A 111,444-nucleotide genomic window follows, 5' to 3' on the forward strand; every position below is an offset into this window, starting at 1 on the left:
CTTTGTTCAGTTTTCAAAGGTCTACTTCATCGAGAGTGTTTCCCGATTCATTTTTGGCTGCCGTAGCAACTTTTATATCATATCAGAGAGACAAACGATTGTCAACTCTTTTTTAAAAGTTTTTTCGATTTCGTTTTTCGAAATCTTTCAGCAACTCATTTATCATAACTTATCGTTTGTTATTTGTCAAGAACTTTTTTGAAGTTTTTTTCGATAGAATCAAGCTTCGCAAGTGGTTCTTTTTTAATGACTCAGTTATCTTATCATGTCGTTAGTAACATGTCAATAACTTTTTTGTTATGTTTTTGAATAAATATTTTCTTCTGTCTTTTGGACAAGTAATAATATACCAACTAAATTTAGCTTGGTCAACGAATTTTTTGTATTTTTTCAAGTTTTTTTCAATAAACGATTATTCATAACTTTTCTTTCTTTATCGTTCGTTTTCGTCTTCTTTAATGTCTAGAATAGTCGGCATTAGCTTTTGAACTTTCGTTATTATTTATTCCTTTCTACACAGCAAAAGCTGCCTAAGGAATTCCTTAGACAGCTTTTATTCGATTATCTCATTGTTGGGAATAGCAAAACATCCCGAATTGATTGTGCATCAGTTAGCAACATTACTAATCTGTCGATCCCGATGCCTAGACCACCAGTTGGCGGCATACCGTATTCTAAGGCTTCCAAGAAGTCTTCGTCTACACCGTGAGCTTCGTCATTTCCTAGTTCACGTTCTTTTTCTTGCGCTTCGAATCTTTCTCTTTGATCAATTGGATCGTTCAGTTCTGTAAAGGCATTAGCAAATTCGCGCCCCACGATGAATAGTTCGAATCGATCTGTGAATCGAGGATCTTCTGGATTTTTCTTCGCTAAAGGCGAAACTTCGACTGGATGTCCGTATACAAACGTCGGTTGTGTCAATGTTTCTTCAACAAATGTTTCAAAGAATTCATTGATAACATGTCCGACACCCATAGCTTCGGTTACTTCTACATTGTGTTTTTCGGCTAAAGCTAATGCTTCTTCCAATGTCATTTCTTGCCAGAAGTCTACACCAGTTTGTTCTTTGATTGCATCTACCATATGGATGCGTTTAAAGTCACTTTCTAAGTCGACAGCTTGTCCATCATATGTGATTTTTGCTGTTCCTAGTACTTTTTCAGCTGCGTTACGGATAATACCTTCTGTCAGATTCATTACATCATTGAAATCAGTATATGCTGTGTATGCTTCTAACATCGTAAATTCTGGATTATGTGTAGTATCAATTCCTTCATTACGGAAAACGCGGCCGATTTCATAAACTTTTTCCATTCCGCCAACAATTAGTCGTTTTAAATGAAGTTCTAGCGCAATACGCAAATATAAATCAATGTCCAGTGCATTATGATGCGTGATAAATGGGCGTGCGGCAGCTCCACCTGCCTCATTGTGCAATACTGGTGTTTCTACTTCAATATAGCCATTGCCATCTAAATAGCGACGGATTTCGCTGATAATTTGGCTTCGTTTCATAAATCGGTCAAAGCTTTCGCGATTACTGATTAAATCCAAGTAGCGTTGTCTGTAGCGTTGTTCAATATTCGTTAAGCCATGGTATTTATCTGGCAGTGGACGAAGTGCTTTTGACAAAATCGTGATTTCTGAAGCTTTGATAGAAACTTCGCCTGTGTCTGTTTTCATGATTTGTCCAGTTACACCAAAGAAATCTCCAAGGTCTGCATGTTTGAATACTTCATAGGCCTCATCACCTACTTGGTCTTTTCTTACATAAATTTGAATTTGGCCTTCACGATCTTGTAGATGCGCAAATCCAGCTTTCCCTTTTCCTCGGCGAGTCATCATACGACCAGCTACACTAGCGGTCAATCCCATTTCTGCTAGTTCTTCTTTTGTTCTTGGATCAAATAGTTCATGCAATTCTTCTGAGTTGTGCGTGCGTTCAAATCGTTTTCCAAATGGATCGATTCCATCTTCACGCAATTGTTCCATTTTTTGACGACGTACAAGCATTTGATCATTTAAATCTTCTACTTGATGTTGTTGTTCCTGTGTCACAAAAGTTCCTCCATTCTCATGTTAATCTCTTTCCTATAATGCCAATGAAACACAAAAAAAGCAAGCCGAACTTGGAATTTCGGCTTGAAAATTCACGAAAAACTTAGAAATCACAACGTTTATTTCAATAGTACTTTTTCCGCTTTTTCTACAAATTGATCCAGCAGGTCATTGATTTCCTGCTGTTTTTCTGTCTGATTGATTGCTACTTTCACTTTCGCTGCTCGAGGAATCCCTTTTAAATAATAAGCCGCATGTGTTCTGAATTCTCTACAAGCTACTTTTTCTCCTTTGAGATCTGCTAAGCGTTGTAAATGAAGTTTAGCTGTAGCAATTTTTTCGGCTGGTGTTGGTTCAGGAATCAGTTCTCCTGTTTCGAGATAATGCTGTGTGCGGTGAATCATCCATGGATTGCCCAGCGCTGCACGACCAATCATCACACCGTCTGCACCGACATAGTCAAGCATCCGTTTTGCATCTTCTGGCGTTTTGACATCCCCGTTCCCCATAAATGGGATCGTCAAATGTTTTTTCACTTCTTTCAATACTTCCCAGTCCGCTTTTCCTTCATACATCTGAACCCGTGTACGTCCATGCATAGCGATGGCACTTGCTCCAGCTGATTGTGCTGCTAATGCATTTTCTACAGCAAAGACGTGCTCTTCATCCCAACCAATACGCATCTTGACTGTTACTGGGATATCTACTGCTGAAGAAACAGCTTGGACCATTTCGTATACTTTCTCAGGATCTAAAAGCCATTTTGCTCCTGCTTCTGCTTTGATTACTTTATTTACTGGACAGCCCATATTGATATCTATTATATCGGCAGCTGTGTTTTCTTCGACAAATTGAGCAGCTTCAACTAGACTATCTTTATTTCCGCCAAATATCTGTAAACTTAATGGATGTTCTGTTTCTTCAATGTGGAGCATCTCTAAAGTTTTTTTGTTTCTGAAATGAATACCTTGGTCACTGATCATTTCACATACGACTAAGCCTGCACCAAATTCTTTGACAGTGACTCGAAATGCTGAATTTGTTATTCCAGCCATCGGTGCAACAACGACACGATTAGGGATTTCCACATTGCCGATTTTCCATGTGTGTTCCACTTAAATCCCTCCTAAGGCTTCTTTCTTCAATCCAGCTAATTCTTCTTCACTATACTTGTATTTGTTATTACAGAAAGAACAAACCGCTTCTGCACCGTGATCTTCGTCTATCATTGCTTGGATTTCTTCTGCACCTAACGCGATAATTGCTTCTGCAAATTTTTCTTTTGAACAGTCACATTTGAATTGAACAGGCATTTTTTCCAAAATGTTCAATTCTTCTGTACCAAGCAATCCTTTCAATATTTCTTCTGGTGTCTGTCCTTCATCTAAGAGGGTAGAGATTCTTGGTGTCGTTTTTAATTGTTCTTCGATCTTGCTGATTGTTTCTTCATCGGCACCTGGCATGATTTGGATCATGAATCCTCCCGCCGTCTTGATGCTGTCGTCAGTATTGACCAATACACTCAGTCCAACAGCTGAAGGGATTTGTTCTGAGATAGCAAGATAGTAAGTAAAATCTTCAGCGATTTCTCCAGAAACAATCGGCGTTTGCCCAGAAAAAGGTTCTTTTAATCCTAAGTCTTTTGTGACAGTAAACATTCCTTGTGTTCCAACTGCTCCCCGCACATCGATTTTACCTTCACTATTTAGAGGAAGACTGAGATGCGGATTTTTGATGTAACCTTTCACATCTCCCTTTCCATTTGCATCTACTACAATTCCTGTTGCTGGACCATCGCCTTGGATTCGAACAGTTAGTTTGTCTTCTCCTTTGAGCGTCGCACCAAGTAGCAGACTACCGACCAATGTCCGTCCCAAAGCAGCTGAGGAGGTGTGCCAAGTATCATGACGTCTTTGTGCCTCCGCTACGGTATTTGTTGCTTGAACGGCGTATGCTCGGACGAATCCGTCGTGAGCAAGTGCCTTAACCAAATAATCTTTCATTTGTTATGTACTCCTTTTTCCGTTTTTAAACTCATAGTGAATCATACTAGCAACTACTGCTTTTTTCAACTTTGGAATGCTTCTTTTAAAAATAATTCAGAATCATCTAGAAAACAGGACATCATCCTATTTACAACTTAAATAAAGAAATCTCCCGAAAACCGGTTTTTGTTCCGGTTTTCGGGAGTCAAATCAGATCAATTGACCTATATTTTTTTATTTGTATTGATCGTCTGAATGATTATCTTCTGATTGTTGAGAATCTGAATCATGTTCTGCTTTATTTTCCTCATTCAGTTCATGTTTTGCTTCTTCAAAATCACGTTTTTCTTCCGCTTGTTTTTCAGCGTCTTTTTCTTCCAAAGCACGTTTTGCTTCTTCAAAAGTTTTCGCTTCTTTTTCGCTTGGATAATCATTTGACTCAGTACCTTCAGGCATCACACCGTGTTCAAACAATGACTTGATTGCTTTGGCATCCAATGTTTCGAATTCCAAAAGTTTTTCAGCAATCAGTTTATGCTGTGCACGATGAGCTTCGATGATTTCTCGAGCTTTATCATGAGCTTCCATCAAGATTTTTCGTACTTCTTGATCAATCTCGAAAGCGACTTGTTCAGAGTAAGCTTTTGTTTGACCATAGTCGCGGCCAACAAACACTTGATGGTTTCCTTCATATTGAACAGGACCTAAACGATCACTCATTCCATATTCTGTTACCATGCTTCGTGCTAGAGCTGTCGCTTGCTCAAAGTCATTGGAAGCACCAGTTGATTGGACATTGAAGATGATTTCTTCAGCTGTACGTCCACCAAGTAAGCCTACGATTTGTTCAAACATATCTTCTTTCGTCATCAAGAACTGATCTTCTTTTGGTAAAGCGATCATATATCCGCCGGCGCGTCCGCGAGGGATGATCGTTACTTTGTGGACGACCCGAGCGCGACTCAATACTAATCCGACAATCGTATGACCAGCTTCGTGATAAGCAACCATTTCGCGTTCTTTTTTGCTGATTACGCGATCTTTTTTAGCTGGACCTGCAATCACGCGATCTTCCGCTTCATCGATATCAGAAGCATCGATTTTCTTTTTATTTCTTCTAGCAGCTACTAACGCTGCTTCATTCAAGACATTTTCTAAATCTGCTCCGGCAAAACCTGGTGTCTGTTGAGCCACAACTTTCAAGTCAACGTCATCTGCCATCGGTTTATTCCGTGCATGGACTCGCAAGATTGCTTCACGACCTTTTACATCTGGACGTCCAACTAAAATCTGGCGGTCAAAACGGCCTGGACGTAGTAACGCTGGGTCTAGTACATCAGAACGGTTGGTTGCAGCAATGACGATTACTCCTTCATTTCCGTCGAAGCCATCCATTTCTACAAGCAATTGGTTCAATGTTTGTTCGCGTTCATCATGTCCGCCGCCCATACCGGCACCACGTTGACGACCTACCGCATCAATTTCATCAATGAAAATGATAGCTGGTGCGTTTTTCTTCGCTGTTTCAAACAAATCACGAACACGACTTGCTCCAACACCGACAAACATTTCTACGAAATCAGAACCCGAGATCGAGTAAAACGGTACTCCAGCTTCTCCGGCAACAGCTTTTGCTAATAAGGTTTTACCTGTTCCTGGAGGTCCTTCTAAAAGTACACCTGCCGGGATACGGGCACCTAATTCAACAAATCGGCGAGGATCTTTCAGAAATTCAACAACTTCAACTAGTTCTTGTTTTTCTTCTTCCGCACCCGCTACATCAGAAAAACGTACGCGATTAGCTTTTTTGTCTGCTTCTTTGGCTTTTGATTTACCAAAGTTCATGACACGGCCGCCACCGCCACCGCCGCCGCCTTGTTGTCCCATCATCATGTAAAAGAAAAAGATGATGATTACGATTGGCAAGAAGCTAAGCAATAGGGAAACCCATATACCGCTACTTGATTCTTCTTTTACTGTTGTAGCAACTTTGTTTTCTTTTGCCAGTTCTGTTACTTGGCTCAATGTTGTATCATTTGGCAAAATGATTGTTGTGAAATGGGTAGTAGTCGTATCTGTTGAACCTAAGATAGCTAACCCACCGCTGTTAGCGACGGTCTGCTGTTCTTTGTATTCACCAGTGATCTTATATACACCATTTGCAGGCTGCACTTCAAATTCTTTGATCTTGCCTGCTTGTAGTTGTTCTGTGAATTTTGAGTACTCGATATCTGACGATCGCTGGCCGTTATTACCAAAAATAAAATAAACGACCATTACCATCGCTAAGATTACGAGGACATAATACAAGGCATTTTTCATCATGCCGTTGTTCTTTTTGTTCATAGTTGCCCTCCCTAAGCGTCAATTTAATTTAACAGTTTTTTATCAATCCTGACCATTCTATTGTACCATAATTTAATTGAGATACAGCATTAATTTGATTGATAAACACTAGGTTTCAATACACCGATGTACGGAAGGTTACGATATGCTTCTGCATAATCCAAGCCATAACCGACCACAAATTCATTTGGTACGTTGAAGCCAACATAATCTGCTTCGATATTTACTACTCTTCCTTCAGGTTTGTCAAGTAGTGTAACAATTTTGACTGATTTTGCTTTGCGGTATTTGAAAAGATCCACTAAATAAGCAAGTGTTCTTCCGCTGTCAATGATATCTTCAACGATCAACAGATCGCGACCTTCTACATTCGTATCTAAGTCTTTGACGATTTTTACTTCCCCTGACGAGACTGTTGCATTCCCGTAGCTTGAAACATCCATGAAATCCAATTCCAAATACGTATCGATAGAACGAACGATATCTGCCATGAATGGTACCGCTCCTTTTAAGACACCTACTACTAGGGGATTGGTGTTTTGGTAAATTTCTGTTAACTCTTTGCCTAGTTCTTTGCAACGAACTTGTATCTCTTCTTGTGAGATCAAAATTCTCTCAATATCCTTTTCCAACATCAGGTTCTCCTTCCAATTGCTTCTTTTTGATATTTGTAAAGAAGTATGTAGTGTATTTTATCAGTTTCTTCACGAATACTCAAATATGAAAAGGCAAAAGGTATCAAGCTATATATATTTCTTTTGGCATCTGTAATGATCCAAGCATGCTGCCTTTGTGAATTAGGTACTTTCTGATCGATAAAATATCTAGATACTTTTTTTGTGAGATTCTCTGTTAATTTAATGCGGTCTCCTGCTTTTCTTTTTTCGACATACAGTTGCACATCAGCAGGAATCCAAATGTCATGAGAAAATAGAGACCATGAATCTGTTGCTTTGATGTCCCCTGCATTTTCAGGTTTGACCAGACCAATCCATTCTGTTTCATTCAAATATATTCCTTGTTCTGGAATCAGCAACAAGCGCTGGTCTTCTGTCTGGCTAGTTGCTTGTTTTTCTTTTTTAGCGAGTACAACAAAATGATACTCTCTTTTCAGTATCCACTTATTGCCAATACTGAGTTGCCATTGGCTTTTTTTCTGTTGCCACTGTTCTAAAATCGACTCCATTTGTTGTTCTTTCAAAATAATCCCTGTTTTTGAGAATGCTCTGTCGAAAAAGGAGTAAAAAAAATAGTATCGTTCAGCATCTGTCATTTCTTCGATCATTTCTGCAGAAAATCGAAATTGTTCCTCCCACTGTTCGACTTCCTTTTCGATCAACTGTCCCATATATTTTTGAATGACTTGGTCTGCCCATTGGATCTGTTGCGAAAATTGCTGGAAATGTCTCAACGCCTGTGTATTTTCTTGTTTCAATTGAGGAACTACCAAATGACGAAGCCGATTTCTCTGGACATCTAACAATTGGTTTGTCTGATCCTCAAAGTAAACAAGCTGCGATTCCGCTGCATAAGTATATAGGTCTTCTTTGCTAAAACTCAGCAACGGACGAACCAGTCTGCCCGTAGCAAATGGTTGTACTTCTTTGATTCCAGAAAAAGTATTTAACTGTCCCCCACGAACGATTTTCATTAACACCGTCTCGATTTGATCATCTCCGTGATGAGCAGTCATCAACGTGTCATATTGTCCTTCTTCCATCACGCGAGTGAATTCTTGATAACGAAAGTTACGAGCTTCTGTTTCTATGGCGGATTTGGCTGGATCTTCCCAAATACTTACATATAAAGGGAGATTCTTCTCTTCACAATATGAGCGAAGATAGGCAGCTTCTTCTGCTGATTCTTCTCTTAATTGGTGATTGATGTGGACGATACCTAAAGAAAAACCGATTTGGCGTTGCACTTGTAAAAGTAAATGGAGCAAAACCATCGAATCAACACCACCTGATACCGCTGCTAAAATTCTCGATCCTTGTTGCCAGAATCCTTGTTCATTCCCGTGCCGAATAAATGACTGCTGTAATAGCGGTGCTTTTTTCCCGCCTTTTTCAACGTTCATCCTTTCCACACCCTTTCTTCCTAAAAAAAAGAGAGCGGGAAAACGTCTAAAACGACAATTAACCTGCCCTCTGTTGATACTATGACCCAAATAGTCGCACTATCATTATTTGCGGCTTTTTAGCTGCGGCGTCCGCCACGGCCACCGCGCTTTCCTTCTGTGTTTCGCTTCAATGAAGATAAGCGGTCATCGCTATCTTTCAAAAATGAACTCATCAATGAATCGAAGTCTTCTTTTTGAGCTGAAGGTTGACTGCGAGAAAAAGATTTTTTCTGTGCTGGACGATTTCGGTTGTCACGGGGATCTTTTTGTTGATATTTTTTAGGACGGCTTTCTTCTCCAGATTCAGCAGGTTGTTCCTGCGCTTTCCGGATAGATAGTCCGATTTTTCCATCATCATTTACTGAAATAACTTTGACTGTTACTTCATCTCCTACACTTAAAACATCATGGATGTCTTTTACATAGCCATTTGACACTTCGCTAATATGAACTAGACCCGTTTTTCCAGCACCTAGATCAATAAACGCACCAAAATTTGTGATTCCTGATACTTTTCCTTGCAGTTTTGCTCCTACCTCGATTGACATAAAAAAAATGTTCCTCCTAATTATTTCCCTTTTTTATATTCCTGCTTATTTTGCAGTTGTAGAACTAGTTGATTGATCTGTTTCATTTGTCGAGCTGTCTGTATTTGATTCTAATATAGGATAAACTTTTTCACCGTCTTTTGAGTAAAAGAATTTGCTTCTGGCAAGTTTAGCTACATACTCATCATCTTTCAGCAATGAAACATCTTGGTGCAGCTGATCAACGTCTGCGTTGACTTCTTTCATTTCAGTATTTGCTTCGACTCTCAATTCGTTCAATTGATGCATCCTTTGCATGTCATGGAAAATCTGCACACCTATTATCGCGAAAATGACCAAAGCACCAACAAAAATTGCAGCCAGTCTGCGTCTTCGAAAAATCAGTTGACGTTGTTGTTGCTGAAATTCAGCATACTTTTTCTTTGCATATTCCGTATCTAGCGCAGCGATTTTATTGCTTTTTTTCGTCACTTGGATTCGCTCCAATCTTTTTGATTGTCTTTTTCATTATACCAATATCGTGAAAGCTTGTCTAATCTATTTCTCTAGTGTTTCTGTGCGATTTTCAGAAATAATTTCGTACATTTTTTGTGCATCTTCTTTTTTGGTTGATTCATGTAATTCCGTAATTTTCACTTCCAACGTTTTGTTGCCAAACTGGACTTTCAAAATATCGCCTACTTTGACATCACTGGAAGATTTCGCCAATTTACCGTTGATTTGAATTCTTCCTTTATCAGCTACTTCTTTTGCTACTGATCGTCTTTTGATGATTCGGGAAATTTTTAAAAATTTATCTAATCGCATATCTTATTCCTCACTTTTTAATTTTTTTATTTAATCGCAGGATCTTCTTACCAAAAGGCAACATTAGCCATTCTCGTACTGTAAACAGACGAAGACGGATCACTGTATAAATGAACACAGAAGCCCCGATCCCAACTCCTATCACGCTGACAAAAAAAGCAGTGGAACGATGAGTTACAGGACCAAACACTATATTCAATACACCATAATACAGCAGCAGTACTACTGCCATACAAAGAAGGCTGATCATCAACTTCCGTCCAAAATGCCGTTCTTTCCAAAAAGCATTTAGCTCTTTTGTTTCAATTCGAACAAAATACCAAAGCGTCACACCTAATCCTAAAAGGGTAGACAGGCTTGCACCTGCTGTTCCTAATAAACCGGTCAGAAAAGAAGTAGTCAATCCTTTTACCAATAGTCCCCATCCTGCGCCTTTTAAAGAAGGGCGAAACGAGTTCTTGCTTTGAGCAATACTTTGATAAGCTTGGATGACTGCAGTGAAAGCAATGGAAAAAACAAACAATACAAGCGCTGCATTTCCCGCATAATCTTTAAACAACGCATAATTGATATAAGGGAGCAGCAAGGCTAATCCCAAAGACGCAGCTAATGCTAAAGCGGTCGTCAATCTAAGATAGATTTTGGCTGTCTGTAAAAACTGACGATAGATCCGGTTGGTCAAATGACGAGTCAACGCAGGCAGGAATGTCGCACTTAATGCAGTGGCAATCACTAAACCTAATTGTACTAAAGGCTGACCTCGATCATAGACCCCTTTTGCTATCTTCGCACCGTATTCTGACAGTCCGTAAACTTCCAAAGCATTTTTTACAAAGAAAGAGTCGATCAGCTGGAAAAAGATAAGCAATCCACTATAAATCGAAACCAGTCCGCCTTCTACCAGAAAACGCCGGATCAAGGGCTTTGACGGCTGTTTGAACAATGGAAACCGTCGGAAGCTTAACGCTCCTCCATGAATCTTTTGTTCATAGTAGTGAAGGATCCCATATGCGCATAAACCGCCAAAAACAGCTCCACTCATTGCTGCCGTCCCTGTTTGGTACACCGTCCATCCAAGCTTTCTAAAAGCAAACGCACTACAGACAATCACAAAAACACGAACGAACTGCTCAACTACTTGAGAAACAGCAGTTGGTTCCATCAAGAATCTTCCTTGGAAATTCCCTCGATAAAAAGATAGACCAGGCATCAGCAAAAAGGTAAAGGAAACTACTTGGATCAGCGGTTTCAATTGTATGTCTCCCATCATCCAAGCAATCCAGCTGCTAAATGCAAAGACAAACAACCACAAAAAGACACCTGTCCAAAATACTAAGGGATAAAGATTTTGCAAAGCTTGCTTTCGCTCGAAAGGATTCTTTCTTTCTGCAACGTACTTTGATATGAACTGCGGAAGACCGGATAAAGCTAAAGTCATTGCTATCCCATAAATTGGATAAACTTGCTGATAAACATAAAAACCTTCGTCGCCGACTAAGTTTTGGAGGGGAATTCGGTAAAGGGCACTTAATACTTTTGCTATGAAAGAAGCAATCGTCAATACAAATGCTCCTTGCATGACGCGCCGCATTTCTTTATGATCCAAATCATTGCTCCTTCCTACGCTGACAGATATTTTTGCTCACGCAACGCTTTGACAAACTTTTGGATTTCCTGAAGCCATACTGCTTCTTCCATTTGGTTGGGGATCGTCAAGCGTATCACCATCTGTTCTTTTTCAACGCCTAGACTGGCTTTTAGTTTTGTCGCTGTCAGTGCTTCGAATAACTGTTCCACACTATAGCGTTTTGTTCCAACTTTACTTAGAGTAAAGACTATATGCGCCTCCTGTTTCCTTATCGTTTCTAGGAGCGCTCGATCGCCATCCATTTTGATCTGCCCAATTGTCAAGAGATGTGCTACTTCTTCTGGATATTCTCCAAAACGGTCGAGCAGATCATCTTCTAGTTCATCTAGCATTTCTTGCGAATCAAGTTCACGAATTCGTTTATAGATCTCGATTTTCTGCCGTTGATCTGCCACGTATGTTTCAGGTAGATACGCATCGACACCGAGGTCGATCTCAACAGTGGTCTTCTCCACTTGACTATTCTTTCCTTGTTTACGAGAAACAGCTTCGCTTAGCATTTGAGAATACATATCGAAACCGACTGCATCAATAAATCCATGCTGCTGAGCACCTAAGAGATTACCTGCACCGCGAATGGAAAGATCCCGCATCGCAATCTTGAATCCAGATCCCAGTTCTGTAAAATCTTTGATTGCCTGAAGACGTTTTTCACTGACTTCGTTAAGGATCTTCTGCTGCTCATACATAAAGTAAGCATATGCGACACGGCTGCTTCTTCCTACCCGCCCTCGCAATTGGTATAACGTGGATAATCCCATATAATCAGCGTTCTCAACGAACAACGTATTTGCGTTCGGGATATCTACTCCTGTTTCAATGATGGTTGTAGTGACAAGAACATCATACTGACCTTCAATAAATTCAAAAAGCGTATTTTCTAATTGCGCCTCTGTCATTTGCCCATGAGCATAACCGATCCGTGCTTCCGGAACGAGTTCTTGGATTTCTTCTACTTTTTGTTCGATCGTTTCTACCCGATTATATAAATAGAATACTTGCCCACCTCGTCCCATTTCTCGATGGATTGCTTCGCGAATAGCCCCAGGATTTTTTTCCATAACATATGTTTGGATCGGATAACGATTCGCAGGCGGTGTTTCGATTACTGAAAGATCCCGCACGCCTAACATCGACATGTGCAAAGTTCTCGGAATCGGTGTTGCAGTCAGAGTCAAAACATCCACTTGTGCACGTAACTGTTTCAATCGTTCCTTATGTTTTACACCAAAACGTTGTTCTTCGTCAATGATCAGTAGACCCAAATCGCTAAATTCAATATCTTTTGACAAGATTCGATGGGTTCCTACAACAATATCAACTTGACCTGTACGCAGTTGTTCGATGGTTTCTTTTTGTTGCTTTCTTGTTCTGAAACGACTTAATAGCCCGATATTTACAGGGAAACCTTCAAATCTTTCCAGCATCGTTTCATAGTGCTGCTGTGCCAAGATCGTTGTTGGAACTAAAAAGGCTACTTGTTTGCTTTCCTTTATCGCTTTAAAGGCCGCTCGAAGCGCTACTTCTGTTTTCCCATAACCAACATCACCTACGAGTAGTCGATCCATTGGTTTTTCTTTTTCCATATCCCGTTTGATCTCCGCTGCACTTCTCAACTGGTCATCAGTTTCAGAGTAGGGGAAGGCATTTTCGAATTCTTTTTGGTAGGCGTCATCAGGTCCAAAAGCATATCCTTTTTCTGACTCTCTTGCGGCATATAATTTGATTAGATCGTCAGCGATATCCTCGATTTTTGAAGAGACTTTTCGCTTGGTTTTCGTCCATTCACTTCCGCCTAGCTTATTGATGCGAGGCGCTTTGGCTTCAGAGGCGACATATTTTTGGATCAGGTTCAGTTGAGTAACAGGAATAAACAGTTTATCGTCGTTTTGGTACAAAATAGTCATATAGTCTTGGTGAACGCCATCTACTTCTAGCGTTTCCATCCCGATGTATTTCCCGATACCATGATTGGCATGGACAACGTAATCTCCTGCTTTTAATTCATTATAGCTTTTCAATCGCTCTGCGTTTGTTACTGTTTGACGTCTCGTTTGTTTTTTTGTTGTTTTTTGAAAAATTTCTTTTTCTGTGATAGCTACTATTTTTTCTTGAGGAAGTTCAAAACCAGCTTGCAAAGCTCCTTCAACTAATTGCACTTGTCCTCTGATCAATGCATTTTTTTCTGTTTCTACTACTAATATGTCTTCATCTCGAAGCATTTGTTCTGCTTTGCGTATCCTGTCCTTTGTCGGAATAAAAATCACAACAGTTTGCTTTTGCTTGCGCCAACGGTCCATTTCTGTTTTCAGCAATGGCATTTGTCCGAAGAACTGTTGCATCGTCCGATATTGAAAATTATGGATTGCTTGGAAGCGAAGATTTCCCATTCCTTTTTGAAAGAGCGAGAAAAAGGTTGTGGTGAACTTTTCCTTCTGCACGATTTTTTGTATATCTGCTGAAAATGTCTGCTCAGAAAACACCCGCAATTCGCTGATTTTTTGAGTCTGCCATTCTGCCGCTTCCCTTTCAATTTCCCGATTTGTTTCCATGATTCGCTGATAATCATCAACGACTAGTAAACTATTTGAAGGGAAATAATCCAAGATCGTCACAGATTCTTGGTAAAGAAGATCTGAGTAGAATTTTGCTTCTTCTGTCGGGACACCTGCTTGCCAGCTTGAAGTCAGCTGACCGAAGTAATCTTGCAAAAACTCGCGGTCTGCTTCTTCTGTGGTCGCAGCAAGCCGTTTTTCTAGCATTTTTTGCATTTGCTCTATTCCATGTTCTAGATCCTCTGGTCCGTAGACTTGTTCACTCGTTGGGGAAACCCAGATTTCTTCCGTTTTTTCGATTGAGCGTTGTGTTTCTGCTTCAAAATACCGCATAGAATCTATCTCTACATCAAATAGTTCTACACGAACAGGATAGGTTGTCGTTAACGGGTAAATATCGATAATGCTTCCTCGAATACTGAATTCTCCCGGTTTTGCGACCATCTCTTCTCGTACATAGCCCATCAAAGTCAATTGGCGAGGAAGATTTTCCACGTCTATCTCATCACCAATATGCCAATTCAATTGCGCCTGTAGCCAAGTTTTCTTATTCGGCAGTCGCTTGTGCAAAGATGCGACTGGCAACAAATAGATACCTGCTTTTTTTTCTTGAAGTGCGTTAAGCGTTGCGACTCTCTCGCCTCGCGCTTCTGGAGAAGAAAAGGCCATTTCAGCAGAAAGCACTTCATCCACTGGAAATAAATGGATCTGATCTTGCGGAATCACATGTTGCAGATCTTCTGCTAACTGATTCGCATAATACAAATTTGGCATCAGAATAATCATGTTTTTATTTGTTTTCTTAAACGCTCGAGCAAATAGAAGTGTTTTCGCTGAGCCCGCTAATCCTGTGATTAGTTGTCTAGGCATTTTTTCTTCTAAATTGCTGACCCATTCTTTTACTTGCGGATCTTTTCCGACTAATTGAATAATATCCATTCCTTTTCCTCCTTCCTCAATTGAATCGATTCATCGCATCCACGAACGAATGCCCTTCTATGAGATATTCGACTGCTTTAACAGATTGACACATGCTTTCTTCTATCAAAGGCTGATTTTCTTTGCTGAAAGGACTAAGCACATGCTGGACTACTGTTTTTTTCCCTTCTGGCCTGCCGATTCCCACCTTGATTCGATCAAAGACATTCGTATTCAAATGGGAAATAATACTTTTGATACCGTTATGCCCGCCGGCACTTCCCTTTTGACGGAGCCGGATTTTTCCCACTGCCAGATCTAAATCATCGTAGATTACGACTAATTCCTCTGGATAAATCCCAAAATAAGTCATTAGTGGGCCGACTGCACGACCAGATTCATTCATGAATGTTTGTGGTTTGACTAAAAGGATCTTTTCTCCATTATGAAAAAATTCGGCAACTTCTGCTTCGAACGGATTTTTTTTGAAAGTAGCTTGATGCTCGCGTGCAATTTTATCCACGACCATAAAGCCGATATTGTGTTTTGTATATTGGTATTTGGTACCTGGGTTTCCTAACCCGACGATCATTTTCATTTTTGTTTTCCACCTAATTCTAAAAAGCAGCACAAAAGGCTGGACTGCTAATTAGCGGTCCAGTCCATCGAGCTTTTTTCTTTTTTATACTTGTCAATGCATAGTATAACACAAAACAAGGCGTTTCGGCTAAAAGAGAATCGTTAATAAATGATAAAGAAATTAAAAATTTCTTCAAAGTTTAATGAAATAATTGATATATAAAAATAGTGAAATAACGCACATGTAAGCTTTTACATATAATACAACCTTGTTATCTGTTATATTTTATAGCCAAATAGCGTGACATGGGGCTTGAGAAATGTTAGCATAAGCATGGGAAAAAACAAATCAATGGAAGGATTGATACTAAATGACTGCAGCTGCAGAAAAAAAAGATCATCAAAAAGTTATTCTTGTTGGAGACGGCGCCGTAGGTTCTAGCTATGCCTTTGCTCTAGTTACTCAAAATATCGCTCAAGAAGTAGGTATCGTGGATATCAATACTGCTAAAACTGAAGGAGACGCAATTGACTTGTCTCACGCTTTGGCATTTACTTCACCTAAAAAAATCTATTCTGCTACTTACGCAGACGCACATGATGCTGACTTAGTTGTTATTACAGCTGGCGCACCACAAAAACCAGGTGAAACTCGTTTAGACTTAGTAAACAAAAACCTAAAAATCAACCGCGATGTTGTCACACAAATCGTTGAATCAGGATTTAACGGTATCTTTTTAGTTGCCGCTAACCCAGTAGATATTTTGACTTACTCAACTTGGAAATTCTCAGGTTTCCCTAAAGAACGCGTAATCGGTTCAGGTACCTCTCTTGACTCAGCTCGTTTCCGTCAAGCACTTGCGGAATTAGTTGACGTTGATGCACGTAACGTCCATGCTTACATCTTAGGTGAACACGGAGATTCAGAATTCCCAGTTTGGTCACATGCAAATGTTGCCGGCTTGCAAATCTATGAATGGGTAAAAAACAACCCAGAAATCGATGAAGAAGCTATGGTTAACCTATTCTTTGGCGTACGTGACGCTGCTTACACAATTATCGAGAAAAAAGGCGCTACTTTCTATGGTATCGCAGTAGCATTAGCACGTATCACTCGTGCCATCTTAGATGATGAAAATGCTGTTCTTCCTTTATCAGTATTCATGAATGGCGAATATGGATTGAACGACATCTACATTGGTGCACCTGCTGTTATCAACCGTCAAGGTATCCAAAAAGTAATCGAAATTCCTTTAAGTGACAGCGAGCAAGACCGTATGGCTGCTTCTGCTAAGCAATTAAAAGAAATTCTAGATGAAGCTTTTGCTAAACTAGACGCTGAATAATCTTTGAACATGACGGAAAACATCTATTCGGTGTTTTCCGTTTTTTTATTTTATCACCCTTATGGTTTCTAAATTTTTTCATAAAGTAGAGATAACCTTCGTCTTTTCCTCTAAATTATGCTATCATGAGACCGTTCCACCCTAAACTTTTACTTAAGGAGTTGTCGATATGACAAGATCTTCGCATCGAAAAAAATCGAAACATGTTGCTTTGCTTTCAGCTCTTGGTGTTCTCTTAGTGCTGATCAGCTTTTATACCTATCGCAGTACATACTACACAAAGCATTTTTTGCCGAATACAGAAATAAATGGAATAAATGTCAGCAATCTAACAGTCGAAAAAGCAAATGAAAAATTAAAAGAAGCTTATTCTGATAAAAAACTGGCTATTAAAGAAGATGGAAAAGTCTGGCAGGAAGTACCAAAATCCGAGCTCGGCTACAAAGATGATTTCACTTCGGAGCTTTCTCCGATCCTAAATGAACAAAACGGATGGACTTGGGGAATGACTTATGTCTCAGCGGCAGAAAAACAAGAAATAGATCCTGTCAGTCAAAACCACCAAAAACTAGACACTACCGTTCAGACATTGACAACTAAGCTGACTGATTTGAACAAAGACCGGACACCTACTACTGATGCAACGATCGAAAAAGCAGGTGACTCTTTCGTTATCAAGCCTGAAGTCAATGGAAATACGATCGACGTCGATGCTGCGGTCAAACAATTAAAAAGTGCGGTAAACTCTGGTAAAGATACAATTGAATTGACTGAATTCAAAGAAAAACCAAAAGTAACATCTGAAGACAGCTCACTGAAAGAACAACTCGCATCCATGAATGCTATCGCAAATGTAAAAGCTACTTACAGTATAAACGGTGAGACTTTCCAGATCCCATCAAGTGATATTATGAGTTGGCTGACCTACAATGATGGAAAAGTCGATTTAGATACAGAACAAGTACGTCAATATGTAACAGATTTAGGCACAAAGTATAACACAAGTACGAATGACACAAAATTTAAAAGTACAAAAAGAGGAGAAGTTACGGTCCCAGTTGGCACTTACAGTTGGACGATCCAAACAGACAGCGAGACAGAAGCATTGAAAAAAGCGATTCTGGCAGGCCAAGATTTTACTCGTTCACCCATTGTGCAAGGTGGCACAACCGCTGATCATCCATTGATCGAAGATACGTATATCGAAGTTGATCTGGAGAACCAGCATATGTGGTATTACAAAGACGGAAAAGTGGCCCTTGAAACAGATATCGTTTCCGGAAAGCCAACTACACCTACACCTGCTGGAGTCTTCTATGTTTGGAATAAAGAAGAAGATGCAACTTTAAAAGGAACAAATGACGATGGAACACCTTACGAGAGTCCGGTAAACTACTGGATGCCGATTGACTGGACAGGTGTTGGTATCCACGATTCAGACTGGCAACCTGAATACGGTGGAGACTTATGGAAAACCCGCGGTTCACACGGCTGCATCAACACCCCACCAAGTGTAATGAAGGAATTATTCGGGATGGTCGAAAAAGGAACGCCTGTATTGGTCTTCTAACAAAAATAATATATAAAAAGAAAGCACCCGTACGATTGGTACAGGTGCTTTCTTTTTATTATCTAACCATGTGCTACTTACATTTCAGCAGCAGTAAAGACTTCTGAAACATCATCATCGTCTTCTAGCTTATCTACTAGACGTTCCAATTGCTCTTTTTGTTCCTCATTTAAATCAATCGTCGTTTGTGGAATCATCGTCAATTCTGCTTGCGCCAAAGTGAACTCTTTTTCCAACTCATCTCGTACAGCAGCAAAATCTTCTGGTGCAGTATAAATCTCGAATACTTCAGGAGAAGTTTGCAGATCTTCTGCCCCCGCCTCTAATACATCCTCAAACATCGTCTCTTCATCAACAGTCAACCCATCGCGTTCAATAGCGATATATCCTTTGCGGTCAAACAAGTAACTGACTGAACCCGTTTCTCCCAGTGATCCACCGTTTCGAGTAAAAGCTACTCGGACATTTGTCGCTGTCCGATTACGGTTATCTGTCAATGCATGGACTAAGATTCCTACTCCACCCGGACCATATCCTTCATACGTGATTTCATCGTAATTCGTTTCATCTACGGCACTCGTAGCCTTTTTAATCGCCCGTTCCACATTGTCGTTAGGCATATTTGCAGCTTTTGCTTTGTCCACAACAAGCCGCAAAGCTGGATTCATAGATGGATCAGGACCGCCTGCTTTAGCTGCCATATAAATTTCACGAGAAAGTTTCTGAAAGACTTTCCCTCGTTTTGCATCTTGGGCATTTTTTCTTCCTTGGATATTATGCCATTTACTATGTCCTGACATGATTTTTCCTCCCTTGTTCTTTTGAGAATACACTTCTATTCTAGTACTATTTCACAAAAAAACAAAGCCACAGCCAATCTATAAACGCTTCTTGAATGCCGCAAAAAGCACACATAATATCACAGCAGTCAGAGCACCGATCGAATCCAACATGACATCTTGGAACATAGGTGTTCGTCCACCGGTCATCATCTGATGGAATTCGTCCAAACCTGCGTACCCTGTTGCTGAAAGCCAAGCAAGGATCGCTGTCAGCCACCAAATTTTTAGCTTGGGGAAAACACCTAAAAACAAGCTGCCTCCCAAAATAAAATAGGTACCGAAATGTGTGCCCTTCCTTAAAAAGAACTCTAAAAATTTGGCGTAGCCCAGATGGTCGATACTCACCATACTTCCACCATAATTAAAACGTATACCCGCTAATGTGTCTTTAAATGGCTGATTAGGCAGCCAGCTTTCTAATCGCGAAACTTGTGATTGCTGTCCGTAAGTTTGAGAAGAACTGTAAAATAAGATTATAACGACTATCAGTGCGATTACTAAATAAATATTTCCGTTTTTCATTTGTTTTTTTGAAGAATTCATAAGTCACCTCTGTATTTTATCTTAGACTTTTTTTGAAGAAACAACAATCATTTTCATAGAGACTTCTTCCATAAAAAAGTGCTATACTTAATTTTGTATTACAATATGAAGGGAGTTTTTTCATGAGTTATTCATTAAATTGGAATCTAGATTCTATTTTTTCCGGAGGCAGTCATTCTGATGCTTTGAACCAACGGATGAAGCAATTGGAAGACCAAATGAACGAGTATTATCACCGCGTAACAAAATGGTCACCTAGTTCTGACAATGCAGAGCAGTTAAACGCTATTCTTCAATTGCAAGAAACGATTACGAATGGCTTTACCCAATGCAGCAGCTATATTACTGCATTGCTTTCTGCCAATGTCAATGATTCAGATGCAAAGGTCTTATCAGGCAAGCTTTACGCAATGCTGCCTCGTCTGCAATCAGCCGAAACTGTATTGTCAAAGAAATTTGCAGAAATATCTGACAATGATTGGAATCAGATGCTTTCTCAATCTTCGTTTGAAACAATTGCTTTTCGTTTAAACGAGATTCGTCGTGATGGCTCACAATTACTATCAGAATCTGAAGAAAACATTATAAATACGCTTTCTTTAGATGGTCTAAATGCTTGGAGCAGTCATTATGATACGATTGTAGCCAGCATTTCGATTCCCTTCGAACAAGATGGACAAGTAGTCGAATTATCTGCTGGACAAGCCTTCAATAAGATGATGGGCGATCCAGATCCAAAAGTCAGAGAAACACTTTTCGCAGCATGGGAAGAAGCCTGGAAAGAAAAGGCACCCCTCTTCACAGATACTTTGAATCATTTAGATGGTTTTAGACTTTCTGACTATGAACTTCATGGTGTCACAGATTTTCTACAAAAACCATTAGAGTACAATCGGTTGAAGAAAGAAACATTGTCTGTCATGTGGGATACAATCCAGAAAAACAAACAACCCCTTGTTGATTACTTGACTAGAAAAGCTAATCTTTTCGGTAAAGAAAAAATGGAATGGCAAGATCAAGATGCACCTATTATTTTAGGCGATTTGAAAGAAAAAACCTTTAGTTTTGACGAAGCAGCAGCATTTATTATCGAAAACTTTAACAAATTCAGTCCAAAAATGGCTAAATTTGCCCAATCTGCTTTTGAAAAGAGCTGGATCGAAGCAGAAGATCGTCCTGGGAAACGTCCTGGTGGTTATTGTACTGAGTTACCAGAAACAAAAGAATCAAGGATCTTTATGACCTACAGTAATTCTGTTAATGAGGTTGCGACACTTGCTCATGAACTAGGACATGCTTTCCATAGCAGCACGATGTGGGATTTACCTTCTTTAAATCGCGAATATGCCATGAATGTCGCAGAAACAGCAAGTACATTCGCAGAACTGATCGTAGCCGATGCTACATTAAAAGTCGCAAAAACAAAAGAAGAAAAAATCAATTTGCTAGATACAAAACTGCAAAATGCTTTAGCTATGTTCATGAATATCCATTCCCGATTCATTTTTGAAAATCGATTCTATGAAGCACGGCAAGAAGGATTAGTCTCAGAAGATAAGATCACAGAGATGATGGTTGAGGCGCAAAAAGAAGGCTATCAAGGAGCTTTAGCTACTTACCATCCATATTTCTGGGCTGCAAAATTGCATTTCTTTATTGATGACGTACCGTTTTATAACTTCCCATACACATTTGGCTACCTCTTTAGTTTGGGCATCTATGCTTACGCCAACCAAAAGGGAGCAAATTTTGAAGAAGAATATATCCATTTACTACGCGATACTGCCTCAATGACGACGGAAGATCTTGCGAAGAAACATTTGAATGTCGATCTTACCCAACCAGATTTTTGGCAAGCAGGTATCGACATGGTGACTGAAGATATCCAAACGTTCATGGAATTGACAGAAGAATTTATCTGATTTCTATTTTATCACAATAAAAAAAGAGTTAGTCCAGAATGGGCTAACTCTTTTTGATTAATCATTCTTACATGCTGACAGCAAAGTCAGGTGCAAACCATTGAACTGAACCAACTTTTACGCTTTCGCCTGGTTGAGGAGCATGGATATATTGTCCTCCGCCTAAAGCAATCGCTACGTGGTAAGTTCCGCCTTGTGATCCCCAGAATAACAAGTCTCCAGCTTTTGCTTGAGAAACTGAAATTTTTGTTCCAGCTGATTCTTGAGGAACTGTCCAACCACCGATGTCACGACCAGTTACTTGCATGTAAACATAGCGTGTGAACCCTGAGCAGTCAAAGCCACTTGGATCTTTACCGCCCCAAACATATGGAGTACCAATATATTTGTAAGCTTCTGCTACGATTGCTGCACCATTCACGCTTCCAGAAGAAGTTGAACCAGATGATACAGTTTGCTGTTGTTCAGGTGTTAGCGTTGGAGCCGGAGTACTACTTCCTGTGCCGTTTCCTGTATCAACACTTTGATCTGTTGATGGTGTTGTAGGCGCAGGTGTTGTTGATTCTTCTGTTGAAGATTCAGGTACAGTTGTTGATTCTTCTGTTGTTGAAGATTCAGGCACTGTTGTTGATTCTTCTGTTGCTGAAGATTCAGGCGCTGTTGTTGATTCTTCTGTTGCTGAAGATTCAGGCGCTGTTGATTCTTCTGTTGAAGATTCAGGTGTTGTTGATTCTTCTGTTGCTGAAGATTGTGTAGCTGATGAAGATTGTGTAGCTGATGATGATTCTTCAGTCATTGAAGATTGTGTAGCTGATGATTCTTCTGTTGCTGAGCTTTGTGCAGTAGATGAAGCTTGAGTAGCTTGTGCTTCAGCTTCTGCTTGTTCGCGTGCTTCTTTTTCAGCTTTTTCTTGTGCAGCTTGTTGACGAGCTTGTTCTGCTAGACGTTGTTGTTCACGAATACGAGCTTGCTCTGCTTCAGCTTCAGCTTTTTGACGGTTCAAGTCAGCTTTCTTGTCTTCAGCAGTTGCTTGTTCAGCAGCTAATGAAGTTTTCAGTACGTTCAAATCAGCTTGTTTAGATAAAAGATCGCCTTTTTGAGATTCCAAAGCAGCTTGGTTTTCAGCTAATTCTTTTAGTTTAGCATCGTTTTCAGCTTTTTTGTCTTCTACAGCTTTTTTATCTTGTTTTTGTTGTTCCATCAAGTCGTTGTTTGCTTTTACCATCGTTGTCATTGCTTGAACGCGTCCAATAGCATCTGCTAATGAATCAGCATTCAATACAGCATCGATGTAGTTTGAGCTTGTGTTGCTTACTTGTGCTTCGCGTGCTTGTTTTTGGATTGTATCTTCACGTTTTTCAATACGTTCTTGTAAATCTGCAATGTCTTTTACTAATTGTGCAGATTCTTGACGCAATGTATCTTGTTTTGCTAATAGGTCTTGTGCTTGTGTGTTGATTTCAGAAACTTGGCTTTCTAAGGCATCGATTTGTGATTGTGCATCTGCTTGTTGATTTTTCAAGTCTGCAATCTTTTGATCTTGCTGTTGTATCTGAGAATCAAAATCGTCCGCCGCGGCAGCGATCGGTGATGCTACGGCAGTCAAGGTCATTGAACATACCATTACTGCTGATATTAAACTCTTTTTCACTCTTCATTCCTCCGACTGGCTTAATTTAATAAATATCTAAATATATTTAAGTCTTTCTTAACGATATAAAAATTGTACCATAGCAGTATGTCAACGATATAATAGTTATGTTACAAAAATGTTTCAAAACAACTTTTAAAAATGACAAAACTGTTCGTTTCAGAAAATGATCATGAAAAAGCCGCGTTAAGTCTAGCATTTCTTAAGATAACAACGATTCTTTTTCGCTTTCGACCTAAAAATAAAAAAAGAAATTATTCATCACTGAATAATTTCTTAAATGGAAAAATGAATAATACAAATATAATCATGTTCAACAGCAGTGTAGGACCTAAAAACCTTGTAATAAAATACGTGTTATTTACTACTGCTAATTTAAAAATCAACTGGACCACCATCGTAAACAATTCATAACCCGTGACAAAGATGATCATACTGAAAAATTCAGTAAAGATGTTGACATGGATAACGTCTTTCATTACATACATCAACCATACAATTAAAGGAAGAGCTACTGCATAGATACCGATAACGCCAATATAGTAAGCGTCATAGATAGCCCCGAGAACAATCGTGGTAATCAGTAAATAACGTTTTTCAAACGCCATACTGCAACATAATAATGCCAATATCAGAAAGTGGGCATTTGACATATAGGTGCCTTTCGACCACTCCCCTAGCATTCTTGTTAAATGACCATCTATCAACATCAAAAAGAACAAAACGATTGGCAGATAGTACTTAATTGTTTCTTTCTTCAACATGGACTAATCCTCCGCTAGCCGTTGGACAATCGTCACAACTGACACGTCATACATTTCTGCATAAGGTTTCACATAAACTTCCCGATCCAGCCCATAACTATCTGGTTTCGTTTTAATAACCGTACCGATCGGCAAGTTAGCTGGAGAATTCCCTCCAAGACCGGATGTCTGGACAACATCCCCTTCTTTGATATCCGTATCACCAGTTAATTGGGTCACCACTAAGGCATGGAGCTTTTCATCATAGTTTTTAAGCAAACCAAACGCTTCGCCATTAGCCGAAGATACCCGTACTGGAAAATGATTGGAGCTTTCATTAGAGGATGACAGTAATTCGATTTTAGACGAAGCCGTATTGACCTCGATCACTCGGCCAATCAATCCTTTTTGCGACATGACTGCCATATTTGCTTCGATACCGTCTTTAGAACCCTTGTCTACGATCAGCATGTCCTGCCAACTGTCAGGCGAACGAGTAATGACATTTGCCGTTACTTTTTCGTAACTAGTCAGCGTCTGATTCAACTCAAGTTCTTTTTTCAACGATTCGATTTCTCTCTCGTAATTCTTGTTTTGCTGTGAAACGTCATCATAGCTATCGATTTTTTCTTTTAGCCGCTCATTTTCGGCATAAGTTGAAAAAAGATTATGGACAGAATCTACTCCATTTCGTACCCACCGTACTGGGGCAGAGATTGTTTTATCAACCATTGCAACACTGTCATTAACGATGGATTGGAAGAAATTGGGCTTTCCTTCATTCGCTCGCTGCGCAGCGGTCACACTTAGTATCGTCACCACGATGATAACAATAACCAAGGTAATAATAATATTTTTATTAGGATTGAACTTCTTCACAAAGACACCTCGAATTAATTAGACTCTTGTGTTCAATTTTATCACTAAATGCCGTGAAACAAAAGGTAAGTTGCTCCTCTTAAGCTTTTTTTTAGCAAATAATAGATTCTGTCATTTTTAGCCTGAAAGACAAATTTTTTTATTTGTTTATGGATCAATCTTTGCTTTGAATAACTGCAATCATACCATCTGAAAAAGAAAATTCTGCGGTATCTGAAAGAAATTCGTTACTTGCATAAGATGTCGGATATTCTACTTCTTTATTTTCCAATACATACTTGCTGCCTTTTAATGTAAGATTCGAGACGGGAGTCAAGCAGCAATAAGCTAAATACTTCATATCTGGTATCTGTCTTACTATATGCTCTCCAGGCAAATAATAAGACAAATAATTTTGACAATCTCTGATAATAAGCTGATGGGCAAAGGGTTTGAAGCGAGGTTCCATACCTAACCAGAGATTGGCTAAAAGATGATCCAATCTTCCGCCCGTAGCTCCAATCAAAGTGACTTCCGCTTGCGGGTAACGTTCAAATGTTTTTAAGATACCTAACTGTGTATCTGTATCGTCTTTTTCTGCAGGGGAACGGGTATACTCTTTGGCTTTTGCAAATACTTCCTTCTGCTCTTCGTTCGACAATGAATCAAAATCACCCACTGCCAGATCTACTGGGTAGCCTGCTTGAAGCAGGTACAGCGCACCACGGTCTATCCCGACATAGGCATCGTATTTGGACAGCAGAGACTGCGGCCAGTTTTGCGGATTACCTCCAGCAGCTAATAAAATTTTCATTTAGTCTAATGCCTCTTTTAATCGTTCGATTTGTCCGACTGGATTTTCGGCTCCATAGATATATGATCCTGCAACGAAGACATCCGCCCCTGCATCTTTACAGATTTTTGCTGTTTCTGGAACGATTCCGCCATCTACTTCGATTGCATAAGTCCAATTGTTCTCTCTACGTAGATCAGCGAGTTCCGTAATTTTTTCTACTGTTTCTTCAATAAAGCTTTGTCCGCCGAACCCAGGATTGACAGTCATGACTAGTACTTGATCAGCCAAAGGCAAAACATGTTTGATCATGGAGACTGGTGTTCCTGGATTGATAACTACTCCAGCTTTAACTCCTAAGCTTTTTGTCATTTGAAGTGCCCGATGAATATGAGGAGTTGCTTCGACGTGGACAGTAATGATATCTGCTCCAGCTTTTGCAAATGCTGGAATGTAGTTTTCTGGATCAACGATCATCAGATGGACGTCTAACGGTAATTTAGTAACAGGACGGATTGCCTGAACAATATTTGGCCCTAATGTGATATTTGGGACAAATTGGCCATCCATTACATCTACGTGGATGTAATCTGCGCCTCCTTTTTCCACTAACTCAATGTCTCTTTGTAAATTGGCAAAATCTGCACTCAAAATGGATGGTGCTATCTTCATTCTTGTTTCCTCCTATTTTCGTTTACCTTCTTTTTTTGCATACATTGGTTTTCTTTTTTCGATTTCTTGTAAGAATTGCAAATAATTGTCGTAACGTGTCTGTGCGATACCACCTGTTTCTACTCTATGTTTTACTTCGCAGCCAGGTTCTTTAGCATGCATGCACTCTCTAAATTTGCAATGGACAGAAGCTTCTACAAATTCAGGAAATTGTCTCGGCAGTTCTCCTGCTTCAATTGTCAAAAAGTCAATCGAGCTAAATCCTGGTGTATCTGCTACTAACCCGCCATAGATAGGAATCAGTTCCACATGACGTGTTGTATGCCGTCCTCTTCCAAGTGCATCAGAAATCTCTCCTGTTGCTAAATTCAGTTCCGGTGATATTTGATTCAGTAGCGTCGATTTTCCTGCTCCAGACTGACCCATAAAGACCGATAGCCGTTCTGGGAAGTAACGGATCAGTTCTGTCGTATCACCCGTATGATTGGGTACAATCACCGGATAGCCTATTTTAGTATAGGTTTGCTTGATCTCTTCGATTTTTTCTGGGTCGTCTGACAAGTCGGTCTTTGTCAAAAAAATAATCGGTTCGATCGACTCGTATTCCAAGGTAACTAGAAAGCGGTCAAGTAGATTATAAGAAAATGCAGGCTCTACGATACTTGTGACAATGATTCCAAGATCAACATTTGTGACTGGTGGGCGAACTAATTGATTTTTTCTCGGCAAGATTTCCAGAAGATAGCCGTCTGTTTGATTTTCACTCTCAAAGATCACCTGATCTCCGACAAGCGGCGTGATTTTCCGATTCCGGAAATTTCCTCTTCCTCTTGTTTGATAGGTCTCTCCGTTTGCGTATACATAGTAAAAACCGCTGATTGCTTTTCTGATTTGTCCTTTGATAAGTGCCACCTCCGTTTTTGTTTATTTTACCATACGAAGAGGAAAGTAGGTGTTATTCCATGCAAACTTCTCAAAGTATAAGGCTTGAAAATTGATCAAAAGAGATAGAAACACAAAAAAGAGAATGCAACAAATCAATGTCGCATTCCCTTCTGATATATTTTATTCAGCACTTATTTTGAACTTTCTGAGGTGCTAGCTGATGAACTTGTGGAGCTGGAAGATTCTTCTTTTGAAGAGTTGCTTGTGCTACTGGAGCTACTTGAGCTACTAGAACTGTCTGAAGAGTCTTTTTCAGAACTAGAAGACGCTGGATCTGGTCCTTTAGAGTAAATTACGTTCACAACCATTCCTTTGGTAATTGTCGTTCCTGCCCCTGGTACTGTACGAATCACTTTATCTTTATCCACCGTGTTTGAATATTCGGAAGTCTCATGCCCGATATATTCTGCACCGACACTAGCTAAATAACTTTGTGCTTCGCTTTTTGTATAGCCGGAGATATCATTCAATTTAGGCTCTGTTCCTTGGCTTACGACAAAATTGATGTAAGTTTCTTCTGCTACAACTTCACCCGAGGCTGGATCCTGACTGATGATCGAACCTGATGGTACAGTGTCGCTATAGTCATAAGTAGCACTAATATTATTGATATTGAATCCTTGTGTAACAAGCCAATTACGAACAGTTTCGTAGTTTTCTCCTACATGACTACTCAAAGTCACTGTTTCTGGTCCTTTGCTGACTGTGAAAGTAATCGTGTCTGTTTTAGGATCGACTTCTGTATCTTCTGATGGAGATTGCGAAATGATCATTCCGCTTTCTACCTCTGAACTGAATTCCTCTTCTTTTTGAATCAAGTCAGCAGAAAACCCTAATTCTTTCAAACTTGCTTCGGCATCTTCATAACTTTTACCACTGTAATCATCTAATTTGATTTTTTTCGTGCCGCTACTAATATACAGAGTGACTTCGCGTTTTTGCTTGACTGTCGTTCCCGCTGCCGGGTCTGTCTTCACTACATTACCTTCTTCGATTTTGTCATCTGCAATTTCTTCTGTTTTTGTTGCTACTTCTAATTTCGCTTTTGCGAGTGTTTCTCTAGCAGAAGCTTCAGAAAGATCAGAAACATCAGGAACAACAACTTCTCCTCGCCCGCCAGAAGCAAAGAATACAGCTGTTCCGATTCCTAAAACAGCAAGAATAGCTAATAGGATCAGCCACCATTTTTTCTGTCCTTTCTTTTTAGGATCAGGCAGAACTTCTTCCTCCTCTGGTAAGGTTTCGTTTTCTGGCTTGTCTTTTGGCAGAGGCATAGATTTGAATGTATCAGGCATTGGTGCATCTTCCGTAAGGGGTGTGATAACTTTTGTTTCATTATCCATCACATGAGGCTGCCATTTTTCTTCGTTTGCACGAGCTGGTGATAATACTGTAGAAAGATCATCAGACATTTCCTCGGCTGACTTATAACGGTCTGCAGGTTCTTTAGCCGTTGCCCGTAAAATCACGTTTTCCAGTGCTTGTGGCACATTTGGATCAAGTGCTTTTATAGATGGAAGATCATCTTGAAAATGTTTTAAAGCAATTGTTACAGCAGATTCACCATCAAACGGTACGCTACCCGTCAACATCTCATAAAGGATGATCCCTAAAGCATAAATATCTGACTGCTTCGTTGCCATACTTCCTCTGGCCTGCTCAGGGGACAGATAATGAACAGATCCTAGCATCGTATTCGTCTGCGTGATCGATGTTTCAGATAAAGCGATAGCAATCCCGAAATCCGTGATTTTTACAACACCTTCATTATCGATCAGTACGTTTTGGGGTTTCAAATCTCGGTGGATGATTTGATGGTTATGAGCTAAAGAAATAGCAGAAAGGATCTGCTGCATAATATTTACTGCTGTTTCATAAGGAACAGGATAATGTGTTTGGATATATCGTTTCAAGTCCATTCCTTTGACGTATTCCATCACCAGATACTGCATGTTGTCTTCTTCACCAACATCGTAAACACTAACAATGTTTGGATGAACGAGTTCTGTTGCTGCTAAAGCTTCTCTCTGAAATCGTCGAATCGCAGTCTGGTCATTTTGAAAGTCAAATCGTAAGACTTTAACTGCTACATCACGATCCAAGATTAAATCGTGCGCCAAAAATACATTTGCCATACCACCGCTACCGATATTTCCAGTGATTTGATAACGGCCATTTAATTTTTTTCCCAACTCGATCATACACTGTCCTCCTTATATTCGATAAGAAGAACGGTGATATTATCCGCTCCGCCTGCTTCATTGGCACGATCAATCAGCTCAGTTACTTTATGAGACAATGGGCCTTCTTGATTGATGATCGTTCCTATTTCTTCTTCAGACAGCATGTTCGTCAAGCCATCTGAACATAACAGCAGTCGATCTTTTAGTTGCCAAAGATGAGTAGAAACATCTACTTCGACTGTTCCAGGCATGCCGACAGAACGTGTTAAAATATTTTTCCTTGGATGGTTCACTGCCATTTCTTCGCTGATTTCTCCTGATTTGACTAGTTCATTGACTAAAGAATGATCCTCCGTCAATTGCATGATTTTATCTTCACGAATCAAATAAGCTCTGCTATCCCCAACATTGGCAATCGTGAACCAGTCATCTGACAGAGCGGCCGCTACGATTGTTGTTCCCATACCGTTATATTCCGGCTGTTCTTGTCCACGCTGATAAATCAGCATATTTTCTTCTTGAATCGATTGAATGAACCATTGGGCGATTTTTTCATCGTCAACAGCTTCTTGTTTTTCCCAAGCTTCGCCTAGATTCGTTACCGCCATCTGACTGGCAATGTCTCCGGCACGATGACCACCCATCCCGTCTGCTAATACAGCAAGCTTGAGACCTGAACGGCTGGTAAATACACTGGCATAGTCTTGATTTGTGTTACGTCGTCTTCCTACATCTGATTGATATTCAATCTGCATTTTTTCACCTCATTACTTTTTGCGCAAACAACAAATGAAAAATCCATCTGTGTAAAACTGATGCGGATACAAAGTCAACATTTTCTCTTCGATTGATGATTGTAGCATAGGATTGGTCAAAACATCAATCCTCTCAAAATCAGGGTGTCTTTCCAAGAAAGCAGAAACAACGTCTTGGTTTTCTTCTTTTAAGATCGTACAAGTGCTATAAGTCAGAATACCGGAAGACTTTAAAGCTGGTGCGCAGCTTTCTAAAATTTCCAATTGGATTTTTGGTAAATTCGCTAATTCATCCGGCTGTTTTTTATAACGAATATCTGGTTTTCGCCGAAGCAGCCCAAGACCTGAACAAGGCGCGTCTACTAAAATCCGATCAAACTGCTCTGCTTCGAACTGTTTACTGACTTCTCTAGCATCCATCTTTTGAGCGTAGACAGCAGAAGAGACACCTAGACGTGCTGCATTATCTTCAATGAGTTTGACTTTGTGTTCGTGTACATCTAAAGCGACCACTTCTCCACCGCATGACGGATCTAAAAAAGAAGCAATATGCGTCGTCTTACCTCCGGGTGCTGCACAGGCATCTAAGACATGATGTTCAGGCTCGATTTGCATAGACGGCGCTACAAGCATCGAACTTTCATCTTGGATCGTCATGACGCCATCGTGGAACAATGAGCTAGAAGCTAAATGCCCTTTTTTCGCTACTATACCGTATGGACTGACTTGGCTTTTTTCAGCTGTGATCTCTTCTTCTTGCAAAACAGTGATGGCCTGATCTCTGGAAAGTCGGCGTGTATCTACTCGGGCACTAGCATGGCTAGGCTGATATAGCGATAAACCGAGCTTTTCAGTTTCTTTATAACCGATTTGATCCACCAGTCGTTTCGTCATCCATAGAGGCAGGCTGATTTTGACAGAAAGTCTTTCGATAGGATCAGCAATGCCTTGCAGATCTGGTGCTCCTTGACGCTGATAATTCCTCAAGACACCATTTACAAATTTCCCTGTCCCAGGATTTCCTTTTACTTTTGCGATTTCGACCGCCTCGTTTAAAATAGCATGTGCAGGGACTTTATCTAAAAATTCTAATTGGTATACAGAAAGATAAAGAAGCGTCTTGACCCAGTCATCCACTTTTTTTGCTTTAGCGATCAATGGTGCAACGTAAAATTCCAATAGTCGCTGATGGCTAATCGTACCGTAGATCAATTCTGTAAATAAACCCACATCTTTTTGATTTAGCTCGCTTTGTTTGATCATCTCATTCAACAAAAGATTCGAGTAGGCGCCACCCTTGTTCACTCGCTCTAATGTCAGTAATGCCATATATCGTACTGATTTTTTCATTTTTTTAGGGATTTTTTTCATTATTTCACCTGCTGACCAATCTGAACTTGCTGACCGCTTCCGTTAAGGAAATCATGTACGGCCTGTTTTCCTTTACCAGCTGGCTGTAATTCATTGATGGCTAAGACGGTCTGTTTACCGCAAGCAATCCATAGATTTTTTTTGTCTTTCCGGATGATCGTACCAGGTGCTTTGTCTGTAGTTTCTTCCAATACTTCAACCGATAATAATTTCCAGCGTATGCCCTCATAGGTCGTGAATGCAATTGGCCAAGGACGCATTCCGCGTACTTGGTTGTCAATTTCTTCTGCAGTTTTATGCCAATCGATTGCTTCTTGTTCTCGTGTGATGTTTGGCGAAAAAGTTGCTTCTGACTCGTCTTGAGGTACTGGTTTTTGTCCATCCAAAATATTGGGCAATGTTTCTAGCAATAGCTTTCTTCCTAAAAGGCTAAGCTTTTCAAACATCGTCCCTACATCATCTTGTTTAGTGATTGGTATGCTTTCTTGCGCATAGATTCCGCCTGCATCCATTTTTTTGATCATTTCCATGATCGTTACACCAGTTTCTTTCTCCCCATTCATGATGGCATAATGAACAGGCGCACCTCCCCGATATTTAGGAAGTAAAGAAGCATGGACATTGATTGCCCCTAATTTTGGTACTTGCAATAACTTTTCAGGCAAGAATTGGCCAAATGCCGCAGTGACGATCACATCAGGCGCCAATTCAATGATTTCTTCCATTTCTGGCGAACCGGAGATTTTCTCTGGCTGCAGCACACGGATACCGTGCTTCAGAGCCGCTTCTTTTACCGGTGTCGGCGTAATTACTCGTTTCCGCCCAACTGGACGGTCGGGCTGTGTTACCACTGCCTGGATCTCGTAACCTGATTCTATCAGCCCTTCAAGAATCGGCACAGAAAAAGCAGGTGTGCCCATAAATACTAGCTTAGTCATCAAGATGTTCCTCCATATATTCTTCAAGTTCTTCTTCCGGGATCTGCTGTATCATTTTCTCAATGAACAAGATACCGTCTAAGTGATCGATTTCATGCTGGAAGGCACGGGCTAAATAGCCAAATGCCGTCACTTCTATCTCTTCTCCGTCTCGATCATAATAACGCACGGTCACTTCATCTGCTCGCTTGACCGTTCCATAGACATGCGGAATACTGAGACAACCTTCTACGTCAAGGCTTTCACCTTTTGCTTCGATGATTTCTGGGTTAATCAGTTCAAATTTCTCGCCTTCATCTACTTCGATCACAGCAATTCTCTTGTTTTGTCCTACTTGAGGAGCAGCGATCCCTATTCCGTCATTTGCAATCATTGTCTCATATAAATTGTCTAATAAAGCGATTGTCTCGTCCGTGATTACATCGATTGGCTGAGCAGTTCTTTTTAATTTATCATTAGGGTGGATCAATATAGGATAGCGCATAATTTGGCCCTTTCTTAAATAAAGTTTAATGGTTCGTTGTCAATTGCCACAAAAAGACCTTGTCGCTGTTCTTTCTGGCTTCCATTCAAAATTTCATCCAAAACATGAGGAAGATTCGGTTCATGTTTATATTTGATGATTAGTTGATAATAATAACGGTTTTTCACTCTCAAAATCATGCTGGGCGTTGGCCCTAATAGCAAGCTTTGAGGGCTTAACACTTCTTTTAGCTGATTGGCAATCTGAAAGATTTTCTTTGCCGCCACTTGTTCTTCAGGATGGCTGGCGGTTATTTTCACAGTAAAGTAATAAGGAGGATAGCCTCCACGATGCCGTACATGCATTTCCTGCTGATAAAACTGCTCATAATTTTGTTTTTTAGCCAATTCTATGGCGTAATGTTGAGGATTGAATGTTTGGATCACGACTTCGCCTGCTTTTTCCGCTCGCCCTGCTCGTCCTGAAACTTGGGTAAGCAATTGGAATGTATGCTCACTAGAACGAAAATCCGGTAAATTCAGGGAGGTATCAGCATTCAACACCCCAACTAATGTCACTTCTGGAAAGTCCAAACCTTTAGCAATCATTTGTGTCCCTAATAATATATCTGCTTCTTTTGCACCGAATTTTTGTAAAATCTGTTCGTGTGCCCCTTTTCTTCGAGTGGTATCTACATCCATACGCAAAATCCTAGCTTGCGGATAAAGTTCTCGGAGTTCCTCTTCTACTTTTTGAGTACCTGTTCCATAGTAGCGGATTTTATTGCCGTCACAATTAGGACAGCGATTGGGAATAGGTTCTTCATGTCCGCAATAATGGCAGCGCATTGAACGTGTATCCATATGCAGTGTAAGAGAGATATCGCAATTAGGACATGGAAGAACAAATCCACAGTCCCTACACATCACAAAAGACGAATATCCTCGACGATTGAGCAGTAGGACAGTTTGTTCTTTTTTGTCTAATCGATTTTGTATTTTTTCCTGCAAATTAGCAGAAAAAGTAGAGGTCCGATGATTCTGAAACTCTTCACGCATATCTACGATCTCAATAGCTGGAAGCTGTGCAGCTGCTTTGGCTCGGTGGTTTAACTGCAATAACTGATAAACGCCTTTTTGAGCTCGTGCTCTTGATTCTAAAGAGGGCGTCGCGCTTCCTAGAACTATTGGGCAATGATGATATTTACTGCGCCAAATTGCTAGATCTCTCGCATGATAACGCGGTGTCTCATCTTGTTTGTAACTTGATTCATGTTCTTCATCGATAATGATCAGCCCGATATTTTTCAGCGGGGCAAAAATAGCAGATCGTGCGCCTACTACTACTTGCGCTTCTTCCCGCTCAATCTTGCGCCATTCATCATATTTTTCACCTTGGGAAAGTCCGCTATGTAAGACCGCAACTGATTCTCCGAAGCGTCCTTTGAATCGCTCGACCATTTGCGGAGTCAATGCGATTTCAGGCACTAACATGATCGCCGTTTTATTTTCTGACAAAACATCAGCGATTGCCTGAAGATATACTTCTGTTTTCCCGCTGCCGGTGATTCCCTCCAGCAAAAAGACCTGATCTTTTTGCTGCTGACCTGCTGTGATGATTTGTTCGACAGCATTTTTTTGTTCTGCATTCAGTTCCAATGCCGTCGTTTGGTCAAATACTCGGTCTTTATAAGGGTCGCGATAACGTTCTGATTCTATAAACTTCAGCCAGCCCTTTTCTTTTCCTTGATTCAAGACAGCAGTACTGATTCCTTTATTTTTGAAATAAGCAATTGGTTCTTCTTGGCTCAGTTCAGATAAACACAAAAGAAGTTCTTTTTGTTTCTTGGCATTTTGCCGTAATTTTGCCCATTCTTCTTCGATTTGCTTTTCAGTTAACAAAGAACGGACCAAACGAATCGTTTTTACTTTATTTCGTGTATGGACTTCATATTTGATATCTACTAATTGCTCTTGGCGCCAGCGAATCAATTGAGAAAGGCTGCCTTCTTCTTCTGCTTCCTTCCAGGAAATCACTTCCCGCTGATCAAACAATACCTGAACTTCTGGTGTGTCTGCCAAAGGATAGATCAATTTATCATATTCTGCTTTCATCACACTCGGAAGCATCGTTTGTAGACAAGTGATTTTGAATGCGTAAGTAATTTTTTTCATATAATCAGCTAATGAAAGCAATTCTTCATTGACCACCGGAGCAAGGTCTAGCAAACGAATAACTGCCTTCAAAGATGGATTAGCTGATTCTTCTGATTTTTGGATAGCCATAACAAATCCTTGGACATGACGATTGCCATTACCAAAAGGGACTTCTACTCGCATCCCGACTTGCAAAGCTGTTTCCATTTCAGAGGGAACCAAATAAGTGAATGGCTGATCGGTCTGCATAGTAGGTACGTCCACAATGACTTCAGCTGTTAATGTCATGGTTCGTTTCCTCCTTTTTTTGTCTTTTCTTATCAAGCGACAAAAAGTTCCTTGCCTATTTTACTAGAGATCGATGGATTTGTCTTATTTTCTGCCAAATCCTAACAAAAAATTAACAGCAGATAAGAAAAAAAAGAACTGTGTCAAAAAGTTCAGACACAGCCTTTTCTACCAGACAATAAGTGGCGAATGTTTGAAAAGGAAACAGCTGGGTTTGCTTTTCTTTTTAGATGTTCGCTCTATTTTTCTTTATTACATTTTTTGCTCTTCACGGATACGTGATTCCAATTCGTGTTGTTCACGCTCTTTTTGTGCTTGACGTTCCTCTTCTTCCATCTTCAAACGTTCACGTTTTAATTCAGGATGTGGATCATTGACTACATTTCCTGCATCGATTTCTTCTAAAGCTTGACCGACGCTTTTTACTGAATCAAAAGAATCTAGAGTAGGCTGTGCACTTGCATCCAATTCATGCGCGCGTTTACTTGCTAAAATCACTAGAGAATATTTTGAATTTACACGATCTAATAGTGAGTCAATTGAAGGTTTTAACATCATAAGACTACATCTCCTTTAACATTTTAATATATTTACCGATTACGCGATCTACTCGAAAATGTTCACTGGCAATAATGTTTTTGATTCGTTCAACTGCTAACGGCACTTCATCATTTACAACAGCATAGTCGTAAAGAGCCATCATTTCGATTTCTTCTTTTGCAACTTTCATTCGTTCTTCGATTACTTCATCTGCATCTGTTCCTCGGCCTACGATCCGTGATTTTAATTCCGCTAAATCTGGCGGAGTCAAAAAGATGAATACACCATCGGGCACTTTTTCTTTGACTTGTTTTGCTCCTTGGACTTCAATCTCCAAGAAAACATCTTTTCCTTCATCCAATGTCTTGTTGACATATGACAAAGGAGTTCCATAATAATTCCCGACATATTCTGCGTATTCCAGCATCTCTCCAGCTTCGATCATTGATTCAAACTCTTCTTTGCTTCGGAAGAAATAATCAACGCCTTCGACCTCCCCTTCACGCATTTTACGGGTAGTCATTGAGATCGAATACTGAAAATCATTATCCTCACTCTCAAAAATTGCTTTTCGTACTGTGCCTTTTCCTACACCGGATGGACCAGACAACACGATTAATAATCCACGCTCTGACATGACGACGTCCTTTCAACTAGTCTTTTTGTACTTATCGTTTATTTTGCACTTTTTTTCTGCAACTTTCAAGGTTATCTTTAATTATAGCTAGAAATTGGTAAAAAAGCTACCCTGTACCAAGAGGTCGTAAAAAAGCTGTTCTGCATCAAGTAATAAGAACAGCCAAACATAAACAGTTTCTCATGTTTTTCGTTTGGTTGGGCTTATTACCGCAGATGCAAGCTTTTGAACGCCGTGTATGAGAGGTCGTGAAGAAGCCGATTAGTTTCGAGTATGAAGAAAAATTTTGTGAAAATGATTTCTCACATTTTTGCATAAATTTGGCTTAATACCGAGAAAATGGTTTTTGAACATCACTTATTCAAAATAAAAAAAGATTGTGACACGAATTTTGTCACAACCTTTAAATGTATTCCTAGAGCAAAGAAGCTAAGCGAAGAAATCCAATTCTGATTATTTATTGTATTTCTTTGTTCAGCATCCTTGCTAAAAGCCCATATTGGACAAAGTATTCACTACACCCATGATCTCATCTTTTCGAGAACGTGCTTTTTCTGTCGGATCTTCTACCTCTTCTGTGTCGATTCGAACAATAAATTTCCGATTCATCGTCACGTAAGCACCGTCGTTGATCAAAATAAACAGTTCGTTCTCATTATAGTCTGCACAGGCATCTTTCCATACGTCAAAGCCGTTTTTTTCAGAAGGGATATCCCGTTTTACAACAGTTTTTCCACTTAATTCGTGGAACGTTACGTCATAGTATTTCATTATCTCTACCTCTTTCGTCATTCAATATTTTGTACTTGTTCTCTGATTTTTTCTAAGATCGTCTTAGACTGGACGACTTGATTTTTAATTTCGATTGCATTTGATTTGGAACCGATCGTGTTAATTTCCCGATTCATTTCTTGGATCAGGAAATCTAATTCCCGACCTACAGGACATTGTGCTTCGATAAGTTCATCTAGTTTTTGTACATGGATCGCCAGACGATCCAGTTCCTCGTGAATATCTCCGCGTTCCAACAAGATGGCTAGCTCCGTCAACAACCGTTGCTCATCGACTTTCGCTCCAAGAAATTCCTCCAGCTTTTTTTGATACCTTATTTGAAATTCCTTTTCATAGATTTCTACAAAACTATCGAGTTTTTTTAGTACTTCTTTGAATTCTTCAGTATTCTTTTTCAACACTAAAGCTAAAGCTTGACCTTCTTTTTCTCGACTCGCCTCAATAGAATCAAGTGCGCTTTTCAATGTATCTAGAGCTAACTGTGCCAATTCTTCCATGCTCTCTTCCGGTTTTTCTTCTACCGTTACGAAGTTTTCGTCCAGCGCGAAGCGTTCCGCCATCCGACTAATTGACACTTGATTTTGACTACCGTATCGTTGTTGAATTCCGTCTGTCAATTGAGTGATAAGTGAATCAATCAATTCCCAGTTGATGACGATCTGTTTTTCGTTTTTGCCAATATAAGCTAGATTCACAAATACTTCGATTCGACCGCGGCTTAACTGCTGTTTAATAAGCTGACGAAAATCGTTTTCAATAAAGTTCAGGATTTTAGGACTTCGTATTTGAACATCTAGAAAACGCTGGTTGACACTTTTTATTTCAATATCTAACTGATACGCTTTTGTTTCGCGGATGGCTTTGCCAAAACCAGTCATACTTTTCATTCGACAGGGTCCTTCCTCATTACATATTTTCTATTGCTTTTTGCAGTTGTTCAAACTCTTCGTTCGTCAATGTCAGGCCTTTCCCCATTTTTTCATGGTCTGGCGCCCAATCTCGAAGATCGAATTTTGGCGGGCGACCATTCCAGCTGACTAGGTTCAGTTCTTTACGCCACCCCTTGTTGTTTTCTGACAATATAGCGATTTCTTCTACGATTTCATATGAAAATTCTTGTGCCATGGTTGTTCCTCCTTGAGATAATATAAATATAGGATCAGTAATGTGTCAACTGGTTGCTTAAGCAATTCATACTGCAAACGATCCTTGCGTTTTCCTTGTAGCAGAAAATCAAAATAAACAGTTTTCGTGCGCTCATTTTGTATTTTTTGCTGGTATTTTCGATACCTTCGCCATTCTTCAGTACTTAATTGACCAATTTGTGCCAATAAATCATCCGGCATACTTTTTATATCTTGTTGGCAGATCATTTGAATCATCATGTCTACTTGATAGATTTCATTGGGCAGTAAAAAATGTTTTTTTGCTAAAAGTTCTAGCATCGCCAATCCGCATGTCTCTGGTACGACCCTGTTCTTATATAAATTACGCAGTTTTTGCCAAAATTTTATGCTTTTGAAAAAAGATAATTCTAACTGAATTTCTTTTGTTAAGTAAGACAAAAATCCTCGCCAGTATGTTCTTGCAGGTTTAACAGAATGAAATGTATACCAATTCCCATAGTAACAGCCTAATCGTTTTTTCATTTCCAGATAGCCTAATTGTAAATTTAATTGGTTCCTTTGGCTATCAAAAAGCAGAAAGCTGCCTAGTGTCCACAATGTTTGACATTTCCAATGGATAAAAATGTCTGGCATACGAATTTTTTTCGCTGGGCCTGGCCCTTGCACATCTACGACAAATGCCTCTGTTGCTCCTTTGTTAATCGCAATATCAATAGGTATTTTGTTGCGATACCCACCGTCTGCATATTTATTTTTTCCGATCTTTCGATAAGCCATAGCGGGATAAAATGAAGCAGAGGCGAGTATCCAATCTGGTATTTCTTCTGTTTTTGTCTGTTGGATATCAGTCACTACTTCCGCTAGTTCTGGCAGTTTAGTAGACACCGTATATAAACGTATTTTGGGATTATGTTTGAGTAAGGACAAATCCAAATTGTCTTTGACCATCTTTTCCAATGGAGCAGAAGAAACCCCGCCTTCAATTAGTGCTGTTTTCGTCATTTGGCGTCTTTCTCGATAGAAGCGTTCACGAAGGTCTTCAACCGCAGCCATTTCTGGTAACGCAAGCACTTGTCTTGTCGACAGCTTTTTCCATAAATTCACAGCTTTTTTCATATCTCCTTGTAAAATCAATGCGCCGTTCAACGCACCTACCGATGTACCTGTGATAATCTCAAAGTTGATATCATGTTCCTTCAGCGCCTGCCACACACCAATCTGATAAGCACCGTGCGCTCCTCCTCCACCTAAAACAAGTGCTGTATGATAGACCAGCTTTTTATTTAATTGTGTGGTTCCTTGATAGCCGTTTTTATGAAAAATACGCAACCATTCTTCTGATAGAGGAAATTGAAATAAAAAACAACAGTTTTCTTTAATAAAAAAACGAGCGCAAGCTTCCATATACCGAAAAAAATTTTTCCATTCAAAAGTTTCACCTTCAATCAACAGATTATTAAAAATAACATTTCCTCTACTTTTAGCAATAGTAAAATAGACGGTATATTTTTTCGATACTGCTTTAAAAGCACATTGCTTTTTTGCAGAACGCCAAAAAGCGTCTCTACTTTCTTGATGACTTTGAAAAAATGGAAGGGGTTGTTTTGCTTGCTGGATAGGCGAATACAGCGACATTTTCTGTGAAAAGTAAACTTTTTTTATCTCCATCGCTCTCTCCTTTTTCTTCAAGTATACCAGTACGTCATAAAAAGGTCATGAGTCTCGTATTCGACTTTGTAGATTCCATAAGAAAACAATTCATAAAACCTCCTTTAAATAAAAAAAATACAAAAATCACAAAAATTAATTGAAAATGAGAGTGTTCTCAATGAAAACGTGATTTTGTAATGGAATTTTAAAATAAAAGAAACAAGCTTTTTTAATGCAAATGTTGTAAAATAAAAGAGATTAAGAGGAAATAAGAGGAGGAACATGATGACTGAGTCAGTTTATGTACATATTGATACCACAAGTAATGCTGTTTTAACAAAAGGGCTGACTGCTACTGACTTTGCAAACAGTATCGTGCATTTTCCTCAAAACTTGCTCTTGCTTGATCCATCTGCTTCTGCTGGAGAATATGAATCCCATACAGGGCTGAAAGTAATCCGTGGTACAGAAAATATTCAGCGTTTCTTTTCCTCTTCTCGTAACAGGCGTGGATTCGATGAATTGAAGTGGATCGACTTTACTGATTTAACGATGCTGAAAGAATTGACACCTTTAGAAATTTCAGAATTATTATATTTTGGTCATATGAAAACACATCTTCATTCGCCGTTTTTTTATAAACTACAGAATAATTTTGTATACTTCGATCTTAATGATCAGCTGAATCGGATTTATTATCGCTATTTAGATGAATTTTATAGGATTTTTGCTAGTAAATTAAGTTCGATCTTGTCAGATAAGATCAATGTAAAAAAATCTTTTTTCAAAAAAGAAACACCTGTTGAAAAAATCAGTGTGGAATTATTGAAAGAAATGCGTAATTTGATGCAGGAAGGGATCATTTTTTCTTTTGATCAAGTTGGTTTGATCGATGGTGAATATCGTATCCCAATCTATGTGATTGAAGATTATATTTGGAAATTAAAAGGCACCCGGTATCGAGAAGAGGAAATCATCGCTACTTTAATCTACTCTGTCACCGATCGACACTGGCAATTGGTAGAAGATGCCGATCTTTCTTATCTGCCATTGAAGTAGATCTATTTCTTATCAAAAAATAAAAAGGAAACAAGAAACTAGGACATGATTCTGTCTCAAGTTTCTTGCTTCTTTTTTATTTACAGCTCCTGTCGTTTATCTGGCACAAAAATCGAAGGAATCGTTTGTTGGATCCCTAATAAAACGATGATCGTTACAATAGCTGTACTCAACCCGCTGGCACCATTCATTACGAAAGAAAAGAGCCAAGGATTCATCCCCCATAGTGCATACGCTCCCCAGAAAACCACTCCTGCAATAAAATGCCAAAAATATCTGGAAAGTGCGCCAATCAATGCACCAAACACGATGTTTTTTCTAATTTGTTTCGTATTATCGTCTACATAGCCTTTTTGGACATTTGAAGCCATGAGCCCTGCTGCGCCTGCAAAAGTATAGGCAATCGGGTACTCAATCAACACTTGAACGACACTTAAATAATAAACTTGTCCCAACGGAAAATGTAGGATGCCCCAAATGAAACCTGCCAGCATCCCTGCCTTTGTCCCTCTTCTTAACGCAAAAAGAGTCAATGGAATCTGCCCTAATGAAATAGAAAAACTGCTGCCGATCTGGATCGGAATCAACGACAACACCATCGCTAACGCTGCAACAATCGTTCCTTCTACCCAAACTCTATTTTTTCCCATAAAAAAACTTCCTCCTTTGAATAAAAAAGTCACAAAGGAGGAAGCAGCTTTCGAAAATAGTCAAACAGCTGTTTATTCACAATTCCTACGCTCGCATAACCGATACAGGTACGAAGGGTTTAGAAATAGATTCAATCTCAGCCCAATTGGACTCCCCTTTGTGAGTTTATTTATTATTTATTTTTTGTTTCAAACAATGGACTAACTGGTTTGTTTTCATGGATACGTTTGATTGCATCTCCCATTAGTCCGCCAACACTTACTTCATCGATTTTGTCGATTTTACGATCTTCTGGAAGATAGATCGAGTCTGTAACAACTAGACGCTCGATAGCTGAATCTTCTATTCTTTGTAAAGCAGGGCCGGATAATACTGGATGTGTACATGAAGCATACACACTAGTTGCACCAGCTTCTTTCAAAGCATTGGCAGCCAATGTGATCGTACCTGCTGTATCGATCATATCATCGATCAGTACACAAGTTTTGCCTTTGACTTGTCCAATGATATTCATTACTTCTGCAACATTTGCTTTTGGACGGCGTTTGTCTATGATCGCAATCGGAGATTTCAAAAATTCCGCTAATTTACGTGCCCGTGTGACACCACCATGGTCTGGTGAAACAACGACAACATCATCGCCTTTGATTCCTTTTTCTAAGAAATAATTGGCAATAAGTGGCGCACCCATCAAATGATCGACTGGAATATCAAAGAAACCTTGGATTTGGACTGCATGAAGGTCCAAAGTCAGCATTCTTGTTGCACCAGCTTTTTGAATCATGTTTGCTACTAATTTCGCTGTGATTGGTTCCCGTGCACGTGCTTTACGGTCTTGACGCGCATAGCCATAATAAGGCATGACTACGTTGATTGTTTTTGCACTTGCTCGTTTCAGTGCGTCAATCATGATCAGCAACTCCATCAAGTTATCATTGACTGGGCTGCTCGTTGATTGAATAACATAGACATGCGATCCACGAATACTTTCTTCAATGTTTACTTGAATTTCTCCATCACTAAATTGAGTAACAGATGATTTTCCTAACTCGACGCCGACTGCTGCTGCAATTTTCTCTGCTAATGGGCGATTGGAATTTAACGCAAAAATTTTTAATCTTGGGTCAAAGTAATGTTTTGACATGGGGACCTCCACTTTCTTTTTCACAACTCTAGAATTCTACCTAATAAATAGTAGTCATATTTTTTAAATAAATCAAGTGATTTTGCAAAAGTCTTAGTTTAGATAAGGGAGTTTTTTTGCATATCCTTCTTTATTGACTTGTCTTGCTCTCGCAATTGCCAGCGCATATTCTGGAATATTGTCTGTAATTGTTGACCCGGCAGCAATCGAACTGTTTTTAGCTACCTCGACAGGTCCGATGATATTCGTGCTAGAACCAATAAAGCTGTGGTCGCCGACAGTCGTATGATGTTTGTTCTTTCCATCATAGTTGACGAAGACAACACCACATCCGACATTGATTTCTTCTCCCAGCGTAGCATCACCAACATAAGTCAAGTGACCGACTTTAGTTCCTTTGCCGATTTGAGCATTTTTCACTTCCACAAAGTTTCCGATATGGACGTTTTCGCCAATTTCAGCTTTTGGTCGTAAATGTGCATAAGGTCCCACATCTGCATGTTTCTTGACATGGCTGCTTTCAATGACTGAGTTTTCAATGACGACGTGATCCTCAATCCTACTGTCTACGATTTTTGAATGTGCCCCGATGACACAATCAGAACCGATGACTGTATTTCCTTGGATTTGTACACCTGCTTCGATCAATGTGTCTGGACCGATTTCTACGCCTGCATCGATGTATGTCGTTGCTGAATCGACAAAGCTTACGCCATTGACCATATGCATCTGGTTAATTCGCTTTCTCATGATCTCATTTGCTTTAGCTAACGCGATCCGATCATTGACTCCCATTGATTCTTCAAAATCATCCGTTTGATAAGCAGCAACTGTATTGCCTTCTTCTTTTAAGATTTCGATGATATCTGTTAGATAGTATTCACCTTGAGCATTGTTTGTTCCAACTTTGCTTAACGCATCGAACAAAGCTTCGTTGTCAAAACAGTAAGTTCCTGTATTGATTTCTTGTACAAGAGCTTCTTCTGGTGTTGCATCTTTTTGTTCCACGATTTTTTCTACGATCCCAATATGGTCACGGATGATTCGTCCATATCCTGTTGGGTTTTCTGCTTGTGCCGTCAAGATCGTTGCACTTGCATTTTTTCCTTGGTGATATTCAAAAAGATTGTTCAGCGTTTCAGTAGTCAATAATGGTGTATCGCCACTGATAACTAACGTTGTTCCTTTTTTTCCTTCCAAGAAAGAAGCAGCTTGCAAAACAGCATGTCCTGTTCCCAATTGTTCTGCTTGTAACGCATATTTACTGCGTTCTCCTAGTTGTGCTTTAACTTGTTCTGCTCCGTGTCCAACGATCGTAATCACTTCATCTGGTTTCGTTTCACTGACCCGATTAATGATATGTTCTACCATAGGTTTACCAGAAACGGGATGTAAAACTTTATATAATTTTGACTTCATGCGGGTACCTTTCCCTGCCGCCAAAATAATTGCATAACGTGCGTCCAACTGCGTCACTCCTAAATATAGTTTGCTGATTTCAGTTTATCCCAGTATACCCATTTTTTCAACAAAACAAGTGATTTTCTTTTATCCCAGCGTTTTCTGGATAAAAAAATAGATAGACCATAACGGGCCTATCTATTTGGTAACCGGTGCTCTCCTGCCAACTCCTCGGTCACAAGTCACACTACTCATAAAACATGAAAAGCTGTTTTTTGAAATCGTTTCTTGTGACTTAGAGTTAAACGGTAGGCTTACAACCTCTTCATTAAACGGTTTTCAATCAGCTGACCTTCGGTATTAGCTCAATAAACGGCAAAATATGAGGAGCAATTTTTCCGTTTATTGAGCTAATACTCAGGACAGGACGCTGATTTCACAACCTCTAGATAAACGGTGTTCAAAAGCCAGTTTCTCGGTATTAAGCCAAATTTATGAAAAAATGTGGAAAGCCATTTTCACAAAATTTTTCTTACTACTCGAAACTAAGCGGCTTTTTCACAACCTCTTATTCTGAAAAATAATTTCCCGGCACAACCGTAATATTTTTCGTTTGAGTATCTACATCTTTGACATAAAGCAGTGACGTATAATCATCGATGGCGCGATGACCGTTGAATTTTGATTCGGCAAATACAGTGATGCCAACAAGTTCTGATTCGAATTCTTCAATCAAGCTCTTCATTCCGTTGACTGTTCCGCCGCCTTTCATGAAATCATCCACTACAAGGACACGTGAACCACGTTTCAAACTTCTCTTAGACAGTTCCATCTTTTCAATTCTTTCAGAAGATCCAGACACATAGTTGACACTTACTGTTGATCCTTCTGTTATTTTTGAGTCCCGGCGTACAATAACGAATGGCGCATTCAGATAATAGGACACAGCTTGGGCAATAGGTACGCCTTTTGTGGCTACAGTCATTACAGCATCGATTTTTTCACCAAGGTATTTAGAAGCAATGATTCTTCCAACTTGACGCAGCAGTTCAGGTTCTCCTAACAAATCAGAGAGATAAACATATCCTCCTGGAAGCAGACGGTCTTGTTCTGATAGACGTTCTGCTAGAGATTCAATATATTTTTTCGCCTCTTCATATGAAATTTCAGGGATGAACAATACACCACCTGCAGCACCTGGGATTGTTTCCAAGGTTCCATACCCTCGTTCTTTAAATGTTTTCTTGATGATTCCCAAATCTTCACTGATAGAAGATTTAGCAGATTCATAACGTTCGGCAAAGCTTGTTAAGGAAATCAATTCATGCGGGTGATTCAATAAATACTGTGTCATGTCAACTAGACGTTCACTGCGACGTACTTTCACCTATTCCAACTCCTTTTAAGAAATTTTATCGTTTTACATTATATAAGTTTTTCTTCAAAAATTCGAGCATTTTATGAAAAAATAAGAAAATAGTTCGGTATTTATTAAAATAAAAAGAAGCCTATAAAAAATTTTTCGTTTTTATAAGGCTTCTTTTCTTTATAATTTAGTTATTTTTTCTTCTGAAGGCAACCAATATTCGTTTGATGATATTTACAATCAGGAACAAAGCAATAAAGACTAATGTGATTGTTGCTCCTGGAGGTGTATCTAGATAAAACGAGCTAGTTAGTCCTGACAGCATCCCTAGAAATCCTACACAAACACTGATAGCAATCACGACATTGAAGCTTTTGCCTAATCGCATACCGATTGCTGCGGGAAGAACCATGATTGCGGATATCAAAAGTGCACCGGCAATCGGGATCATCACAGCAATAGCCACACCAGTAATCACATTGAACATCATCGACATCAAATGAACGGGTAGCCCATCCACGTGGGCGGTATCTTCATCAAAAGTCAGAACATACATCGGCCGTTTGAATAAAAAGAACAATATACCGATGGCAACGAATAAGATTCCTAAAAAGATGACTTGCTCCCATGTAATGGTCACGATCGAACCAAACAGATAGGATTGGATACTTGTTGCTGAATTCCCTCCGCTCAAATTCATCAATACTAACGCTAGCGCCAAACCACCAGCCATTAAAATGGCAATGGAGATTTCTGAATAGGTTCGGTAGATCGTTCGCAGATACTCCAATATCACAGCTGCTAATACAACGACTAGCATGGTCGTAAGTGTAGGATTAAGGTTCAAAAAGAATCCTAACGCTACCCCTGCTAAAGAGACATGAGAAAGCGTATCAGCCATCAGCGATTGTCTTCTGATCACTAAAAACACACCTAGCATCGGGGCGATTCCGGCAATGAAGATAGCGGCAAGAAACGCTCTTCTCATGAATTCATATGAAAGCAACGCCATTGAGAATCCTCCTTTCTCACCAGTCGGATCTGTCTGTCCGCATACTGTTTGATATCTTCATGATCATGGGTGATCATTAGAACTGATTTCCCATGGACATGCGCACTATGTCGGAGAAGACGATAAAATTCATTTCTGGATTCTTCATCCATACCTGTTGTTGGTTCATCAAGAACAAATAAGTCAGGGTCAGTAGCAAAAATACGCGCTAAACTGATTCGCTGCTTTTGTCCGCCAGACAATTCACCTATTCGCCGGTTTCGCATATCCCACATCCCTACAGCTTCTAAAGCACGCTGTACATGTTGATGATCTTTTTCAGAGAGACGCTTGAACCAGCGGCCTCTTGGATATCTTCCTGAACGGACTAATTCGATCACCGTACTAGGAAAACCTGCATTGAAAGATGCAACTTGTTGGGGAATATAGCCGATACTTAATTTTTTTCCTTCTTGATTTTTCTCAGCAATCTTTATCATTCCTTTTGAAGGTTTCAGTAATCCTAACGATGCTTTCACCAAGGTTGACTTGGCTGCTCCATTTTCTCCAGTTAAAATGACAAATTCACCCGCATCTACATGATAAGAGACATCTTCTAGTACAGGTTCATCATCATAGTAAAAGGTCAAATCAGATATTTCGATATAACGCACCTTACAACCTCCATTCTAAAACTTAATTGATACTTTCTTTTAAAGCTTCCAAATTTTTTTCCATGACAGAAATATAATTTTCGCCTGCTTTGATTTGTTCATTAGTCAAGCTTTCTAAAGGATTCAACACTTCTAGCTTCACTCCTGTTTCATTCGACAATGTCTCAGCTACCTTCGAAGAGGCATTTTCTTCAAAATAAATCACTTTGATGTTGTTTTTCTTCACAAATTCTTTTAGTTCAGCTAAGCGGCTTGGTGTGGGTTCCTGATCTGGTGAAACGCCCGAAATCGCTACTTGTTTTAAGTCGTATTGATTCGCTAAATAAGCAAAAGCAGCATGCTGAGTGACAAATGTGCGGTTTGTTGTATCTTTTAGCTCATCGGAGTATTTTTGATCCAGTGCTTCAAGCTTTTTGATATAAGCATCGGCATTCTTCGTAAAAGTTTCCTTTTTATCTGGATATTTTTCGCCTAATTCTTCAGCAATCGTTCTGACTTCTTTTATAGCTAATACCGGATCGAGCCAAACATGTGGATCGTATTCATGTGAATGATCATGCCCTTCTTCTGATTCTTCATGTTCGTCTGCTTCTTGCGATTCTAAACGGTCGATTCCTTTAGCTGCTTCGATCATCAAGGTCTGTTTGCTATCCACTGAGTCCTTTAACGAATCCACAAAAAATTCCATGTCTGAACTATTATACACGAAAACATCTGCATCGGAAATTTCTGCTCTTTCTTTTGCACTTGGTTCGAAATCATGCGGCTCCGTTCCAGCAGGGATCAAAAGTTTCACGTTTCCTTCATCCCCTACGATCTCTTTTGTAAAATCATACATCGGATAAAAAGTCGTAACGATCGTCAAATCCTCTTTTTTGTCTGCTTCCTTGTTCGTATTTCCACATGCTGCAAACAGTAAAGCACCTATCATTACCGTAGCTGTCAAAAGATATTTTTTCATTTATATGCTCCTTTCAATGAACAAATCGGAATTTTACGATTTATTAACGTGAACTAATGTATCAAAATAAAAAAACACAGTCAATAGAAATCCATCAATTTCTGATTTAAGCATGTATATTCTTGATTAAATCGTAAAATGGATGAGTTGCTGCTCATATCTAGCCAATTCACTACAATAAAAAACTGAAGAATACCATTTTAGGATTCCTCAGTTTTTCATCACCTATTTTACTTCTTATATTTTATTGCAGGGTTCGTACTAAATAAACTTCCTCACAAAAACCTTTTAACCCATTATATACTCTCTGCGCTCTTGAATAATGTTGACACAAGGCAAAAACGGTTGGTCCGCTTCCACTCATCAATGCGGCATCTGCTCCGTACTTGATCATACGCTCTTTGATTTGATGGATGACTGGATGCCGCTTTCCCGTTATATCTTCTAAACTGTTTCCCATTTTTTTGATCATCTGCTGATAATCTTGCTCTCGGATGGCTTCAGCAAGTCCGTGGATGTCTTGATGTTGGATGGCTTGCGTATCTACTTCTCTAAACACTGTACGTGTAGAGACACTCATTCTTGGTTTGACCAACACAACCCAGCACTGTGGCATAGAAGGTAATACTTGGATTTCTTCCCCTTTGCCACCGACAAATGCCGTACTTCCGTAGACACAGTAAGGAACATCTGTACCGACTTCCAAACCGATTTCTGCCAGTTCTTCTAACGAACAGCCCAGATTCCATAATTGGTTGATCCCTCTTAGAGCAGCTGCACAGTCTGTACTTCCTCCGCCTAATCCAGCTGCTACTGGAATATTCTTCTTAACAAAGATCTTGACACCGGTTTTGATATTGTATTTATTTTTTAGCAATAAAGCAGCTTGATAAACATTGTTCCGTTCATCTACCGGTAAAAATGCTTTATTTGTTTCTACAATGATTTTGTCTTCTGTTATTTCTTCAAAAAATAGATGATCTGCCAAGTCTACGCTCGACATCACCATTTCCAACTCATGATACCCATCTTGCCGTCTATATAATACATCCAGTCCTAAATTTATCTTGGCTGGCGCTTTTTCAATCAATTCCATCCTCTCACCCATTCGAAAAGTCTAAGTCGCAAGTATTCTATCATAGGGAAAAATAAAAGTATAGCTTATGTCTGCCTAGTGGTTGATTTTGTCATCGTTTCAACAGCTTTCACAGAATTTTCTCTTCATAATCCAAACAAGTTCTAGTGATTCTTATAATTCTGTGAGCACTTCTTCTGCCAAACTCGGAACATTTCCTTTTTCTTTTCCTATCAGACTGAGTAGCTGCATGGTAGCAAATCCGAAATTACTTCCTTTCCTATAAGCAAAGTAACGTCCTTCCCAATGATCGACATATTTTAATTTCTTTTCATAAGCAGACTGGAAGGAATAGAAAAAATTACCATAATTATATACGATATGCATGACTTTTTCTTGAAAGAAAGAAAAATCTGTTTCTCCAACATTAGCTAATGGAGCTAAGCCTAGATTCGCTTCCGAGTAGCCCATTTTCTCGTATACAATAAACAGATTGGCTAACAGATAGTCAGCTAATTCCTCAGATTCTTTAGGTAAGACCCGCAACAAATCATATCCCGCCTGCTTCTTCGTCATCGGCTGAGCGGTGATGAAGCCAACGACTTTTTGATCTTTACGGACAATACCGACACCGCTAGATAATACATATGATTTATCAAATCGTCCCACAGAGAAGTATTTTTCTCGTGCACCTTGAAGCCATTTTTGTGAAACTTCATTTACAGCTTGATGTAATTCTTCTGGCAGTTGATCGTACCAAGTAAAATGGTATCCTTCTTTCATCAAACGTTGATATTCAAGTTGCTGACTCAGCCGAGACAAGTCTTCTGTTGCTAGATCAACAATCCCTGCTTCACCTACTTTCGTGAAGTGAAAACCCAATTCATGAAGCATCACTACGTAGCTTTCTGATATCTTATAAAACGCAAGCTGATAGCCTAAACAATCTGCTTGTTTCATAAACTGATTCGTTGCTGCCCGCATCATTTTAGGATTTCCAACTGGATCTCCTAAAACAAAGCATTTGTTTCCTTTGATCTGATAACCAAAAACGACTTGATCTTGGTCATCTTCTTGGTAATAAAAATAACTGTAACCTGACAAGCGAAGCTGATGGCTTGTAGCTGTGCCTCCGTATGTTTCCAATAAACGGTCAAAACGGTCTTTTTCGTACTCACTGCCAAGCTTCGTAGTATCTTCAGCTAAATATTGATAAAGCGCCACTAAAGCTAGCAATGAGATGCCCAAACCAATAAGCCCTGAGAACCACACATCATCTGAAGGAAACAAAATAAAATGGTTTCCTGTTATTCGACCGACTAAAAAGCGTCCGCTGTGATAGCCTGCAATTGCGTAAACGATAAACAAAAAGCCGAACAAGCTAGCATCAAAGATTATAGCTCCCCAAGAATAAACGAATTTTGTTCGATAAAATTCTTTTCTGGATAACCACACAGCTAACAGAATCAAGACATATACCAATATCAACTGCCAAGATAACGTACGTGTGATTGTATTTAAAATACCAAAAGATAGTAAAGCAATCGTAGGCAGAAATGCCTTTTTGACTTTTACTGAAAGTGCTCGAGCAAGGCCGAGTAATAAAAAGCCAACCAATAGATTCACTGTCTGATCTAAAAAATTGAATGAGAACGGCAATAATACTTGAAATAGCCGACTGATTGCAGACAGATTAGTGATTGTTGATAGAAGTACCATCATGATTCCCGCAAAATAGACAGCACTTACGAGCACGATATGCGCAACCTTTTGGAAAAACAGTCGCGGAATGTTATCTAAAAATCGATTGATTTTGACTCCTGTATGTGTGATGAACAATAGAAGTCCCGTCATAAAAGGTAGAACATAATAAAACAACCGATAATATAATAGCCAAACTACTGCTACATCTTGCCGAACAGACAATTGACTCATTCCTAAGATCATCAAAACGTCAAAAGTCCCCATTCCCCCTGGGACCATCGTCAGCATTCCTATCAATGTAGCAATCATGAACATAGGATAGATCGAAAGCATCGAAATATCTATTCTCATCAACTTGCCGATGATCAAAAATACCGCAAGGGCTCCCGTCCATTGTCCAAAGGATGCCAGTAGCAGACCAAGCAAGCCTTTTGGATAAAACTCAGAGAACAAGGTCTTTCTCTTTAGATAAGCAAAAAAGAAAATGACTGGTGCTAAAAAACTACCGCCGAAAAGCCAGATCCAATAGCTTCGAAAAATACTTTCTGACTGAATAAAAAAGACATCAATAAATGTAAGAAACGACCATACAGACAAACCAGTCAGCATAAATAGTGCGACTTTTGATACAGTGGCTAAAACCATTTTTCTATTTGTCTGCTTTCCATAAAAACTAGCTCGCAGGCTTGCTCCTACCACACCACCAAAACCGGCGAGATTGTTGATCGTGTTTGTTACCCACGCAGCAAGAAGAAACTCTTTTCTTTCCATTTTTGGTTTTCCTTGTTTTTCTAAGACTCTGATCGTCACCCAATCATACAACAACATCGGAGTGACACCCAGCATTCCAGCCAGAATCATGAGCAGGATCGTCATGTGGCTTTGTTGTCCCATCCTTTGCCAAATATCTTGCCAACTCATGCCATTAGCAATATTTGCGACTTGATTTGCCACAAAGACTAACACGGAGCCGAAAAAAATCAGTTTTAAAATCAGACTATGTTCCTTTATCCATTGCAGCATCAAGTATCGTTTATTTTTCACATTTTCCCATTCCTAACTTGTATACTTTTGTGTCATACCCCAATGTTATCTTATTTATTTTAATTTTTCCACTTTAGACCTGTTCTTTGCTTGCGATGATAGAAAAAGAAAGATATCCTAATGCTAAAGGAGAGGATAACATGAAAGTAGGATTTATCGGCACAGGGAATATGGCACAAGCTATTATTGATGGTTTATTAAAAAAAGGAACAGTCTCGAAAGAAGAGGTGTTCGTTTCCAGTGGACATTTTGAAAATGCACAAAAATTTGCTGCTGAAACTGGCGTCCATGCATGCAAAAGTAATCAGGAAGTTGCATCACAATCAGATATCGTTCTTTTAGCCGTGAAACCAAAAATCATTGAAAAAGTATTGGAAGAACTAAGAGAATATAGCCAGAAAGTCTTATTCATTTCTATTGCTTCAGGAAAATCATTAACAGATTTAGAAACAGCGCTTGAAGATCCTCAGGCCTCCATCGTACGTGTGATGCCGAATGTCAATGTCAGCGTAGGAGCAGGCGTTTCTGCGATTTGCAAAAATGAAGCTGCCACGGAGGAACAGCTTCAGCAAGCTACGATGATTTTTGAAGCAATCGGCAGCGTCTATCCTTTAGCAGAATCAGATTTCAGTACATTCATTGGCCTTGCTGGCAGCTCACCCGCATTCGTTTACATGCTGATCGATGCGATGGGACGGACTGGTGTACTGAACGGTTTGTCCAAACAGACAGCAACTGAGATTGCTGCAAAAGCAATTATGGGTTCTTGTCAAAAATTCCTTTCAAGTGATAAAAATCCATGGGAACTTGTAGACCAAGTTTCTTCTCCTGGCGGTACAACTGTTGCAGGTGTAGTTGCCTTAGAAGAAGCAGGATTCATCCCAGCCGTCATCAAAGGAATCAATACGACGATCGAGAAAGATCTTGAGATGTTGAATAAAAAATAATGATAGCAATGTTTTTTCGTGCCTTACAAAAAAAGAAGAGCTGTGGCTTTTGCCGCGGCTCTTCTTTTGTATTTTTTATTATTTAGCATAATCAGTTGCACGAGTTTCCCGAATAACGATTACTTTGATGTGTCCAGGATAATCCAGTTCTTCTTCGATTCGTTTACGAATATCACGTACTAAACGAACAGCGTCTAAATCCGAGATTTCTTCTGGCTTGACCATTACCCGAACTTCGCGTCCAGCTTGAACTGCGTAACTTGATTCTACACCGGCGAAGCTGTTCGAAATATTTTCCAGACTTCTTAAACGACGGATATAGTTTTCTAATGATTCACTTCGCGCACCAGGTCTTGCTGCTGAGAGCGCATCTGCTGCAGCTACAAGGACAGAGATAACAGAAGTAGCTTCCACATCTCCATGATGAGAAGCGATCGCGTTGATTACTACTGGGTTTTCTTTGTACTTGGCAGCTAATTCCGCACCGATCTCAACGTGAGATCCTTCAATCTCATGGTCAAGTGCTTTCCCAATATCATGGAGCAACCCGGCACGTTTTGCTAATTGGATATCTTCGCCAAGCTCTGCTGCTAAGATACCAGCTAATTTTGCAACCTCGACCGAATGCTTCAAGACGTTTTGTCCATAACTAGTTCTGAATCGCAGACGTCCGATGATCTTGATTAGATCTGGATGAAGTGTATGAGCACCGACTTCAAACGCTGCCTCTTCCCCGTATTCGCGAATACGTTCATCCATTTCTTTACGAGATTTCTCGACCATTTCTTCGATACGCGCTGGATGGATTCGTCCATCTTGTATCAGTTTTTCCAAGGTCATCCGTGCGATTTCTCTTCGGATTGGATCGAATCCGGAAAGAACAACTGCTTCCGGTGTATCATCGATGATTAAATCGATACCAGTCAGCGTCTCAAGCGTTCGAATATTACGACCTTCTCGTCCAATGATACGACCTTTCATTTCATCATTCGGAAGGGTAACGACTGAAACAGTCGTTTCTGAAACTTGATCTGCTGCGCAGCGTTGAATCGCTAATGATAATAAGTTTTTCGCTTTGCGATCTGCTTCTTCTTTGGCACGCTGTTCAGATTCTTTTACCATTAGAGTTAACTCATGATTCAGCTCTTCTTCAGTCGATTTCATGATGACATCTCGTGCGTCCTCTTTTGATAAACCAGCAATTTTTTCTAGTTCTTTTTGTTGATCTTCAATCATTTTTTCAACGTCTTTTTCTCGCTCTTCAATTAATTGCTGTTTTGAACTAAGTGCTTCTTCTTTACTTTCAAGTGAGTTCTCGCGTTTTTCTAACGAGTCATCTTTACGATTCAGCGTTTGTTCGCGTTGAATCAAACGATTCTCTTGAGATTTTAATTCTAACTTACTTTCTCTCAGCTCACTTTCAACTTCAGAACGGTATTTCTGATTTTCTTCCTTAGCTTCTAACAATGCTTCTTTTTTTAGAGTTTCTGCTTCTTTTTTTGCACTATCGATGATTCCAGCAGCTGATGATTGTGCACCAGCTATTTCTTTCTCGTGACGTGACTTTGCGACCATAAACCCTAAACCAAGACCGACAATTAAACCGATGATAGCGAGGAGAATGTTGAATACCATAAAATCCACCTCCATACTATCTTTTTCATTTTTATCATCTATACAGCTTCTATGATAAATTATTCTAAACTTGTCAATATGCATCTTCGCATATATGTGTACAAAAAACATGCACAACTTTATTCTAATGTTTGTACCCCGTAGTGTCAACTTTAAATAAACAAAGAAATGGCTTTCTACTTATTCATTAAACGATGGTTTTTAAAATAAATGACACTAGTTTCATATAGGTAAACCTTTAAATTGAGAAACTTTTCTATTAAATTATTCTTTGTAGATGAACAGATATTTTTATTTTATGTACCCACTCGTATAATTAAATAACTCACGATTTCTTTATTCAATAAAAAAACGGCAGGTCAAGGAGAGTACCTACTCTTCAGACCAGCCGTTTTTGTTTATCATGATTTTTATTCTTCTAAAGGCAATTCTTCTTGTCCTTTTTCATCTTCTGGGACAGCGACTTCTTCGCCAATACCATAAGCTGCTCTAACTAGAGCAGAAACTTCTGCCATCATTTCAGGATGATTAGCCATATAGATTTTAGCGTTTTCCCGTCCTTGGCCAATCCGATCTTCTTTATAAGAATACCAAGCACCACTTTTATCAACGATGTCTTTTTCTACTGCCATGTCTAGAAGTTCTCCTTCTTGTGAGATACCTAAGCCATACATGACATCTACTTCAGCGATTTTGAAAGGAGGTGCTACTTTGTTTTTCACGACTTTGATCTTTGTACGGTTACCAACAATATCTGTTCCTTGTTTCAATTGTTCTGCACGGCGTACTTCTAAACGGATCGTTGCGTAAAATTTCAATGCGCGTCCTCCAGGCGTGATTTCTGGATTCCCAAACATCACGCCTACTTTTTCACGGATTTGGTTGATGAAAATAGCGATTGTTTTTGTTTTGTTAATCGAACCAGAGAGTTTACGCAATGCTTGAGACATCAAACGTGCTTGTAACCCGACATGTGAGTCGCCCATTTCGCCGTCGATTTCTGCTCGTGGAACTAAAGCGGCAACTGAATCGACTACTACGATGTCTACAGCTCCACTTGATACTAAAGCATCAGCGATCTCCAGACCTTGTTCTCCTGTATCAGGCTGTGAAAGAAGTAGTTCATCGATATTCACACCTAATTTTTGTGCATATTGCGGATCTAACGCATGCTCAGCATCGATAAAAGCGGCAGTTCCGCCATTTTTTTGTACTTCTGCAATAGCATGTAGCGCCACTGTTGTTTTACCTGAACTTTCAGGTCCGTATACTTCGATAATACGTCCACGGGGATAACCGCCGACACCTAAAGCGACATCTAACGCAAGAGAGCCACTTGGAATTGTAGAGATTTGCTGGTCGATTTTTTCGCCCAATTTCATAATAGAGCCTTTACCATAGCTCTTTTCAATTTTTTTCAGTGCAGCATCTAAGGCTGCTTTACGATCATCTGCCAATACGATAATCCTCCTTATATTTACAAATCAGAGCAACATTTCATTATCCTTATCATATCTTTTTTAGTGAAAAAAAGCAAGAAAAAACCGAACAAATATTCGCATTTATCATTTTCTTAAAAGCTGTTTTCTCAAAAGATCAAATCCTTGCATAACCGCATTATATCTGATAGCAGCACGATCTCTGGCAAAGTGATATTTTTCCGAAACCACGCCGTCTTTAGATGAAATAGCGATCCATACTGTTCCTGCAGATTGACCTTCTAACGTGTCCGGTCCAGCCACTCCGGTGAAAGCTACACTGTAATCTGTTCTTGCTATCTCACGTGCTTGAATGGCCATCTGCTCCACACATTCTTTGCTGACTGTTCCATATTCTGCTAATAGCTCCGGATCAATCTCCAGAAAACCAGCTTTTGTTTGGAGCGAGTAGGTAACGAATCCGCCTGGAAATACTTCAGATACACCAGCAATGTCGCCTAATGCGGCTTGGAAGGCGCCGGCTGTCAAACTTTCCGCTGCTGTTACAGTCTGCTTGTTTTCTTTCAGTAGTTCCACTACGACTTTTGCTAGCGAATTATCATCGCCGTATCCATAAAAATATTCCCCTACTCGTTCTTGGATTTTTTCTTCTAATGCTAAAAGAGCTTGATTCCCTGCCTGAACATCATTTGTTTTCACTGTCAGTCGTAATGTCACTTCATTTGGTTTGGCATATGGTGCGATCGTTGGATTGATCTGTGTTTCAATCAGATCTTTTAGCTCAGTGACCAGTCGCGATTCACCAATCCCATAAAAGCGCAAAACTTTAGAAATTAGTTTTTCTTCAGAAGGAAAACGTTCCTCTAGTAAAGGACGTACTTGTTCCACAAACATTGGTTTCAACTCATTAGGCGGACCGGGAAGAAGGATATACGCATGTGTATCTGTTTGATAAAAAGTCCCTAAAGCAAGCCCTGTACGATTTGGTAGAGGAATCCCGCCTTCGATGATCTGGGACTGTTGCAGATTGTTTTTGGTCATTTTTCGATGGGTTGTTTCAAAATATACCAATAATTTTTTGTATCCTTCCGTATTTTGTATGAGAGACTTACCGAGGTGAGCCGCAGTTGCTTCTTTTGTCAGGTCATCTTCTGTCGGTCCTAATCCGCCACATAAGAGTATGAGTTCACTTCTTGTTTCAGCTAGAGCAATCAACTCTTCTAAACGCTGCTGATTATCTCCTACAACTGTTTGATAATAAACTTCGATACCTAGATCAGCTAGCTGTTCTGACAAGAAAGTGGCATTCGTATTCACGACTTGTCCTAGTAAAAGTTCTGTTCCGACAGCTATTATTTCTGCTTTCATTACTTCCCGCTCCCTTATATAGTATACGCTGTATTTTTATATTTTTTTATTTAAAAAGAGGGCAAGGAGCTGTGACAAAAATCTTGTCACAGCTCCTTGTTCCAAATAAACAGTGTTCTCCTGCCAAAACCTCGGTCATAAGTCACAATATACATAAAACATGAAAAGCTGTTTTTTGAAATTATCCCTTGTGACTCAGAGTTAGACGGCAGGCTCACAACCTCTCCACTAAACGATACTTACATTGATCCTTTGAACACACCGCTGTTTTTGATGAAGTAATCCACACCTGAATAGATAGTAAAGATCAGACAAGCATAAAGCATGATTTGATCTACTGGAATACCGATCAGGCTGAATGGGATATTATTGATAAACAGCAAGATAATAGCAACCATTTGTGTAGCCGTCTTGACTTTTCCCGGCCAAGCTGCAGCCATGACTTCTCCATGTTCGACAAGTAGTAAACGCAAGCCTGTGACGGCTAATTCACGACAGACAATGATCGCTACTACCCAACCAGGGGCCTTTCCTTGGTCAACCAACATGATAAAAGCAGTCATAACTAGCATTTTATCTGCCAACGGGTCCGCAAACTTGCCAAAATTAGTGACAAGGCCTCGCGCACGGGCAATTTTTCCATCTAACCAGTCTGTGATACTAGCTAAAGCAAAAATAACTGCACCTACTAGCTGTGTGACAGCCAGTGTGGTGTCTCCTACGTTAAGTTGTCCCCAATCTAAAGGTAAACCTACAACCAAAACGAAAATCGGGATCATACAAATTCTAAGTACAGTTAATTTATTTGGTAAATTCACACTATCGACTCCTTTCTTCCCTATTCTACGTGACTATCAGCGAAGTTTCCACCGATATTATTTACTTTTCCAAATGAATTTATTCAAGGGAGTATTTTTATTGAAATTGATCTTTTTGAATTAACGAAGAAGGATCGCGACACAGATTTGTCACGATCCTTCTTTTTTATACCTGCAAGTAAACAGATGCGTAAACTAATTTATACGATCACTCTGCGTATTGAAGAGTAAGGTTCACATTTTTTGGACTCTGATTGTTTTCCCCTGGATTAACTGGTACGGATTCTCCATTCGCTTTGATCGTTGCATTGCTTGCTGCACCAATCGTGATGGTCGCATTTGTTGCTGTTTCCGGTAACACGGTACTCTGTGTTTCATTTGCTGCCAGTGTCCCTTGATAAACATAGGCATTGTCTACTAGCACACCTAACCATACACGATTGACAGCAGTAAATTCAAGGGTTACAGGCTTGGTAGCGTCTGTGATATTTACTGCGATGGCACTGCCAGAATCTTCTCCTGTAGCTATTGCCATTTTCTTTTCTTCACTTGATTTTGCTGTTGATTCTACTGTAGAAGACTCTTTGGTCTGCGTGCTTTGCTCTGAGGAAGAGGACTCCTCGACTGATCCTTCTACTTTAAGTGAAGAAGCTGTGTCTCCGATTATTGGATCAGCTTGACGATCTTGCCAAGTCATATAGCCCACGACAACGACAATCGCCAAAGCAACCAATCCTAATAAAATGACAGGAAGACTTGTCCAAAAGCGACTTGGATGCGATTCTTCCTGATGCATTGCTTTTCTAGAAGTACTTACTGTTTCAGGCTGCGGACGTTCAGGGACCGATCCTGTCAATTTGCTTTTCCCATCAAAAACATCGACTAAATGGTCTCCATCTTCTCCTACAGCTTCAGCGTATTGCCGAATAAATGCCCGCACGTAAAATTTACCAGGCAATTGGTCAAAATCATCATTGTCGATTGCTTCCAAATAACGTTTTTGAATTTTTGTAATCTGCTGTAATTCATCTAAAGATATTTTTTTATTCAGGCGTGCTTGCCGTAATTTTTCTCCGATGGTTTCAAAAGCCACTCGTTCATCTTCTCCAGTCTGTTTGATTCTCCGAAGCATCTGCTGTTGCAACGAAAGACGTTATGTTTGGGTGCTGTGACAAAAGTCATGTCACAGCTCCTTTTTTCCGAATAAACATTGTTCTCCTGCCAACTCCTCGGTCACAAGTCACAATATCCAATAAATATAAGAAGCTGTTTTTTGAACTTGTTCCTTGTGACTCAGAGTTAAACGGCAGGCTCACGACCTCTTTCTTAAACGGTATTCAATCAGCTGTTCCTCGGTATTAGCTCAAAAACCGGCAAAATATAAGGAGATATTTTTCCGTATGTTTCTCTAATACTCAGGTCAAAACGCTGATTTCACAACCTCTTCCTTAAACGGTGTTCAAAAGCTTGCATCTGCGGTAATAAGTCCAACCAAGTTAAAAACATCAGAATCTGTTTTTACTTGGCTGTTCTTATTACTTGATGCAGGGCAGCTTTTTCACAACCTCTTGGTACACGGTGTTCCAGAAGTAGCTTCTTCGGCAATAAGCCGAAATATCACAAAAATTTGAGAAGCAATTTTCGTAAATTCCTTCTTTTCTTGAAGCTGACCACTTCTGTCACAACCTCTTTGATTACTTCGTTTGATTTTATTTTAATATAAGTTGATTAAAAGAGAGCATGATTTGTTTTATTTTCTCACTAATTTTTCCAACACAACTAAGAATACCATAAAAGCTGATTTTGGAGGAGGTTCCTACTACAAGTCTAAAACGAAATTTAAGACTTTTCCTCATAAAATACTGGTTTATTTTGGTCTCATGTAAAACTCGCTGAAGGCCTCTTCACTTATAAATGCTTCCCCAGCTGCCAGTACGTCTTTCATTTGGATCGAATCGATGATTTCAGGAAGATCAAATAAAGTTCGATCGCCAAATAAACTTTGCGTAAATTGATTGGCAATATATTCGATCGAATTTAATGATTGGAAATATTGTCCAAGCATTTTCTTCTTCAGCAAATCGAGATTTGTTTCTGACACTTCCGGATCATCAGCGAATCCAAGAATGATTTCTTTGACTTTTTCTGCTGCTTTCTCTGGTTCGTCCGTATCTCCGCTGAAGTCCGCAAAGTGAAATTCACGATCCAAGCTGAATTCAAAACCAAAGCTGTCATCGATAATTCCTTGATTGTACATCGCTAGATAGTTTCGAGAAGTATTGCCTAAAATCATTTGGAACAACAGATTGATTGCTGTTTTATAGCGTAACAGTTCTGTTCCTTCTTGCGGCAATGTGTCTAATCCTTTAATACCAAGTACAAATTTATCTCGTGTAATGGCTGCTTCCAATGCACTTTGTTTGATGATTTCTTTTGTGTTTTCAGGGAAATAACGTACAATTTCTTGCTTTGGAGGGAAATTTTTTGCTTCTTGGTTTTCCCGAATAAGTTTCATCAATTTCTCAGGCTCCATCTTACCAACTACAAATAAAACCATATTGCTTGGCTGATAAAACGTCCGATAGCACGTATACAAGTCTTGAGCTGTGATTTTGTCGATACTTTCAACCGTGCCCGCAATATCGATATGCAATGGGTGTGTAGGATACAAGTTATTTAGTATGCCAAAAAACATCCGCCAGTTAGGGTCGTCTTCATACATTTGGATTTCCTGACCGATGATTCCTTTTTCCTTGTTTACAGTTTCTTCTGTGAAGTAAGGTGCTTGTACAAAATCGATCAGAGTCGTCAGATTCTTTTCTACCTGATCCGTCGTAGAAAACAGATAGCTGGTTTTCGTAAAACTTGTGAAAGCATTGGCGGAAGCTCCTTGTTTCCCAAATAATTGAAAGACATCACCATCTTCTTTTTCAAACAACTTATGTTCTAAAAAATGGGCAATTCCATCTGGAACTTTCACCTTTTCTTTTTCACCATAGGGAATAAATTCGTTATCGATCGAACCATAATTCGTACTGAACAAACCATATGTCTTGTGATAGTCATTTTTAGGCAACAAATACACGGTCAAACCGTTTGGCAGTACTTCATGATAAAGTGTTTCATTGATTTGCTCATATTCTGTTTTATTCATTTGCATTTCCTCCTGCTAAAAAGAAGATTGCCTGCAATTCGATTTGCTCAGCTACTTGTTGTATCTCTTTGATCGTTACGCTCTCCATACGTTTCAACCATTCTTCATCAGATAATTTTGTTTCCGGCAGCCAGCTGTCCAAAAAAGAAGCTTCGATTGCCGCTTGCGGAGAGTCTAGAGAAAGCAGATATTGGTTTCTCAGCATTGCTTTTGTCTGAGACAGTTCCAACTCTGTTATTTCACCATTTCGCAAACTTTCTAATTGCTCGTGAATCAGATGAAGTACTTGATTTCGGTTCTTTTCATCGATACCGGTTTGGACACTCATGAATCCTCGGAACGTATCCACGCTACTAGAGGCATAATAAGCTAGACTTTCTTTCTCTCTGACATTCATGAAAAGTTTAGAGTGAGGAAAACCGCCAAATAAACCGTTAAAGACCATTAGCGCAAAACGTTCTGGTTCATCGTAATATACATTTGTCTGATAAGCTAGGTTCAGCTTTGCTTGAACGATTGGCTCACGTACTTGTCGTTCCTTCACGATATTCACTTGAGGCTGGGTATAAAACAGATCTGGATAAACTGTTTCCCGCGACTCAAATGGTAATTGCCCAACTGCTTCAGCTGCTTTGTCCGGATCAACATCGCCGACAACAAAAATGTCGATTTGATCATTTGCCATCATTTCTTGATAGTAGGACGCTAGCGAACTAGCAGTGATCTTGTCCAGATCTTCGACTACGCCCAACCCTGGGATCTTTTGTTCCGGGCTGTTTTCAAAATAAAGTTCTTGCAAGGCATAGGAAGCAAAAGTTTGTTTATCTTCCTTCAAACTTTCCAAATATAGACGCAGATTGTTCTTTTCCAAGTCAAACGTCAACTGATCAAACTGATGATTTTTAATATTTGGATAAAATAAAACCTCTTTTAAAAAATCTACCGCTTGAGAAAAAAGGTTTGGATCATTGACATATTCACCATTCACAAAACTGATCCCTGCGTTTAGCCAATGTAAATTTCCTTTTTTTCTAACTGATAATCCAAAGCTTGCGCCATAAAGCTCTGCAAGTTGCGCACTTAACTTTGTCTGATCCGGATAATTCAAACTATTTGTTTCCAACATGCTGCTGAGAAGTGAACGTTTCGTGATGACTTCTTGTTGCAGACGCGCAGTAAAACGGATAAAAATCCGGATCGTTTTGTATTGTTTTGTTGGTAAGACATGAAGATTCACGCCTTCTGCCAATTGATACACCATATTTATATGCTCCTTTTCACAGATGATTGCCCGCTTACTCTTTTAATGGGTCAACCTGCCTTTTTTACTTATTCCTCTGCTTGAAATTTATAAGTTCAGGCAATTCGCCGTTTTTTCTAAATGATGTTACACTTTATAGTATAGCATAGATGTTTTTTATCAAAAGAAACAGACGGCTAAAAGCGTATATTGTTTTTTTATTTTTTATTTTTCGATATACTAAAGACAAATAAAAGAAGGGAGGGTCATTCATGATCAAAGAATTCAAAGAGTTCATCATGCGTGGAGATGTCTTGGATCTTGCTGTCGGCGTTGTTATTGGTAGTGCGTTTACAAGCATCGTAAACCAAGTGGTGCAAGGCTTGATCACACCACTAATAGGTTGGTTTGTCGCAATGATCACAGGTACTTCTGATTTAGAAGGAGCACTTTCAATTCTTGACTGGTCGCCGACAAAAGGCGTCACATTTGCGTTTGGTAACGTTATTAGTGCTATCATTACATTTCTGATCACTGGTTTTGTCTTATTCTTAGTTGTCAAAGCGGCAAACCGTGCGAAGAATTTACGCTCCAAAGAAGAGCAAGTGGAAGTGGAAGAAACTCCTACTGCAGAAGATTATCTTAGTGACATACGCGATCTTCTTGCCAAACAAGTGGCAGAAGACAATACACATCCAGTAGAGCAAACAAATCTTTCCGATACTTCTAAATAACAAAGAATCTAAAAAAAAAGAAAGCCGATTTTCAGTGTCGGCTTTCTTTTTTTAGATTCTTAACTTGCTACTTGTTCCTTTTTCATGTCGATATGTGGAATATCATCTTCCAAATACACATCTGAGATTGCCTTGAATCCAAACGACTCATAAAAAGCTTGTAGGTATTCTTGTGCGCCGATCACGATTGGTTTTTCTGGAAAATTTTTCTGGATCATGTTAATCGTTTCTTGAACAATCTTTCTTCCTAAACCATCTTTACGGTTGTCCTGATGAACAAGGACACGTCCAAAATGGATACTCTCCGCTTCTTCATATACTCGCGTGTAGGCAAGGACCTTCCCATCAGTATCTTGAAAAAACGTATGCCAAGCTTGTCCATCAATGTCATCAACTTCTTGATAAGGACACTGTTGTTCCACAACAAAAACTGCGATTCGTTCTTTGACGATCGCGTAAAACTCTGCTGTTGACAATTCTTCAAATTTCTTTACCTGATATTCCACTAAGCAAACGCCCCCTGCTTTTTTATTCTTAGCATACCGATTCGCACACAAAAAAGCAAACGAACCTTACGAATCTCAGGCTCGTTTGCTTTTTAAACTGCTTCAGTTAAAAATTCGATCTCAACTGTCCGAGTAAGTACATCTGAATAGCTGTAAGATACTCGTTCAAAAGAATTTTCTTCAGGATCCAAATCAACAACGAATACTGAAGGATAGGTTTCTGTTAAAACGCCGCGGCGTTCTGTTTGACGCTTTCTTCCTGTCTGAGCAACCAACATGATTGGGCTGCCGATACGACCTTCTAAATCTTTCTTGATTGAAGCTAAAGTTGTTGGCATACAGTTCACCTCTACTATCAACTATACCACATATTTTTAAAATTTTCAAGTTTACCATAAAAAAAAAAGAAATGCAATAAAAATAAATAAGAAGCTCATTAAGATTTTTCTAAATTATTCCTCATTATAAAATTTCAAGTGTTTTTTTATTTTGAGTTTTACTCTCCCGTAAGCGCTCATTACTTGCTTGTGATCCATTGCTAAACATTCAGCCATGTCTACAAAATCAACGCCTTGCATATAATAATGAAAAATTTTAGCTTCTATTTTTGAAAACTGGATTTCGCAATTTTCGATTGCTTCTTTTAATAAAAGATGCTGAATCGCTAAAGGTTCTTGCAATGTGATCTCTGCTAAAAAGTCTGGTCCTTCTGTCTCTATTTTTTGGTCGATTGAGACTTCATCTTTTTGATCACGACGCTTCAGCGCGTTCTGCTTCCTCAATAGAGAATAGATTTGATTGCTTATAATGCTTTTATAATAACTTCCAAAGCTAACACCTTTGCTTTTTTCGTAAGTTCTCAATGCCTGATATAAAGCGATCCTTGCTTCTTGTTCCCAATCCTCAGAAACATAATTTCTTAAATAATAGGTGTTTTTCAAACGTAGTAAAAGTGGAAAATATTTTTGATACAGGGCAGCAAATGCTTCTTCGTCACCATTACGTGCAGCGCGCAATAACTCCTCAGACATAAAATAATTCCTCCATAAATTCGTTTATGGAGGAATCTTATCATCAATGATTCATCGAACTGATTAGAACGATATGTTATTTATTTTTTCTCATTAAATCGTCCAATTTTTGGGACAATTTTTTTAACTGCTCTTCATTCCATGGAGAATTACGTCGGAAATCAATAAAATGCATATCTTTATTTTCTTGGGCTATTGTTTTTTCCGTTTTTTTTATCGTCTTATATAATTCATAAGCAGAAGTTCGTAATGCTCCTTGGGAAAAGATCATCCACTGTTCTGCTAAATCGCTTGTCGCTACTGTCACTTGTGTCAAACGGTCATTCAGCTGACCAGCGATTCTCTCGATATAACTGTCAGCCGTTTCGTCTTCTTTCGTAAAAACAACATCCAACTGGTATTTCTTATAATTTTGTTGGATGCCCGGAACTAGTTGGGCATCGAAGACAACGATGACTTCCAGTCCTTCATATTTCGCATAATTTGATAAACGATGTAAAAGAGCTTCTCTTGCATCCGCCATTTTGTCCTGCTTTTTAAGCTGGACAAGTTCCGGCCACGAACCAATCATGTTGTAGCCGTCTACAATCAACAGCTGTTTTTTCATGGTCTACTCCCCCTGACGTTGGGAAAAAGCCTGATACATAAGCAAACCAGCAGCAACACTGGCATTTAAGCTCTGGACGTGCCCGGTCATCGGGATCGTCAGCAATTCATCCATTTCTTTTTTCAATCCTGGACTCATTCCTTTGCCTTCATTACCAATGACTAAAGCAATTGATCCTTTGGCATTCCATTTTTGGAAGTTTGTGCCGGTCATATCTGTGCCAAATACCCAAAATCCTGTTTCTTTGAGCTGTTGCACAGCTTGTACCAAATTCGTCACGCGTGCAACAGGGACATGTTCGACTGCCCCAGTGGAAGTCTTTGTTACGATAGGTGTGATTCCAACTGCTCGGTGTTTTGGTATGATCACACCATCGACGCCACTTGCGTCTGCTGTCCGTAAAATCGACCCAAAATTGTGTGGATCTTCGATGCTATCCAAAATCAAAAAGAAGGGGTCTTCTTTTTTCTCTTTTGTTCGTTCAATCAGTTGGTCAAGGGATAAATATTCATAAGGTGTAATCGCAAGAACGACTCCTTGATGCACGCCGTGATCGCTCAAAGTTTCTAATTTTTGTTTAGGAACCCATTTGACTGGCACAGCTTGTTCACGTGCGATTTCTTTCAGTTCTTCTACTTTTTCTCCTCGTGAATCTTCTTGAAGAAAGAGTTTATTCCCTCGCCCTTGTTGTAGCGCTTCTACTGCGGCATGGTGTCCAAAGACGAAATTATCTTCTAATGCTTCTTCATTTTGATCAGAAACTGACTGATTTCGTCCAGTTTGCTTTTTATTTGGATATCTATTTTGTTTTTTGTCTTCAAATCCACGTTTCGATTGATGTTTGTTTGTTCTTTCTTTACCCATTTTTTTCACCAACTTTCTGAATACACCAGCGGATCAATTCTTCCATCCGCTCGGTTTGTTTTGTCAAATGCAGATAGCCCATGAGCGCTTCGAACCCTGTTGCGACCCGATACGTCGTAACATCAGCATTTTTTGCGCTCGTATGGCTTTTAGCATTTCTTCCTCTGCGATAATAAAGTTCTTCTTCTTCTGTCAAAAGATGTTCTTCCAGCATTTGCTGAATCAAAAAGGCTTGTGCATTCGCAGAAACATAATTCGTTGCCGCACGATGCAGCTTATTGGGTTTTGTTTCTCCTTGATCAATCAGGTGGTCACGAACATAGATTTCGTAAATCGCATCTCCAACATAAGCCAAGGCTAAACCGTTCAATTGTGTGTAATCTCTCATGCTTCTCTTCTCCATCGGGTTCCTTGGGGTGTATCTTCTAATAAGATCCCTTTTTCTTTCAACAAATCACGAATTTCGTCGCTTCGGGCAAAATCACGATTGCTTCTTGCTTGATTTCGTTCTTCGATCAATTGTTCAATCTCTTCATCTAATAACTCTTCTGCTGTAAATAAAATACCGAAGATCGAAAGCCATTGCGAGAATAAAGCTTCTCCTTGTGCCAAGACAGCGGCAGAAACTTTCGGCTGGTCTAGATAAGTGTTCAGCCACTTAGCAAGCTCATAGACCACTGTGATCCCATTTGCTGCATTAAAATCATCGTCCATTTCTTCGATGAATCGCTGTTCTAAATTTTCTAACAAAGCGATTTTATCCGCATCATCTGCCAAATTCTCTGAGGCAGTTTCTTGGCGGAATTTCAAATTGTCAAACGTATTCTTCAGTCGTTGTAAATTGGTGGCTGCTTCTTTCATCGTCGTTTCACTGTAGCGGATCGGACGACGGTATTGTGTGGTCGCCATGAAGAAACGCAAGACTTGTGGATCAACGTTTTTGATCATTTCATGTACAGTGATGAAATTCCCTAGAGATTTACTCATTTTTTCATCGTCTTCGCCAATCGTTACATAGCCATTGTGCATCCAGTAATTAGCGAATTTTTTCCCTGTTTTCGCTTCACTTTGTGCGATTTCATTTTCGTGATGAGGAAATTCCAAATCTTGACCTCCACCATGGATATCGATGGTTTCTCCTAAATGTTTTGTTGCCATAACGGAACATTCAATATGCCAACCGGGACGTCCTTTGCCCCATGGTGAATCCCAAGAAATCTCGCCAGGTTTTGCTTGTTTCCATAAAGCAAAATCTAATGGGTCTTCTTTTTGCTGCTGTTCTTCCCCTGTACGCTGACTTGCTCCGACTTCCAGTTCATCGATGGATTGGTCACTTAATTTCCCATAATTTTCAAATTTACGGGTACGGTAATACACATCACCTGAAGATTCATAAGCATAGCCTTTTTCAACCAACACTTGAATAAATGCTAAAATATCTGGCATATGATCCATGACTCTTGGATGCAGTGTAGCAGGCTCGACATTCAACGCTTTCGTATCTTCTTCAAATGCTCGGATGAAACGATCAGCAACTTCTGGTGCTGTAATACCTAATTCGTTTGCTGTACGGATGATTTTATCGTCTACATCCGTGAAATTCGATACGAAATCGACTTTATAGCCTCGATATTCAAAATAGCGTCGAATTGTATCGAAAGCAATGGTGCTACGAGCATTTCCGATATGGATATAATTATACACAGTCGGTCCGCAGACATACATACCGACATGTCCCTTTTGTATAGGGATGAATTCTTCTTTTTTTCTGGTCAATGTATTGTAGATTTTTATCATTCTGATCTCCTCACTTTTTCTCCTTTGATTCGAACGACTTTTGCTGGTACTCCTACCGCTGTAGCGTCGTCTGGAACATCTTTCAACACAACGGCACCTGCACCGATTTTTGCGTTTTTTCCGATCGTTACCGGTCCTAATATCTGCGCATTCGCAGAGAGCATGGCTCCTTGTTTAACAGTTGGGTGTCTTTTACCCGTTTCTTTTCCTGTGCCGCCTAATGTTACGCCATGGAATAAAATCACATCGTCCTCGATTTCTGCGGTTTCGCCAATGACGATTCCCATTCCATGGTCGATGAACACGCCAGTTCCAATCGTTGCTCCTGGATGGATCTCAACACCAGTCAGGAAACGCCAGAATTGAGCATTGATCTTCGCCAACAAAAAGAGCCGGTGCTGATATAAAAAATGAGAGAAACGATGCCAAAACAAGGCATGAAAACCAGGGTATGTCAAAACGATCTCAGCTGTCGAACGTGCAGCCGGATCGTTTCTCTTTGCTGCATCAATCGCTCGGGTAAACCAACTCATGACTTTCCACTCCTTTCGTAAGAATTTTATGTAGGAAATCATCTTCTTATAAAGAAAAGAAGCGCCTTTTAAATAAGTTTCCTTATCAAAAGACGCTTTCCGCGTGGTTCCACTTTTCTTCATAATCAATGATTATCTCTGACAGCTAACGCCTGTTATACGTTCTTGGCTACTTTGTTTCCTATAAAACAGTTTTTCCTGTTTTCTGTGTTTCACCAAGACCACTCCCAGAGGCATTTCGGCAACCATTCATTGATACCTTGCACCACCCGGTATCTCTCTTGTAATGATCAGCTGCTTACTTTTTTCTGTTCATCGTGTTTAGTTCAGTACTTGATTTAAATGTGCTAATGATTTTTCACGACCAAGCAATTCGATCGTTTCAGGCAATTCTGGACCATGCATTTGTCCTGATACAGCTACACGGATCGGCATGAAAAGATTTTTCCCTTTTACGCCAGTTTCTTTTTGAACAGCTTTGATGGCAGCTTTTACAGTTGGAGCATCTACTACTTCCATTTGTTCTAGCTGTGCTTTAAATGCGTGGAGAACAGTAGGAACTGTTTCACCAGCAAGTACTTCTTTTGCTGCTTCATTCAATACAGGATGTTCATTGAAAAATAGCGTAGACAGATCAACGATTTCTGCAGCATAGCTCATTTGAGGTTGATACAGGCTAACGATCTTCTTCACCCATTCGATTGTCTTTTCATCTGGGTTTTCTGCTACACGTCCATCAGCGATTAGATAAGGCAGACACATGTCAGTAAATGCATCTAGATCCATTGCTTTGATGTAATGGTTGTTTACCCATTGCAGTTTTTTCGCATCGAAAGCTGCGGGTGATTTACTTAGGCGTTTTGGATCGAACATTTTGATCAATTCTTGGTGTTCGAAGATTTCGTCTTCGCCCACAGGTGACCAGCCCAATAATGCAATAAAGTTGAACATTGCATCTGGTAGATAGCCTAATTCGCGATATTGTTCGATAAATTGCAAGATTGATTCGTCACGTTTGCTTAGTTTTTTACCTGTTTCACTGTTGATGATCAATGTCATATGTCCGAAGGTTGGTGGTGTCCAGCCAAATGCTTCATAGATCATCAGTTGTTTTGGTGTATTGGCAATATGGTCATCTCCACGTAAAACGTGAGTGATTTTCATCAAATGATCATCGACCGCAACAGCAAAATTATAAGTTGGCATACCATCGCGTTTTTGGATGACAAAGTCGCCACCGATATTATCGGATTCGAACGAAATAGCGCCTTTCACCATATCTGTAAATGCGTATTCTGTATTGCGAGGCACACGGAAACGTACAACAGATTCTAGACCTTGTGCTTCTTTTTCTGCTTGTTCTTCAGGTGTCAAGTTCGCACATGTTCCTGCGTAATGAGGCATTTCTCCTCTTGCGCGTTGTGCTTCCCGTTCTGCTTCTAATTCTTCTTCTGTGCAATAGCATTTGTATGCTCGATTGCTAGCAAGCAGCTGATCAATCAGCGGTTGATAGATTTCTTTACGTTCAGATTGACGGTAAGGGCCGTATTCTCCAGGATTTTCAGGAGATTCATCCCAATCCATTCCCAACCAAGCAAGGTTTTCCAACTGGCTTTTTTCGCCATCTTCGATATTACGTTTTTGGTCAGTATCCTCAATACGAATAATAAAGTCTCCATCATTGTGGCGGGCAAACAAATAATTGAATAATGCAGTTCTTGCATTTCCAATATGCAGGTGCCCAGTTGGACTTGGTGCATAGCGTACGCGTACTTTCGTCATTTTCTTCCTCTTCTTTCAAACTAGACTTTGACTAACAGCAAAAATTCCGTCAGTTACGGCTTCTCAAATATCATTTATTTAAAGCCACTCAGCACAAATTTTACCTTTTCTAAGGTAAATAGTAAAGCCAACTGGTTGAATTTCCTTACCAGTTGGCTGAATTTCTTTTTTATTTTGATTGTTTAGTCTTTTTCTCTGTCTCTTTTTTATTGTCGATTCCTCGTCCTGCATGTGCAGGTTTAGCAAAGATCATGCGTCCAGCAGCTGTTTGAAGGGCACTTGTTACAACGACTTCGATACGTTCATTCATGTAATGCTGTCCATCTTCTACGACAACCATCGTGCCGTCATCTAGGTAGGCTACTCCTTGTTGGCGTTCTGTCCCGGCTTTTACTACTAGAACATTCATCGTTTCACCAGGGATGACGACTGGTTTTACGGCATTTGCCAACGCATTGATATTAAGAACAGGTACATTTTGGAATTCAGAAACTTTATTCAAGTTATAGTCATTGGTTACAATGACACCATCTAAAAGCTTAGCCAATTTGATTAATTTGCTGTCTACTTCACTGATATCTTCAAAGTCCCCATCGTACATTTCGACAGATATACCCTCTTCTTTTTGCAAGGCATTTAGGATATCTAATCCGCGACGACCACGCACACGTTTCAAACTATCCCCTGAGTCCGCGATGTATTGTAGTTCGTAAAGAACAAAATTAGGGATCATCAAGGTTCCTTCTAAGAATCCAGTCTTTGTAATATCATAAATCCGACCGTCAATGATCACGCTTGTATCCAAGATTTTATATTTATGGAAATTTTCTCCTGATTTTCGTTCTAACAGTTGACTCTCAACTTGACTAGCTGTTTCTTGCTCGATTTTTTTGCTTCGTGAACCAAAAACTTTCTTCCATTCTTCGATTCGTGTCGTTCCCATTCTCAATCCCAGATAGCCTAAGATGATCATCAGTAAAATCGGCAATACACTATTGACGAATGGAATTTCCATATTGTAAAGAGGGGTCGAGATCACAACACCTAAAGTCAATCCGATGATCGCACCGATCGCACCGAAGAGAAGATAAGTCAAGCTGACCTCACTTAGTTTTTGTTCTACTTGTTTGATAATAGCTGAGATATGTTTGGCCAACAGCAAAGATAATAAAAAGAAAATAAGTGCGCCTAACAGGCTGTTGGTAAATGTATTATTCAGCCATCCGTTTGACTGCTGACCGATTGCCTGCCAAGCTGAGGGTAAAAATGAAATACCCAAGCTTGCGCCGACAATGATCATCAGCAAAGTAATGACACGTTTTTGCATCGTTTTTCCTCCGTTTCGACAATCATTTATTAGTTAGCGGAACACACGCTTCAACGTTTCAGCCAAAGTTGCTACTCCAACTATCTCGATTCCTTTTGGCGCTTCCCAGTTACCTAAGTTGTTTTTAGGTAGGTATACTTTTGTGAAGCCGAGTTTTTGGACTTCTTTGACTCGTTGTTCAATATGACTGACACGTCTGATTTCTCCAGTCAGTCCAATTTCACCGATGAAACATTCCGTTGGCTGTGTTCCTTTTTCTTTATAGCTTGAAGCAATACTGACAGCGATAGCTAAATCAATCGCTGGTTCATTTAATTTTACCCCACCTGCAGCTTTTAAGTAAGCATCTTGATTCTGAAGAAGCAACCCAGCTCTTTTTTCCAGCACTGCCATGATCAGAGATACCCGATTGAAATCAAGACCTGTTGTTGTTCGTTTGGCATTTCCGAACATAGTAGGTGTGACTAATGCTTGGATCTCTACCAAAATTGGACGTGTCCCTTCCATTGCCACAACGATAGCAGAGCCAGTTGCACCGTCTAGGCGTTCTTCTAAGAAAATCTGTGAAGGATTAGCGACTTCTTCCAATCCATGCTCATGCATTTCAAAAATCCCAATCTCATTCGTTGAGCCAAATCGGTTTTTTACTGCTCGCAAAATCCGAAAACTATGATGTTGTTCACCTTCAAAATATAACACCGTATCCACCATATGTTCTAACATTCTTGGGCCGGCGATCGAGCCTTCTTTGGTAACATGACCGACGATAAAAATGGCTATCCCATTTGTTTTAGCGATTTTGAGTAGTTCTGCAGTGGTTTCTCTTACTTGGCTGACACTTCCTGCCACACTTGTGATGTCTGGCTGCGTCATCGTTTGGATGGAATCAATGATAACATAATCAGGGGAGATATGTTCGATGGCACGACTGATTTCGTTCATATCTGTTTCAGCGTATAGATAAAATTCTGTGTTGATACTTCCGAGGCGTTCCGCGCGTAATTTTATCTGCTCTGCGCTTTCTTCGCCGGATACATATAAAACTTTTCCGCCTATGGCTGCTAATTGCTGAGAAACTTGTAACAGCAAAGTGGATTTCCCGATACCTGGATCGCCACCAATCAAGACCATAGACCCTGGCACCACACCTCCGCCTAACACACGGTTCAGTTCTTCTAATTTTGTTTTGATCCGAGGTTCTTTTTTAGGGACGACGTCTGCGATTTTTGTTGGTTTTGCTTTTTCTCCTGTCAAACTTGTCCGAGTTCTGCGGTCCGTTGTATCTTGTTCGATTTCTTCGACCATCGTATTCCATTTTCCGCAATTTGGGCAGCGTCCCAAGAACTTAGGCGACACATACCCGCAATTTTGGCAAACAAATTGTACTTTTGATTTTTTTGCCATTGTACCGCCTCCTTTTATCCTAATCATGAGACATTAAATCAAGCTTAAGTATCTTTAACGTTTTATTTACTGGAAGAACCAAATCCGCCTTGACGTTGAGCAGTCGTTTGATCTTGATCTGCTTTTAAAAACGGCAAGAAGATCCCTTGGCCGATACGCTCGCCTTTTTTGATCACTACATCCTTGAAACCAAAGTTGGTGAATTGGAACATGATATGGCCTTCATTTGCCTCATTATTGTAATAATCACTGTCAATCACACCTACTCCGTTTGTCAACACTAAAAACCGCTTCAACGGATTGCTTGAACGGTTAGCAAGCTGCAAAAATTCATCTTCTCCCATGTAAGCTTTGATTCCAGTAGGCACGAGGGTTGGTTTCAATTGTTTTTCATTTTCTGATACATCTTTTTTCAATCCATCTGCGACTGTTTCCAACCCCTTTTTCCAGCCTGCTTTCCAGATACTTGGAATCACGACCTCTTCTGCTGCTTCAAAATCATAGCCAGCAGCATGATGTGTAGCGCGCTGCGGTAGATTGATATTTTGATCTTTATATTTAGAAATAACTTCAAATCCTCTTTTTCTCACCGGTTTTCCTCCCTAAATAAACTACTCCTATTCTAACATATCCGAGGCTGTAAAAGACTTTCTTTACAAATTCTTCAAGAAATTCTGCTATCTTAAAGTAAACCATTAATTCGTTCTTTTTCCAAACGACTGCAAGTTGTACAAAAAAACTATTTTTTACATGACTTTACTCGTCAAAACAAGTAGAATAGAACGAAATTAATGAGTGGATATTTGATTGAGGTGTCACATGCGTAAAGAAATTAAAAATGCAAAACGAATTATTGTCAAAGTAGGAACAAGTACATTGATTTATCCCAATGGAAATATCAATCTTGCGGCAATCGATCAGTTAGCTTTTGTCCTTTCTGATCTTAGAAATCGGGGAAAGGAAGTGATCTTAGTCTCATCAGGAGCTGTAGGCGTTGGTATGCATAAATTACATTTGTCAGAACGTCCGACTTTGATTCCTGAACAGCAAGCTGCGGCGGCTGTTGGTCAAGCCGAACTGATGAATATCTATAATCAAAGATTCAGTGTATATAATCAACAGACGGCACAGATCCTCGTGACAAGAGACGTGGTAGATTATCCTGAAAGTCGTAAAAATGTGAGGAATACATTGGAACAGCTTTTGATTATGGACACGATCCCTATCGTGAACGAAAACGATACTGTAGCAGTGGATGAATTAGATCATCTGACAAAATTTGGCGATAATGATCAGCTGTCAGCCATCATGGCAAAACTTGTCGCGGCAGACCTTTTGATCGTCCTTTCTGATATCGACGGGTTTTATTCAGATAATCCGACTACAAATCCCGAGGCTCAGATGTATCGCTATATCGATAAAATCGATGAAAAGATTCTGGCACAAGCAGGTGGTGCTGGTAGCACATTTGGAACAGGCGGTATGCAGAGTAAATTAAAAGCCGCTTCTAGGATATTTGAAGCAAACAGCGCAATGATTTTAGCAAATGGAAAAAATCCGGCAATTATTTTTGATATTCTTGCAGGAAAAGAAGTAGGTACTTTATTTAAGGAGGACTTGAAATGACTGACTTGATGCAATTAGGACAACAGGCAAAAGATAGCGCGCAACAACTAGCACTTATGCCTACAAACCGCAAAAATGAGCTACTTGTTCAAATGGCACAAACCATCAAAAAGAATCAACAAGCGATCATTGAAGCAAATCATAAAGACTTAGAAAAAGCAGTCGAAAACAATATCAGTGAAACGATGCAAGACCGCTTGCAGCTGACACCTGAGCGAATCAATGCCATGGCTACAGAGATCGAAAAAATTGCTTCGTTAGACGATCCTATTGGAAAAGTAGATGAGATGTGGACGAACACCGACGGATTGAGAATCGGCAAAAAGCGCGTGCCACTAGGCGTGATCGGCATCATTTACGAATCTCGTCCAAATGTCACGACAGATGCAGCTAGTCTAGCATTCAAATCAGGGAATGCCGTTATCCTTCGCGGTGGCAAAGAAGCATTCTTCTCGAATCAATTATTAGTCCAATTATTGCAGCAAGTACTGGTCAGTGCTGGCGAATCTCCTTATGCCATCCAGTTTGTCGATGATACTTCTCATGAAACTGCAGGACAGTTGATGCGATTGACAGAATACTTAGATGTGCTGATTCCTCGAGGCGGAGCAAAATTAATCCAACGAGTCAAAGAACAGGCAACGGTACCTATCATTGAAACAGGTACAGGAAATAATCACGTATATATCGATAAAGAAGCACAGTTATCTATGGCAGTGAACATCATCGTCAATGCAAAAGCTTCCCGTCCATCTGTCTGTAACGCAGCAGAAACATTGCTGATCCATTCTGAGATCGCACCTTTTTTCTTGCCAGCTATTGAAAAAGAACTGGTAGAACACGGGGTCTCTTTACGTGCGGATGCTCGTGCGTTAGAATATCTAGAGACGGCTGCTTTAGCAGAAGACACAGATTGGGATACTGAATATCTAGATTATATCCTTGCTGTCAAAGTGGTCGATTCTTTGGATGAAGCAATTGCACATATCAATCGGCATAATACTAAACATTCAGAAACGATCGTGACAGATAGTTATGCGGCTAGTCAACGTTTCTTAAATGAAGTGGACGCGGCGGCTGTCTATGTCAATGCCTCCACTCGTTTTACAGACGGATCGGTATTTGGTTTTGGTGCAGAGATCGGTATCTCTACTCAAAAATTGCATGCCCGTGGTCCAATGGGGTTAAATGAATTAACTTCCACAAAATATATCATTTATGGCGATGGACAAATCCGCGAATAATGTTTCGTGTGAAACATTATTCCCGCCTTTTGCCTTTTTTCTGTAAAGGTTCTATCCAACTAGAAAGGTGTCAATATGTTTGAAATTTTAATGATTTTTTTTATTTACCTTATTTCTCTGAATATCGCTGCTTTTCTGGGAGTCAGTATTTTATCCCTTTTCTTTCAATTCAAAAAACGAAGCATAGGGAGTCAACGGGAAAAATGGTCGCAGTATTTTGACAAAATCGGGCCAAAAGGGCTGGTTACACGCTTGCACATTAGTTACATGGTTGCATTATGCTTATTAGCGACAATCAATTACTATTCTTTTTTCGATCATTCAATCGCTTATACGATTACGCTACTGATTGCTGGGATTTTTCACTTATCTTATAAATATCAGCTGAATAAAAACCACTTGAATCGGACTTTCCGCTAAAAAATATCCGTACGATAAGTAGAGTGCCTTGAAGATCGGCAAAAAACTGCCGGACTTTTTAGAGCGTGGGACAAAAGTAAAGAAAAACTTTTGTCCCACGCTCTAAACATGTATAAACGGCGGGAGCAGAAGCAACTCCTTCGGAAATAAGCTGAAATTCACAAAAATTTGAAAAGCAATTTTCGTGAATTTCTTCTTATTTCTTGGAGTTAAACGCTTCTGTCCCAGCCTCTTCCCATATAAACGGCGTTCGCCTACCAGCTGCCTGGTAAATCTGTTTCCTCTTCGTTAAGAAGCGAAAATCCGTCAAATGTTTCGCCATCATAATAACGAAGCAGCTCATCCATGGACAAGTTCATCGTTTTTTCTTCTTCCGCTGATTCAGCCAGTAGCTGTTCCCGATACACCTGATACATACCAGCTATTTTTTGCTGCATCGCTTTTCTAGTTTCACCTTCCGCATTGATTATTGGCAATTCTTTGATATAGCCACGATAAATCAACCGATCATCTGAAAATTCAATGGGTAATTCAACGAGTGTCAACCCGACTTCCTGAAAATATTCTTCCAGCATCTATTATCCCCCCATTCTTTTTCTTAAATGAATTTTAGCTTACCTACTGAAAATTTTCCAGTTTCATTATTTTGAGAAAAAAAGGGAATGTGACAAAAATCGTGTCACATCCCCTTTTTCCGAATAAATGGTGTTCAATCAGCTGTCCTTTGGTATTAGCTCAAAAAACGGTAAAATATGAGAAGCTATTTTTCCGTTTTGTTTCTCTAATACTTAGGATAAAACGCTGATTTTACAACCTCTGATAAACGGTGTTCAATCAGCTGTCCTTCGGTATTAGCTCAAAAAACGGCAAAATATGAGGAACTATTTTTCCGTTTGTTTCTCTAATACTCAGGACAAAACGCTGATTTTACAACCTCCTGATAAACGGTGTTCAAAAGCTTGCATCTGCGGTAATAAGCCCAACCAAACGAAAAATATGAGAAGCTATTTTTGTTTGGCTGTTCTTATGACTTGATGCAGGACAGCTTTTTCACAACCTCTGATTTCTTATTCTTCTTCATTTGTAGCAAAATAATTACGGTGATAAATGATACAACATACACTGATAAGAACAATGGCACCTGCAAAATAAAACGCATAGCTTTCACCAATATGTTCACCAATCACACCTGCAATAAATGGTGCTAAAGCTCCACCGAAAAAGCGGACAAAACTATAGCTGGAAGAAGCAACATTTCGTTGCAGACCTGGTATTTCCATAGCAATCGTCGTCAACAGTGTATTGATAATTCCTTGGAAAAATCCTGCTAACACAATGCTGATCGGTACAAGGACTGGCATAGAAGTTCCAGCCCCTAATAACAGCAAACAAATAATGAATAAGACAAATGCTGCTAAAATTGTCCGATAAGTCGTAAACTTCCGCTCAAGAGCCGGTGCAACGAAAATCGAAGCAATAGCCAGAAGCACACCCCAGCCAAAAAATACAAAACCGACTTCTAATTCAGAATAGCCAATCAATAAAAATGGCGCATACGCAAGTAAAGTAAAGAATCCGAAATTATATAACAATGCGATTAGTCCAACTGAACGAAGTTTATGATTGCTTAACGCTTTGACACCTTCCCAAAGGCCTACTTTTCTCTTTGGTTTCTCAGTTTCAGGTAAAAGTACCGCTAGGGCTATAAAACCGCAAAACATCAAAAATGCTACCCCAAAAAATGGATAACGCCATGAACCACTGCCCAAGACCCCACCGACTAGAGGGCCAACAGCCATTCCGCAGCCAAGTGCTGCTTCATACATCATGATTGCTTTTTCTGTGTTACCAACTAAAATACTGACGATCGTTGCTAAAGCAGTAGAGACAAATAAAGCATTCCCGACACCCCAGCCGGCACGTAACCCAATCAGCATTCCGATATTCCCAGATAATCCGCCAAGACCAGCGAATACAACGATGATAAACAATCCTGTCATCAATGTTTTTTTCAAACCGATCCGACTAGATAAGAAACCTGTAAATAGCATCACCACACCAGTGACTAACATATAACTAGTAAATAACAGTGTCGTTTCAGCTGGCGTAGCGTTTAACTGTGCAGCAATCGTTTTTAAGATTGGGTCTACTAGACCCACTCCCATAAAAGCGATCATACAGGTAGCTGCTACAACTAGCGCTGAACTTTTCCCCTTTGTTTCTTCATTTGTTTGTTCTTGTATATCTATTTGATTCTCCAATATTTCCATCCCTTTCTCTCTATTAGCATCATACATGATTTATTTTACATGTCAATATGCACATGTAAAACGTGGAAACTTCACTGTGATATAATAAAGAAAATAAGACGAGAGGTAGGATTTTTATGAATACTTTAGCCTATATATTATTATGCGTGCTTTTATCCAAACCACGTTCTGGGTATGAATTGAAGCAGCTGATCACAATTTTTTGGGAAGCCCATCACAGTCAGATCTATACAACGCTTGCCAAGTTAGACCAGCAGGGTTATGTGACCGTTTTGGACAAAGACGAGCACTCTCAAAAAAAGATCTACCACTTGACTGATGAAGGACGTGCTCTTGTAGAGGAATGGATCAAAGAGGAAACTCCCGCTCCTACGCAAAAAGATGAATTTCTAGCAAAAATCTATGCTTTTTCGACGCTCGATAAAACAACAGCTACTGGACTGCTATTCACTAGAGAACAACAGCTGAACAAAATCATGCAAAAAAATCAAAAAAAATTGAATGACCTCTCGCTAGACAAGAAACAAGAATTTGGACGTTACGTTGTAATCCAGCGCCGAATCATGCTTTGTCAGCAGGAACTCCAATGGTGTCAGCAAGTAAGAGAACAAATGCAGCAGTTTTTTGAGTAAGGGATAAACAGAACCTTTCTAGAAATATCTATTGAAGAGCAAATTATCTTCAATAAAAGAGCAATACAGTTGGAAAAGAAAAAGCGATCCGAACGACAGGCCAAAACCTATCGTTCGGATCACTATTTTTCTAGAACTGCATTCAAGAGACTATGACAAAAAGCATGCCAAGGCCTTTTTTCAAATAACAGTGTTCCATCATTCATTACTTTGAATTGCTTTTAGCACACTTCTTGAAAGCGGGCCAACGATGATCAACTGCAACGGTAAAGCGGCAATCACATTCATTTTCCAAGCATTCATATAAGCAGAGAATAATTGATCAGGTATTCCTTGTTCCATGATCACACCGAATAAAGACATACATGTCACCATTCCTAAAACCATCAAGCATGAAATAGTTAAGATCATTTGGACCTTGCTTTCTGGATTTACTGGTAGTTTAAAGGCAATTTTTTTCGCCAGCACACCGATGATGAAGACATCCAAAATGAAAGCCACCACGAATCCAGGCACTAGACCAATCAACAAACTTGATAAATGAAGATCTTGATGCAGCCATAAATTATACGCGCTCATCCCCAAGACCATCAAAAAACACATCATTGTTGTAAAAATTATTCCTTCTTTTTTATTTGTAGGCAATCTGTACCACTCCTTTAAATTTGTCACGAAAATCATCGTAGCACATTTAAAAATTTCTCGTAAGTACTTTTTTTATTTTCTGCCCTTTTATTTCATAAACTTCATCAGCCGTACGCTCGACAAAGTAAGAATCATGAGAAGTAAACAAAATCGTTCCCGGATATATTTGCATTAGCTTCTCTAAAGCTTCGATCGTTGCCATATCAATAAAATTAGTCGGTTCATCTAACAGCAACACATTACTTGGCTTAGTAAAAAGCAAAGCAATCGTCAGACGGGTCGCTTCTCCCCCACTTAATGTACATAACGGTTTCGTCAGAGTTTCCTGAGCAAACCCTAAGTGATTCAGCAAACTACGGACAAGCGATTCTGAAAACTCTGTTTGTCTCATGACAAAACGAATGATGGATTCTTCAGATGTCATTTGATAACCCTTTTGCTGATATACTTGAAAGCTTACTTTCGGAGAGAGAAGGATTCCTTCTCCTTGTTTGCGGATATGTTCTAATAAGGTTGTCTTACCTGAACCATTTTCACCGACAATCGCGATTTTTTTACCTAAAGAAAACTGAAAATCACCATTTACCAGTAATGTTCTCCCACTTCTTTCCAGTTGGACATTTTGTCCCATGATGGGATAGCGGCTGTGGAGTTCAAGAGATTTTGGTACTGGAAAACGGATTTGTTTCATCTGCTGCGGCTTGGTTGTTTCTCCTATTTTTTGGAGTTTTCTCTCTAATGTTTTCGCATTCTTTTGGATGGCTTTTTGTACACTGTCTTTTTGTTTAGAGGAAGACAACCGATCCGGTCTGATTTGTTGCTTTTTCTTTTTACTGGACACTTTTTCCAACTTTTCCGCTTGTTTTTTCTTTTCTTGGATCGATTTTTCCAATCGTTTTTTCTCTTTCATGATCGACTCTGCTTCTCGTAGCTGAGTCTTTTTCTCCAATTCCTTTTGAGTGAGATAGGCACTATAATTCCCCGAAAACTCTCGGATTTCTCCGTCTTTTACTTCCCAGATTTTCGTTGCCAGCTCATCTAGAAAATAGCGATCATGACTAACAAAAACCAGCGTACCATAATAATAACGAAGCTCTTCAATCAGTCGTTCAATACTTTTTCTATCTAGATGGGTTGTTGGCTCGTCTAGAAGCATCCCTTGTTCATAAGAAGAAAGAAGACGTATCAACTCGATCTTTCGTTCTTCCCCTCCGCTCCATTTCCGCTCTGAAGTTTCTTCCAGTCTTAACTGGAAATGACTGGCTAATTCCAAATTTAGGTCCTTTGCTTCAGCGAGATAGGTTAATTGAGGCAGGTAGTTGAAGGTGATCTCTGTTTGGATTTTCCCATGATCGGGAAAAAGTTCACCGGCTATTAGTTTGAGCAAAGTCGATTTACCGACACCATTTTCTCCTATGATCCCTATACGATCTTGCTGATAGACACGAAGAGAATCAATAGATAGTTCTAGCTGGTTGCCAAAGCTGACTTGTAGATTTGTTATATTTACTGCTAAATTTTCCATATGTTTTACACTCCTATTTCATGTAAAACAACAATTATCGATACTAAAAAAGAGCAGAAAAATCTGTTTGCAAAAAAACTGCATCACATCTTTTCCTACTCTGAACGAAATAACTATGACTAAATCACCAAATCTGTCATAGCTTTCACCTATTCTACTGTCGTTCGAAAAAATGGACATACTCCATCCATGAAATTGTTGTTTATACATGTCTTTTGAATTTATTTAGTTGTTATTCAAAAGTTCGAAACGTAATTTCATCGATGCAGTCATTTTTCCGACCTCCTTTTTTATTAGGTTACCACACACGATTCAAAAAAAACAATAGCTACTGAATAGTAACTGAAAACCTTTTATTCGAACGTAGTGATCTTTTCTGGTGCTAAACGAACAGACTCGTAACCTTCTTCTACCGCTTTTCCTATTGATAAAATAATAACTGGAACATAACGGTCTTTATCCAAACCAAATGCCTCTGCCAACTGATCTGCTTCGAATCCACCAATTGGATTTGTTTCATAGCCATGATCACGTGCAACTAACATGAATTGCATAGCCGCTAAGCTAGAATCGACTTTGACTACATCGTTCATTTCTTCTCTTGAAAAACTCTTGTAATAAGGAATGATCGCAGCTAATTGTTGATCTCTGACTTCTTTTGGCATCTTCCCTGATTCGTAAGCTTGGTTATAGATTTCTTCGCCATATTCGTAACATTGCATATCGCCAAAAATCATGACCATTGCAGAAGAAGTATCATTTTGTCTCGTATTGAAACGGATCAAAGGACGCAAGATTTCTTTTGCTTCCTCGCTTTCAGCGACCACAAAGCGCCATGGTTGCATGTTGACAGAAGAAGGAGCAGTCGTCGCTTCTTTGATCATTTCCAGCATTTCTTCGTGTGGGATTTTGTATGTTTCATCATATACGCGAACGGATCTTCTACCAGTCATAATTGTTGAAAAATCATTTTTTTGTTCCATTATTATTAACCTCTTTCGTTTCTGTTGTTATATTGCAAAGTTGGGTATTCAATTTATCTAAAAGTGTTAGGAATTGTTTCATTTCTACATCGCTGAAAGCTGGGGACAGCACGGAACCTGTATCTTTATGGTCCATTTCACAATGCTCGATTTTCTTCTGGGCTTTTTCTGTTAGCGCTACATACACTTCCCGGTTGTTCTGAGGATTTCTCTGACGCGAAACATAGCCATTTGCTTCCAATACCTTCAGATGACGAGTAACTGCTCCTTGATCAATCTGCAACTTTTCTTGCAAACTGCTTTGCAGCAATGGATTTTCTTCTTTCAGTCTCATCATGATCTCGTATCTAGTAAGACTTATACCGATATTTTCTTCAAAGATCTGGACGATTTTTTGATCGGCTAATTTGATTTGATATAAAAGGTGACTAATCTCTTCTAAAGACATAATTTCCTCCTCTCTAATAATTGACTCGTCAACGATTGACTTGTCAATAATAGAATAAAAAAAGAAAAAAGTCAAAGAATCAGCTGTGTAATAAAAAAAACGCTCTCAATAGAAAAATATAGAGAAAAGAAATTTTTTGTAGAATGAACGGAAAAAATGATAAAGAAAGCACAACGCTAAAACCAAGATTATTGATTCCTATCAAACTATAGAAGATAGCTCTTCTGCAGTAGAAAATTTTACACCGCCAAAAATTTCCGAAATCGCCTTTTGCAAGAATCCCGTCGAATATTAGAAATTGGATCAGTATGCTTAAACGGTAATAAAAAAGTTATGACAAGATGTTGTCACAACCTTTTTTGAGTAAACGGTGTTCAAAAACTTGCATCTGCGGTAATAAGTTCAACCAAACAAAAAACATGAAAATCTGTTTTTGTTTGGCTGTTCTTACTACTTGATGCAGGGCAGCTTTTTCACAACCTCTGATACACGGTGTTCAATCAGCTGTCCCTCGGTATTAGCTCAAAAAACGGCAAAATATGAAGAACTATTTTTTCGTTTGTTTCTCTAATACTCAGGTCAGGACGCTGATTTCACAAAAATTTGAAAAGCAATTTCGTAAATTCCTTCTTATTTCTTGAAGCTGACCACTTCTGTCACTACCTCTTTTTAATAACCATAAAATCCTATTCCTTCATATCTCCAGCCCATCGGTGTTAGCCAATCTCTTTCCTTAGCACTCAAGGTATAGTGATGGGTACCAGTTTTTTCATTTGGATTAAATAGTCGATAAATTGGCTTGGAACCACCAGAATAAAAACTTAGACCTTCATAACGCCAACCGATTTTTGTTAAAGAGTTGATCTCAGATTGTGCCATTGTGTAATGATGGTCTCCACTGTAAGGATTGTATAAACGGTAGACAGGTTGTCCGCTGTTTGGTGCTTGCCAAGCAATCCCTTCATATTCCCAGCCTACAGTTGGCAGATAATTTTTTTCTCCGGCATTCAATGTATATAAATGTTCTCCTGTATGACGGTTATACAGACGATACATCGGAGAAGTTGAAGTTGGTGCTGTATCATATTGTGTCAGATTATAGGTTTCGATTACATTGTTCAATGTAGAACCATAATTAGGCGCAGTGGCATAACGACCTGTTAGCCAAGCCGTAGCATCTTTGTAAGAGTTCGTATTGCTTTTCCATGCACCGGAATAGTAGTAAACGCCTGGCTGAAAAGAAGTCGTCTTCAATACCGTTACGTTATCTTGCAATGATTCTTTGTACGAAGGATATTTTCTAAAAGCGGCATTCACCGTAATCCATTGCCCATTCACATATTCCGAAGTAGGCATCGTAACAGATTGGCCATTATAGCTTCCTTTAATCCCAAATAGATTGTAATTAGGGGCAGAAGCCAAAGTACTGTTCCCCCAGCCACTTTCAACGATGGCTTGAGCAATCATGACTGATGCATATAAGTCATTGGCACTTGCCAAACTTTGTGCAGTTGAGGCAATACTATCAATGAACGCTTGTTGAGAATTAGCAGATGAGCGAGCATAAAAAGCATAGCCAGTATAGTTTTCGAATTCAGACAAATCTGCTTGATGGGTATGTGTCAATGTTTGCCCATCTGTCAATTGGTTCGTGATTTCTTCTGCATTCTCTGGATTGTTCTGAGCTTCTGCTGATGTACTGTCTTCGGTTTGTGTTTGTTCTGTTGTTTCAGTTGTTGGTTCTTCGGTTGAAATTGTATTTTCTGAGACAGTAGCTGACTGCAAAGTACTTTCTGTATCGTTTTCAATTCCTGTTTCTGAAGAACTCGATGTCTGAGTTGCGACAGTTTCTGTCGATTCTTCAGCTAGCACTGTTGTGTTGGCAACTGCTAGATTTCCTAAAAGAATAACGCTAAATAATAAATTCTTTGCTTTCATCTTTTTTCTCCTTTGAATTATGAAACTTTTCCTAAATAACAGTGTAACTAAAAAAGTAAAAGCAAGTCAATGTCCATATTTAAATAACGTTTGTTTCTTTTTAATAAATTTGCTTTTTCTGCATAAAAAGACGTAAATGAAGAATATTCTTCTCCATTCACGCCTTAAATTGATGGTCGTTTGAATAACTATTTAACAAGTAATTCTCTCTGGATATTATCCGTTATGGATTATACTTCCTGTGTCGTCGGACGGATAATCATGTTGCTGACAGACATCCGGTCTGGCGTTTCTATCGCAAATGCTACAGCAGAAGCTATATCTTCAGATGTTAATCCCCATTCTTTTTGCGCTTCATGAAGTTCAAGAGCAGCCTTTTTGTCGCTGATGGTTTGATATAATTCAGTTTGAACAGCTCCTGGAGAGATGATCGTAGATTTGATGTTATTTTGCCGTTGCTCTTGACGTAATCCTTCCATGATTGCACGGACAGCAAATTTTGTTCCGCAATAAACGGCGGAATCAGGATAAACAACATGTCCCGCCACAGAATCAGTTGAAATGATATGCCCAGATTTTTGTTTTTCCATGATTGGAAGTACGGCGGAAATTCCATTTAACACACCCATGATGTTGATATCAAGCATATTTTGCCATTCATCACGGTGACCTTCAACTAATGGAGCGGTTGGCATGATTCCTGCATTATTGTACAATACATCGATTCGACCGAACTTTTCCATCGCTAAATCGATAACTGCTTGGACTTGTGCAAAATCTCTTACATCTGCTGTTTGAATATATAGCTCAGCTTCTGGTAAAGATTCTTTTATTGCTTTTAGGCGATCTTCTCGGCGTGCAGCTATAACTAGTTTAGCCCCTTTTTCTGCTAATAGCTTCGTTGTTGCTTCACCGATTCCGCTTGAAGCGCCCATGATGACAATCACTTTTTCTGATAAATCATTCATTCTATTCTCCTCCTGTTTTGAAAAATCTCTTGCTTATACTCACTATCTCTTATTTCATCTTACTGTTCAAATAATCCGTTCGACTAATCCGTTCGACAGGTTTGACGATTTTGGCAGGGATTCCTGCAACGATGGTATTGTCTGGGACATCTTTCGTAACAGTTGCATTCGCTGCAACAATGGCATTCTCGCCAATCGTTACGCCTGGCAGAATAGTTGCTCCTGCTCCGATCCAAGCATTTTTCTTGATGTGGATTGGCTTTACTGACAAGCCTCTTCGTTCTTTTGGATCGGTTAGATGGTTCACCGTGATGAGGTTGACACGAGGACCAATCAATACTGAATCTTCTAAACAGATGCCACCTAAGTCAACGAACATCACTTGACGATTGATAAAGACATTTTTCCCTATACTAATATGTTTGCCGAAATCTGTATAAAAAGGCAGCAGAACAGTCACCGTATCATCTACTTTGTCACTAATGATATTTTCTAGCCGTTTGCGGATATCTGCTGGTTCATGGTACCCAGTATTCAGCGCTGCTAAAGGCTCTTCGTTTTCCGCTTGGATCTGATGGATCACTTCAAAGAGCGGATCCGTTACTCGAATCTCTTTATTGACGATTTGTTTTTCGATGAGGCTTGTCATTTTGCTCCCTCCTTTTATCCTTACTTTATAACGGACGGCTTATGATGTCTAATACTTATAAAACATACTTAACTATTCCTTTTAACTATACTTAGTGGTATGCTTTTTTAAAAACAGGAGGGAAAAAATGGATATTCGTATACTGACGTATTTTTTAGCAGTAGCTAGAGAAAAAAATATCAGCCGAGCAGCAAAATCTCTGCATATCACGCAACCTACTCTCTCAAAACAACTGAAAGATTTAGAAGAAGAACTTGGTGTGACACTTTTCACTCGAGGCTCCCGAGAGATACAGTTGACGGATTCTGGTCGATATCTTTATTCAAAAGGAAAAGAAATCTTGTCGTTGGTAGAAAAAACGGCGAACAATTTAACAAATGACGCAATCATCTCTGGAGAAATCTACATTGGCGGAGGCGAAACTAAAGCAATCTCTTTCATTTCTGATAGCCTTCATTCGTTGATCAAGGCGCATCCTGATATCCAGTTTCATTTATATAGCGGGAATGCAGATGATATCATAGACAAACTGGATAGCGGATTACTTGATTTTGGACTCGTAATCGAACCGACAAACAAACAAAAATACCAGTCATTTCGACTGCCAGCCCAAGATCGTTGGGGACTTTTGATACATCGGAATCATCCTTTAGCAAAGCAAACAGTCATCCATCCGCAGGAACTGAAAACTGTTCCTTTGATCATTTCCCGGCAAACGTCAGTGGACAGTCAACTAGCTGAATGGCTAGGTTTCAGCATAGATCAGTTATCGATCGTCGGAACATATAACTTATTGTACAATGCTTCTTTGATGGTCGATAACGGGACTTTTGGTGCATTAGCTCTAGATGGGATCATCAATACTTATGGGACGGAAAAAGTATTCATCCCACTCGATCCGCCATTACAAGCTTCACTGAATCTCATTTGGAAAAAAGACCAGCCTCTTTCTCCTGCTGCTCGTAAATTTTTAGATGTCCTAACGGAGAAATACAGTTAAGTAGAGTTTTTTTCCTTCGCTTTCAGCTTTTTAACAACGAATAAGTTAAGCAGAAGATCCAATGATTAAATAACATAAGTTTCTTAATTTGTTCCTTCCTTTTATTTCTGATAATTCCAGTAAATTACTATAATTATAAAAAAAGAATTGACAAAACATAACTGTCTATATAAAATTGATTACGTTAACAATAATTCGTTTCATGTGACTAGATCATACTAGGCATGAAAAATCTCTGAGGAACATGGTTTCCCTAGGAGGTTTTTCGTGTCTATTTTTGTTTGGCCGCAATCAACTGGTCTAGCAAACGTGAAAACCAAATCTTCAAAAAGGGTGCGCGCATGAAAATCAAAAAGATCTTTAATCAAAATGCAGTATTGGTAGATGACGGTGGACAGGAAAAAGTAGCTATTGGAAAAGGGATTGGATTTGACAGAAAAAGAAATGATTTGATTTTTGATCGTGATGTCGAACGGATATTTGTCATGGAACCAGAAGGTCAAATCAAGTTGCAAAATTTACTTAATCAGATTGATGAACGCTTTTTATTTGCAGCAGAAACGATCATTGATCATGCGGAAACTGTTTTGATGGAAAAGTTGAATGAACATGTATTGATCGCTTTGACCGACCACATTGCTTTTTCTGCGGAGAACATTAATAACGGTATCGTCATCCGCAACAAACTTTTAAGAGAAATCGAAGTGCTTTACAGTGATGAATTCAGTATTGCTCAATGGGCAGTAGAGTATCTGACAAAAGAGCTTGGGATTCCATATACTTATGACGAAGCAGGATATATCGCAATCCATATTCACAGCGGACGAAGCGGTCGGAACAATAACCATCGCAGTATCCGTGAAGTGACGATTGTATCTGACATCATCCATTTAGTGGAATCAGAATTGGAAACAGATATCCATTCAGAACCATTTTCACTGAATTATTCAAGACTGGTGAATCATTTACGACTGCTTCTACAACGAACCCATGCGCAACAATATGCTGTTTTAGACACGGAAATCGTAGAAATGGTCAAACGAAAATACCCAGAAAGCTATAAGATTTCTAAAAAAATCCGTGTGTTGCTGACCAAAGAATACCAGCTCGCGATCACGAAAGAAGAACTGGGTTACTTGGCCATCCATATCGAGCGTTTAAGAAGCGCAATCGTACAAACAAATGTTAACAATCATGAGGAGGAAAAAAATTGAAAGCATATCTACAACGAATGGGACGTTCCCTTCAACTTCCAGTTGCGGTCTTACCTGCTGCTGCTTTACTAGTAGGGATCGGAAACTGGTGGGCATCTTATAGTAACGACATTGTCGCTCATTTTTTACAAGCTGGCGGTAACGCAGTTTTAGGTCAATTACCTTTGCTGTTTGCCGTTGGGTTAGCACTAGGGATGTCAGTGGACAAATCAGGTGCTGCTGCCTTGGCAGGTTTGGTCGCATTTGAAGTTCCAGTAAATGTTTTAAAAACTGATTCAGTAGCTACTTTATTGAATATCAAACCAGAATCAGTTGATCCATCTTTTGCTCAGATCAGTAACGTATTTATTGGTATTATTGCCGGATTGATTGCGGCAGCTCTTTATAATCGTTTCCACGAAGCAAAATTACCGATGGCTTTATCTTTCTTTAGCGGCAAGCGTCTAGTGCCAATCTTGGCTGCCTTTGTCATGTTGCTGATCAGTGCAGTGCTACTGCTCGTATGGCCTCCGGTTTACTCTGCTTTAGTTTCTTTTGCTAAATTCATTTTGAGTTTAGGCTGGGGTGGTGCAGGTCTTTATGGCTTCTTCAACCGTTTACTGATCCCTACAGGATTGCATCAAGCAATGAACTCCGTGTTCTGGTTTGACGTAGCAGGAATCAATGATATTGGTAAATTTTTGGCTTCTGAAGGAACAAAAGGCGTAACAGGAATGTATCAAGCTGGATTTTTCCCAATCATGATGTTCGGGCTTCCAGCAGGAGCATATGCTATTTACAGAAATGCACGTCCAGAAAACAAAGCAAAAACAGCTTCCTTGATGTTAGCAGCAGCTTTTGCTTCATTCTTTACTGGTGTAACAGAACCACTTGAATTCTCATTTATGTTCGTTGCTTGGCCATTATATGTCTTGCATGCAATTTTCACTGGGATTTCTTTAGCAGTGAGTGCATTCTTCCATTGGACAGCAGGATTTGCCTTTAGTGCCGGATTTGTCGATTACTTCCTATCTTTGAAAAATCCGATTGCGAATCAGCCATTGATGTTGATCGTCCAAGGATTAGTAACAGCAGTGATTTACTACTTTGGCTTTAACTTTGCTATCAAAAAATTCCATCTGATGACTCCTGGCCGCGAGGAAGCAGATCTTTCAGATGACGATACTGCAACGACTAATTCAGACAATAAATATGCGGCACAAGCAAGCAAAATCTACGCTGCATTAGGCGGAGCCGACAATGTAACTTCGATCGATAACTGTACTACACGCCTTCGTTTGCAAGTCAAAGATACAGGCCTGATCGATCAAAATAAAATCAAAGCCACTGGCGTACCTGGTATGAAGATCATCGACGGAAAAAATGCGCAAGTCATCGTAGGTACAGAAGTACAATTCGTTGCAGATGAGATGGCAAAACTACATGGTGGTGCTGCAACACGACCTGCACAAACAAACACCGTGGTTAAAACAGAAACATTTGCCGGTGGAACGATCGAACAAGATATTTACGCTATCGCAAATGGGAAACTGATTCCAATCACTGAAGTTTCAGATGATGTATTCGCGGAAAAAATGATGGGTGACGGCTATGCTGTATTACCAGAAAATGGAGAAATCTTCTCTCCAATCGCTGGTACGATCACAAACATTTTCCCAACGAAACATGCTGTCGGAATCCAAACAGATGCTGGTATCGAAGTCTTGCTTCATATGGGCATCAACACTGTTGACTTAAAAGGCGAACCATTCACTTTATATGTAAAAGAAGGTCAAAAAGTCGCAAGAGGTCAATTGATTGCTTTAGTTGATCTTGCCGCTATTCAATCTGCAGGCAAAAACACGGATATGGTCGTTGTATTCACAAATGGCGACAAAGTCCAAAGCTTAGAAATCGAACCCGCACGTGATGTAAAAGCAAATGATAAAATCGGCTCTGTTTCCAACAAAGCCTGAGCCATCGTCTTCCCCAGACTTTTTTATCGATAAACAAACAGGAGCTGAGACAAAAATCTTGTCTCAGCTCCTTTTTCCGAATAAAAACGGCGTTCTCCTGCCAACTCCGCGGTAATAAGTCCAGCCAAACGTAACATATGAAGAGCTATTTTTTATTTGACTCTTCTTATTACTTGATGCAGAACAGCTTTTTTACAACCTCTGATAAACGGTGTTCAAAAACCAGTTTATCGGTATGAAGTCAAATTTATGCAAAAATGTGGAAAGCCATTTTCACAAAATTTTTCTTCATACTCAAAACTAATCGGCTTTTTCACAACCTCTTTATACATTATTCCTGATCCAATATTTCTTTTAATGCTGCTTCAAGAGAAGTTAATGGTTTTCCCAATACTTTTTCTAAATCATCAGAGGAAATAGCTAACTGATCCTTTTTAATATCATGTTGGATCGCTAAAAACATGTCAGCTGCTTCTTGAGGGAATCCGGCTTCTTTTAGATTTTCGACAAACGCTGCATCACTTGCTTCAATAATTTCTAACTTTTTACCTGTCGCACGCTCTAATGCCTTGGCTAATTCTTCATAGTCAGTTAGATTGCCGGATAATTCTAAGATTTCTGGAGAGTCACTTTCTACTAGTACTTTTGCTGCAGCTTCTGCATATTCACGTTTCAATGCCCAACCTGTTTTTCCATTTCCTGCAGCATAAACGAATTGACCAGTTTTTAAAGCCTGCCCAATGATAGGTAATTCATTCTCTACATACCAATTATTCCGTAAAAATGTATGGGAAATACCTGAATCCTTAATCATTTTTTCAGTGAATTGGTGATCTGGCGCTAATACACTGATCGAGTGATCGGCATCTGCAAAACTTGTATAAGCGATATAAGATACCCCAGCTGCTTGTGCTGCCTTCACTACATTCTTATGTTCGGCTTGACGATTTCCTGGAACGCCAGAGACAAAAAGCAATCGATCTATTCCTTTCAACGCTTCTTTCATTGAGTCTAAATCATCATAATCACCAATACGTATATTAAATCCAGCTTCTTTCAGTGCTTCTCCTTTTTCTTCACTACGTACTAGTACATAGATTTCATTTTGTGGAACCATCTTTTTTAAGAATTCCAGCGCATAACCACCAAAACCTCCAGTTGCTCCTGTTACTAAATAATGCATATTTGCCACTCCCTATTCTTTTTATTTGTTAAGATTTACAGCTGTACATTTATAAATTACACCTTTATCATAAAGAGTGTGGTAAGATAAGTCAAGCAAAAAAAATGAAAGGATGACAACTGATGAAGTATTCTCTGCAATTTAGTGATGCAATCCATGTACTTGCCTATATTGAAATGTTTCAAGATACCCGATCACTTTCTAGTGAGATGATTGCCAGTAGTATCGAAACAAATGCAGCAAATGTACGTAAAATCATGAGTCAGCTCAAAAAATCCGGTTTGATCTTTACAAAAACCGGAAAACCGCAGCCTTCCCTTGCCAAAAGTCCAGATCAGATTTCTTTACTAGATGTCTATCGCAGCATCGAAGGTAATACACAGCTTATCCAAGTCGATCCAAAAACAAATCCAAATTGCGTCGTTGGTGCGAATATCCAAGAAGCTTTAGAAGAAAGCTACGCTCGGCTGCAGAAAAAGGCAGAAGAAGAAATGGCTAAGATCACACTTGATAGTCTGATACATAAAATAGCCGTTTTGGAAAAAGAAAAAAGACCAGAAAACACAGGCCTCGTAGAGAGATTTTTATAATTCTCTCTACTGTGCCTGCATTTTTCTGATCGGAATCGTCTACATAAATTCTTTTATTCTCCGGGGGACAAAAGCCTTGTCATGCCCCTTTTTCCTCTCTAATGCTCAGGTCAAAGCGCTGAAGTCATGACGTCTTGATAAACGGTGTTCAAGTAGCTGACCCTCGGCATTAGTTCTGAAAAATGCAAAATATGGAAAGCTATTTCCCATTTTTCCTCTCTAATGCTCAGGTCAAAGCGCTACTTTCACGACCTCTATATTATCATGGTTTATTGACTACCGGTATCCAGATTTCTCCCATATATTTCCCGTTGGTAACTCCCATTTCGACTACAGCATTTGGACCCCCAACATAGGCGTAATCTTCTACTTCTCTTAAAACATGCCCAAAGGCCGTATTCGTCAAATCATTTCTTAATTCTTCAGGCGATTCTGCTAAAGCGATTACAACAAGATACGTTCCTTTTGGGAATGGGATGATTCGCGTAGTGTTTGGAACATCCTGACTCGTTTGAACACCGACATAGTACATCATTTTCCCGTTATAGGGTTCGTTGACTGTAAAGAAATAATGATTTTCAGCAGCTTGTTTCAATGCATCTATTGTTCCATTACCGATAACTTTTTGCTCAAATGCTTGTTTCTCTGCAGCCAAACCGACAAAATCCGTATTGCTACTCTTCAATTCCACACCAATACCCGTCACCGTAAAATCTGGTTTTTCTTCGATCCTATACTTTGCCATTTCTCCCACCCTTTCTATTATATTAAGTTCATCTTACATAAAATTAAAGGGAAATGACACGATTACGCTCTTTTTTCTAGGGATATTTTTATTTTTTAACTATTTTTTTGCTTTCACTGCAATCCAAATCTCACTGTAAACATTACTGAAATCCTCTCCCCATTTTGTAAAAGAGATCTCGGGAGCTTCGACTAACTCATAATCTGAAGAAGGAAGCCATTCTGCATAGATTTTCCCCCAAGTATCTTGTAAAGTTTGGGGAAATGGCCCTTTATTAGGAAAAATGGCCCAAGTGTGTTCTTCTATAGCAAGCATTTCTAAATCAGCGTACGGATTTTCTTTTGTCGTAGCAAAGCCAATCATGTGCATCAAACTGCCCTTTTCTTCCAAGCGGGCTCCATCAAATCCATAAGAAACGTTGATTACTTGATTTGGATATAAATCTCCTAACTTATGCATCTCTTCCCTTTGAGTCTCCGTGATCGTCTGCGCTAACTTTTGTATTTCTTGATTGACTCCTTCAAATTTGACAGGAACTTTTTTCGCCACACCTGCCACATAAAACTGTTTTTTCTTTTCGATACGAAATTCCATCGATTTTCCTCCTCTGACATCAATAAAAAATGTCAAGCGTGGAAAAGATTTTTGTATGCCGTATCTGCTGATTTCTGAAGGCAGATATCCTGACCAATCACGAAAAGCTCTTGAAAAACCTTCGACTGTTTCATATCCATATCTAAACGCCGTTTCTGTCACTCTTGATCCATCTAGGAGATCGCGATTAGCCAAAGCCAATCTACGGTTTTTGATATAGTCCATTAGCGACATCCCTGCAATAAACGTAAAGATGCGTTTTAATTGATATTCAGTGATTCCTGTATTTTCGGCTATTATTTTATAGGAAAGTCCTTCTGTCAAATGTTCTTCGATGTAATCGATCAATTGGTTCAGATCTTTAAGCATATTTATCTTCCTCCTTGCTTGCCTTTTTATCATATTATCAAAGAAAGTCAATTACTTGATGAATCAGGAACCAATTTAGTCAGATGTAGAAAATGTTGTATGGATCTAAAGAAAATTCTCAAGCAGCGTTTCGTAACGGATAATTGGTATTATCTGCCTATCTATGTTTTACCTTTAGAAAAATAAATTTTGGGGAAGACACATTCTAAGTAAACAAAGCGGTAAAAATATCTTTTATTCCCTTAGTTAATCCGCTTACTACCTACTGTACAAAGCAAATTGTTGTTCAAACTGCTGATCAGAACGCTGCTTGGATTTTTCTTTGCGATACATCATACCTCTTTTATCAATTGGAACAATTATTTATTTCTAACAAAATCACTTCATTTTTGTCAGATAAATAAAAAACAAAAAAAGTTCCATCTTTAAAACACGCTATTCTTTTACTTTTTCTCACATTCTCTAAGAAAAGAAAAGGAGAATGAATTTTTGACAATTCGAGCAAAAGTGATTATCAAATATGTAAAATCAGCTACTTTTTTCTTAAACGTTTCTTTATACTAAATATAAATAAGTGTTTCATGAAAGGAGAACTAGATGAATAATTGGCTTGAGTATTTTCCTGAAAACGTTTTGGAACGCGGTTACAGCTATCATCTGCACGGTTTTGTCCGTCATTTGAACTATACAAGCAAGTACTTGTCCGCAACAGTTTCTGGCACGGAAGATTATAAGGTAGTGATCACTTGGGATGAAAAGACCAACATGACTTGTGATTGTCTATATGCCATAGAAGGAAAAAAATGCAAACACATGGCTGCTGTCTTATTCGCTTACGAAGAACGTCCAATAAAAAAATCCAACTACTCACTTTCCGAACTCCCGTCCCTTGTTTCCTCCGCTAGTTCCTCTCTTGTACGGGAGCTTTTAACAGAGATTCTTATAGAACATCCGCAATTTATCGAACGCTTCAAAGTTAAGATGCCATTTCATGCAATAAATTATTCAGATAAATTAACAACTATCATCCATAAATACGATCATATTATCAAGAAAAACAAAAACAGGAAAACAGCGAAGTTCATCATGGAGATGCGAAAGTTCATCCAAGAAGCAGTTGAATCGCTCATTCAGCAAAATGCCTATCTTCCCGCATTCGAATTGATCAATGAAGTGATTGCTACTCTCGAAACATTCTATTGGGAGCCTGAGGATGAACGAACCCTTCTTCTGATAGAGGACTGTTATTATTTATGGAAAGAATTATTAGCAGAAGCACCTCATGCAGAAAAAAGGCAAATGTTCTCTTGGTTCGTCTGCCAAGTCGATCATACTGACGCCTCTTATTCAAAACGCTACTCCATAAAAATCCTGAAAGAAGACTTTCGGGAAAAAGAATTTTCTAACCAAAAGAAAAAAATAGATAAAAAACTAAAGAAACGGTAAAGAAAGACGATTTCAATGAAAAATAGCAAGTAAACGATAACAACCATCCTAAATCCACAAGAAATACAGCAGACCTTGCTTTAAAAACACGAATCATGCAAAGGATGAAGTAAAGAAGACTTAACGCGTACCCAATATTAGTCATTTGACTATTAGGTACGCGTTTTGTTTTATAAGTCATGACAAATTTCCTTCGTTGCTGGGTAGATTTTCCGGCATTGTTGATAGATTTTATGATACTTTTCTACATTTTGTAAGAGAGGTTCCACTGCATCTGTATATTGGATAAAATTCTGACAACAACTTTCAGGTGTGTCGAACCACCCTAACCCTAGTGCAGCAATCATTGTTGCGCCTAATGCAGGTCCTTCCTCCACACTTAAACAATAGATCGTTGCATCGAAAATATCTGCTTGGATTTGTAGCCATGCAAGATTTTTCGCGCCTCCTCCCACCGAAACAATACGTGTAAATCTGCGACCCGCTAGTTCTTTACGTTTCAATCCCACCATTGACAAATGCTCATTAAAAATTTAGAATATTCACAAGTTTAACGACAATTATGAAAATTCATGTCGTGCTAAAGGAGTTTTGTTATTGGATGAAAAGTTAGATATAAAAACTGCGATCAAAGACACGTTACCTACTGTTTTCGGTTATATCGGTATTGGACTTGCATTTGGTATCGTTGGGAAAGCTGCCGGATTTCATCCACTAGTCGTCACGTTGATGTCCCTGCTGATCTATGCTGGTTCTGCCCAATTTATCACGGTCAGCATGCTTGCTAGCCATAGTCCACTGCTCTCCATCGTTCTCTCGACCTTTCTAGTCAATTCCCGAATGATTCTGATGAGTATGACGATTGCTCCTTATTTCAAGAAAAATCGGCTGCTTCAAAATCTGCTGATTGGCACATTGCTGACAGATGAAAGTTTCGCACTGGGAATGAATAAATTGAACTATACTGGACAAAAGTTAAACTTTCGTTGGATGAATACAGCTAATTGGATTTCTTATTTGACGTGGGTGGGTTCTTCTCTTGTTGGCTCACTTTTAGGGAATTTTATTACTGATCCGAAAAAGTTTGGTTTGGATTTCGCCATCGTCGCTATGTTTATCGGGTTACTTTATCTTCAAGTCATTTCTGATAGAAACACCTCTAAACGATTACAGTTGATCCTGATTGGTCTCACTTTGATTCTGGTATATGTCGGACTGATTTTTATCCCAAGCAACTTAGTGATTGTAGTTGTAACACTGATTGGGTGCGGATTGGGGGTGTGGATCAAACATGCCTTCTTTTGAGTTTACATTGCTGACTATTTTAGGTTGTACTTTAGCAACTTGGCTTTCTAGGGTCCTACCATTTGTCTTACTGAAAAAATTCGATTTACCGCAACCGTTGCTTGAGTATTTAAGTTTTGTCCCGATCGTCATTATGTCTGCTTTATGGTTCAGCAGTCTATTTACCCAAAATATCGGACATCTGCCGCAGATCAATCTCGAAAATGCTTTGGCTTCAGTTCCTACACTTTTAGCTGCTATTCTTTCAAAAAGCTTATTGGTGATCGTCTTGGCAGGAATTCTTTCCCTTTCGTTGATTCGCTTATTATAAATAAAAAAACAAGAGCTTATGGCAAATTACTGTCCTGCGCTCTTGTTTTTTATTTATAAGTAAGAAGAAAATCGGCGTATTCCTGCTTATCCGTTGAACGGACCACTAACAACGACTTTTCCTAACATATGTCCTGTTTCTACGTCTTTGGTTGCTTGTTTCAAGTTCTTCGCATTGATCCCATCTGAATAGACCTTGCTCAATGTACTGCGGATAATCCCTTCGTTTGCTAAAGCAGCAATGTGCGCTAAAGCTTCTCCTTGCGTTTCGATTTCATAGTTATAGTCTGTTTTAGCGAACATATACTCCCAGTCGAAGCTGATAGATTGGTTTTTCCAAACACCTATATCTAACGGCTCTTTGATCCCTACGATCGTTCCCACATGTCCAAATGGTCGGACAAGGTGCTTGATTTGATCAAAGTAGCGGGTAATATCGAATAATACAGCGACATACTCTACTTGATCGATTCCCAATTCACGAAAACTTTTACTTAAGTCTTGATGATAATCGATTGGATAGTCTACACCTGTTTTTTTCAGCCATTCAAAATTCTTCGGACTTGCAGTCGCATAGACTTCTAGACCAGCCCAATGTGCTAGTTGATTCAAAATCGAACCGACGCCCCCAGCTCCGTTGATCACTAAGATTTTTTTCCCGCGGTTGGCATTTTCTTCTGGAATCAGACCAAATTTTTCAAATAACAATTCATAAGCGGTCAATGAAGTCAATGGCAGCGCTGCGGCTTCTTCATCTGAAAGATTTTTTGGTGCAAGAGCGGCAATACGTTCGTCAACCAGTTGGTATTCTTGATTGCTTCCTGCTCTTGTCGTTGTACCTGCGTAAAAAACGCGATCGCCGACAGAAAATTTTTGCACTTCATCACCTACAGCAACAACTTTCCCGACTCCATCAAACCCTAAGATACGTAAAGCATTTCTTATCCCGTTATCTTGGCGAAGTTTCGTATCGACAGGATTAACAGATACTGCGTTGACTTTTACCAGAAGATCCCGTGAACTGGGTACAGGTATCTGTTCTTTTTCATCAATAAAGCTTTTTGGATCATCGATCGGCAACCCTTCATAAAAACCGACTACCTTCATTAATTCCTTTTCTGACATACGAATTCCTCCTTAGCTTCATCAAGTTGGAGCATCCATACAGTTTTCATTTCAATATATATAGTATGCTATTTGTTCCACCTTTTTTATTCATCATAATTATTCTCTTACTTAAAGTAAACTATTTGCACTTTTTTGGTTAAAAAAGAGGTTGCGACAAGACTTTTGTCACAACCTCTTGGTAAATGGTGTTCTCTTGCCAACTCCTCGGTCACAAGTCAAAATATTCATCAAACATGAGAAGCTGTTTTTTGAAATTGCTCCTTATGACTCAGAGTTAAACGGCAGGCTCACAACCTCTGATATAAACGGTGTTCAATCAACTGACCCTCGGTATTAGCTCAAAAAACGACAAAATATGAAGAGCTATTTTTGTTTGGCTGTTCTTATTACTTGATACAGGACAGCTTTTTCACGACCTCTAATTCACGGTGTTCAAGCAAGAAATCATTGTTCACTGAAAAGCGTTGGATGTTCTTTTTCAAAGGTGTCTAAGATCTCTCGTACTTCATCAGTAGATTTCGTATTCATCAACTGAACTCGCAAGTCATTTGCTCCTGGAAATCCTTTGATATAGATTTTAAAGAAACGATGTAGTCCTGTGATGGAACGCGGGATGATTTCTGAATAATGATCTTGCAGATCTAGTTGCAGACGAAGTAGTCCGATCAGTTCTTTTTCTGTGTGTTCCCTCGGATCTTTTTCAAATGCATAAGGATTCTTGAAAATCCCTCGGCCAATCATGATGCCATCAACGCCATATTTCTCGGCCAATTCTTCTCCTGTCTGGCGATCGGGGATATCTCCATTGATCGTGATTAGTGTTTGTGGAGCGATTTGGTCACGTAAAGCAATGATTTTAGGAATGACTTCCCAATGTGCATCTACTTTACTCATCTCTTTACGCGTACGCAAATGGACAGAAAGATTGGCTATATCTTGATGAAGTAGGTGACTGATCCATTCTTCCATCTCAGACATTTCCGTATAGCCGATACGCGTCTTGACGCTGACAGGCAAACCGCCAGCTTTAGCTGCTTCAATCAATTGTGCCGCTACTTCTGGACGAAGGATCAAGCCACTGCCTTTTCCACGTTCTGCTACATTAGGGACTGGGCAGCCCATGTTGATATCGATTCCTTGGAAGCCCATTTCTGCCATAGCAATGCTCATTTCTCTAAAAAATTCTGGCTTGTCTCCCCAAATATGGGCAACCATCGGCTGTTCATCTTCTGTAAATGTTAATCTTCCTCGTACACTGTCTTTTCCATCTGGATGACAGAAACTGTCTGAGTTTGTAAACTCAGTAAAGAAGACATCCGGTGCTGCTGCATGCTTTACGACATGGCGAAATACAACATCTGTTACATCTTCCATTGGTGCTAAAACAAAAAAAGGCTTTGGCAGCTCTTTCCAAAAATTAGTAGTCATTTATTTGTTACTCTCCATTCTATCAAGCAGTGAAGTCGCAATCTTTCTCAAAAACATTGTCATTATACTAGGAAACAAAAAAAGAAGCAAAGTGAACAGCTTAAAAGATGTTTCTGATTGAACAAAAAGAGGACTGTGACAAAAATCTTCACAGTCCCTTTTCCGGAATAAATGGTGTTCTCCTGCCAACTCCTCGGTCACAAGTCAAAATATTCATCAAACATGAGAAGCTGTTTTTTGAAATTGCTCCTTATGACTCGGAGCTGAATGGCAGGCTTACGACCTCTTTCTTAAACGGTGTTCAAAAGCTTGCATCTGCGGTAATAAGCCTAACCAAACGAAAAATATGAGAAGCTATTTTTGTTTGGCTGTTCTTATTACTTGATGCAGAACAGCTTTTTCACAACCTCTCCACTAAACGGTGTTCAATCAGCTGACCCTCGATATTCGCTCAAAAAACAACAAAATATGAGGAACTATTTTTCCGTTTGTTTCTCTAATACTCAGGTCAAAACGCTGATTTCACAACCTCTTTTCTAACTTCTCAATCCTCTTCCTTTATTAATCAAATACCAAGTAACGGCGTACAAAACAACGATGAATAACACAAGTACGATCATCGATGTTGCTACTGGCACATCGATCGTTCCAAGGAATCCGTAACGGAAACCGGAGATCATATAAACGATCGGATTGACTTTCGAAACAGCTTGCCAAAATGGCGGCAACATAGAGATGGCATAGAAAACGCCACCTAGATAAGTTAACGGCTGCAAGACAAATGTAGGCACGATCGATACATCATCATAAGACTGAGCAAAAATCCCGTTGAGCAGTCCTGCTAACGAAAACAAGATTGCCGTCATCAATAATGTAATGATGACCATGAACCATGAATACACATGAAGTGGTACAAAGAACAAGGAAATGATCGTTACGAGAGAGCCGACGAGAATACTACGACCCACTCCGCCAATCACAAAGCCCCAAATAATCACATGCGTAGGAACAGGCGCTACCAAGATTTCTTCGATATTTTTCTGAAATTTTTGAGAGAAGAAGGACGAAGAAACGTTGGCATACGAACTAGTGATAGCAGACATCATAATCAAACCAGGCACGATGAATTCCATATATGAAAAACCACCCATGTCACCGATCCGACCACCGATCATTTTTCCAAAAATAACAAAGTACAAGGATGTCGTGATCACTGGCGGAACCAGTGTTTGGACCCAGATACGCAAATAGCGGTTCGTTTCCTTGATAGCTAAACTTTTTAATGCAGTAAAATAAAGATTAAACATTTTTCTCCTCCGTATGATTATTTTCTTCTGTGATTTTCAAGAACAGTTCTTCTAAACGATTCGACTTATTCCTCATAGAAAGAACTTTGATTCCTTGTCTTGTCAGCTGATCGAAGATTCCGTTCACCCCTTGATTTCGTTCAACTTCGACAGCGATTGTCTGCTCATCTTCAAATGTACAAGCATATCCTTCAATCACAGGTTTGGTATCATATGGCGCTAAATCAAAGATAAATGTTTCAAATTGCAGTTTTGACAGAAGCTCTTTCATACTTGTATTCTCGATCAGTTCACCCGATTGGATGATTCCGATGTTGCGACAAAGCATTTCAGCTTCTTCTAGATAATGCGTCGTCAAAATGATCGTTGTACCATTTTCGTTCAATTCTCGTAGAAACTCCCACATCTCGCGTCTCAACTCGATGTCAACTCCTGCTGTTGGTTCATCTAAGATCAGCAAACGTGGTTCATGCATCAGTGCTCTAGCAATCATCAGTCTTCGCTTCATTCCCCCGGAAAGCATACGTGCACGGACATTTCTCTTTTCCCAAAGATTGGACTGCTTCAAATATTTTTCACTGCGTTTCATCGCTTCTTTGCGAGATACACCGTAGTAACCGGCTTGATTCACGACGATTTGCTGGACCGTTTCAAAAGGGTTAAAATTGAACTCTTGCGGGACTAATCCAATCTGTTGCTTTGCTCGGACTAGATCCTTGTCCAGATCATAACCGAAGACATTCACTTTTCCAGATGTTTTATTGACTAAAGAAGTAATGATCCCGATCGTTGTAGACTTTCCAGCTCCATTTGGCCCTAATAGCGCATAGAAATCTCCTTCTTTCACCGAAAGATCGATTCCCCGCAATGCTTCGACCCCACTTCCATAGATCTTTTTCAAATTATTTATTTCAAGCGCATTTGCCATTTATTTCCTATCTCCTTATAGACATGATTCTTAATTGTATCATGGAATACAGCAGATGAAAAAACAACTTGGCTTCCACACAAAAACACACCTGCTCACAAAGAGGAGATGTGTTTTCTAGTTCATGATCATCTTCGATAGAATAACTATCTAAACAACTCTGGCACTTTTAAAATCATAAAAGTACCGACAGCAACTACTACGATGACATATAGAAGATCCTTATAACTGAGGTTCTTGTCTTTTTTATTCATGTTAAGCTTTCCTCCGTCCTTTTATCGAAAGCTTTTTTCTTTTATTTTAACCGAAATAAATAAAATGGACATAGTTATTTTCAATTTCTGTTTTCGCTGTTTGTTTTACGGAGAACTTTGCCATGGAACGTGCGTCTCGTCGCTGATGCTAAGTTTTTTCGATAAAAGCTGCTAGAAGGAAGACAGCGTGGTTTATTTTGTATCGTCTTTTGCTAAATCTTCCAAGATCATCTGGACAGCAGACTCGTTCCCATTGAATTCTGCCACTTTTTTGGCATCAATGTACTTCTTTTGATAATCGTCTTTTTGGACCCACGCATCATGCTTCGTTTGAGAAAGTTAATCAAACGGATACCACTGCCGCTGTTCATCGAACAACAAACTTTCTTTTTGGGCCTGTTCAACTATGGATTTAGGATAATTCAAAACTTTCAGCAAGGCAATCGCATTTCGGGTCCTTGAAGGTCCTTCTTTTAATTTGAAATCAAAACTGATTCCTTTTCCTTCTGTTACTTGTTCTTCAAAGTGGACATTCTCACAATAATTCTTTAAAATCTCTGTCAATTCGATATCATGTGTGGCGACAAATGCTAAAGATGGATACTCCGCAAGCCACCGAACGACTGAAGCGGAAGAAGCAATCCGTTCGATCGTATTTGTTCCTTTTAAAATCTCATCTACGAAGCAGTAGCAGCGTTCTTTGGAAGCCACTTGGTCCAGCAAACGTTTGATCGATTTGATTTCTGAAACAAAATAACTGTCGCCTTCAAATAAATCATCTTCGATTGCCATGGAAGTCAACACATGTCCAGGTTGCAGGGTAAACTGTTCTGCAATCGCTGTTTGGATCGTCTGTGCTAGAATACAGCTGATGGCTATACTTTTGACATACGTAGATTTTCCTGATGCATTGGAACCCGTGACTAATGTATTCTTCTGCCAGTTGACTGGATTCACTACCGCTTCTTTTAACAATGGATGATAGATATCTTTCGCTGTCACACCGCCCTCAGTAAACTCTGGTCGGCAAGTGATCGGCATATAGGTGCGATAATTCAAAACGGCTGCTGCAACTTCCAATTCTCCCAGCAATTCCCACAGCTTGATGGCTTCAGTTGAATGCTTCTCTAATTTAGTGAGAACGAAATGATAGGAGATAAATGGCAGCATGAACATGATGTTGACATATTCAAAAATCAATTCTGCTTCACTCCCGCTCTTCATACGAAATGAAAAACCTAATTTAGGGATGTCTCTTAATGGTTTAGTTTGCTGTTTCAGCTCTTTTTGAAGTGGTGTCGTCATTTTTGCTAACTGATTGGCGGCTGAAATCGTTGAAACCAAATAACTCATGCTATTCAGCTCTGTTTCTAGTGTTTGTTTCTTCACTAGATAATAGACCGTATTGAATACTAAGCCACCGATTGCTAGATAGATTCCTAGTACTTGCCCTAAAAGAAGCAAACCTACACCCACCAGCGGAAGCAAGCCAAGAAAAATAAATAAACCTACGCGTCCAATCTTTTTACTTTTTCCATCCGCTAGATATTGTTTTGCAAAATTATGATCTTTTTTTCCTAAACGAGCGAATTGATATTGGATTCTTTCTCTCAGTTGAGGATTTTCCTGATAAAAAGCAATTAGTTTTTCTAACTGATAATCTTCTCCAAAATCAAAGCTACGTAAACGCTGATACAACGCTTCTGAACCTACACTAGAATAGGTACTGTTGATCCCTTCAAATACTTCGAACATATCCAAGTCATACCAAGTAAGATCGTCGATTTCACTATCCCATGAACGGAATTTTTTCTCCGTGAGCCACGCATCCTTCAAACTTTCTTCTTTATCAAATCTCGGTTGATAAGGAATTTTTCCCCAATTACTACGAACTGTTTCCTTTACTTTCAAACGTGAAAAAATGTCTAAAACAACTAATAAAATAACAACTGCAATAATAATTAAAACGATAAATTCTCTTTGGCCCATATCCCTCTCCGTTCCTTGATTTGTTAGTTTTAGTATAGCACTGTTGCGCTATTTGAAAAGGGGGTACAAAAATAACTATCTTCGTTACCTAATTCGTATCAATCACACCAAAATAAAAACACCTTCCAAAAAAGAAGATGTCTTTAAAACGAGATACAATTTTTTTGTCATTCACTTCAGGTAAATTAGAGCCAATTAAACCCTCCGCAACTTGACGGAGATGGAGAAGATGCCCCCGTCTAATCTAGCGGTCATCTCTCCTCCCATTCCTTCCACCAATTTTTTTGACAGGTAAAGCCCGATTCCGCTAGATTCCGTATTTGTGCGGCTGGTATTTTCGGTATAAAAACGCTGGAAGACTTTTTCAACAGAGGTTTGCGTTCCTGGTTTGATAGGATTGGCCACTGTTAATCGAATGAATGGATCCTCTTTTGAAAATGTCACCTTTGCTTGTCCATCTGCATAACGCAATAAATTCTGTATGATATTTTGCAGCACTCGCAGCAACATGAGCGGATCTGCTAATACAGTTGTATTTATCGAGTGTTCAGCGAACGCTACCTCGATATTTTTCTCAGAAAATTGTTCATAAAAAGAGAAAAATACTTCTTCCACCTCTTTAGAAAAAGAAAGCGTATGGAGATCCATTTCTTTTTGCTTCGTCTCTATTCGAGCAAGATCATAAAACTGATCCGTCATACTGAGTAATCTTGCAACAGATTGTTTGATGATCGTTAAATACTTCTCCCGTTTCTTCGTATCCTCTACCTGTTCCAGTAATTGTACATAACCGTTAATAGCAGTCAAAGGAGTTCTGAGATCATGAGAAAGGCCGACAATCGATAGTCTGATGTTTTCTTCCATTTCTTGAAATACTTGTCCTTTTTGTTCATTTTCATCCACCCATCTATTCAGTGCATCTACTAGGTCCATTAGATTCTTTTCTCGAAATTCGACTGAGAGACGACCACCATATTCTTGTCGTTCAGAAAGAGTGGCGATTTTCTTAGTTAATCGCTTGATTTCCCTTTGCAGGAAGAAAATAAAACTTCCCATAAAGATAACAACGAGAAGCAACAGCCACTTAATCAAATCTAAACCCCACTCCCCACACCGTATGAATATACACAGCACGTGCCTTTGCTAGCTTCCCTCGAAGATTGGAAATATGCATATTCACTGTTTTCTCACTATCAAAATATGGTTCTTGCCAAACTGTTTCATAAAGATTTGCTCGCGAAAATACTTTTTTCGGATGTTCTAAAAAAAGCTTCAGCAGATCGAATTCTCTTCCTGTCAAATGGACAGTCACACCATTCACATTTACATCCCTTGACTCTTTGTCCAGTAAGATTTCCTTGTAATAGATGCATTGCGACAGATCTTTTACTTGGACAGAAGTCTGACGACGAAGTTGGATGCCGATTCGTAACAACAGTTCTTCGATATCAAATGGTTTCGTCACATAGTCATCCGCTCCTGCTGCCAACAAGGAAACTTTATCTCTTTGATCGCTTTTTGCTGAAAGAACGATGATCGGAACATTCGATGTCTGTCGGATTTCTGCTAACAATGCTTCACCTGAAAGCCCTGGAAGCATGAGATCTAGAAGGATCAAATCGACAGGATATGTGCTTAACAATAATTTTCCTTCCGTACCTGAATAAGCATCAAGAAGTTTGTATCTCTGTTCAAGAACCTCCTCCAGTAAGGAATGAACAGCTTCATCATCTTCGATAATCAAAATAGTTTCCAGCAGGACCACCTACTTAATGTCAGATTTTTGGAAAATAAACATTCCTAGAGCTGATGATACCACGATTGTTACTAGACTGACCAGAATCATTTTCGGTGCTTGCGAATAAGTTGCTTGTTGCGCAAAGTCCGTATACATGAGCCACGTTTCCGTAAACCACTCCGTTAGAAATTCCAAGCCTTTGATTTTTGCGAAAACACCGGGAACGAAGGCCGTTCCCATGATATAAAGAAAAGAAAGAAGCAAACTGACACTGGTACTTCTAGTGATGAATGTCAAAGCCACTGGAACAGATAATGTCCCTAATGTCAGCAGAAGCAATACAGGAAATACTTTTAGAACATAATTTCCATAGTTTTTGATTCCCTCAACTTCACCAAATCCGAAAGCAAGTGTGTAAGCAAGCATGGCTAGTCCCGTGATCAAAACCACGCCAAGTGTTGTGATCAAAAGCGTAACGAGAAGTTTCGACACATAATAAGTCATTCGATTCCGTCCTAAAGATAACGTATTGCGAATCGTACCGTTTTGAAATTCTTCCCCAATATAAAAGCACGCAAATGCTGCGAAAGCCAGAAGAATCCATGCAGCCATTTTTTCCACCATTAAAATCCCTGTTGCACCGTTGATGACTGTATCCGTTGCTTGGTTTAATTCATTGCCGTATTTTGTATGCATATACCATTCGTTCCAAGAATAAAAAAGCGGAAGTACGACCATCAGTCCTAGTGAGACCCACATTTTACGGCTCTTCCATACTTTTATTTTTTCAGCAGTTAATAGATTAAACATGTGGATTGCCTCCAGTTAATTGTAAGAAATAATCTTCCAGTTTTTGCCCAACTAGGTGGATACCATCCACAGGAACTTTTGCCTCTACCAATGCTTGATTGATGGCTGCTACTTGGTCAATTCCTTCAAAAAGCTGGATAACACGGCTAGATTGGACAAAATAATCCCTATAACCAAGAGAGTCGAGAACCGTTACTGCTTGTTCCGTCGCCGAAGTGTCAATTTTTATAAATTGACGAGATTCTTGTGCCAATTCTTCTTTCGATAATTCTTTGATCAAGTGTCCTTCATGCAAAATACCATAGTGAGTGGCGATCTGTGACAATTCATCTAGCAAGTGGCTAGAAAGCAAGACGGTGATGCCCCGTTCTTTTACCAAACGTTGGATGATTTCTCGCATTTCTGCCATCCCTGCTGGATCCATCCCATTCGTCGGTTCATCCAAAATCAAAAATTCTGGATTCGTGATCAGTGCATTTGCAATAGCTAAACGCTGGCGCATACCTAAAGAGAAATTCTTTGCTTTCTTTTTCCCTGTATTTTCCAATCGCATCATTTTCAGCAGGTCTTCGATTTCTCTATCCGACACACCGCCGTTCGCTGCTTGGATACGTAGGTTATCTCTTGCAGTTAATTCTGGATAAAGAGCAGGGGTTTCAATCGATTGACCCATACGTCGTCTTGCTGCCTGCAAATCCGTCGTTCCAAATAATTCGATCGAACCTTCATCAATCGAGATCAAACCCATAATAGTTCTCATAAAGGTAGACTTACCCGCTCCATTTTCCCCAATCAATCCATAGATCATTCCACGTTTGATTTCGATTGATACTTTATCTAATGCTTTGGCAGCACCGTATTTTTTGGTTATACCAGTTGCTTTCAAGACCGTTTCATTTCCAAAATCCATACTTATCCTTCTTTCTTATTGATAAGTGAAGTATAGTTGACGGGTATAAAGAAAGCAGCCAGAAATGTATAAAGAAAGTGTAAATTTTCCAATTGAATGTCAAAAAAAACAATCGGACAATACGTGTCTTTCCTATTATCAGGCAGTTTGTTATACGCTTGTATCAGTTTCCTGATTCTTTCTTTTCGACCAAAGTCGTTTCTCTGTATTCCTCTTCACTGAAAATTTTTGCTTCTTTCAGATCAAGCTTGAGTAATTTTACCAGACCGGTTATAAGGATAACTATAGCAAGACTCCCTCCCAGAAAAATTAGACTGTCTCGCAGACGTGGTTGCGTTGTCTTCCAATCAAAGAGCGCACCAAACAGTGCTAATCCAAGTGGACTGGCCACCATGGTAATCGTTGTTATCGTTGACATCAGACGTCCTTGTATATGCGTTGGAACTTCTCGCTGAAGCCAGACCATATAAAAAGCAAAAGAAAACATTAATCCTTAAAAACGGACTTATGAAAAATAATACATGCCGTTTGGGATTTACAATTAGCTACCAAATAAGAGGTTATGACAAAAGACTTTTCACAATCCCTTCTTCCGAATAAACGGTGTTCTCCTGCCAACTCCTCGGTCACAAGTCACAATATTTATCAAACATGAGAAGCAATTTTTGTAAATTCCTTCTTATTTCTTGAAGCTGACCACTTCTGTCACAACCTCAGAAGCGGATAAATAATATTGTTTGATGATACTTTATCTTTTTCCCGTTTGTTTATAGATCGAATGATATTATAGACCAAGAATCCTACCTATTAACATAGCTAAAAACACAAAAAAGGCACTTTCCAAATTGTGGAAAGTGCCAGAAAAGTTAGGATTAAGGTAACTGCGCTCAGCATTGCTTCGCCCAGTACGATTCTCGTAACTCGTGAACTCGAACGATAATCGCAATTAACGTTTTGAGAACTGTGAAGCTTTACGAGCTTTCTTAAGACCTGGTTTTTTACGTTCGACCATACGTGCGTCACGTGTAAGCAAGCCAGCACGTTTAAGCGCTAAACGGAAGTCAGGATCAACTTCTAGCAATGCACGAGCGATACCATGACGGATAGCTCCTGATTGTCCAGCGTATCCTCCGCCGTTTACGTTAACAAATACGTCATATGCGCCTTTTGTTTCAGTAACAGCGAAAGGTTGATTGATTACTTCACGCAAGTCAGCATGTGGAATGTATTCTTCAACATCTTTTTTATTTACAGTAATTTTGCCAGTTCCTGGTACTAGACGTACGCGAGCAACTGCGTTTTTACGACGGCCTGTGCCGATATATTGAACTTGTGCCAATGAAATTCCCTCCTATTAGATTAAGTTTGTGATGTCTAAAACTTCTGGTTGTTGTGCTGCATGTGGATGTTCTGCTCCACCGTATACGTTCAATTTTGTAAATTGTTTGCGGCCTAAAGTGTTTTTAGGAAGCATACCTTTTACAGAAGTTTCGATCAAACGACGAGAATTTTTAGCACGCAATTCGCCAGCAGTGATTGATTTCAATCCTCCTGGGTAGTTGCTGTGACGGTAATAAATTTTGTCAGTCGCTTTTTTACCTGTTAATTTCACTTTGTCTGCATTGATGACGATGACGAAATCGCCAGTATCCAAATGAGGTGTGAAAGTTGGTTTATTTTTACCACGTAGTACAGATGCAACAACTGTTGAAAGACGTCCCAATGGAACATCAGTTGCGTCTACTACATACCATTTACGTTCTACTTCGCCTGGTTTGGCCATATATGTTGTACGCACGTTATTTTCCTCCAATTTAAGTTCTGATGTTTGACATACACTTCGAGTTTCCGGGGCTCTTTGTGGGGCAAACAATACCATTTAACATATTACCCGCTAATCTAGTCAATGTCAACGTTTTTCTGTTTGATTGAAAAATTTATATGAAACTTTACTTCTTTTTCTTTCTTTTATATAAAAGGGTCGTTTCCTGTCAAAATAAAAAACAAAAAGAGGCTGTGACAAAAGTCTTGTCACAACCCCTTATTTTGAATAAACGGTGTTCTCCTGCCAACTCTTCGGTCACAAGTCACAATATCCATAAAACATAAGAAGCTGTTTTTTGAAATTGTTTCTTGTGACTCGGAGCTGAACGGCAGGCTTACGACCTCTTGGTAAACGGTGTTCAATCAGCTGACCCTCGGTATTAGCTCAAAAAACGGCAAAATATGAGGAACTATTTTGACGTTTGTTTCTCTAATACTCAGGTCAAAACGCTGATTTCACAACCTCTTTTTCGGTCAAGTTCAACAACAGTTTTTACGCGTCGATCTCTGGCGCTTTGCCCAAATGAGCTTGGATCATCCAGATACGTTTTTCTGTGGCTGTTTTGAATTCGATAAAGATATCTTGTGTTGGATCGTCGCCTTCTTCTCCAGAAACTTCGATTCCTTTTTGGTAAAGATCTGCTAGATAACGATAGCCTGCAACAAGTGTTTCCAAACGTTCTGGAATAGTACGATCCCAGCGGCCAATTTCATCAGGGATTTTTGTGTTATCTGCAAATTCACGCAATGTAGAATAAGGTGAACCGTCTAATGTGATCAAGCGTTCGGATACTTCATCTAACTGAGCGTTCAAATCATCCATGAACTCATCCATCATTGGGTGCAATGTAAGGAAACCTGGTCCTCTCATGTACCAATGTGTTTGGTGAACAACAACAGACATTTGGCTTAGATCTGCAACTAATTGATTTAATACTTCTTTGGTTTGTTGGAATTTCATCTTTCTTGCCTCCTAACATTTTCTTACACTTAAAATAATAGTAGACTTTCAATGAAAAGTACAACAAAATCATTTACCTGAGAACGATTTTCAGTTCGCTTTTTTATCCGTAAAGCCAATCATTTTTCAGAATCAGCTAATTCTTCTCGCAGTTGAGCAAATTGCTGATAAGTCTGTGCTAAATACTTTTGTGTCGAAACAAATAATGGATAGATTTTCTGATATTTTTTATGATCAGTTTCTTGTACTCCAACTTGCTCTTTCAATTCTATCAATTCCTGTGCTTCACTGATACTTTGGATCTTTCCGATGCTTCGCCAGCCTAAAATCACAGCTCCTAATGCGGATGCTTCTGTGACAGTAGGGAAAACAAGCGGGTAACCCAGTACATCAGCCATCATCTGACGAAAAATCGGAGATTGAGCAAACCCGCCTGTAGCACGGATCTCTGTGAGCTGATTTTCCTGGCAAACTCCTTTTAAAATCCGATAAAGATTGAGAC

At 39.4% G+C, this 111,444-nt stretch carries 104 protein-coding genes, 1 riboswitch and 1 other annotated feature; of the genes, 17 read left to right on the top strand and 87 right to left on the bottom strand.

Annotation, left to right across the window (positions count from 1 at the left end; genetic code table 11):
- Nucleotides 1–561: 561 nt before the first annotated feature.
- The 12 genes from lysS to pth form a co-directional block, all read right to left on the bottom strand.
- Nucleotides 562–2,058 carry a lysine--tRNA ligase gene (lysS, locus tag DIZ30_RS07710; RefSeq protein ID WP_002296055.1) on the bottom strand — a complete coding sequence of 499 codons (1,497 nt, stop codon included), beginning with the start codon at nt 2,056–2,058 and terminating at the stop codon, nt 562–564.
- A 119-nt stretch (nt 2,059–2,177) separates the two neighbouring features.
- Nucleotides 2,178–3,173, bottom strand: a complete 996-nt coding sequence (gene dusB, locus DIZ30_RS07715; protein WP_002298173.1) for a tRNA dihydrouridine synthase DusB — start codon at nt 3,171–3,173, stop codon at nt 2,178–2,180.
- A complete protein-coding gene (hslO, locus tag DIZ30_RS07720; RefSeq protein WP_002298174.1) occupies nt 3,174–4,061 on the bottom strand; it encodes an Hsp33 family molecular chaperone HslO in 888 nt (295 codons plus the stop codon).
- A gap of 216 nt (nt 4,062–4,277) precedes the next feature.
- The gene (ftsH, locus tag DIZ30_RS07725; protein WP_002287418.1) at nt 4,278–6,389 is read right to left on the bottom strand and encodes an ATP-dependent zinc metalloprotease FtsH; all 2,112 of its coding nucleotides are present in this window, start codon (nt 6,387–6,389) and stop codon (nt 4,278–4,280) included.
- Nucleotides 6,390–6,478: 89 nt separating this feature from the next.
- Nucleotides 6,479–7,024, bottom strand: a complete 546-nt coding sequence (hpt, locus tag DIZ30_RS07730) for a hypoxanthine phosphoribosyltransferase (protein ID WP_002287415.1) — start codon at nt 7,022–7,024, stop codon at nt 6,479–6,481.
- The gene (tilS, locus tag DIZ30_RS07735; RefSeq protein WP_109023174.1) at nt 7,024–8,469 is read right to left on the bottom strand and encodes a tRNA lysidine(34) synthetase TilS; all 1,446 of its coding nucleotides are present in this window, start codon (nt 8,467–8,469) and stop codon (nt 7,024–7,026) included. Before tilS ends, hpt begins: the two co-directional genes overlap by 1 nt.
- Before the next feature lie 119 nt (nt 8,470–8,588).
- Entirely contained in the window at nt 8,589–9,059 is a 471-nt protein-coding gene (locus DIZ30_RS07740) for a S1 domain-containing RNA-binding protein (RefSeq protein ID WP_002287412.1), read from the bottom strand.
- Nucleotides 9,060–9,104: 45 nt separating this feature from the next.
- A complete protein-coding gene (locus DIZ30_RS07745) occupies nt 9,105–9,530 on the bottom strand; it encodes a septum formation initiator family protein (RefSeq protein ID WP_002287409.1) in 426 nt (141 codons plus the stop codon).
- 66 nt (nt 9,531–9,596) lie between these two features.
- Nucleotides 9,597–9,866 (bottom strand): RNA-binding S4 domain-containing protein, encoded by a 270-nt coding sequence (locus DIZ30_RS07750; protein ID WP_002287407.1) that lies wholly within the window; start codon nt 9,864–9,866, stop codon nt 9,597–9,599.
- Between the two features lie 10 nt (nt 9,867–9,876).
- Nucleotides 9,877–11,472 carry a polysaccharide biosynthesis protein gene (locus tag DIZ30_RS07755; protein ID WP_002298177.1) on the bottom strand — a complete coding sequence of 532 codons (1,596 nt, stop codon included), beginning with the start codon at nt 11,470–11,472 and terminating at the stop codon, nt 9,877–9,879.
- Between the two features lie 14 nt (nt 11,473–11,486).
- Nucleotides 11,487–15,008 carry a transcription-repair coupling factor gene (mfd, locus tag DIZ30_RS07760; protein ID WP_002287403.1) on the bottom strand — a complete coding sequence of 1,174 codons (3,522 nt, stop codon included), beginning with the start codon at nt 15,006–15,008 and terminating at the stop codon, nt 11,487–11,489.
- Between the two features lie 16 nt (nt 15,009–15,024).
- Nucleotides 15,025–15,585: an aminoacyl-tRNA hydrolase gene (pth, locus tag DIZ30_RS07765; protein ID WP_002287401.1), complete on the bottom strand. Its 561-nt coding sequence runs from the start codon at nt 15,583–15,585 to the stop codon at nt 15,025–15,027.
- Between the two features lie 352 nt (nt 15,586–15,937).
- On the opposite strand from pth, the gene DIZ30_RS07770 reads away from it, so the two are divergent.
- Both DIZ30_RS07770 and DIZ30_RS07775 read left to right on the top strand, forming a co-directional pair.
- Complete coding sequence (locus DIZ30_RS07770) at nt 15,938–16,912, top strand: L-lactate dehydrogenase (protein ID WP_002287399.1); 975 nt, start codon at nt 15,938–15,940, stop codon at nt 16,910–16,912.
- Nucleotides 16,913–17,081: 169 nt separating this feature from the next.
- On the top strand, nt 17,082–18,482 hold the full coding sequence (locus tag DIZ30_RS07775; RefSeq protein ID WP_002298179.1) for a L,D-transpeptidase family protein: 1,401 nt from the start codon (nt 17,082–17,084) through the stop codon (nt 18,480–18,482).
- Nucleotides 18,483–18,559: 77 nt separating this feature from the next.
- Here the strand turns inward: DIZ30_RS07775 and DIZ30_RS07780 are convergent, their stop codons facing one another.
- Together DIZ30_RS07780 and DIZ30_RS07785 are read right to left on the bottom strand one after the other, a co-directional pair.
- Nucleotides 18,560–19,282 carry a YebC/PmpR family DNA-binding transcriptional regulator gene (locus DIZ30_RS07780; RefSeq protein WP_002287391.1) on the bottom strand — a complete coding sequence of 241 codons (723 nt, stop codon included), beginning with the start codon at nt 19,280–19,282 and terminating at the stop codon, nt 18,560–18,562.
- 78 nt (nt 19,283–19,360) lie between these two features.
- Nucleotides 19,361–19,867: a VanZ family protein gene (locus DIZ30_RS07785; protein WP_109023168.1), complete on the bottom strand. Its 507-nt coding sequence runs from the start codon at nt 19,865–19,867 to the stop codon at nt 19,361–19,363.
- A gap of 122 nt (nt 19,868–19,989) precedes the next feature.
- On the opposite strand from DIZ30_RS07785, the gene DIZ30_RS07790 reads away from it, so the two are divergent.
- Entirely contained in the window at nt 19,990–21,789 is a 1,800-nt protein-coding gene (locus DIZ30_RS07790) for a M3 family oligoendopeptidase (protein ID WP_002298181.1), read from the top strand.
- Between the two features lie 67 nt (nt 21,790–21,856).
- On the opposite strand, the gene DIZ30_RS07795 is transcribed toward DIZ30_RS07790, so the two are convergent.
- The 18 genes from DIZ30_RS07795 to DIZ30_RS07885 form a co-directional block, all read right to left on the bottom strand.
- Complete coding sequence (locus DIZ30_RS07795) at nt 21,857–23,440, bottom strand: NlpC/P60 family protein (protein WP_109023169.1); 1,584 nt, start codon at nt 23,438–23,440, stop codon at nt 21,857–21,859.
- A gap of 254 nt (nt 23,441–23,694) precedes the next feature.
- Nucleotides 23,695–24,204: a rod shape-determining protein MreD gene (mreD, locus tag DIZ30_RS07800; RefSeq protein ID WP_109023170.1), complete on the bottom strand. Its 510-nt coding sequence runs from the start codon at nt 24,202–24,204 to the stop codon at nt 23,695–23,697.
- A gap of 3 nt (nt 24,205–24,207) precedes the next feature.
- Complete coding sequence (gene mreC / locus DIZ30_RS07805; protein WP_002298185.1) at nt 24,208–25,062, bottom strand: rod shape-determining protein MreC; 855 nt, start codon at nt 25,060–25,062, stop codon at nt 24,208–24,210.
- A 154-nt stretch (nt 25,063–25,216) separates the two neighbouring features.
- Nucleotides 25,217–25,855 carry a thiamine diphosphokinase gene (locus DIZ30_RS07810; RefSeq protein WP_002287382.1) on the bottom strand — a complete coding sequence of 213 codons (639 nt, stop codon included), beginning with the start codon at nt 25,853–25,855 and terminating at the stop codon, nt 25,217–25,219.
- On the bottom strand, nt 25,856–26,506 hold the full coding sequence (gene rpe / locus DIZ30_RS07815; protein ID WP_002287380.1) for a ribulose-phosphate 3-epimerase: 651 nt from the start codon (nt 26,504–26,506) through the stop codon (nt 25,856–25,858).
- Nucleotides 26,507–26,518: 12 nt separating this feature from the next.
- Complete coding sequence (gene rsgA / locus DIZ30_RS07820; RefSeq protein ID WP_002287379.1) at nt 26,519–27,418, bottom strand: ribosome small subunit-dependent GTPase A; 900 nt, start codon at nt 27,416–27,418, stop codon at nt 26,519–26,521.
- Between the two features lie 164 nt (nt 27,419–27,582).
- The gene (gene pknB, locus DIZ30_RS07825) at nt 27,583–29,652 is read right to left on the bottom strand and encodes a Stk1 family PASTA domain-containing Ser/Thr kinase (RefSeq protein WP_002298187.1); all 2,070 of its coding nucleotides are present in this window, start codon (nt 29,650–29,652) and stop codon (nt 27,583–27,585) included.
- Nucleotides 29,649–30,389, bottom strand: coding sequence for a Stp1/IreP family PP2C-type Ser/Thr phosphatase (locus DIZ30_RS07830; RefSeq protein ID WP_002287376.1), 741 nt, complete (start codon nt 30,387–30,389; stop codon nt 29,649–29,651). The genes pknB and DIZ30_RS07830 overlap by 4 nt, the downstream gene beginning before the upstream one ends.
- Before the next feature lie 12 nt (nt 30,390–30,401).
- Complete coding sequence (gene rsmB, locus DIZ30_RS07835; RefSeq protein WP_109023171.1) at nt 30,402–31,760, bottom strand: 16S rRNA (cytosine(967)-C(5))-methyltransferase RsmB; 1,359 nt, start codon at nt 31,758–31,760, stop codon at nt 30,402–30,404.
- The gene (gene fmt, locus DIZ30_RS07840; RefSeq protein WP_002298189.1) at nt 31,760–32,698 is read right to left on the bottom strand and encodes a methionyl-tRNA formyltransferase; all 939 of its coding nucleotides are present in this window, start codon (nt 32,696–32,698) and stop codon (nt 31,760–31,762) included. The genes rsmB and fmt overlap by 1 nt, the downstream gene beginning before the upstream one ends.
- Nucleotides 32,691–33,182, bottom strand: coding sequence for a peptide deformylase (gene def, locus DIZ30_RS07845; protein ID WP_002287369.1), 492 nt, complete (start codon nt 33,180–33,182; stop codon nt 32,691–32,693). Before def ends, fmt begins: the two co-directional genes overlap by 8 nt.
- A 14-nt stretch (nt 33,183–33,196) precedes the next feature.
- The gene (priA, locus tag DIZ30_RS07850) at nt 33,197–35,605 is read right to left on the bottom strand and encodes a primosomal protein N' (RefSeq protein WP_061573454.1); all 2,409 of its coding nucleotides are present in this window, start codon (nt 35,603–35,605) and stop codon (nt 33,197–33,199) included.
- Nucleotides 35,606–35,857: 252 nt separating this feature from the next.
- Nucleotides 35,858–36,163, bottom strand: coding sequence for a DNA-directed RNA polymerase subunit omega (gene rpoZ / locus DIZ30_RS07855; protein ID WP_002287365.1), 306 nt, complete (start codon nt 36,161–36,163; stop codon nt 35,858–35,860).
- Nucleotides 36,164–36,167: 4 nt separating this feature from the next.
- The gene (gene gmk, locus DIZ30_RS07860; protein WP_002287358.1) at nt 36,168–36,782 is read right to left on the bottom strand and encodes a guanylate kinase; all 615 of its coding nucleotides are present in this window, start codon (nt 36,780–36,782) and stop codon (nt 36,168–36,170) included.
- A gap of 486 nt (nt 36,783–37,268) precedes the next feature.
- Complete coding sequence (locus DIZ30_RS07870; RefSeq protein WP_002287356.1) at nt 37,269–37,553, bottom strand: hypothetical protein; 285 nt, start codon at nt 37,551–37,553, stop codon at nt 37,269–37,271.
- Nucleotides 37,554–37,570: 17 nt separating this feature from the next.
- Nucleotides 37,571–38,461: a YicC/YloC family endoribonuclease gene (locus tag DIZ30_RS07875; protein WP_002298192.1), complete on the bottom strand. Its 891-nt coding sequence runs from the start codon at nt 38,459–38,461 to the stop codon at nt 37,571–37,573.
- Nucleotides 38,462–38,480: 19 nt separating this feature from the next.
- Nucleotides 38,481–38,699 (bottom strand): YdbC family protein, encoded by a 219-nt coding sequence (locus DIZ30_RS07880; RefSeq protein ID WP_002287352.1) that lies wholly within the window; start codon nt 38,697–38,699, stop codon nt 38,481–38,483.
- A complete protein-coding gene (locus DIZ30_RS07885) occupies nt 38,669–40,369 on the bottom strand; it encodes a patatin-like phospholipase family protein (protein WP_002298194.1) in 1,701 nt (566 codons plus the stop codon). Before DIZ30_RS07885 ends, DIZ30_RS07880 begins: the two co-directional genes overlap by 31 nt.
- Before the next feature lie 267 nt (nt 40,370–40,636).
- On the opposite strand from DIZ30_RS07885, the gene DIZ30_RS07890 reads away from it, so the two are divergent.
- A complete protein-coding gene (locus DIZ30_RS07890; protein WP_002298196.1) occupies nt 40,637–41,410 on the top strand; it encodes a hypothetical protein in 774 nt (257 codons plus the stop codon).
- A gap of 80 nt (nt 41,411–41,490) precedes the next feature.
- Here DIZ30_RS07890 and thiT read toward each other — a convergent pair whose 3' ends face one another.
- The 9 genes from thiT to mprF all read right to left on the bottom strand — a co-directional run bounded on the left by thiT (nt 41,491) and on the right by mprF (nt 52,421).
- A complete protein-coding gene (thiT, locus tag DIZ30_RS07895) occupies nt 41,491–42,060 on the bottom strand; it encodes an energy-coupled thiamine transporter ThiT (protein ID WP_002298198.1) in 570 nt (189 codons plus the stop codon).
- A 65-nt stretch (nt 42,061–42,125) separates the two neighbouring features.
- Nucleotides 42,126–42,228, bottom strand: a riboswitch (TPP riboswitch).
- Nucleotides 42,229–42,233: 5 nt separating this feature from the next.
- Complete coding sequence (locus DIZ30_RS07900) at nt 42,234–43,205, bottom strand: ribose-phosphate diphosphokinase (protein ID WP_002287347.1); 972 nt, start codon at nt 43,203–43,205, stop codon at nt 42,234–42,236.
- A 93-nt stretch (nt 43,206–43,298) separates the two neighbouring features.
- The gene (gene glmU, locus DIZ30_RS07905) at nt 43,299–44,672 is read right to left on the bottom strand and encodes a bifunctional UDP-N-acetylglucosamine diphosphorylase/glucosamine-1-phosphate N-acetyltransferase GlmU (RefSeq protein WP_002298200.1); all 1,374 of its coding nucleotides are present in this window, start codon (nt 44,670–44,672) and stop codon (nt 43,299–43,301) included.
- Nucleotides 44,673–45,174: 502 nt separating this feature from the next.
- Nucleotides 45,175–45,993 (bottom strand): pur operon repressor, encoded by an 819-nt coding sequence (gene purR, locus DIZ30_RS07910; protein ID WP_002287345.1) that lies wholly within the window; start codon nt 45,991–45,993, stop codon nt 45,175–45,177.
- Nucleotides 45,994–46,159: 166 nt separating this feature from the next.
- The gene (locus DIZ30_RS07915) at nt 46,160–46,984 is read right to left on the bottom strand and encodes a metal ABC transporter permease (protein WP_002287344.1); all 825 of its coding nucleotides are present in this window, start codon (nt 46,982–46,984) and stop codon (nt 46,160–46,162) included.
- A complete protein-coding gene (locus DIZ30_RS07920) occupies nt 46,957–47,637 on the bottom strand; it encodes a metal ABC transporter ATP-binding protein (protein ID WP_002287343.1) in 681 nt (226 codons plus the stop codon). Before DIZ30_RS07920 ends, DIZ30_RS07915 begins: the two co-directional genes overlap by 28 nt.
- A 22-nt stretch (nt 47,638–47,659) precedes the next feature.
- The gene (locus DIZ30_RS07925; RefSeq protein WP_002298203.1) at nt 47,660–48,598 is read right to left on the bottom strand and encodes a metal ABC transporter substrate-binding protein; all 939 of its coding nucleotides are present in this window, start codon (nt 48,596–48,598) and stop codon (nt 47,660–47,662) included.
- Between the two features lie 244 nt (nt 48,599–48,842).
- Nucleotides 48,843–49,694, bottom strand: a complete 852-nt coding sequence (gene ispE / locus DIZ30_RS07930; RefSeq protein ID WP_002296028.1) for a 4-(cytidine 5'-diphospho)-2-C-methyl-D-erythritol kinase — start codon at nt 49,692–49,694, stop codon at nt 48,843–48,845.
- A gap of 153 nt (nt 49,695–49,847) precedes the next feature.
- Nucleotides 49,848–52,421, bottom strand: a complete 2,574-nt coding sequence (gene mprF, locus DIZ30_RS07935) for a bifunctional lysylphosphatidylglycerol flippase/synthetase MprF (RefSeq protein ID WP_002298205.1) — start codon at nt 52,419–52,421, stop codon at nt 49,848–49,850.
- 140 nt (nt 52,422–52,561) lie between these two features.
- On the opposite strand from mprF, the gene proC reads away from it, so the two are divergent.
- Nucleotides 52,562–53,368 carry a pyrroline-5-carboxylate reductase gene (gene proC / locus DIZ30_RS07940; protein ID WP_002298207.1) on the top strand — a complete coding sequence of 269 codons (807 nt, stop codon included), beginning with the start codon at nt 52,562–52,564 and terminating at the stop codon, nt 53,366–53,368.
- A gap of 78 nt (nt 53,369–53,446) precedes the next feature.
- On the opposite strand, the gene rny is transcribed toward proC, so the two are convergent.
- The 7 genes from rny to yfmF all read right to left on the bottom strand — a co-directional run bounded on the left by rny (nt 53,447) and on the right by yfmF (nt 63,043).
- Nucleotides 53,447–55,003: a ribonuclease Y gene (gene rny, locus DIZ30_RS07945; protein WP_002287336.1), complete on the bottom strand. Its 1,557-nt coding sequence runs from the start codon at nt 55,001–55,003 to the stop codon at nt 53,447–53,449.
- 410 nt (nt 55,004–55,413) lie between these two features.
- The gene (gene recA / locus DIZ30_RS07950) at nt 55,414–56,460 is read right to left on the bottom strand and encodes a recombinase RecA (protein WP_002298208.1); all 1,047 of its coding nucleotides are present in this window, start codon (nt 56,458–56,460) and stop codon (nt 55,414–55,416) included.
- Between the two features lie 108 nt (nt 56,461–56,568).
- Nucleotides 56,569–57,810 (bottom strand): competence/damage-inducible protein A, encoded by a 1,242-nt coding sequence (locus tag DIZ30_RS07955; RefSeq protein WP_002298209.1) that lies wholly within the window; start codon nt 57,808–57,810, stop codon nt 56,569–56,571.
- A 239-nt stretch (nt 57,811–58,049) separates the two neighbouring features.
- The gene (pgsA, locus tag DIZ30_RS07960; protein WP_061573453.1) at nt 58,050–58,628 is read right to left on the bottom strand and encodes a CDP-diacylglycerol--glycerol-3-phosphate 3-phosphatidyltransferase; all 579 of its coding nucleotides are present in this window, start codon (nt 58,626–58,628) and stop codon (nt 58,050–58,052) included.
- A 208-nt stretch (nt 58,629–58,836) separates the two neighbouring features.
- The gene (locus DIZ30_RS07970; RefSeq protein ID WP_193394791.1) at nt 58,837–59,760 is read right to left on the bottom strand and encodes a RodZ domain-containing protein; all 924 of its coding nucleotides are present in this window, start codon (nt 59,758–59,760) and stop codon (nt 58,837–58,839) included.
- A gap of 735 nt (nt 59,761–60,495) precedes the next feature.
- Nucleotides 60,496–61,782, bottom strand: a complete 1,287-nt coding sequence (gene yfmH / locus DIZ30_RS07980; protein WP_002287425.1) for an EF-P 5-aminopentanol modification-associated protein YfmH — start codon at nt 61,780–61,782, stop codon at nt 60,496–60,498.
- Nucleotides 61,775–63,043, bottom strand: a complete 1,269-nt coding sequence (yfmF, locus tag DIZ30_RS07985) for an EF-P 5-aminopentanol modification-associated protein YfmF (RefSeq protein WP_002287428.1) — start codon at nt 63,041–63,043, stop codon at nt 61,775–61,777. Before yfmF ends, yfmH begins: the two co-directional genes overlap by 8 nt.
- Nucleotides 63,044–63,294: 251 nt before the next feature.
- On the opposite strand from yfmF, the gene mscL reads away from it, so the two are divergent.
- A complete protein-coding gene (mscL, locus tag DIZ30_RS07990; protein WP_002287431.1) occupies nt 63,295–63,756 on the top strand; it encodes a large conductance mechanosensitive channel protein MscL in 462 nt (153 codons plus the stop codon).
- A 59-nt stretch (nt 63,757–63,815) separates the two neighbouring features.
- Here the strand turns inward: mscL and DIZ30_RS07995 are convergent, their stop codons facing one another.
- The 12 genes from DIZ30_RS07995 to DIZ30_RS08050 form a co-directional block, all read right to left on the bottom strand.
- Entirely contained in the window at nt 63,816–64,262 is a 447-nt protein-coding gene (locus tag DIZ30_RS07995; protein WP_002324462.1) for a GNAT family N-acetyltransferase, read from the bottom strand.
- Between the two features lie 92 nt (nt 64,263–64,354).
- Nucleotides 64,355–64,600 (bottom strand): Veg family protein, encoded by a 246-nt coding sequence (locus tag DIZ30_RS08000; protein WP_002287434.1) that lies wholly within the window; start codon nt 64,598–64,600, stop codon nt 64,355–64,357.
- Between the two features lie 114 nt (nt 64,601–64,714).
- The gene (locus tag DIZ30_RS08005) at nt 64,715–65,293 is read right to left on the bottom strand and encodes a sigma-70 family RNA polymerase sigma factor (protein WP_002287436.1); all 579 of its coding nucleotides are present in this window, start codon (nt 65,291–65,293) and stop codon (nt 64,715–64,717) included.
- A gap of 76 nt (nt 65,294–65,369) precedes the next feature.
- Nucleotides 65,370–65,900, bottom strand: coding sequence for an NYN domain-containing protein (locus DIZ30_RS08010; RefSeq protein ID WP_002318843.1), 531 nt, complete (start codon nt 65,898–65,900; stop codon nt 65,370–65,372).
- Between the two features lie 3 nt (nt 65,901–65,903).
- Nucleotides 65,904–66,764, bottom strand: a complete 861-nt coding sequence (gene rlmB / locus DIZ30_RS08015) for a 23S rRNA (guanosine(2251)-2'-O)-methyltransferase RlmB (RefSeq protein ID WP_002318842.1) — start codon at nt 66,762–66,764, stop codon at nt 65,904–65,906.
- Nucleotides 66,757–67,152: a Mini-ribonuclease 3 gene (locus tag DIZ30_RS08020; RefSeq protein WP_002293091.1), complete on the bottom strand. Its 396-nt coding sequence runs from the start codon at nt 67,150–67,152 to the stop codon at nt 66,757–66,759. Before DIZ30_RS08020 ends, rlmB begins: the two co-directional genes overlap by 8 nt.
- Complete coding sequence (gene cysS, locus DIZ30_RS08025; protein WP_002322772.1) at nt 67,149–68,561, bottom strand: cysteine--tRNA ligase; 1,413 nt, start codon at nt 68,559–68,561, stop codon at nt 67,149–67,151. The genes DIZ30_RS08020 and cysS overlap by 4 nt, the downstream gene beginning before the upstream one ends.
- Nucleotides 68,558–69,094, bottom strand: coding sequence for a serine O-acetyltransferase EpsC (epsC, locus tag DIZ30_RS08030; protein WP_002287446.1), 537 nt, complete (start codon nt 69,092–69,094; stop codon nt 68,558–68,560). Before epsC ends, cysS begins: the two co-directional genes overlap by 4 nt.
- Nucleotides 69,095–69,179: 85 nt before the next feature.
- Nucleotides 69,180–69,419 (bottom strand) — a binding site (T-box leader).
- The gene (gene gltX / locus DIZ30_RS08035) at nt 69,416–70,876 is read right to left on the bottom strand and encodes a glutamate--tRNA ligase (protein ID WP_002293095.1); all 1,461 of its coding nucleotides are present in this window, start codon (nt 70,874–70,876) and stop codon (nt 69,416–69,418) included. (Overlaps the previous feature by 4 nt.)
- A gap of 169 nt (nt 70,877–71,045) precedes the next feature.
- Nucleotides 71,046–72,203, bottom strand: a complete 1,158-nt coding sequence (locus tag DIZ30_RS08040) for a PIN/TRAM domain-containing protein (RefSeq protein WP_002287448.1) — start codon at nt 72,201–72,203, stop codon at nt 71,046–71,048.
- Nucleotides 72,204–72,236: 33 nt separating this feature from the next.
- Entirely contained in the window at nt 72,237–73,607 is a 1,371-nt protein-coding gene (radA, locus tag DIZ30_RS08045; RefSeq protein ID WP_002287449.1) for a DNA repair protein RadA, read from the bottom strand.
- Nucleotides 73,608–73,669: 62 nt separating this feature from the next.
- Entirely contained in the window at nt 73,670–74,197 is a 528-nt protein-coding gene (locus DIZ30_RS08050) for a dUTP diphosphatase (RefSeq protein WP_002287450.1), read from the bottom strand.
- Nucleotides 74,198–74,426: 229 nt separating this feature from the next.
- Between DIZ30_RS08050 and proB the strand changes: the two genes are divergently transcribed.
- From proB to DIZ30_RS08065, 3 genes are all read left to right on the top strand, one after another.
- Nucleotides 74,427–75,233, top strand: coding sequence for a glutamate 5-kinase (gene proB, locus DIZ30_RS08055; RefSeq protein ID WP_002287451.1), 807 nt, complete (start codon nt 74,427–74,429; stop codon nt 75,231–75,233).
- Nucleotides 75,230–76,477, top strand: a complete 1,248-nt coding sequence (locus DIZ30_RS08060; protein WP_002298218.1) for a glutamate-5-semialdehyde dehydrogenase — start codon at nt 75,230–75,232, stop codon at nt 76,475–76,477. The genes proB and DIZ30_RS08060 overlap by 4 nt, the downstream gene beginning before the upstream one ends.
- Nucleotides 76,478–76,552: 75 nt before the next feature.
- Nucleotides 76,553–76,897 (top strand): hypothetical protein, encoded by a 345-nt coding sequence (locus tag DIZ30_RS08065; RefSeq protein ID WP_002324458.1) that lies wholly within the window; start codon nt 76,553–76,555, stop codon nt 76,895–76,897.
- A 254-nt stretch (nt 76,898–77,151) separates the two neighbouring features.
- Here DIZ30_RS08065 and DIZ30_RS08070 read toward each other — a convergent pair whose 3' ends face one another.
- A complete protein-coding gene (locus DIZ30_RS08070) occupies nt 77,152–77,472 on the bottom strand; it encodes a hypothetical protein (RefSeq protein ID WP_002324457.1) in 321 nt (106 codons plus the stop codon).
- Between the two features lie 492 nt (nt 77,473–77,964).
- Nucleotides 77,965–79,167 carry an MFS transporter gene (locus DIZ30_RS08080; protein WP_002296013.1) on the bottom strand — a complete coding sequence of 401 codons (1,203 nt, stop codon included), beginning with the start codon at nt 79,165–79,167 and terminating at the stop codon, nt 77,965–77,967.
- Between the two features lie 116 nt (nt 79,168–79,283).
- Between DIZ30_RS08080 and DIZ30_RS08085 the strand changes: the two genes are divergently transcribed.
- A complete protein-coding gene (locus DIZ30_RS08085; protein ID WP_002287456.1) occupies nt 79,284–79,799 on the top strand; it encodes a PadR family transcriptional regulator in 516 nt (171 codons plus the stop codon).
- A 198-nt stretch (nt 79,800–79,997) separates the two neighbouring features.
- Here DIZ30_RS08085 and DIZ30_RS08095 read toward each other — a convergent pair whose 3' ends face one another.
- The 7 genes from DIZ30_RS08095 to DIZ30_RS08135 form a co-directional block, all read right to left on the bottom strand.
- Nucleotides 79,998–80,444, bottom strand: coding sequence for a DUF2798 domain-containing protein (locus tag DIZ30_RS08095; RefSeq protein WP_002287457.1), 447 nt, complete (start codon nt 80,442–80,444; stop codon nt 79,998–80,000).
- Between the two features lie 46 nt (nt 80,445–80,490).
- Entirely contained in the window at nt 80,491–81,969 is a 1,479-nt protein-coding gene (msr(C), locus tag DIZ30_RS08100; RefSeq protein WP_002326097.1) for an ABC-F type ribosomal protection protein Msr(C), read from the bottom strand.
- Nucleotides 81,970–82,322: 353 nt separating this feature from the next.
- Nucleotides 82,323–82,952: a nitroreductase family protein gene (locus DIZ30_RS08110; protein WP_002287459.1), complete on the bottom strand. Its 630-nt coding sequence runs from the start codon at nt 82,950–82,952 to the stop codon at nt 82,323–82,325.
- On the bottom strand, nt 82,936–83,400 hold the full coding sequence (locus DIZ30_RS08115) for a MarR family winged helix-turn-helix transcriptional regulator (RefSeq protein ID WP_002287461.1): 465 nt from the start codon (nt 83,398–83,400) through the stop codon (nt 82,936–82,938). Before DIZ30_RS08115 ends, DIZ30_RS08110 begins: the two co-directional genes overlap by 17 nt.
- 669 nt (nt 83,401–84,069) lie before the next feature.
- Entirely contained in the window at nt 84,070–85,338 is a 1,269-nt protein-coding gene (locus DIZ30_RS08125; RefSeq protein ID WP_002287463.1) for a glycoside hydrolase family 73 protein, read from the bottom strand.
- Between the two features lie 230 nt (nt 85,339–85,568).
- Nucleotides 85,569–86,306, bottom strand: coding sequence for an SDR family oxidoreductase (locus tag DIZ30_RS08130; protein ID WP_002287466.1), 738 nt, complete (start codon nt 86,304–86,306; stop codon nt 85,569–85,571).
- 49 nt (nt 86,307–86,355) lie between these two features.
- The gene (locus DIZ30_RS08135) at nt 86,356–86,955 is read right to left on the bottom strand and encodes a DapH/DapD/GlmU-related protein (protein ID WP_109023172.1); all 600 of its coding nucleotides are present in this window, start codon (nt 86,953–86,955) and stop codon (nt 86,356–86,358) included.
- A gap of 127 nt (nt 86,956–87,082) precedes the next feature.
- On the opposite strand from DIZ30_RS08135, the gene DIZ30_RS08140 reads away from it, so the two are divergent.
- The 3 genes from DIZ30_RS08140 (at nt 87,083) to nagE (ending at nt 91,124) form a co-directional block, all read left to right on the top strand.
- Nucleotides 87,083–87,955, top strand: coding sequence for a LysR family transcriptional regulator (locus tag DIZ30_RS08140; protein WP_002302687.1), 873 nt, complete (start codon nt 87,083–87,085; stop codon nt 87,953–87,955).
- A 341-nt stretch (nt 87,956–88,296) separates the two neighbouring features.
- Nucleotides 88,297–89,169, top strand: coding sequence for a PRD domain-containing protein (locus DIZ30_RS08145; RefSeq protein WP_002287471.1), 873 nt, complete (start codon nt 88,297–88,299; stop codon nt 89,167–89,169).
- Nucleotides 89,166–91,124 (top strand): N-acetylglucosamine-specific PTS transporter subunit IIBC, encoded by a 1,959-nt coding sequence (nagE, locus tag DIZ30_RS08150; RefSeq protein ID WP_002302691.1) that lies wholly within the window; start codon nt 89,166–89,168, stop codon nt 91,122–91,124. The genes DIZ30_RS08145 and nagE overlap by 4 nt, the downstream gene beginning before the upstream one ends.
- A 331-nt stretch (nt 91,125–91,455) precedes the next feature.
- Here nagE and DIZ30_RS08155 read toward each other — a convergent pair whose 3' ends face one another.
- On the bottom strand, nt 91,456–92,307 hold the full coding sequence (locus tag DIZ30_RS08155; RefSeq protein WP_002302693.1) for an SDR family oxidoreductase: 852 nt from the start codon (nt 92,305–92,307) through the stop codon (nt 91,456–91,458).
- Between the two features lie 122 nt (nt 92,308–92,429).
- Here DIZ30_RS08155 and DIZ30_RS08160 point away from each other — a divergent pair, with 122 nt between their 5' ends.
- A complete protein-coding gene (locus DIZ30_RS08160; RefSeq protein ID WP_002287477.1) occupies nt 92,430–92,897 on the top strand; it encodes an Rrf2 family transcriptional regulator in 468 nt (155 codons plus the stop codon).
- Nucleotides 92,898–93,159: 262 nt separating this feature from the next.
- Here the strand turns inward: DIZ30_RS08160 and DIZ30_RS08165 are convergent, their stop codons facing one another.
- A complete protein-coding gene (locus DIZ30_RS08165; RefSeq protein WP_002295999.1) occupies nt 93,160–93,642 on the bottom strand; it encodes a GyrI-like domain-containing protein in 483 nt (160 codons plus the stop codon).
- A gap of 99 nt (nt 93,643–93,741) precedes the next feature.
- Nucleotides 93,742–94,605: an AraC family transcriptional regulator gene (locus DIZ30_RS08170; RefSeq protein ID WP_061573450.1), complete on the bottom strand. Its 864-nt coding sequence runs from the start codon at nt 94,603–94,605 to the stop codon at nt 93,742–93,744.
- 597 nt (nt 94,606–95,202) lie between these two features.
- Between DIZ30_RS08170 and DIZ30_RS08180 the strand changes: the two genes are divergently transcribed.
- A complete protein-coding gene (locus DIZ30_RS08180) occupies nt 95,203–96,051 on the top strand; it encodes an SWIM zinc finger domain-containing protein (protein WP_061573449.1) in 849 nt (282 codons plus the stop codon).
- 170 nt (nt 96,052–96,221) lie between these two features.
- Here the strand turns inward: DIZ30_RS08180 and DIZ30_RS08185 are convergent, their stop codons facing one another.
- Nucleotides 96,222–96,563, bottom strand: coding sequence for an FGGY-family carbohydrate kinase (locus tag DIZ30_RS08185; protein WP_002326089.1), 342 nt, complete (start codon nt 96,561–96,563; stop codon nt 96,222–96,224).
- Nucleotides 96,564–96,648: 85 nt separating this feature from the next.
- Between DIZ30_RS08185 and DIZ30_RS08190 the strand changes: the two genes are divergently transcribed.
- Both DIZ30_RS08190 and DIZ30_RS08195 read left to right on the top strand, forming a co-directional pair.
- Nucleotides 96,649–97,356, top strand: a complete 708-nt coding sequence (locus tag DIZ30_RS08190) for an AzlC family ABC transporter permease (protein WP_002326602.1) — start codon at nt 96,649–96,651, stop codon at nt 97,354–97,356.
- Nucleotides 97,343–97,666, top strand: coding sequence for an AzlD domain-containing protein (locus DIZ30_RS08195; protein ID WP_002287484.1), 324 nt, complete (start codon nt 97,343–97,345; stop codon nt 97,664–97,666). The genes DIZ30_RS08190 and DIZ30_RS08195 overlap by 14 nt, the downstream gene beginning before the upstream one ends.
- A gap of 86 nt (nt 97,667–97,752) precedes the next feature.
- Here DIZ30_RS08195 and DIZ30_RS08200 read toward each other — a convergent pair whose 3' ends face one another.
- The 14 genes from DIZ30_RS08200 to DIZ30_RS13695 all read right to left on the bottom strand — a co-directional run.
- Entirely contained in the window at nt 97,753–98,790 is a 1,038-nt protein-coding gene (locus DIZ30_RS08200) for a zinc-binding alcohol dehydrogenase family protein (protein ID WP_002326087.1), read from the bottom strand.
- 447 nt (nt 98,791–99,237) lie between these two features.
- Nucleotides 99,238–100,221, bottom strand: a complete 984-nt coding sequence (locus DIZ30_RS08210; RefSeq protein ID WP_002318817.1) for a tRNA-dihydrouridine synthase — start codon at nt 100,219–100,221, stop codon at nt 99,238–99,240.
- A 536-nt stretch (nt 100,222–100,757) separates the two neighbouring features.
- Entirely contained in the window at nt 100,758–101,528 is a 771-nt protein-coding gene (locus DIZ30_RS08225) for an ABC transporter permease (protein WP_002287492.1), read from the bottom strand.
- Nucleotides 101,521–102,456, bottom strand: a complete 936-nt coding sequence (locus DIZ30_RS08230) for an ABC transporter ATP-binding protein (protein ID WP_002287494.1) — start codon at nt 102,454–102,456, stop codon at nt 101,521–101,523. Before DIZ30_RS08230 ends, DIZ30_RS08225 begins: the two co-directional genes overlap by 8 nt.
- 593 nt (nt 102,457–103,049) lie before the next feature.
- The gene (locus tag DIZ30_RS08235; RefSeq protein WP_002287495.1) at nt 103,050–104,699 is read right to left on the bottom strand and encodes a DNA mismatch repair protein MutS; all 1,650 of its coding nucleotides are present in this window, start codon (nt 104,697–104,699) and stop codon (nt 103,050–103,052) included.
- 195 nt (nt 104,700–104,894) lie between these two features.
- A complete protein-coding gene (locus DIZ30_RS08240) occupies nt 104,895–105,791 on the bottom strand; it encodes a HAMP domain-containing sensor histidine kinase (protein WP_002326086.1) in 897 nt (298 codons plus the stop codon).
- Nucleotides 105,784–106,464, bottom strand: coding sequence for a response regulator transcription factor (locus tag DIZ30_RS08245; protein WP_061573447.1), 681 nt, complete (start codon nt 106,462–106,464; stop codon nt 105,784–105,786). The genes DIZ30_RS08240 and DIZ30_RS08245 overlap by 8 nt, the downstream gene beginning before the upstream one ends.
- Nucleotides 106,465–107,247 carry an ABC transporter permease subunit gene (locus DIZ30_RS08250; protein WP_002324451.1) on the bottom strand — a complete coding sequence of 261 codons (783 nt, stop codon included), beginning with the start codon at nt 107,245–107,247 and terminating at the stop codon, nt 106,465–106,467.
- On the bottom strand, nt 107,240–108,157 hold the full coding sequence (locus DIZ30_RS08255; RefSeq protein WP_002287502.1) for an ATP-binding cassette domain-containing protein: 918 nt from the start codon (nt 108,155–108,157) through the stop codon (nt 107,240–107,242). Before DIZ30_RS08255 ends, DIZ30_RS08250 begins: the two co-directional genes overlap by 8 nt.
- A 163-nt stretch (nt 108,158–108,320) precedes the next feature.
- The gene (locus DIZ30_RS08260) at nt 108,321–108,575 is read right to left on the bottom strand and encodes a hypothetical protein (RefSeq protein WP_002303696.1); all 255 of its coding nucleotides are present in this window, start codon (nt 108,573–108,575) and stop codon (nt 108,321–108,323) included.
- Between the two features lie 528 nt (nt 108,576–109,103).
- On the bottom strand, nt 109,104–109,496 hold the full coding sequence (gene rpsI / locus DIZ30_RS08265; RefSeq protein WP_002287505.1) for a 30S ribosomal protein S9: 393 nt from the start codon (nt 109,494–109,496) through the stop codon (nt 109,104–109,106).
- Between the two features lie 15 nt (nt 109,497–109,511).
- The gene (rplM, locus tag DIZ30_RS08270) at nt 109,512–109,940 is read right to left on the bottom strand and encodes a 50S ribosomal protein L13 (protein WP_002323724.1); all 429 of its coding nucleotides are present in this window, start codon (nt 109,938–109,940) and stop codon (nt 109,512–109,514) included.
- Between the two features lie 534 nt (nt 109,941–110,474).
- Complete coding sequence (locus tag DIZ30_RS08275) at nt 110,475–110,942, bottom strand: DNA starvation/stationary phase protection protein (RefSeq protein WP_002297290.1); 468 nt, start codon at nt 110,940–110,942, stop codon at nt 110,475–110,477.
- Nucleotides 110,943–111,061: 119 nt separating this feature from the next.
- Nucleotides 111,062–111,444 (bottom strand): FGGY-family carbohydrate kinase (locus DIZ30_RS13695; protein WP_267896183.1); only part of this gene is annotated, 383 nt, incomplete at its 5' end.

It is taken from the genome of Enterococcus sp. H57, from assembly GCF_003112495.1.
GTDB classification, from domain to species: Bacteria; Bacillota; Bacilli; order Lactobacillales; family Enterococcaceae; genus Enterococcus_B; species Enterococcus_B faecium.

Bases quoted from the DNA above. Each gene is read 5' to 3' on its own strand.
- DIZ30_RS08145 (WP_002287471.1), top strand. From the start codon at position 88,297: ATGAAAATCAAAAAGATCTTTAATCAAAATGCAGTATTGGTAGATGAC.
- pknB (WP_002298187.1), bottom strand. From the start codon at position 29,652: ATGATCGAGTTGGGAAAAAAATTAAATGGCCGTTATCAAATCACTGGA.
- DIZ30_RS07750 (WP_002287407.1), bottom strand. From the start codon at position 9,866: ATGCGATTAGATAAATTTTTAAAAATTTCCCGAATCATCAAAAGACGA.
- mreD (WP_109023170.1), bottom strand. From the start codon at position 24,204: ATGTTGAAGAAAGAAACAATTAAGTACTATCTGCCAATCGTTTTGTTC.
- DIZ30_RS07785 (WP_109023168.1), bottom strand. From the start codon at position 19,867: ATGAATTCTTCAAAAAAACAAATGAAAAACGGAAATATTTATTTAGTA.
- DIZ30_RS08000 (WP_002287434.1), bottom strand. From the start codon at position 64,600: ATGCCAACAACTTTAGCTTCAATCAAGAAAGATTTAGAAGGTCGTATC.
- DIZ30_RS08255 (WP_002287502.1), bottom strand. From the start codon at position 108,157: ATGGATTTTGGAAATGAAACGGTCTTGAAAGCAACTGGTATAACCAAA.
- DIZ30_RS07770 (WP_002287399.1), top strand. From the start codon at position 15,938: ATGACTGCAGCTGCAGAAAAAAAAGATCATCAAAAAGTTATTCTTGTT.
- radA (WP_002287449.1), bottom strand. From the start codon at position 73,607: ATGGCAAAAAAATCAAAAGTACAATTTGTTTGCCAAAATTGCGGGTAT.
- gltX (WP_002293095.1), bottom strand. From the start codon at position 70,876: ATGACGAAAGTACGCGTACGCTATGCACCAAGTCCAACTGGGCACCTG.
- DIZ30_RS08140 (WP_002302687.1), top strand. From the start codon at position 87,083: ATGGATATTCGTATACTGACGTATTTTTTAGCAGTAGCTAGAGAAAAA.
- DIZ30_RS08195 (WP_002287484.1), top strand. From the start codon at position 97,343: ATGCCTTCTTTTGAGTTTACATTGCTGACTATTTTAGGTTGTACTTTA.
- cysS (WP_002322772.1), bottom strand. From the start codon at position 68,561: ATGATAAAAATCTACAATACATTGACCAGAAAAAAAGAAGAATTCATC.
- thiT (WP_002298198.1), bottom strand. From the start codon at position 42,060: ATGGGAAAAAATAGAGTTTGGGTAGAAGGAACGATTGTTGCAGCGTTA.
- DIZ30_RS07810 (WP_002287382.1), bottom strand. From the start codon at position 25,855: ATGAAAATTTTATTAGCTGCTGGAGGTAATCCGCAAAACTGGCCGCAG.
- DIZ30_RS08225 (WP_002287492.1), bottom strand. From the start codon at position 101,528: ATGTTTAATCTTTATTTTACTGCATTAAAAAGTTTAGCTATCAAGGAA.
- DIZ30_RS08010 (WP_002318843.1), bottom strand. From the start codon at position 65,900: ATGAAAAAACAGCTGTTGATTGTAGACGGCTACAACATGATTGGTTCG.
- mfd (WP_002287403.1), bottom strand. From the start codon at position 15,008: ATGGATATTATTCAATTAGTCGGAAAAGATCCGCAAGTAAAAGAATGG.
- DIZ30_RS08250 (WP_002324451.1), bottom strand. From the start codon at position 107,247: ATGTTTAATCTATTAACTGCTGAAAAAATAAAAGTATGGAAGAGCCGT.
- rpoZ (WP_002287365.1), bottom strand. From the start codon at position 36,163: ATGATGTTAAAACCTTCAATTGACTCACTATTAGATCGTGTAAATTCA.
- DIZ30_RS08180 (WP_061573449.1), top strand. From the start codon at position 95,203: ATGAATAATTGGCTTGAGTATTTTCCTGAAAACGTTTTGGAACGCGGT.
- DIZ30_RS07775 (WP_002298179.1), top strand. From the start codon at position 17,082: ATGACAAGATCTTCGCATCGAAAAAAATCGAAACATGTTGCTTTGCTT.
- priA (WP_061573454.1), bottom strand. From the start codon at position 35,605: ATGACATTAACAGCTGAAGTCATTGTGGACGTACCTACTATGCAGACC.
- DIZ30_RS08170 (WP_061573450.1), bottom strand. From the start codon at position 94,605: ATGCTTAAAGATCTGAACCAATTGATCGATTACATCGAAGAACATTTG.
- DIZ30_RS08110 (WP_002287459.1), bottom strand. From the start codon at position 82,952: ATGGAACAAAAAAATGATTTTTCAACAATTATGACTGGTAGAAGATCC.
- DIZ30_RS08275 (WP_002297290.1), bottom strand. From the start codon at position 110,942: ATGAAATTCCAACAAACCAAAGAAGTATTAAATCAATTAGTTGCAGAT.
- def (WP_002287369.1), bottom strand. From the start codon at position 33,182: ATGCGCTATCCTATATTGATCCACCCTAATGATAAATTAAAAAGAACT.
- proC (WP_002298207.1), top strand. From the start codon at position 52,562: ATGAAAGTAGGATTTATCGGCACAGGGAATATGGCACAAGCTATTATT.
- DIZ30_RS08235 (WP_002287495.1), bottom strand. From the start codon at position 104,699: ATGGGCCAAAGAGAATTTATCGTTTTAATTATTATTGCAGTTGTTATT.
- rpe (WP_002287380.1), bottom strand. From the start codon at position 26,506: ATGAAGATAGCACCATCCATTTTGAGTGCAGATTTTGCCAATTTACAA.
- DIZ30_RS07875 (WP_002298192.1), bottom strand. From the start codon at position 38,461: ATGAAAAGTATGACTGGTTTTGGCAAAGCCATCCGCGAAACAAAAGCG.
- DIZ30_RS07970 (WP_193394791.1), bottom strand. From the start codon at position 59,760: ATGCTTCGGAGAATCAAACAGACTGGAGAAGATGAACGAGTGGCTTTT.
- DIZ30_RS08165 (WP_002295999.1), bottom strand. From the start codon at position 93,642: ATGGCAAAGTATAGGATCGAAGAAAAACCAGATTTTACGGTGACGGGT.
- DIZ30_RS07870 (WP_002287356.1), bottom strand. From the start codon at position 37,553: ATGAAATACTATGACGTAACGTTCCACGAATTAAGTGGAAAAACTGTT.
- DIZ30_RS08115 (WP_002287461.1), bottom strand. From the start codon at position 83,400: ATGTCTTTAGAAGAGATTAGTCACCTTTTATATCAAATCAAATTAGCC.
- fmt (WP_002298189.1), bottom strand. From the start codon at position 32,698: ATGACTAAGCTAGTATTTATGGGCACACCTGCTTTTTCTGTGCCGATT.
- rlmB (WP_002318842.1), bottom strand. From the start codon at position 66,764: ATGGGTAAAGAAAGAACAAACAAACATCAATCGAAACGTGGATTTGAA.
- DIZ30_RS08200 (WP_002326087.1), bottom strand. From the start codon at position 98,790: ATGTCAGAAAAGGAATTAATGAAGGTAGTCGGTTTTTATGAAGGGTTG.
- DIZ30_RS08070 (WP_002324457.1), bottom strand. From the start codon at position 77,472: ATGCTGGAAGAATATTTTCAGGAAGTCGGGTTGACACTCGTTGAATTA.
- DIZ30_RS07900 (WP_002287347.1), bottom strand. From the start codon at position 43,205: ATGTCAAAACATTACTTTGACCCAAGATTAAAAATTTTTGCGTTAAAT.
- DIZ30_RS08135 (WP_109023172.1), bottom strand. From the start codon at position 86,955: ATGACAAGCCTCATCGAAAAACAAATCGTCAATAAAGAGATTCGAGTA.
- ispE (WP_002296028.1), bottom strand. From the start codon at position 49,694: ATGGAATTGATTGAAAAAGCGCCAGCCAAGATAAATTTAGGACTGGAT.
- mscL (WP_002287431.1), top strand. From the start codon at position 63,295: ATGATCAAAGAATTCAAAGAGTTCATCATGCGTGGAGATGTCTTGGAT.
- hpt (WP_002287415.1), bottom strand. From the start codon at position 7,024: ATGTTGGAAAAGGATATTGAGAGAATTTTGATCTCACAAGAAGAGATA.
- DIZ30_RS07880 (WP_002287352.1), bottom strand. From the start codon at position 38,699: ATGGCACAAGAATTTTCATATGAAATCGTAGAAGAAATCGCTATATTG.
- DIZ30_RS08160 (WP_002287477.1), top strand. From the start codon at position 92,430: ATGAAGTATTCTCTGCAATTTAGTGATGCAATCCATGTACTTGCCTAT.
- DIZ30_RS08065 (WP_002324458.1), top strand. From the start codon at position 76,553: ATGTTTGAAATTTTAATGATTTTTTTTATTTACCTTATTTCTCTGAAT.
- tilS (WP_109023174.1), bottom strand. From the start codon at position 8,469: ATGAACGTTGAAAAAGGCGGGAAAAAAGCACCGCTATTACAGCAGTCA.
- yfmH (WP_002287425.1), bottom strand. From the start codon at position 61,782: ATGAATAAAACAGAATATGAGCAAATCAATGAAACACTTTATCATGAA.
- epsC (WP_002287446.1), bottom strand. From the start codon at position 69,094: ATGAGTTGGTTTACCCGAGCGATTGATGCAGCAAAGAGAAACGATCCG.
- DIZ30_RS07890 (WP_002298196.1), top strand. From the start codon at position 40,637: ATGACTGAGTCAGTTTATGTACATATTGATACCACAAGTAATGCTGTT.
- gmk (WP_002287358.1), bottom strand. From the start codon at position 36,782: ATGTCAGAGCGTGGATTATTAATCGTGTTGTCTGGTCCATCCGGTGTA.
- DIZ30_RS08125 (WP_002287463.1), bottom strand. From the start codon at position 85,338: ATGAAAGCAAAGAATTTATTATTTAGCGTTATTCTTTTAGGAAATCTA.
- DIZ30_RS07915 (WP_002287344.1), bottom strand. From the start codon at position 46,984: ATGGCGTTGCTTTCATATGAATTCATGAGAAGAGCGTTTCTTGCCGCT.
- hslO (WP_002298174.1), bottom strand. From the start codon at position 4,061: ATGAAAGATTATTTGGTTAAGGCACTTGCTCACGACGGATTCGTCCGA.
- ftsH (WP_002287418.1), bottom strand. From the start codon at position 6,389: ATGAACAAAAAGAACAACGGCATGATGAAAAATGCCTTGTATTATGTC.
- DIZ30_RS07780 (WP_002287391.1), bottom strand. From the start codon at position 19,282: ATGTCAGGACATAGTAAATGGCATAATATCCAAGGAAGAAAAAATGCC.
- DIZ30_RS08020 (WP_002293091.1), bottom strand. From the start codon at position 67,152: ATGAGAGATTACACACAATTGAACGGTTTAGCCTTGGCTTATGTTGGA.
- rsmB (WP_109023171.1), bottom strand. From the start codon at position 31,760: ATGAAAAAAATCCCTAAAAAAATGAAAAAATCAGTACGATATATGGCA.
- DIZ30_RS08085 (WP_002287456.1), top strand. From the start codon at position 79,284: ATGAATACTTTAGCCTATATATTATTATGCGTGCTTTTATCCAAACCA.
- DIZ30_RS08130 (WP_002287466.1), bottom strand. From the start codon at position 86,306: ATGAATGATTTATCAGAAAAAGTGATTGTCATCATGGGCGCTTCAAGC.
- DIZ30_RS08155 (WP_002302693.1), bottom strand. From the start codon at position 92,307: ATGCATTATTTAGTAACAGGAGCAACTGGAGGTTTTGGTGGTTATGCG.
- DIZ30_RS08210 (WP_002318817.1), bottom strand. From the start codon at position 100,221: ATGACTACTAATTTTTGGAAAGAGCTGCCAAAGCCTTTTTTTGTTTTA.
- DIZ30_RS07830 (WP_002287376.1), bottom strand. From the start codon at position 30,389: ATGCAGATTGAATATCAATCAGATGTAGGAAGACGACGTAACACAAAT.
- DIZ30_RS07955 (WP_002298209.1), bottom strand. From the start codon at position 57,810: ATGAAAGCAGAAATAATAGCTGTCGGAACAGAACTTTTACTAGGACAA.
- DIZ30_RS08040 (WP_002287448.1), bottom strand. From the start codon at position 72,203: ATGCAAAAACGTGTCATTACTTTGCTGATGATCATTGTCGGCGCAAGC.
- DIZ30_RS08230 (WP_002287494.1), bottom strand. From the start codon at position 102,456: ATGGCAAATGCGCTTGAAATAAATAATTTGAAAAAGATCTATGGAAGT.
- DIZ30_RS08260 (WP_002303696.1), bottom strand. From the start codon at position 108,575: ATGTCAACGATAACAACGATTACCATGGTGGCCAGTCCACTTGGATTA.
- DIZ30_RS07790 (WP_002298181.1), top strand. From the start codon at position 19,990: ATGAGTTATTCATTAAATTGGAATCTAGATTCTATTTTTTCCGGAGGC.
- pth (WP_002287401.1), bottom strand. From the start codon at position 15,585: ATGAAAATGATCGTCGGGTTAGGAAACCCAGGTACCAAATACCAATAT.
- DIZ30_RS07740 (WP_002287412.1), bottom strand. From the start codon at position 9,059: ATGTCAATCGAGGTAGGAGCAAAACTGCAAGGAAAAGTATCAGGAATC.
- proB (WP_002287451.1), top strand. From the start codon at position 74,427: ATGCGTAAAGAAATTAAAAATGCAAAACGAATTATTGTCAAAGTAGGA.
- DIZ30_RS08005 (WP_002287436.1), bottom strand. From the start codon at position 65,293: ATGTCTGAGGAGTTATTGCGCGCTGCACGTAATGGTGACGAAGAAGCA.
- DIZ30_RS08080 (WP_002296013.1), bottom strand. From the start codon at position 79,167: ATGGAAATATTGGAGAATCAAATAGATATACAAGAACAAACAAATGAA.
- rplM (WP_002323724.1), bottom strand. From the start codon at position 109,940: ATGGCCAAACCAGGCGAAGTAGAACGTAAATGGTATGTAGTAGACGCA.
- DIZ30_RS07885 (WP_002298194.1), bottom strand. From the start codon at position 40,369: ATGGAGATAAAAAAAGTTTACTTTTCACAGAAAATGTCGCTGTATTCG.
- DIZ30_RS08060 (WP_002298218.1), top strand. From the start codon at position 75,230: ATGACTGACTTGATGCAATTAGGACAACAGGCAAAAGATAGCGCGCAA.
- DIZ30_RS07925 (WP_002298203.1), bottom strand. From the start codon at position 48,598: ATGAAAAAATATCTTTTGACAGCTACGGTAATGATAGGTGCTTTACTG.
- yfmF (WP_002287428.1), bottom strand. From the start codon at position 63,043: ATGGTGTATCAATTGGCAGAAGGCGTGAATCTTCATGTCTTACCAACA.
- rny (WP_002287336.1), bottom strand. From the start codon at position 55,003: ATGGTATTCAACATTCTCCTCGCTATCATCGGTTTAATTGTCGGTCTT.
- DIZ30_RS08185 (WP_002326089.1), bottom strand. From the start codon at position 96,563: ATGGTGGGATTGAAACGTAAAGAACTAGCGGGTCGCAGATTTACACGT.